Source organism: Sphingomonas sp. DG1-23 (genome assembly GCF_030730875.1).
GTDB lineage: Bacteria > Pseudomonadota > Alphaproteobacteria > Sphingomonadales > Sphingomonadaceae > Sphingomonas.
The window spans coordinates 56,089-171,431 of record NZ_JAVAMA010000009.1; the positions used below are offsets into that span (position 1 = coordinate 56,089).

The following is a 115,343-nucleotide window of genomic DNA, read 5'->3' on the forward strand; positions in this document are numbered from 1 at the left end:
ATAGGCTGCGCGGTAATTGACGGTCGAACGGATGCTGAAGCGCGAATCCTCATAATAGAGCGTCCCGCTCGCGGTTTCGGGTGACAGCCCCACCAGCGGCGCGGTGCGGGTTCCGCCGCCCGCGACGATGTAGTCGATGTTCGAGCGGACCCGGGTGAAGTTGGCGAGCGCGCCGAAGTTCTTGAGAATGCCCGGCAGGAAGCGGAAGGGCAGCTGCAGATTGACTTCGAAGCCCCGCAGCGGGCCGCCTGGCGTATTGTTGACGCGGGTGATGCTGAACTGCTCGTCCACCGTGACGCCGCTGCCGGCACCGATCAGCAGCGAGCTGGGCAGTCCGAGGTCGCGGAAGGGCACCAGCACCGGCGGAGTCGTCTGGATATAGGTCTCGATGTCCTTGTAGAAATAGGCGAACGATAGCAGCGAGCCCGGGGCGAAATACCATTCGAGCGCGGCGTCGAACGTGTTGGCGCGGATCGGGTCGAGCTGGGGATTGCTGAACGAGCCGGTGCGGATCGCGACGTTGACGTTGCCGCTTGGGGTCAGCTGGCCATATTGCGCGCGCGACATCACCCGCGCGAGCGACACGCGCCCGATCAGGCTCGGGGTCAGGTCGACCGCGACGTTCAGCGCCGGCAGCCAGTCGTCATAGGTCCGCTCGACGGTCGAGATCACGCCGACCGTGGGGAATTGCGATCCGGCCGGTGCGGCGGTGGGGATCGTACCCTCGGTGTGGAAATCGGTGTGGACGTAGCGGACGCCGGCGTCGCCGCGGATCGAGAACGGCATCATGTCCTTGGTGTCGAACTTCACCATCAGATAGCCCGACGTGTATTTCTCGCGCACCGTGGCATAATAGCTGGCGCATTCCACGCCGCAGAACTTGTACGTGCTGTCATAGTTCACTGCCTGGCGGAACTTGTCCGGGTCGATCGCGGCGAAATCCTGCATGTTGCCGCCCAGATTCTTGGCGACCCCGCTGGTCACGAAGGTGATGCTGCCGAGCGAGACGCCGCTGGGCAGCGTCATCGGCAGGCGCTGGGTCGGAATCAGGTCGAACTGGCGCTGCGTATAATTGCCGGTGCGATATTGCCCGCCCATCTGCACCGTGAAGCCCGGCGCCGCCTTCCATTCGGTGTTCAGCTCGAAGGTCTTGTTGAGGATCGTGTTGGTGCGGTCGAAGTTCGAGATCTGGCCGCGCTGGTCGCCGGTGGGCAGCGGCGGGCCGTATTGGAAGATCGACGGATCGGCGATGTCGACGCCGTAGCCGAGCTTGGGAATATTGCCGCCGTCGCGGAAGTCGATCGAGAAATTGTCGGTGTCGTTCGAATCCATCGCGACCTGCAGGCGATTGACGTGCAGCTTCGACTCCGAGACGCCGGCGAGCCCGTAGACGCGGAAGCTGTCGCTGAAGCGGTGGTCGAGATTGAAGTTCGCCTGGCGGAAGGTCGAGGTGAAATGCTCGTCCTGCATCTCCGAGCGCAGGTCGACGCCGTCCCACAGCCCATAGATCAGCGAGCCGTTGTCATCGACCTCGATGTCCTTGATCGACATCATCGGCTGGCCGTTGTTCGACGCGGCGCGGCCCATCGAGCGCGCATCCAGCATCGTGTCGAGGCGATCGACCTTGAAGCGTGCGTACAGTCCGTCGATCGAGATGTCGGTCCGGTCGCTCGGTTTCCATTGCAGAGTCAGCGATCCGGCCAGGCGCTCCTGGTCCTGGCTCGATTTCACCGGGCGCGGCAGGCGCGGCAGGAACACGCCACCGCCGGGCCGCCCGGACACGCCGGTGCGGCTCATGATATAGTCATAGGCTTCCTTGGTGCTGGTCCGGGGATTGCCGGCCGAGCAATTGTTCGCATCTGCGCCGACCGAATTGCCGCTGTTGGCGAAGCCCGTCCGCGGGCTGTCCACGGCGACGCCGTTCCAAGTGTAGCCGACCGGCGTGCAATAGGGGAACAATATGTTGGTGGTCGTCGCCGCGCCGGGCGCCGTCGGCACGGCCTGCGACAGGCCGGCGACATAGGAGGGCAGTATGTCGACCGCGGAATAGGCATATTCGACGATGTGGCGCCGCGAATAAGCGACGCTGCCGAGCACCCCGAAGGTGTCGCCGAACTTCTTCGAGACCAGAGCGGACAGCCGCGGATCGGCCTTTTTGGAGATGTCGTTGTAGATCCCCCGCGCGGTGGCGGAGAGGGTGAAGTCCTTGCTCGAATCGAACGGCTTGGGTGCACGCAGGTCCACGGTCGCGCCCAGCGAACCTTCCTCGACATCGGCCGACGTCGTCTTGCGTACCGACAGCGACGAGAAGATCTCGGTCGGGAAAGTCACGAAATCGAACGAGCGGCCGCCGGCGACGCCGCCCCGGATATCGGTGCCGCTGACCTGCGACACGCCTTCCATACCGTTGATGCGTACCCGGGTGAATTGCGCGCCGAGCCCACGGACCGAGATGTTGCGCCCCTCGCCGCCGTCGCCGCGCGAGAGCGCGACGCCGGGGATGCGCTGCATCGACTCGGCGAGGTTGGAATCAGGGAATTTGCCGATGTCCTCGGCGACGATCGAGTCGACTGCGGCAGTCTCCTCGCGCTTCAGGTTGAGCGCGCTATTGAGCGAAGCGCGGAAGCCCTGGACGACGATCTCCGATTCCGGCGTGCCGATATCGTCCTGCGGCGGGGCCGGGTCGACACGTGCCGCGTCTTCGGCCTGAGCCGGCGCCTGCCCGGCCACCTGGCTCGCCGCGGGCGACGCCAGAATGAGGCTCATCAAACTCGTCGAAATCAGCAGTCCACGCTTGTTGCGCCGGTCGCAGTTCACATCGCCTCTCCTGATAGGTCCAGACGCACCGGCGATCACCGCCAGACGTTTGGCGCCGGCAATCGACTTTGTCGTTCTGCCGGCGATCCGATCGGTATCATCGCCCTCGATTTATGACAATAGTGGCCTGACACAATCACATTATGTGGCATGACCATACAGCGGCGTGTGCCGACATGCCAAAACAGCGGACGTTACCGTCTCAAAATATGAACTATTATCTCATGTCTTGCCAAGCGCTGACCCGTCACCGCTAAAAATGTCTGACAACCTATTGCACGTGGTCTGACCACAAATTATTGATCGCGCAGAACGGGCCGCTTGCGGTGATAAATGGGCGGTTGCGCCACGAGGGAGGTCGGAGACACGCGCCGGCCGGGCTCTCGCAGAAAAGGATGAGGGAAGCGCCATGGCTAAGGGGATTGCATTTCTGGCCCGGGCTACGGTGCCGCTGTTGATCGCGGCTTCGGTTCCCGCGGCCGCGCAAAGCCAGGCGCAATGGCGCGACATCACCCCGCGCGCCGGCCTGGCCGGCTGGCACACGGCGGGTGGAAAGGCCGGCTTCGAGGTGGCCAATGGCGAACTCGTCGGGCGCGCCGCGCCGGGTTCCACCAACAGCTGGCTGGTGTCCGACGTGCAATATGGCGATTTCATTCTTGAGTTCGACGCCAGGACCGACAAGATGCTCAACTCGGGCGTGATGATCCGCGGGCAGAGTCGGCCCGATTATCGGGGCGGCGCGGTGCACGGCTATCAGGCCGAGATCGATCCGTCGGCGCGCGGCTGGAGCGGCGGCATCTATGATGAGCAGCGCCGCCAATGGCTCTACACGCTCGGTCGCAACGACGCGGCGCGCCGCGCCTTTCGCTCCGGCGACTGGAACCATTACCGGGTCGAGGCGGTCGGCAATCGCCTGCGCACCTTCCTCAACGGCGTTCCGGCGGCCGACATCGCCGACGACACCGACGCGCGCGGCTTCATCGCCTTTCAGGTCCACGCCATCTCCGACGTGGAAGCGCGGCGGCAGCCTGAAGTGCGTTTCCGCAACGTGCGGGTCATCACCGAGGCGCCGGCGCGCTTCGCGTCGCCGGCGACGGCGCTGGAGCAGCAGGGATGGCTGGCCAACCGGCTGACCGACGCCGAGCGGCGCGAAGGCTGGAAATTGCTCTGGGACGGCAGGACGACCCGCGGCTGGCGCAGCGCCAAAGCGGCCGACTTTCCGAAAAAGGGCTGGTCGATTCGCGACGGGATCTTGTCGGTTGATGGCGCGAACGGTGCCGAATCGACCAATGGCGGCGACATCATCACCACCGCCGATTACGAGAATTTCGAGCTGTCGGTCGATTTCCGGCTGACGCCCGGCGCCAATAGCGGGATCAAATATTTCGTCGATCCCGATCTGCTCAAGGGCGACGGCTCGGCGATCGGGCTCGAATTCCAGTTGCTCGACGATGCGCGCCATCCCGATGCCAGGATGGGCCGCGACGGCAATCGGACGCTCGGCTCGCTCTACGACCTCATCACCGCGCGAAACCTGTCCGATCCGGATAGCGCGAACAAGCGGTTCAACCCGCCCGGCGAGTGGAACCGCGCGGTGATCGTCGTGCGCGGCCGGCACGTCGAGCACTGGCTGAACGGGTTCAAGGTGGTCGAATACGAACGCGGATCGCCCGAATTCCGCGCGCTGGTCGCGCAGAGCAAATACGCCAAATGGGCGAAGTTCGGCGAATGGGAGCGAGGCCCGATCCTGCTGCAGGATCATGGCAACCGCGTCGACTTCCGGTCGATCAAGCTGCGCGAACTCGGAGGGCGATAGGATGGACCGTCGGACGATGATCAAAGGCGCGGGCGCGACGCTGGGCATGGCCGTCAGCGCGCGCAGCTATGCGCAGATCAAGGGCGCCAACGATCGGCTGCGGGTGGCGGTGATCGGCGTGAACGGGCGCGGGCAGGCGCATATGAGTGCCTTCACCAAGCTGCCGAACGTCGCAGTCACGCATCTGGTCGACGTCGATTCGCAGGTGCTGGCAAAGCGCGCCGGCGAGTTCGCCGCCAAGGGCAATCCTGCGCCGCAGACGGTGCACGATTATCGCCGGATGCTCGACAGCAAGGCGGTCGACATCGTCACCGTCGCCACGCCGGATCACTGGCATGCCAAGCTGGCGGTCGACGCGATGAATGCCGGCAAGCATGTCTATCTCGAAAAGCCGATCGGCATGGCGCCGGCGGAGGGCGAGGCGCTCATCGCGGTGCAGGCGCGCACGCGGCGCGCTCTGCAGGTGGGCAACCAGCAAAGGTCCAGCGCGGAGACGCGCCAGCTCGCCGACCGCATCCGCGCCGGCGAGCTGGGCGAGGTCTATGAGGCGCAGACCTGGTATGCGAACAACCGGGTTTCGATCGGCCGCGGGCATGAGATGGCGCCGCCGGCGCATCTCGACTGGGATCTGTGGCAAGGCCCGCGCCCGCGCGGCCCCTATCGCTCGAATCTCGTCCCGTACAATTGGCACTGGTTCTGGAAGTACGGCACCGGCGAGACCTGCAACAATGCCATGCACGAGCTCGACGTGGCGCGCTGGCTGATGGGCCTCGCGTTTCCCAGCACGGTTTCGGCGCGCGGATCGCGGCGCTTCTTCCGCGGCGACGATTGGGAGATGTACGACACGCTCGCGCTCGATCTGACCTATGGCGACGGCCGCATCATTCGCTGGGACGGCAACAGCTGCAACGGAATGCTGCGCTACGGTCGCGGCCGCGGCGTACTATTCCTCGGGACCAAGGGGTCGGCGATCGTCGATCGCAACGGGTTCGAGATGTTCGATCTGGCGGGCAAGCAGACCCGCAAGGTAACCGCAGCCGCCAGTTCGGAAACCACCGGCACGGTGGGGGAAGGCGCGCTCGACGTCTATCATGCCGGCAATCTGGTCGATGTGATCCGCGGCCGGGAAAATGCGCTCGCCTCGCCGATTCGCGAGGGGCATATCAGCACGTCGCTTTGCCACCTCGGCAACATCGCGTATCGCACCGGTGCGGTGCTGTCGCTCGACGAGTCGACCGGCAGGCCGTCGAGCCCCGAGGGCATGAAATTATGGTCGGTCGACTATGAGCCCGGCTGGGAGGTCAAGGCCTGAGGCAGATGGCGATCACGACCCATGTCGAGCGGTTCCTCGCAATGGGCACCCGGATTGAGTTGCACCTGTTCGGAGCGGTGGAGGAAGCCGCGACGTTCGAAGCACGTCGCGCGATCGAGGCGGTCGACGACGCCCTGACCATTCACCGTCCCTCGCCCGCGACGTCGCTCAACGAGTGCCTGATGGCGGGTCGCGAGGCGGCCGTGGACGACCCCGTGCTGTTCGATGCGCTGGTCGAGATCGAGGCAGCCCGGGAATCCACGCTGGGGCTGTTCGATCCGGCGGCCGATGCGCGTATCGCTGCGGGCTGGAATTCGGTTTCCTTCGATCGGGACAATGCCCGGATCAGGGCCTCCAGGCCGGTCGGATTCGACTTTGGCGGCTTCGGCAAGGGTTTCGCACTCGACCGGGCATGCGAAAAGCTGCGGAGCGCGGGCGTCGCGTCGGCCCTGCTGTCGGCAGGCGAGAGCTCGATCGCGGTCGTCGGCGCACATCCGCTGGGCGGCGGGTGGCCCTTTGCGATCCCGCATCCGCTGCAGCCCGGGCATGTCCTGGTCGAGCTCGAACTATGCGATGAGGCGCTGTCGATTTCGTCAACGGTCGGCCCGGGAACGGATGCGCCCGGGCGTGCCGCGATGATCCGTCCCGCCGACGGTACGGTCGTCACCGGCCGGCGCTCGGTGGTTGCGGTGGAGCAAAGCGGCGCCCGCGCCGAGATGATGAGCACGGCATTGCTCGTCGCTGACGACACGCAGGCACGCCGCCTGCTCGAAGGACGGCAGAGGCGGTGCTTCCTGTTTGATTTCAGTCGCGAGGCTGCGATGGCGGTTTCGCCAGTGGAGATGAGTGCAACATGATCGACAAGGATTTTGACCTGACACGACGGTCGTTCATCGATCATGTGCTCAAGGCGTCGGCGGGGGCGGGGATGGCCGCTGCCGCGCCCTGGGCCGCCTTTGCCGCCGGAACCGAGCCCTTGGCGACCGATCGCGTGCGGCTCGGCGTGATCGGCACTGGCGATCGCGGACGGACGCTGATCCGCAACATCGCGAAGACCCGCAACTGCGTCGTCGCCGCGCTCTGCGACGATTACGCGCCGCATCTGGCGCGGGCCCGCGCCCTGGTGGATCCCGCCACGCCCGTTTTCGCCGATCATCGCGCGATGCTCGATGCGGGCGGGCTCGATGCGGTCGTCGTCGCGACGCCGCTCCATGTCCATGCGCGCCACACGCTCGACGCGTTCGATGCCGGCCTGCACGTCTGGTGCGAAAAGGCGATGGCCCGGACGATCGCCGATTGCAGCCTCATGGTGAAGCGCGCGCAGGACAGCCGCAAGGTCCTGCAGATCGGCCATCAGCGCATGTTCAATCCCACCTATCTGAATGCGCTGCGCCGGGTGAAGGCCGGCGAGATCGGCCCGCTCATCCAGATCCGGGCGAGCTGGCACCGCAACAATAGCTGGCGCCGACCGGTCCCCGCCGACAGCAACGACCGCCGGATCAACTGGCGCCTGTATCGCGAGAGCTCCGCGGGGCTGATGACCGAGCTGGCCACGCATCAGCTCCAGATCGCGAGCTGGTTCCTCGACGCGGCGCCGACCCGGGTGATCGGATCGGGTAGCCTCTGTTTCTGGAAGGACGGCCGCGAGGTCTACGACCATGTCGCTCTGGTCTATGAATATAGCGGCGGCCGGAAGCTGGTCTGGACCTCGCTGCTCAACAACGCCCGCTATGGTTGCGAGGAGCAGATCCAGGGCAGCAAGGGCACGATCGAGCCCGAGCTCGGCCGGATCTTCAAGGAGAATCCGCCCGGCGTGCGGGCGCTTCGTCAGATGACGCAGGACATCAAGGACGGCCAGAAGCGCCCCGTGCCGATCGGCGGCGCGACCTGGTTCCCCGAGCTGCCGGTGACGACGCCCGGGGAATCGCTCGGATGGGGCGAGTTCGACGAGACGATGCTGCAGTTCGAAGCGTTCGGCGAGGCAGTGCGCAGCGGGAAGCCGCTGCCGGGGCTGCTGCACCAGGCCTATCTCGCCAGCGTGGCGTCGCTGATGGGCGAGCAGGCAATGGACAGCGGCAGGCCCGTCGACTGGCCATCCGCGCTCGTCAATGTCTAGCGCCAGTGCAACTACCCCCTAGCGTTGCAAGCTGAAGACCAGCGATCCGCTATAGATGCCTGCCGCTCTTGCGGGCTGGCTGGCGGGTCCGGTATCGGCCGGAACGACGAATTTCGAGCCGATCGCGGGGATCGCGTGCAGGAACGAAAGGTCGCCCGCCGGGAATTCTGCGGAGGTGTTGATATGCCCGAGCTGCGGCGTGCCGACCCGCAAATAGAGATCGGGTGCGGACGTTGAGACCGCCCAAGGTCCGGCCGTGCTGTTGAAGCGCGCCCAGCGCAGGCCCGAAAAATAGCCCTGGAACTCTGGATAGGTATCGGCGCCCGGACGATCGACGGCGTTGCCCGCTTCTCGAACTCCCAGCTCTGCCCCGCGCAACCGGTTCTGCCACACCCGATACGGCCCTTTGCCGAGGCTGCGCACCGAAAGGATGCGGTCCTCGGGGTGGTCGAAAGTGATTCCGTGATAAAGGTAATCCCCGGACAAGGCGTAGCTGTAGTCGAGCTTCAGCGAACCGTCTGCGCGCAGGGTCCAGCGCAGGGCGTCGAGACCGCCACCACCACGGCTTTCGAGCCACGCCTCCCTGGTGCCAGTTGCGGGATCGCGGCTCTCGCCGGTGGTGATCACGGGCTTCTCCGCGCGGGGCGCGGCGAACCGATCGGCTTCGAAACCGATCCGCAAGCTCTTGAGCGGGACTATCCGGCCGGTCTGGCTGGTCGGCGCCGAATAGCGCAGCGCTGCCACCATCTGCGGCGCGAAGATATAGCGGTTGCCGTCGCCGGCGCGGCGAGTGCTGTCGTAGATCGTCTTCCAGCTCCGGCCGTCGGGCGTGATCTCCAGCTTGAACCCGGCATAGCTGTCGGTCTTCTCGATCGCGAGGTCGATCTCGATGACATCGGCCATTTGCGGCGTCTTCAGACGGCGGAACGCGCTTCCGGCATCGCCTTCGAGCAGCTGCCACTGCGGCTCGCCGGTTCGGGGGCGTGCGAAGACGAGGCGCGGGCCGTCGGCGAGGTCCAGCGTCTTGCCGTTACGCCCGATGCGCCGAAGCAGGCCCGTCGCGGAATCGAATTCCGCCTTCACGCCGTTCACCGACAAAGCGATCTCGCTTTGCCCGGTCGCCACCACCGGGCTTCCCGACGAAGCCACCAGGGGGAGCATTGCCGGCGCAAGCGGCCAGCTCCATGTCCAGATGTCGCGATTGTCGGTACCGGTCGCCGTCAGCATCAGCGCGTCTGCACGGCGCCGATCCTTCGGCAGATCCAGCTTCAAAGCGCCTTGCCCGTGCGGGGCAATCGCGGGGCCAGCCGTTTCGCCTTTCGCCAGCACGATCGGTGCGGTCCCCTTGTCGTTCATGCCCGAGAAGCGAACGAGCTTCCACGCGAAGCGGACCTCGGTCAGCGAAGTGAAGTCGTATCCGTTGCGGATGTTCAAGGTCCCGTCGAAATCGGGGCCGGTCGCGGGGGCTTCGATCTGCACGGGCGACCATAGGTCGCGGACCGCGAAGTAACTGCCTTCCTTTTCGTGGTTGGGGCCGACGATACCGTCGGGGGCATAGGTGCTGAAACTATCGATGCTGCCGTTGCGATCGGTACGGGCGATGCCTTCATCGGCAAAGGCCCAGATGAACATGCCGGCGCCGACGGGGGAGGCGGACAGGGCTTTCCAATAATCGTCGAGCCCCGCGCCCGCGCCGCCATCGTACAAGGCATGCAATATCTCGGTCGGCATCAGCAGGTTTTTGCCCGCCAGCCGGCGGGTCAAATCGGCATAGTTCGAATAATGCTTGGTATCCAGATCGTCGTGCAGCTCCCACGGGTGTAAGACGCGGCGGTTCTGCGGATCGTGGAGCGCGAAATCGCCGTCGAGATCGCGATTGAAGCCGCCTTCATTGCCGTTGTCCCAGAACAATATGCTCGGGTGATTGACGTCGCGCTCGACCATCTCGCGGACCAATTGGCGGCCGATCGCGGTTCCATGCGCCTTTTGCCAGCCGCTCAATTCGTCGAGGACATAGAGGCCGAGCTCGTCGGCCGCCTCGAGCAACGCCGGGTCGGGCGGGTAATGCGACATGCGCACGGCGTTCATGTTCATCGACTTGATCAGCCGCACATCGGCCCAATTGTCCTCGTCGTTCAGCGCACGTGCGGTTTCCGGCCGAAAGCTGTGCCGATTGACGCCTTTCAGAAGGATGCGCTGGCCGTTCAGATAGAGGCCGTCGCCCGGACGAAGCTCGAACGTGCGGAAGCCGGAGCGCTCGGTCGAGGCGTGAACCGCTTCATCGCCTTTGAAGAGAGTCAGCCGCAGCGAATAGAGATTGGGTGTCTCCGCGGTCCACAGCCTCGGCGCTTCCACCCGGCTCGCGATCCGCAGCTTGCCCGCGCCGCCGGCGGGTACCGCCCTTGAAAAAGAGGAGCCGACCGGCTTTCCGCTCGAATCGACTATCTGCGCTTCGACCCGCGTAGCTACCTTGTCGCCCGCGATCCGCACATCGGCGGTGAAGCTGCCATCCGCACGGGCGTCGATGGCGACATGGTCGATCGCCTCGACCGGCGAGACTTCGAGCCAGACCGGGCGGAAGATGCCGCCGAACACCCAATAATCCGCAGCGCGCTCGGCGCGATCGGTCAGCAAGTCGGCGGAAGCCTTGGAGACCTCGACCTCGACCAGATTCTCTTCGCCGGGCTTGAGCATCGCCGTCACGTCATATTTGAAGCGATAGAAGCCGCCCTGATGGACGGGCCCCGCCGCGATGCCGTTCACCTTTACCGCCGCGTCGGTCATCACCCCTTCAAATACCAGGCGGACGCGCTTGCCTTTCAATCCGGCGGGCGGCGTGAAGCGAAGCGTATAGAAGCCACGTTCGTCGCTGCGGCCCGATCCCTGGTCGCCATAGCTATAGGTCCCGAAGCCGTGCTGCTCCCAATTGGACGGCACCGGGATGGTGGTCTTCTCTCCCGCGCGGCGGCCCCCGGTGACGGTGAAGCCCCACGGCCTGGCATCTTTGGGTCCCTTGCCGGAGAGGTAAATCCGCTCGGTTTCCGGAGCATCGCCGGTCTGGGCGGAAGCAGGACACGCCATCAGGAAAAGGGCCGTCACGGCCGCAGCGTTGCGGCCCGAAAGTCTGATGAACATGCCCGCTCCCTATCCGATACCGCATGGCGAGGACCAACGCGTCTCCGCACTATCCTTTCGAAGCAGGAAAGGGGCAATGCCGAAGACGCGAAGGGTCGCGCCTCTGCGCACGAGGGCTTGTCAGCAACGGCCGGGTGCCGCATCGATGCAATACAGCTCAAACCGGGGTAGCATCTTGCGCTTTCAACTCTTCGCCGCCGTATCGGCAGCAGCTCTCTCCGCCGCCACCGCCACTGCGGGCGGCCTCGACTCTCCGTCGGTGCAGCAGGCCGCGGCGCCCGCCGCGACGCAGGCGAAGGCGTCCGCGGCGCTCCATGCGCTGTTCGAGGAGAGCGACGAGGCCAGCCTTCGCCGCAATCCGGTCAATGCGCTGTTCCGCGGCGACATGCGCTACGCCGACCAGCTCGGCGACGGCATCAGCGACGCCTATTTCGATGCCGAGCGGGTGGCGGGCGAGAAGGACCTCGCCGCTCTCGGTCGGATCGATCGCGCCGCGCTCTCGACTACCGATCAGCTCGCCTACGACATCTTCAAATGGCAGACCCAGCTCACCCTTCGCGGGCTGAGCCCCGATATCCTGCCGCTGACTGCGGTGCGGCCGATCGATCATTTCACCGGCATCCACACCTTCTACCCCGACCTCGCCTCCGGCCAGAGCGCCGCGCCGTTCAAGACGGTGAAGGACTATGAGAACAGCATCAGCCGACATCATCGCTATGCGTGGATGATCGACGCGGCGATCGGGCGGTTTCGCGAGGGAATGGCATCGGGTGTCGTCCAGCCGAAGCTGGTCGTCCGCAACGTGATCGACCAGCTCGATCTCCAGCTCGCGCAAGGCGTCGAGGGATCCACCATGTATGCGCCGCTCAAGGCGTTTCCCGCCGATATATCGGCCGCCGATCAGGCGCGGCTGCGCGCCGCGACCGTAGCGGCCATCCGCGACGAGATCCGGCCGGCCTATCAGCGCCTGCGCGATTTCCTGTCGAAGGAATATCTGCCGGCCGCGCGCGAGGGCGTCGGCCTCGTCCACATGAAGGGCGGGCCCAAGCTCTATTCCTATTTGATCGAGGAGAATACGACCCTGCCGTTGTCCGCCGATGCGGTGCATCGTCTCGGCCTCAGCGAAGTCGCGCGGATCCATCGCGAGATGGAAGCGGTCAAGACCAAGGTCGGCTTCAAGGGCAGCTTGCCGGAATTCTTCGAGCATCTTCGCACCGGCGCCGAATTCCGGCCGGTGAGCAAGGAGGCGCTGCGCGACGAATATTATGCGATCGGCAAGCGCGTCGATGCCCGGGTCGGCGAGATCTTCTCGATCTTGCCCAAATCGCCGCTCGAGATCCGTCCGGTTCCCGAATATCGCGAGAAGAACGATGCCGGCGGCTCGTACATGCAAGGCGCGCCCGACGGATCGCGGCCGGGCGTCTTCTATTACAACACCTATGATCTCCCCTCGCGATCGACCTGGGGGCAAGAGACGCTCTATCTTCACGAGGGCGCGCCGGGGCATCATTTCCAGATCAGCCTCGCCCAGGAGAATGAAGCGCTTCCCAAATTCATGCGCTTCGACGGCAACACCGCCTATGTCGAGGGCTGGGCACTCTATGCCGAGACTTTGTGGGACGAGCTCGGCATGGAGACCGACCCGTATCAGCGCTTCGGCGGGCTCAACGACGAGATGCTGCGCGCGATGCGTCTGGTCGTCGACACCGGCATCCACGCCAAGGGCTGGACCCGCGACCAGTCGATCAAATACATGCTCGACAACAGCTCGATGGGGAAGACCGACGCGACCAGCGAGGTCGAGCGCTACATCGCGATGCCTGGGCAGGCGCTGGCCTACAAGATCGGCCAGCTCAAGATCCTCGAGCTGCGCGCCAGGGCCGAGAAGGCGCTGGGCGCCAGGTTCGATCTCAAGCAGTTCCACGCACAGGTGCTGATGACCGGCTCGCTGCCGATGAACATCCTCGAGCAGAAGATCGATCGCTGGATCGCGTCCCGGAAACCCTGAGGGTCAACACATCGACATTCAGCCTAGAACTACCTCTCCCGTTGCTAGGGGAGAGGATACCGCAGCTTGGCAGCTTGCTGCCTTAGCGGAGGTTGGGGAGGGGTAGAGCGGAGCGAAGCTCCGCGCGGCTTCTTCGAAGCCGCACCCCCTCACCCAGCTTCGACCAAGGCCTTGCTTCGCAAAACCTAAGTCTGCGCAACCCTCTCCCCCTTGCAGGGGGCGAGGGAAGATCAGGCTGAATGTCGATCTTGCCAAGATCGCACTGCCCGCGTGACCTTTCGGGTCCGGGTCCCTATCTTGGTGTCAATGGCAAGAACCAAGACCAAAGCAGGGCTGCCCACGCGGCAGCAGATCATCGACTTCATCTCGGATTCGGACGTTCCGGCAGGCAAGCGCGAGATCGCGCGCGCCTTCGGACTTTCGGCACAGGAGAAGATCGCGCTCAAGGCGCTGCTCAAGGACATGGCCGATGAGGGGCTGATCGACAGCGCCCCCGGCCGCGCCTTCCACAAGATGGGCGGACTGCCCAAGGTCACGGTGCTGCGGGTGACCGAAGCCGATGGCGACACCGTCTGGGCAGTGCCCGAACGCTGGGAGGCGGACGGCATTCCGGTACCGCGACTGCGCGTTCGCGAGCAGCGCGGCAAGCGCCCGGCGCTCGGCATCGGCGACCGCATCCTCGCGCGCACCGAGGAAGCCGGCAATGGCTGGATCGCGCATCCGATGAAGAAGCTTGCGGGCGGCGAGGAGCAGATGCTCGGCGTGGTCCATGAGGAAGGCGGGCGGCTCTATCTGCAGGGCGTCGAGAAGAAGGAGCGGCACAGCTATCCGATCTCCGAGCGCAACGGCGCCGAGCCGGGCGACCTCGTCCTCGCCAACAAGGCGGGCAAGCCGCCGCGGATCTTCGCGCATGTCGTCCAGCGGCTCGGCGATCCCTTCGCGCCGCGCAGCTTCTCGCTGATCGCGATCCATCGCCACGGCATTCCCAATCTCTTCTCCGACGAACTGCTCGCCGAGGCCGAGCGCGTCTCGAAGCAGGATCTCGGTGCGCGCGAGGATCTGCGGCACCTGCCGATCGTCGCGATCGACCCGGCCGATGCGCGCGACCATGACGATGCGGTGTGGGCGGCGCCCGACGACGATCCGAAGAACGAAGGCGGCTGGAAGGCCGTGGTTGCGATCGCCGACGTGTCTTTCTACGTCCGTCCCGGCTCGCAGCTCGACCGCGAAGCGCGCAAGCGCGGCAATTCGGTCTATTTCCCCGATCGCGTCGTGCCGATGCTGCCCGAAATCCTCTCGGCCGAAGTCTGCTCGCTCAAGGAAGGCGAGGACCGCGCCGCGCTCGCCTGCCATCTGCAGGTCGGCAAGAATGGCGAGCTCAAGAGCTGGCGCTTCACCCGCGCCGTCGTCAGCCTCGCCGCCAATATCGCCTATGACGACGCGCAGACGATCATCGACGGACCCGGCAGCGAACGGGCGCTGCTCGACGACCGCTTCGCGCCGGGCGGCGAGAAGCGCGGCGCGATCGAGCCGGCGCTCCGCCACCTCTGGGAGTGCTGGCGGGCGCTCAACAAGGCGCGCGAGAAGCGCGAGCCGCTCGACCTCGATCTGCCCGAGCGGCGGATCGTGCTCGACGAGATGGGGCGGATCCTGTCGGTCGCGCCGCGCGAGCGACTCGATGCGCACAAATTGATCGAGGATTACATGATCGCGGCCAACGTCGCCGCGGCCAAGGCGCTCGAAGGCAAGAAAGCGCCGGTGATGTACCGCGTCCACGAACCCCCGGCGCGCGAGAAACTGGTCGCGCTCAAGGAGTATCTCAAGACGTACGACATGGAGTTCGCGCTGGGGCAGGTGATCAAACCGGCCACCTTCAACCGCATCCTCGAGCAGGTGGGCGAGGCCGATTTCCGCGACGAAGTGATGCAGCAGGTGCTGCGCAGCCAGACCCAGGCCTATTACGGGCCGCAGAACGCCGGGCATTTCGGGCTGTCGCTGGGCAGCTATGGGCACTTCACCTCGCCGATCCGCCGCTATGCCGATCTGATCGTCCACCGCTCGCTGGTCGAGGCGTACAAGCTCGGGCCGGGCGGGCTCACCTCCGAGGAAGCCGGTTCGATGGAGCGGATCGGCGAAAGCATCTCGACGCTCGAGCGCCGGGCGATGGAGGCCGAGCGCGAGACGATCGACCGTTATGTCGCCGCCTATCTGTCGGCGCATGTCGGCGAGGTGATGGACGCGCGGATCACCGGCGTCCAGAATTTCGGCTTCTTCGCGACGATCGACGGCATCGGCGGCGACGGACTCGTGCCGGTGCGCGATCTCGGCACCGAATATTTCCGCTACGACGAAGCGAGCCAGCGGCTGATCGGCGAGGACACAGGCGAATTCTTCGCGATGGGCCAGCGGATCAGGCTGCGGCTGGCGGAAGCCAACCCGGTTTCGGGCGCCCTGCGTTTCGAGCTTCCCGACGGCAAAGGATCGGCGTCGAGCAGCGGCGAGCGCGAGGAGCGGCGGGCCCCGCGCGGACCGAAGCGCGAGATCAAGCGGCGCGGACGTCCGGCGAACATCCGTCATCAGGGGCGCAAGCGATAGGCCATTGAGCCCCGGCCGCTCCCGTGCCAGCCTGCGCGCCGGCAGGGGGGACATGCCTTGGTCACAGCATCACCGGTTCCGTCGATCATCGCCGCAATGATGTCGCGGGCGCGGCGGCGCATCGCCGATCATTTCCATGTCCACCACGCGATCAGCGCCGAAGACGCCGTCGCCTTCGTGCCGCAGAGCCGGGCCGAGCACAGCCAGTTCGCGCGGATGCGGGCGCGGGGCGTGGTCCGCGAAGCCGAGCCCGGCCGCTACTGGCTCGATACCGCTGCCTGGCGGGCCGAGGCGGAGGCACGTCGCCGCATGCTGGTGCCGATCGTGATCGCGCTCTGCGTGATCGTCGCAGGTCTGATCACGCTCGGCTATCGCGGCTGACCTGGCCTGACAGGGCCTAAATTGACAAAGTTCACGGAAACGCGATTCATCGCGCAACATTCTTTCGTGCGCTGGATCCCATCATCCACGATTTGAAAAGAGCGGCCGGCACGAGCCGGCTGCCCGATCCCAGCATTCGAAATCCTACATTGCAAGCGCGCTATTCGATCGTGAAGGTCAATCCGGCATGCGCCTCGAGCCGCTGCCTGAGCGGCTCGGCCATCAGCGCGCCCGGAGTCCAGATGCCGCCTTCGCCCTGCACGTCGCGGATCAGGCAGAGTGCGCTCTCGGCGATCATCTTGCTGGTCGAGCCATAGCCCGGGTCGCGGTCGCCCTTCACCGATGCGGTGAGGCGCTCGCCCGATTCCATCTCCGCGACGAAGGCCAGGTCGTAGAAGCCGGTCTCGCGCTCTTCCTTGCCGGGTCCTTCGCCGGGGGCCGGGCCCTTGTCCGAATTCATCGGGTTCATCTTGGCGATCGCCTCTGCCGCAGCCTTGCCGATATCGCCGATGCCCGGCGCGACCATCATCTCGTCATAACGGAAGTCCGTGCCATAAGGGTGACCGGCGAGGAAGTTGGTGCGGTGAACGTTCTTGGTGTTGATCACCGCCATCATGAACGGCGCGACCCAGCCGCCCACTGCCTCGTCATATTCGGGCAGCACGCCCTTGGGCTGGCTCGGCCCCTCGAAGCCGGGGGTGAGCGCGAACGGATCGATCAGGGCCTTGAACACCGCGGGATCCCTCGCGGCGGCCATCGCAGTCGCCTTGCCGCTGGCAAAGGTGCCGCCCGAGAAGGTGCCCTTCATCGCGCGGACACGGCCCTTCACGCGCGGCGCGGGCTTGCCGAATTTGGCGATGGCGGCCTGTTGCACGGTCCATACGCCGAGATCGAAGGGGATCGAATCGAAGCCGCACGAGAAGACGATCCGCGCGCCGCTGGCCTTGGCGGCGTCCTGATATTTGCCGATCATGTCGTGCATGAAATTGGGCTCGCCGCACAGATCGACATAGGCGGTGCCGGTCTCGACGCACGCCGCGAGCAGGGGTTCGCCGTAGAGGGTGTAAGGGCCGACGGTGGTGATGACGACCTGCGCGCGGGCGGTCATCGCCTCGAGCGCGGCGGGATCGTCGGCATTGGCGGTGAGCAGCGGGGTATCGGCGGGGGCGCCGATCTCGTCGCGCACTTCCTGCAGCTTGCTCAGCGAACGCCCGGCCATCGCCCATTTCACGTCGGCATAATGAGCCGCGAGATATTCGGCGACGAGGCGGCCGGTGAAGCCGGTGGCGCCATAGACGATGATCTCGAATTCGCGATTCGCCATTTCTCTCTCCCGCACGCCGGCTCCATACCGGCTTTTCTAAAGTCTAGAGCGGGAGAATGCGCAGCGCCAGTCCGGCGTTCAGCCCTGGTTGAATTGCAGCGCGGCGAGCCGGGCATAGAGGCCGTTGGCGCCGACCAGTTCGGCATGGCTGCCGGTCTCGACGATGCGGCCCTCGTCCATGACGATGATCCGGTCGGCGGCGCGGACGGTGGCGAGACGGTGCGCGATGACGAGCGTGGTGCGATTGGCCATCAGCCGCTCGAGCGCGTCCTGGACGAGGCGCTCGCTTTCGGCATCGAGCGCCGAGGTGGCTTCGTCAAGCAGCAGGATCGGCGCGTCGCGGAGCAAGGCGCGGGCGATCGCGATGCGCTGGCGCTGGCCGCCCGAGAGACGCGCGCCGGCTTCGCCGAGGAAGGTGTCGAGCCCTTGCGGCAGCTCGCGGAGGAAGTCGGCTGCATTGGCGGCTTCGGCCGCGGCCCAGATCGCGTCTTCGTGCGCGTCCCACGCGCCGTAGCGCAGATTGTCGCGCGCCGAGGCGCCGAAGATCACCGTGTCCTGCGGGACGATCGCCATGCGGGCGCGGATCTCGGCGGGATCGGCCGCGCGGACATCGACGCCGTCGACGCGGACGCTGCCGGCTTCGGGATCGTAGAAGCGCTGGAGCAGCTGGAACAAGGTCGACTTGCCCGCGCCGGACGGGCCGACCACCGCGACGGTCTCGCCGGGGCGGATCTCGAGCGAGAAATCGGCGAGCGCCGAAATCTCGGGCCGCGTCGGATAGCGGAAGGTGACCTGATCGAAGACGACCGCCCCCTGCGGCGGCTGGGGGAGCGGCACCGGATTGGCCGGCGCGGCGATGTCGGGCTGCTCGCGCAGCAATTCGGCGAGGCGGCTGGCGGCGCCCGAGCCGCGAAGCAATTCGCCATAGACTTCGGTCAGCGCGCCGAACGAGCCGGTGACGAGGCCGGCGGTGATCACGAACGCGGTGATCGATCCGCCCGAGATGCGGCCTTCGGCGACGCCGTACACCGCGTCCCACATGATCAGCGTGATCGCGGTGAACAGCAGCCCGATCACCGCCGCGGTCATCACCGCGCGGAGTGCGAAGCGGCGCTTGGCGGCGGTGAAGCTGCGGGTGACCGCGCCTTCGAAGCGCTCGGCCTCGCGCGTCTCCTGCCCAAAGGCCTGGACGATGCGCATCGCCCCCAGGGTTTCCGAAGCGATCGATCCGATATCGGCGACGCGATCCTGGCTCGACCGCGACAGGCTGCGGACGCGGCCGCCGAGCCAGACGATCGGCAGCACGATCACCGGAATGCCGACGAGCAGATAGGCGGCGATCGCCGGCGCGAGGGTGAACAAATAGATGATCCCGCCCACGCCGGTGAGCAGGTTCCGGAGCGCGGTCGAGACCGTGTTGCCGACGACCATTTCGACGATCGCGGTATCCGAGGTGAGCCGCGAGGCGATCTCCGACGGGCGGTTCTCCTCGAACCATTTGGGCGGCAGCCGGAGCAGGTTGCGATGGACCGCCATGCGGATGTCGGCGACGGTGCGCTCGCCGACCCAGGAGACGAAGAAGAAGCGCACCGCCGTCGCGACCGCGAGCGCGAGGACGACGAGCAGCAGCCCCTGGAAATAGATTCCGATCTTGCTGGTGTCGGCGCCGGCGGCGAAGCCGTTGTCGACGATCTGCTTGAAGGTGCGCGGCACCCAGAGGGTAGCGACCGAGGAGGCGATCAGCGCCAGCGTCGCCACCGCCAGCTGGAGCGGATAGCGGCGCGTGAAGCTCCAGACGACGAGCAAATTGCTGAGCTTGCGCCGAGGCTGGGGAGCGGGCGCAGGTGCGGGATCGGCCATGGCGCGCGGACTAGCGTGAATGCGGGGGGAGGGGAATTCCCATTCTCCTTCTCCCCTTGCGGGCGGGTCAGGCCGGTCATGCCCCGGCATGACCTGAACAGCGCGGGGCGCTGTTTACCTGATGCGGGAGGGAGCCGATGAAATCGGCGGAAGGGTGAGGGGACGTGCGTCTTGACCAACGTCCCCCTCATCCTTCCCACGCCTACGACGTGGCCCCTTTCCTTCTCCCGCAAGGGGAGGAGGAGTTGAAATCGGAACCGCTTCCATATTTGGAACATTTGGTATGACAACGTTGCACCGCAGCACGGGGCACTCTATTAGTAAGATAAGTCGCCGCCGTTCCAACGGGTGACGGTGGAAGGAATTGCATGCTCTACGACGCGTACGAGATTCAGCGCTCGCTTCTTGCGGGGGCCAGCGCCTGGGCCAATTTCTCCGCGGGGCTGCTCAACAATCCGGCCAATCCCTTCGCCTATTTCGGCGGGGGCCCGGTGCTCGCCTCGGCGCTCGAGGTGTTCGCCCATGCCTCGGCGCCACGCGGCAAGCCCGATTTCGGGCTCGACTTCACCACGATCGCGGGCAAGCGGGTCGAGGTGCGCGAGGAGATCGTGCTGCGGAAGCCGTTCGGGCAATTGAAGCGCTTCGTGCGCAGCGGCGTCGAAGGCGGCCCCAAATTGCTGATCGTTGCGCCGATGTCGGGCCATTATGCCACTTTGCTGCGCGGCACGGTCGAGCGGATGCTCCCGGTCGCCGACGTCTACATCACCGACTGGCGCGACGCGAAGCTGGTGCCGGTGAGCGAGGGCCGCTTCGATCTCGACGATTATATCGATTATCTGGTCGCGTTCCTCGCGCATATCGGCGCCGAGGGCGACCCGCGCGCGCACATGCTGGCGGTGTGCCAGCCCTCGGTTCCGGCCTATGCCGCCGCCGCGCTGATGAGCGCGGACAAGCACCCCAATCGGCCGAGGACGCTCACCATGATGGGCGGGCCGATCGACACCCGCGAGGCGCCGACCGCGGTCAACACGCTGGCGACCGAGCGGCCGCACAGCTGGTTCGCGCAGAACGTGATCGCGACGATCCCGGCGACCTACCCGGGCGCGGGGCGGCGGGTCTATCCCGGCTTCCTGCAGCTGGCGGGCTTCATGACGATGAATCTCGGCAGCCACATGGTCAGCCATTGGGAGATGTTCAAACATCTCGTCCAGGGCGACGGCGAAAGCGCCGATTCGACGATGCGATTCTACGAGGAATATCGCAGCGTCTGCGACATGACCGCCGAATTCTATCTCCAGACGATCGACGTGGTGTTCCAGAGCCATGCGCTGCCCAAAGGCGAGATGCTGCACCGCGGGCGCCGGGTCGATCCGTCGGCGATCACCGACATCGCGATCCTCGCGATCGAAGGCGAGCGCGACGACATCTCCGGGCTGGGCCAGACCAAGGCAGCGCTGACCATCGCCGACAAATTGCCGGCGAAGCTCAAGCAATATCACATGGCGCCCGAAGTCGGCCATTACGGCATCTTCAACGGATCGAAGTGGCGCAACCGGATCGCGCCGGTGCTCGAGCAGTGGATTGCCGCGCATAGCGGCTGAATCGGCTAATCTGTCACCCCGGCCTTGTGCCGGGGTCCATGAGGCGGCTTGGCGAAAGCGTGGAGCCTCCAGCCTTTCCGTCGCGGCACGGTGGATCCCGGCACAAGGCCGGGATGACCGGAATGTTGCTTTACCTAATCATACGCCGTCACCAGCATGCTCCACGCGAGCAGCGCCAGCAGCCCCCAGATCGTCGCCACGATCAGCACGCCGCCCCAGCTGACCGGGCGGCGCGTGGCGATCTCGGCTTTGGCGCGATGTTCGGCGAATTGCTCGGGGGCGATCATCTTCTCGAACAGCCAGATGCCGATCGGAATCAGGATCGCGTCGTCGAGCAGCCCGAGCACCGGAATGAAATCGGGGATCAGGTCGATCGGCGACAGCGCATAGGCCGCGACCAGCAGGCCGAACAGCTTCGCGTAGAGCGGTGTGCGCGGGTCGCGCACCGCGAGGTACACGGCGTGCGCTTCGGTGCGGATGCGGTGCGCGAGCGAGGGCCCCATGGCTCAGGACTTCGCGCGCCGCGCCCCTTCGGTCAATTCCGGATTAGCCCTCAGCCGTAGTGCCCACAACCGCGTGGCTGCCTTCCTCGCCGCCCTTGATCGTGCCGCCGAACAGCATCTTGAGCTTGCCCGACACCGACATGTCGGTCTCCCACAATTCGGCGCTGTCGATGTCGAAGCGCAGCAAGGCGAGGTTGGGATCGTCCTTGCCGCCGGGAAACCATGCCTCGACATGGCTGTTCCACAATTTGTCGATCATCGCGAAATCATTGTCGATCTTCGCAGTCCCGTCGAAGCAGGCGAAATAATCGTGCCCCTTCGAGACGAAATGCGCCATCGCGCGCCCGCCCGGGGCAAGACGATTGTCCTTGCCGATGAAGAAGAACAGGGTGTCGACCTGATCCTCGTCGAGCTGGGCGGTGAGCGGGATGTGGTGTTCGGGACTGTCGATCAGCCCGATCATCACGAACGGGCTGTCCGCCAGCTTCTTCCACAGGTCTTTCTTGAGTTCGGCGGTATCGGCCATGGCAGGTCTCCCGGATTGCGTTCGGGAGAGTAACGGCGCGGCGGTTCAGGCGTTCCCCAGCGCCGCGGCGGCGCCGAGCAGTTCGAGGTCGGTCCGGTTGACCAATGCGACCGGCACTTCGGAGAGCTGGCGGCGGAACGCGGCCTTGCCTTCCATCCGGCGGCGGAAGCCGGGATCGATCAGTTGCGGGTGGAGCGCGCGGGCGATCGCGCCGGTGAGAAACACCCCGTCCCACGCGCCATAGGCCAGCGCGAGATCGCCGGCGAACGCGCCGAGATGCTCGACGAACATGCGGACGACCGCGGTGCTCACCGGATCGCGGCCGACATTGCGGGTGACGTCCTCGGGCTTTTCGAGCTTCTTGCCGCCCGACAGCGCCTCATAGGCGAGCAGCAGCCCTGGCGCGCTGAGCAGGGTTTCGACGTCGAATTGATGGCCTTTGGACGTGCAATATTCTGCGAACTTGCGCTCGTCGGGCGTGCTGGCGGCGAGCGACATATGCCCCGCTTCGGTCTGCAGCGCGCCGAGCTTGCCGTTCGTGGTGACCAAAGCGGCGACGCCGAGCCCGGTGCCGGTACCGACCACGACGTAATTGCCGCCCGCCTCGACCAGCCGCGGCGGCGGCCCCTGCAACGGCGTGTAGGCGGAGATCGGCAGCATGGTGAGCGCGAGCGCGTTGGCGGCGCATTCGTTGAGCGCGCGGGGACGGACGCGCAGCACCGCCTCGACCCCCGAGAGCGAGATGTACCAGCGGCTGCCGGTCAGGTTGATCAGGTCGCCGCGCACCGCGCCGGCGACGGCGAGCACGCTCGGCAGCCGTGCCTCCTGCATGCCCACACCGCCCAGATAGGAGACGAGCGCGCTGGTGAAGGTGGGATGCTCGGCGGTCATGAACTTGCGCACGTCGCGCGGCATCAGCCCGGCGTCCCCGCCGGTCAGCCCAAATCGAACCGACTGGCGGCCGATATCGGCCACCAATGCCACGTCACCTGCCATTGCGGCCCCTCCTTCACGGCCTCCTTTCCCGGAGGCTCGGCGCTGGTATCGCTAACAGTTGTTACAGAAACAACAACGACTTCGATGGCAGCGTTGTCAAAGGCTAATCAGGGCAGCTTTGTTATGCAAGCGGCTCGGCCCGGGAAGGATTGTTGCGCGCAAAGCGCGCATACAGGCCTGTGTGAATTTTCGATTATGCTGGTCGATCGACGCCTGTCGGTCGCTAGCGATGCAGCGCGCCGTCGTCGCGGAGATAGCGGTCGAGAAATTCGTCGAAGCTTTCGGCGACATAATGATCGTTGCCTGTGATCAACGCGATCCTGCCCCGGTTTGCCGTATCCGAGCAGTCGATGGCCCAGGCATAACACCAGATCAGGAAGTCGGCGAAGACGAGGAGCTTGTCGCTGTCGAGCGCCGAAACCGTGTCCCAATCGGCGCACTCCTCCCGCAGCGATTTGATGTCCGCCAACGGAAACCAGCGAGTGCCTTCGGCGTCCCATTCATTGCCGTGCGGCATTGCCGCAAGCAGATAGCGGCGAAAGTCCTCGGGAAGCCGGACCGAATAGCGTTGTTCGAGCGCACGGATCTCGCGTTCCGGAGGGTCGGGTGTAGGGTCCCGATCCCACCAGAACAGCAAGCGTTCGAGCGGAGACAACCCCGCGGCCGCGAGCGCATCTGCCCGGCGCTCTTCCTGCGCCCGCACCCGGGCCCGAATCGCGCGGCGCTGCCGCCAGCCGGCCGCCCATCTCGACAGCCAGCCGGCGACAGAAGGGATCACAGGACCTCGAAAAGCCCCGCCGCGCCCATGCCGCCGCCGATGCACATCGTCACCACGACATATTTCGCGCCGCGGCGCTTGCCTTCGATCAGCGCATGGCCGGTCATCCGCGCACCCGACATGCCGTAGGGATGGCCGATCGAGATCGCGCCGCCATTGACGTTGAGCAATTCGCCCGGGATGCCGAGCTTGTCCTGGCAATAGAGCACCTGGACCGCAAAGGCCTCGTTGAGCTCCCACAGCCCGATATCGTCCATCTTGAGATTGTAGCGCTCGAGCAATTTGGGGATCGCATAGACCGGGCCGATGCCCATCTCGTCGGGCTTGGTGCCCGCCACCGCCATGCCGACATAGCGGCCGAGCGGCGTCAGGCCGCGCTTCGAGGCGAGCGATTCTTCCATCAACACCGAAGCCGAGCTGCCGTCCGAAAGCTGGCTGGCATTGCCGGCAGTGACGGTGCCGTTGGGGAGAACGGGATTGAGGCCTTTCAGCCCCTCGATCGTGGTGTCGGCGCGGTTGCCTTCGTCCTTCGCGAGCGTGACCTCCTTCTGGGTGACTTCTTTGGTCTCCTTGTTGACCACGTTCATCGTCGCGGTGACCGGGACGATCTCGTCGTCGAACTTGCCCGCGGCCTGCGCGGCCGCAGTGCGCTGCTGCGACTGGAGGGCATATTCGTCGCAACGATCGCGGCCGATGCCGTAGCGCGCGGCGACGACCTCGGCGGTCTGCAGCATCGGCATGTAGATGTCGTTGTGCATCGCGAGCAATTCGCGGTCGGGCTCGACCCGCATCGCCGGAGTCTGGACGAGGCTGATCGATTCGACGCCGCCACCGATCGCGATGTCCATATTGTCGGTGATGATCTCCTTGGCGGCGGTGGCGATCGCCATCAGCCCCGAGGCGCATTGCCGGTCGACCGACATGCCGGCGACCGAGACGGGCAGGCCCGCGCGGAGCAGCGCGGTGCGGGCGATGTTGCCGGCCTGGCTGCCCTGCTGGAGCGCGGCGCCGAACACCACGTCCTGGACCTCGGCGGGATCGATCCCGGCGCGCTCGACCGCGGCCTTGATCGAATGGCTGCCGAGGGTGGGGGCGGGGAGCGCGTTGAACGCGCCGCGATAGGCGCGGCCGATCGGGGTGCGGGCGGTGGAGACGATGACTGCGGAGCGAGACATGGGTTCTTCTCTCTTCTGCTCCCCTCCCTGCAAGGGAGGGGCTGGGGGTGGGTGCCGACGCGCAAGCGTCGGCCTGGTTACGGCGGAGTGGGCTCGCCTTCGGCTCGCACCCACCCCCGGCCCCTCCTTTGCAGGGAGGGGAGATTCTCAGGTCACACGTAAACCAGCGCGATCCATTCGGCGATCAGCGCGGGTTTGTCCTCGCCTTCGATCTCGAGGACATATTCCTGGACCTGCTCCCAGACGCCGGGCTTGCGCTCGGCGAATTTGAGCAGCTTGAAGCGGCCGCGGACGCGCTTGCCCGAGCGGACAGGCGTCAGGAAGCGGACTTTGTTGCCGCCATAATTGACGCCCATCTTCACGCCGTGAATCTTCGGCATATCGGTCTTCGCGGCGAGCATCGGCATCAAGGAGAGCGACAGGAAGCCGTGCGCGATGGTGCCGCCGAACGGCGTCTGCGCCGCGCGTTCGGGATCGACATGGATGAACTGATGGTCGCCGGTCGCCTCGGCGAAGCGGTCGATCATCGTCTGGGTCACCTCGACCCAATCGGACACGCGCTCGGTGCCGATGCTCCCGGCCATCTGCTCGACGGTGATCTCGTCCACCGCTGTCTCCCCGCGCCGGTTTCCATGGCGTTCGGCCGCCATCTAGAGAAACAACGGGGTGTGCCGCAAGCCTCACCCGACCGCGAATTTGAAAAAGCCGGGTGCCGTAACGTCGAGCGCTATACGGTTTCCGTCAGGAAGCGTCGTGGCTCCAAACCCGATCTTCGAAAATCGCGCCGCCAGCGCGAATCGCGGTCCCCGGGATCAGCCGCCGCCGTTGACGTGGAGGATGTTGTCGTCGGGATCGCGGAACCAGATTGCGCGGAAGTCGCCCTTCCGGTGGACGCCGTCGCGGACCTCGTCGAAGCCGTCGGGATATTCGTCGAGCGTGACGCCCTTGCCGCGCAGATCGGCGGCGATCGCTTCCACCTCGCCGCCGGCATCCCAGACCACGGCATTGGCCTTGTTGGTGCCGGCAAAAGCGCTCTTGTAGACGTTGAGCCGGGTGCTGCCGGTCCGGACCGCGAAGACGTCGCCATGATCCTCGGCGAGCGGCAAGCCGAGCGTTTCGGTGTAGAAGCGTTTCGCCGCCGCCATGTCGCGGCAGGGAAGGATCGCGGCGCTGTCGCTGTCCTTCAACACGGTTATTCCTCCTTTTCGATCGGCGGCACCGGGCGTTCGGGCGCCAGCAGGTTGAGTTGGGTCGGATAGGCGAAGGTGATCTTGTGCTCGCGGAAGCGCGCGAGGATCGCCGCGGCGACCTTGTCGCGCGCCTCGGGCGGGAAATCGCGGTCGTTCGACTCGAACTCGACATCGTAATCGAGCCCGCTGGCGCTGAACCCGGTCAGCCCGCCATGATTGAGCTTATAGCCCTCGCCTTCGACCGCTTCGCGCAGCAACCGGGGAAGCGTGTCGACCACTTCGGGCGGGGTATCATAGCCGAGGTTGAAGATGAACTTGAAGCGATTGCGGGTGCGATCGGTGGTGTTGAGGATCTCGTTGTCGAGCAATTTACGGTTGGAGACGATGCGCAATTCGCCCGCCGCGCCGCGCAGCCGGGTCGATTTGAGCCCGATCTGCTCGACCACGCCTTCGCTCGACCCGAATTTGATGTTGTCGCCGAGCCGGAAAGGCCGGTCGAAGATGATCGACAGCGCCGCGATCAGGTCGCCGAAAATGCCCTGCGCGGCGAGGCCGATGGCGATGCCGCCGATGCCGAGACCGGCGACGAGGCCGGTGACGTTGACGCCCAGATTGCTGAGCACCATCACCAGGGCGATCGCGAACAAAACGATCGAGACGAGCAGCCGGATGATGCCGAGCGCGCTCGCGAGGCCGGTCCCGGCATCGGCGCCGTGCGTGCGATGCTCGACCAGCCCGAAAATGACTTCGCGGACCCAGATCGCCGCCTGGAACACCGCCGCGATGGTGAACAGGAAGCGGACCGTGCTCTCGACCATCGGCGGCGCGCCAGCATAGCCCGACACCAGCCGCAGCGCGATCATCAGGATGAAGAAGTTGCTCGTCTTCGCGACGGCCCGGCCGAGGATCGAATACCAGTTCGCCACGCCTTCGCCGCGCTTGCACAGCCGCAAGCCCCATGCGCGCGCCGAATGCAATCCCAGCACGATGACCACGGCGATGCCGGTGGCGATCAGGATGTTGAGCCAGTGCGAATGCGCCCAGGCCCAGGAATCGTTGATCAGGGTCTCGGTCTGCGTGCGCAGATCGACATCGGGAAGAAGGGGGGCGGATTTGTTGGTCATGCGGAGATCAGGCTGCCTTGGCTTGCGGCGCGGCTTCGTCTTCGAGAAAGGCGATCAGACCGCGTTCGTAACGATTGAGGTAGCGGGTGGCGCGCGGCAGCCGCAAGTGCTCGCGGAACGCGGCCTGCGCCTCCTTGTCCCTGGCGAGTTCGATCAGCCGCGGATGGACATAGGATTTGCGCGCGATCGAGGGGGTATTGCCCAGCGCCTCGGTCACCGGCTCGAGCATTGATTTGATACCAAGATAAGATTTCGCGGCGGCGAGCGCCTCGAAGGCGATGACGCTGGCGCCCCAGGTGCGGAAATTCTTGGCGGTGAAATCGTCCTTCATCGCCTCGCGGATATAGCAATTGACGTCCGTCGAGGTGACCGGATGGCTCTCGCCCGCCTCGTCGACCCAGCGGAACAGGTGCTGGCCGGGCAGATCCTGGCAGCGCCTGACGAAGCTCGACAGCGTCCGGTCGGTGATCGTCATGACGCGCAGCTTGCCCGATTTGGCGCGGAACTGGAGCTTGAGCGTCTGGCCCTTCACCTTGACGTGGCGCTTGCGCAAGGTCGTCGCGCCGAAGCTCTTATTCTCCTGCGCATAGGCCTCGTTGCCGACCCGAATCGTGCCGAGATCGAGCAGGCGGACCACCGCGGCGACGGCCTTCTGCTTGCAGAGGCCGCGCAGCTTGAGGTCGGCCTCGACGCGTTCGCGAAGCTTGGGCAGGCGATGGCCGAAGCCGGCGCAACGATCGTACTTCGCCGCCTCCTGCGCCTCGCGGAAGCCGGTGTGATAGCGATATTGCTTGCGGCCCTTGTCGTCCCAGCCGACCGCCTGGATGTGGCCGGCGGGATCGGGGCAGAACCAGGCGTCGACATAGGCCGGGGGCAGGCCGACCTTGTTGAGCCGGTCGATTTCGTCGCGATCGGTGATCCGCTCGCCGTCCGGGCCCCAATAGCCCCAGCCGTGGCGAACCTTGCGCCGCGTGATGCCCGGTTCCTGATCATCGACATAGACGATGGCGTCGAGCGTCATCGGGCCTCCTCGCTTGTCGCACTGAATGCGCGGCCCATCGCTTCGTTCCGGAACCTGCACGGGGTTGCACAGGTTTGGCGTCCAACTCCCCAGGAAATAAGAGGAACCTCCCATATGGCCGATCTGTCCCGGGCGCGCGTGCTGATGCTCGCCACCGACGGTTTCGAACAATCCGAGCTGTTCGAGCCGCGCAAGGCGCTGCTCGACATGGGCGCCGCAGTGACGCTCGCGTCACTCGCGTCCGACCCGATCACCGGGGAGAAAGGCGGCGAGAAAGGCGAGAGCATCACCCCCGACGCCGTGATCGTGCAGGTCGAGCCCGCCGATTATGACGCGCTGGTGCTGCCCGGCGGAGTCGCCAATCCGGACAAGCTGCGCATGGACAGGCGCGCGGTGGAGATCGTCCGCGAATTCTTCGAGGCCGACAAGATCGTCGCGGCGATCTGCCACGCGCCGTGGCTGCTGATCGAGGCCGATGTGGTCGACGGACGCCGCGCGACGAGCTGGCCGTCGGTGCGGACCGACCTCGCCAATGCCGGCGCCAGCGTGCTCGACGAGCCGGTGGTGGTCGATCGCAAGCTGATCACCAGCCGCAAGCCCGCCGATATTCCTGCCTTCAATCGCGCGATCATCGACTGCCTGCAGTCGGAGCTCGCCGAGGCCGCCTGAACGGCAGCCGATTGAGCCAGCGCTGCGCGGGGCGCTCTATCGCGTGGTAGAGCGCCGCCGAGCTGGCCAGCACCAAGACGAGATAGGCGGCGATCAGCGGCCAGCGCACGGCGTCCGGATCGTCGACGAAGGCGAGCTTGAACGCGAACCAGAGCAGGAAGTGGCTGAGATAGGTCGCGTAGCTGATCTCGCCGAGATAGTGCAGCGGCGCGACCTCGAGCGGGTTGCGCGGCCGCCCGGCGCTGAGCGCGAGGGCGAGCAGCAAGCCGGCGAAGGCGGCGGGGACCGCCAGCGTCTCGGGGAGCGGGCCCGCGATCCAGCCGCCGAGCAGCAGCGCCGCCAATGCGAAAGCGAGCAGCGCCGGGGTGCGCCACCGGTCGCGCCAGTGCAGCCACAGCGCGCCGACCGCGGTTCCGCAGGCGAATTCGAGGATGCAGCGGAGCAGCCCGAGCCGCGGGATCCGCTCGCCGAGGCCGATCGTGCCATAGGCTGCGAAGACGACCTGCAGCAGCATCAGCAATGCGGCGAGCGCGGCGAGGATCGCGGGGGTGGGCACCCGGCGCCAGTCGATCGTCAGGACTAGCAGCGGGAACAACAGATAGGCGGCGAGCTCGCACGAGATCGACCAGGCCGGGTCGTTCCACGCGAGTTCCGATGTGAAACCCCAATTCTGGAGCAGAGCCAAATGCAGCGGCAGTTCGGCGAGCGGGAATTGCGGGGTCTCGCGGCCGGTCGCCGCGAGTGCGAGCGCGAGGCACAGGCCGAAGCCGAGCATGACGAGGTGCAGCGGCCAGATCCGGGCGATGCGGCGCCGGAGGAATTCGGGGATCGCCGCCGGGCCGCCGCCGCGCAACCGCTCCGACCAGCTGATCCAGATGACGAAGCCCGAGAGCAGGAAGAAGAAGTCGACCGCGAGATAGCCCTTGTCGAGCACCGCGCCGATCGGGCCGGGCAGGGCAGGCAGCGACTGGCGGATGTGGAACAGCACCACCAGCCACGCCGCGATTCCGCGCGCCGCGGTGAGCGCCCGCAGCTCGGTCTTCACGCGAGCGCGGCCCTGGGCTTGCGCAGCGGCCGCCACGCACTCTCGGCGCGCTTGCGGGCGCAATAGGTGTCGAGCCCGATCTGCGCGCCGATCAGCATATAGACGAAGGGCTGGAAGGCGATCGCGATGAACACCGCGCCGAGCAGGTAGATGACGTGCGCGCTCTGCAGCGCCGAGGCCAGCGGCGCGATCCATTCCTGCCCGGGCTCGGGCTTGCGATAGCGGCGGCGCAGCACTTCCATGCGGAACAGTCCGGCCAAATTGATCAGCAGCCAGATCGCGAGGCCGGGATAGCCCTGCTCGCCGAGCATTTCGAAATAGGCGCTGTGATAGGCGCGCGCCTTGTCGACCTCGAGGCTGCGATCGACCTTGGCCTGGCCGCCATCCTCGGTCACCGCGACCTTCTCGTAGCGGATCTGGTTCTGGCGATAGGCCTCGAACCCGCCGCCCATCGGGTGGGTCTTCACATAGTCCATCGTCCATTGCCACACGGCGAGCCGCGTCGAGGCCGAGGCATCGGCCTGATAGGTCTTGATCGTCCCCATCCGCTCGGTGAACGAGGAGGGGAGGAAGGGCACCGCGGCGAGCCCGAGACAGCCCAGAGCGGCGAGATAGACGAACTTGCGCTTCGTATCGCGGATCATCAGCAAGGCGAGCAGCCCGATGCAGAGCAATCCGGTGCGGGTCGAGGTGCCGACCGGGATCAGCAGGCAGGCGAAGACCAGGGCGTAGCAGAAGGTCTTCACCCGCCAGTCGGGGGCGAAGATCGTGCCGTGGCGGGTGAACCAGACGATCAGCGGGATGATCGCGATCGCCACGGTGGAGATGGTAGAGCCTTCGTACAGGCCCGAATTGTTGGTCACCATCAAATTGAGCTCGCCATAGCCGCCGCCCGACCCGACGGTCTTGATCCCGCCGACGATGATGATCGACGCGGCCGACAGCACCATGAACAGCAGCAAGGATTCGAGCCGCAGCCGGGTGCGCAGGGTCAGCGGCAGGAAGGCGGCGAAGGCGAGCGCCTTCCACACCCATTCCCATTTGTCCTTCGCCTCGAGCGGGAAATCGGCGTGGAGCGTGGTGTAGAAGCAATAGCCGAGCAGCAGCACGATCAGGAACTGGCGCGGGGCGACGCGGACGTCCTTCTTGTCGTCGAAGACGAACCAGCCCGCGACCGCCAGCGCGACGGCGATCATCGAGATCGGCACCGAATTGAGCAGCAAATAGGTCAGCCGCTGGGGCGAGACGATGTCGATATAGGCGTAAGCGAGCACGAACAGGAACGGCCGGCGAAACCCGGTCGCCAGCAAGGCCGCCAGAAATGCGATGAAGGCGAGATCACGCACCGGGCTTGCCCCAGCGGCTTTTCTTCGGAGTGGCGGGCTGGTCGTTCGGCCCGGGCTCGCGATCGAGATCGGGGCGGCGCAGCAGCAGGAACGCCGCGAGCAGCATCAGCCCATGCGAGAGCCCGAGCGATAGATTGTCGATCATGTCAGCCCGCGGCGCTCCTTCCGGCACGCGGTGTAGCGGGGTTCGGTTGATGGGGCGTAAACTAGGGCGACGGCCGGCGCGGATCGCGCGATCGATCGGGAGTCTTCGCCGGAAGTTGTCAAAATGTCTGCCCGGCGCGGATCCTCTGCGTAGCAAGTTCGGGCAAGTTGCTGATCTCCCGAACGAATGTTCGAGCTGCATTGGGCGGCATCCGGTCGACGCGACGCCCCGGCGTCGACGACGCGACCATGAGGCGCCGGCTTGGCGACGCCGGGGCCACGCCTGCGCGCATTGCCTGACGGCGGATGCGGGGAATCGGTCCGACGATGTCAAAGGGCTCGGCCGGGCCGCGCCGAGGGCTACGGAAGCAGGCGAAATCCTATATTGCAAGGGCAGGGTATCCTCGCCGGCGAAGCGATCCGCGCCCGCGCTTCGAACGGTGGGAAGTGAGTGGTTTGCTGGCAGGCACCTATCAAGACACACGCCAGTCTAAGCGGACGCTTGTTCGACCGGTCGAGCCGAAACAATGCGCTGAGATCCGGTCGACCGCGCCGATTTGCTCTTTCGTGAGTCTGACGGTCTTAGGGAGATAGCTATTAAAATTTGCCACCCCCAGCGCAGCTGCCGTTGCACCCGCCGCCTCTGGGCTGAGGCCTAGGTACCGGCCGAGCGGCAGGCGGAGGTGCTGGCTGACTTGCCGCCCGGTCGCGTTGAACGTAGGAGCTGAGAGCTGGGCGCATGCCGCTAATCCGAGGGCGATCGAACATCTTTTCGTCCATATCTCCATCTCGGTAAGCCGCATGTGCCTCCAAAGCCGCGTCCGTAACGCGGCTATGAGCCTGCATAATAGCGTCGCGGTCTGCCGCAGCACGTTGAACGGTGGCCTGATCAAACTCGTCCGGGTTCGCTGCCACGTACGCCGCATCTCGGATCGCGTTGTCGAGATAGGCAAAGGTGATCTCTACCTCATCCACGAATTGATGCCGCTTCAACAGCTCCCTGTTATTTACGAAATTAAGTGGGCTCCCTCTGAGTGAGAGTCGATCAATCGGAGTATAGCCTATCGCAGTCGCATAAGACGCCCTCGAGTCGTCTCCGAGAAAGTCTGCTATGATCCGCTGCGCTTCTTCAGCCGTGTAGGCGCGAGGCACGCCCGAAGCGTCGAGCCCAGAGATGCTGATCTCCACCTGCTTGTGCGACTGCGCGGATTGCACGATTTCAGCGTAGGACGCTTTACCACTCACTAGCTTGCCGTAGGACGCGGAAAGGGAACCTTTTAGGTCACTCTTGTCTTGGCGCGATCGTGTGGAAAATTTCATATCAATTAACAATTCAGACGCCGGTATGAGATGCGAAATATAGGTATCTCCAAACTGATGAAGAAGGCGATCATGATCGCGATGATTTCGACGCAGAATTTTCTCTGCTTCCGGCGAAAGCGCCGCCGTCTCTGGTTTAATATAAATTGCCTTACGATACTTTTTAACTATAGCGCATATGTTAATAGAGTAACTATCCGTTGTCACATCGTTACTGCTAGCAAACTTGCCGCCGCTCTTGAAGAGGCCGTATCGCCCTTTTGCCTTGGCGGATCTGCTTATGACTGAGTTGAACTCCTCCTGGGTCTCAGTCATGTGATATCTAAGCGTATTCGGCCGGTAGTCCTCGTGAGCCACAACTGTGGTTTCGACCGCTTCGCCAGATACCATGTGGCGCATCTCCTCCCCGAACGCGCTGTCAAAACCTAGGCCAAGTTGGCGAACTGGCTCAGGCGCCACTCGTGAAGACTTCATCGGCGAGTGACTCGCAGGCACGACCAAGGCCTGATGATCGGCGTCGAAAGTTGGACTCCCAATTGCCCCATCCGTTGAACGGTTGGAAACGTCGGTGTCCATGTTTTCCTCAGTTCCGGATGAACATGCAGATAGCAACCCTCCGATCGTGGCTCCACCAACCACAGATATGAACACCGACCGCCGTGTGACCATTTGTCCCTTCCTATGCGATCTGGAGATAGTTACACGGATTCTCAGAAGTTGTAAGATGATTTGACGTGATAATTTATATGGAGCATTCGCCGGTGGAAGGATGTAGCTAGCAGCCATGCTTCGTGCTATTGCTGTTTAGGATATGATTAACTTCAGGCCCAGTTCGCATGACGGATCCTGAAGCCGAGACTGCTGTCCGTGAACGCGGATCGGCTCGTATGACAAACATTGGGGCGTCCACCCACTTGGCGCATGCTATTGTCCCGGCGAATGTCGGAGATCGGGTGGTTGGCCGAGCGGTGGCTTTGGCGGCGAAGGCACCGACGGCTGCTGCCCGGTCAGGCAGCCGCGCGGGCGCGGCCGATGATCTTGAACGATCCAGCTGTCCCCGAGCGCCCGCCGGTGAAGCGTCCGGCTACAATGGCCCTTGACGCTTAACTCTACATATGTTGCATTCGGGCATGGCTCGAAAGCGACAACCGTCGAAGCAGATGCGCTTCCTCCTCGATGCGCTGTCCGCGCAACGTCAGCAATGGCGGCATGGATATGATCTGATGAAGGAGACGGGCCTCTCGTCCGGCACGCTGTACCCGCTGCTGATGCGGATGACCGAGCAGGGGCTCGTCGAGGCCGAATGGCGAGAGCCTTCGCAGCCCGGCCGGCCTGCGCGCCACGCGTACCGGCTGACCGCTGCCGGTTTCGCGTTGGCGCTGGAGGTGTCCGGCGATCGTGGGACCTTCCCTTTCGGCGGAGCGCTCGCATGAAGATGGCGGTGGCGCGCGCGGTGATGGCGCTGGCCGTTTGTTGCCTCGGCGAAAGCCGCCGGCAATGGTCGCTTGCCATGCAGGTCGAGTTCGAGGCGGCGGCGGCGGACGGAAAACCGCTGCTGTTCGCGATCGGCTGCCTTGCGGCAGCCGGACGGGAGATGCTGACGCGGGAGGAAGGCCGCTTCGTCCTGACGAGCTACGCGCTGGCGCTCGGCCTGATGCTGCCGATGGCCACCCTTCAAATCGGATGCGCGGTGCTCGGCCTTCCCTATCTCTATGCAGGGCAGAGCGGGCTTCGCGGCGCGCTGCTGCAAGGGGGCGCGCAGGAAGCCCTGCTGCGCGGCGTCTATCAGGCGGCCGTGCCTTCGCTCTCGCTTCTCCTGCTCTTGCTCGCGCTCGGGCATCTTCGCATTGCCTGGGCGATGCTGGAGCGGGACTGGCCGCGCGTCAGGCGCGCGGGCATGCTCACGCTGGCGGCCGCTGCGACGCTCATCCTCTTCATGGGCACGCTCTTCCTCGACAGCACGCAGGCGGTGCTGCAGGCGGCAATTCTGGCGATCGAGCTGGCGACTTTGTCGGTCGTGATGCGGTGGCACGCGCAGCTCTTTCGCCCGGTCCCGGCGGAAGATCCGGGTTCCTGAATCGAATGCCGCTGCCGGCAATCGCTCTCGCCGGCACCGCCTTTGCAAGCGCACGATCGCAAACCTTGCCCTGAGAGAAACAGGAGAGACGCCGCATGCCCAGTCCTCGTCCCCGCTCGATCGCGCTTTGCCTCGGTGCGGCCGCCGCGCTGATCGCCTGCGGCAATGCCGTTGCGCAGCCCGGCGAACCGCGCTGCCCGGTTCCGGCCGCGGCAGCCGGCGGACCGAGCAATGCGCATAGCCGGTTCGTCGAGGCGAACCTCAATCCGCCGGTGGTCCAGCCGGGCGCCAGGCCCCATAGCCTGGCCGAGCGGATGCGCGCCTATAACGTGCCGGGGATCAGCGTGGCGGTCATTCACCGCGGCAAGCTGGCATGGGCGCGGGGCTGGGGCTTGCGCGATACCGCCAGTTGCGCGCCGGTCACGCCGGATACCGCGTTTCAGGCGGCATCGATCAGCAAGCTCGCCACCGCGGTCATCGCGCTGCGGCTGGTCGAGCAGGGGAAGCTCGGGCTCGACCGGGACATCAACCGGTTCCTGCGTTCGTGGCAGCTGCCCCGCGATCCGGAGCGCGCACCCGACGGCGTGACGCTTCGCCAGTTGCTGAGCCACACTGCCGGGCTCGGGATCCATGGCTTCGCCGGATACACGCCCGACGCGGACTTGCCGACGCCCGCACAGATTCTCGACGGCACGCCGCCGGCCAATAGCGGAGCCGTACGCAGCACCCAGCCTGCGGGCGGGCAATGGACCTATTCGGGCGGCGGTTACGTGCTGACCCAGCTCGCGCTGTCGGACGTGAGCGGGACCCCTTTCGAGATGCTCGCGCAGCGCGAACTGTTCGACCCGCTCGGGATGACGCGCAGCGCCTATGCGCAGCCGCCGTCCGCGACGATCCTCGCCGACATCGCCTCCGCGCATGCCGGGGGCGTTCCGATACCCGGCAGATTTCATGTCTATCCCGAGCTCGCCGCCGCGGGGCTGTGGACGAACGCGGCCGATCTCGCGCGACTGCTGATCGACGTGCAGGCGGCCGCGGCAGGCGGGGAAGGCCACCGTCTGTCGCCGGCGATGGCGCGTGCGATGCTGACGCCGGTCATGGGCAATTGGGGCATGGGCGCGGCGCTCTATTCGAACGGCGCCCGACGCTTCGGACATGACGGACTGAACGAAGGCTTCCAGTCTTCCATGATCGCCTATGTCGACGGAGGCGACGGCATCGTGGTTCTCGCCAATAGCGGCCAAAGCAGAAGGCTGATCGACGAAATCGTCCGCGCGATCGCGACCGATTATGGCTGGACCGACATCGCCGCGCCCGCCGTCGCGGCGAAAATGTTGACGCACGCCCAGCTCGAGCGGGTTGCGGGCACCTTCGCCGGGGGCGGGCTTTCGGTCGTCCTCGAGGCGCGAGCCGAGGGGCTCTTCGCCGACACGGGCGGACCGCATGCCGAACGACTGGTCGCGCTCTCGGCGACGCGCTTTTTCTCGGACGCAACCGGAATCGTCGCGGAGTTCGCGCCCGATTATTCGAGCTTCGACATCGTCGAGGGCGGCCCGCCGATCAAACTCGTCCGTTCGAAGCCATAGGCCTCGCGGCCTGGAAGGCGGCGCTGACGGCGTATCGCGAACGGCGACGCGTTCCGCGGTATTCGCTCGCCCTGTCTCGAGAGCCGGTCCGAGCAATCCCGAGAGAGAAACAGGGTGTCACTTTCGCTTGCGTCGCGGCGGACGCACCCGCTTGCGATTGCGTATCGCGTGCCGCACGCGGAGGACGAACACGACACCCCAGCCGATCGCGAGGAGCAGGCTGCTTATCGGGCCGTATTGACTGTTCATTTCGACGAAGCACGCGCTTGCGCCGCATCACCTTCGTCGGCCACCCGCCGCGCCTTGCCCTCACCAACATCCATGCCGGTGCAGTGCACGTTCGCGGCGACGATCACAACTCAGGTGTCGGCCGTCGGCATCCGGCGTCCGCGTACGATCCGGTTGACGCGGCGTTAAGTGGTCGCGTGGCAGGGGAGGGAGCATGCGGATCCTCCATGTCCTCGATCACGGCCTGCCGCTCCACAGCGGCTATACCTTCCGCACCCGGGCGATCCTCAAGGCGCAGATGGCGCGGGGGTGGGACGTCGCGGCGGTGACCGGGTGCCGGCACGGCAAGTTCGACGCCGACGAGGAGACGATCGACGGGATCCGCTTCCACCGCACGCCGCGGGTGAATTCGGGACCGCCGGTGCTCGGCGAGCTGCGCGAAGTCGCGGCATTCGCGCGGCGGATCGAAGATGTGGCGCGCAAGTGGCGGCCGGACGTCCTCCACGCCCATTCGCCGGTGCTCGATGCGATGGCGGCACAGCGCGTGGCGGACCGGCTCGGCCTGCCTTTGGTCTATGAGATCCGCGCTTTCTGGGAGGATGCCGCGGTCGGCAACGGCACCGGGCGCGAGGGCAGCCTGAAATATCGCGCGATCCGCGCGCTGGAGACGCGCGCGGTGCGCAAGGCCGATTCGGTGGCGGTGATCTGCGATGGCCTCAAGCGCGACCTCGTCGCGCGCGGGATCGACGCAGGCAAGATCTTCGTCTCGCCCAACGGCGTCGATCTCGCGCTGTTCGGCGAGCCGCCGGCCCGGGATCGGGCGCTCGCGCGCGAGCTCGGCATCGCGGGCGCCGAGACGATCGGATTCATCGGCAGCTTCTACGATTATGAAGGGCTCGACGGGCTGATCGATGCGATGCCCGCGCTGATCGCGGCGCGCCCCTCGATCCGGCTGATCCTCGTCGGCGGCGGGCCGATGGACGCGGCGCTGCGGGCGCGGGCCGCGGCGTCCCCGGTGGCGGATCGCGTGCATTTCGTCGGCCGCGTGCCGCATCAGGAAGTCGAGCGCTATTACAGCGTGATCGACGTGCTGGTCTATCCGCGCAAGCGGATGCGCCTCACCGATCTGGTCACTCCGCTCAAGCCGCTCGAGGCGATGGCGCAGCGGCGGCTGGTGGCGGCGTCGGATGTCGGCGGGCACCGCGAACTGATCCGCGACGGCGACACCGGCACCCTGTTCGCGCCCGACGATCCGTCGGCGCTCGCCGGCGCGGTGGCGCGGCTGTTCGCCGATCGCGACCAATGGGATGCCCGGCGGGCGCGGGCGCGCGGCTTTGTCGAGGAAGAGCGCAACTGGGCGGTCAACGTCGCGCGCTATCAATCTGTTTACCAGAATCTGACAGGGTCTCGCCTCATGAACGACTCGCGGTCGCACGCTTCTCTGGTGAACGCATGAATCTGCCCGGCACGCCCGTCATCGCCGGCGCGCTGGGCGGCGGCGTCGCGCTTGCCGCGCTGGCGGTGCCGATGCCGGTGCTCGAAGCGCTCGTGATGGGCAGCGGCCTTCCCGCGATCCTCGCCGCGGCCGAGCCGCCGCTCGGCTTCACTGCGCGCGCCGCGATCGCGTTGGGATCGGGGGGCTTTGTCGGGCTGTTCGGCTGGTTCGGCCTCGCGCTGACGCTCGGGCCGCGCTCCTCCATTCTTCAGGCGGACGACGACGCGTCCGACGCCATCGTGACGCCGGTGATCCGCCGTGCCGACGCGCATCCCGACGCGCCGCCGCGCCCGCCCTTGCTCGCCACCCGCGATCTGGGCGCGCCCTTCGATCCGCGGCCTGTCGTGGAACCTGCGCCGGTCGTGGTCGCGGTGCCTGCCGGCCCGGTCGAGCGCGCTTTGCCCAAGGACCTCGATCAGCCGCTGTCGGCCTTCGATCCCGAAGCGGTGCCCGACGTGCCGATGCCCGCGCCGGTGACGCCGCCGCCGCTGCGCCACGCATCGCGACCGCCGGTGTTCGACGCGAGCGAGCGCTTCGAGACTTTCGAACTCACTCCGGTCGGGCCCCGGCCTTCGCTCGTCGTCGACGATCCCGAGCCGGCGCCGCGCGAAGAGGCGATCACCCGGCCCGAGACCGAGGCGACCGTCCATGCGCTGCTCGAGCGTCTCGAGCGCGGCGTGGTGCGCAAGACGACCGCGGCGCCCTTGCCGCTGACCCCGCCGCGCGTCGAGCGCCGCGCGAAGCCGCGCGGCTTCGAGGACACGCTGGTGACGCTCCGTAATCTCGCCCAGCGGGCCTAGCGCTCCTCGACGGTGAGCGCCTCGAGCGCGACCGTTACCGTGTCGCCCTCGCGCGTCATCCGGACGACATCGATGTCGGCGACAAGATAGCCGCGTAGCGCGAATTCGGCCTCGTTCAGGCCGACCAGCCAGCAATCGAGCATCGGGCTCGGCGGCGCGACGAGCGTCAGCGCATGCCGCGCGCCGGTGAAGGTGGCGCTGGTCCAGCGAGTCCAGTCGGCGGTGGCGATCGCGACCGGGCAGCCCGCCGCCGCCGCCGCGGCGAGCAATGCGCGTTCGAGCTGGGTCGCCGCGTCGGGGCCCCGGCTCATCGCCCGGCCTCCTGTGCGGCGAGGAAGGCCTCCAGCCGTGCGACCGTGGGCGGGCGCAACTCGCGGCCGTTGCGCAGGTCGAAGACCAGCCGGGGGTCGCCCAGCGCCAGCTTGCCGAATTTGGTGGCGGGCATCTCCGTCCGCCGCAGGAACTTCTCGATCTTGCGATGCACCGACATGGGGCACTTCTCCTGTGCGAGTCGCTGATTATGATCCTGTTTTGTTCTTCATTTCCTACTTGTCTAGGAAAAATCCTATGGGTATAGCGGGACGATGGAACCGGCTGCGCAACGCGCCGCGCTGGAAGCGCTGATGGCGGAGCAGGGCGCCAGCTTCGCCGAACTGTCGCGCGTGATCGGGCGCAATCCCGCTTATCTTCAGCAATATGTCCGCCGCGGGAGTCCACGCGAGTTGGCCGAGCGCGACCGCGAATTGCTCGCGCGCTTCTTCGGCGTGCCCGAGGCGCAATTGGGCGGGCGAGAGGCCGAGGGGCTGACCGAGATCGCCCGGCTCGACGTGCGCGCCTCGGCCGGGCCGGGCCGGCTGGCCGAGGACGAAGCGCCACGGCGGCCTGGCGCGTTGTCGCAGGCGCTGTTGCGTGAACTTGGCGTGCGTCCTGCCGCGGCGTCGATGATCCGGGTCGAGGGCGAGTCGATGGAGCCGACGCTTTCGGACGGCGACGAGATCCTCGTCGACCGCGACCGCCGCGAGGTGCGCGGCAAAGGCGGCATCTTCGTGATCCGGCTCGACGGCGCGCTGATGGTCAAGAGGTTGCGGGTCGCGGTCGGCGGGGTGGAAGTGGTCAGCGACAATCCCGCCTGGCCGACGCGGCTGTGCCGGGGCGGGGAAGTGGAAGTGATCGGCCGGGTGGCGTGGCTGGGGCGGGCTTTGGTGTAAGGCTGCGCCCTTGCCGCACACCCGCGTTGTCGCCCCGGACCTGATCCGGGGTCCACCGTGCCGCAGGTGCCGGCGAAGAGCCTCCATCCTATCGCCGGGATGCACGGTGGGCCCCGGAACAGGTCCGGGGCGACAGAAGAGGAAGGTGCCCGTCTTCGCCGCCTGCTGCCATGCCCCCTAATCGAACCGCTTATGGCGGGTCGCTGCGGCATCTGGGAAAATTGCGCGCTACAGTCACAGGAGTAGGATATGCTCGCGATCGATGGCGGCGGCTCGGCCAGTGCCGCATTTGCGCGGCCCGTCACGCCGGTCGGCGGCCCCGACCCGAAACAGGTCGAGCGCGATTATCAGGTGCCCGACGACAAGGTGATCGAGTGGAGCCCGAGCCTGTTCGGGGCGATTCCGCTGGGCGGACTCGGCGGGACGCGGACGATCACCCAGACCGAGGGAAAATTGCTCGACAATCTGACCCGGGATCGCGGTTTCGTCGGGCTCAACACCTTCAAGAACATCGCCGACGAAGCGTTCTCGACCTCGGAGAAGCGGGTGCCGCCGCCGGGGACGATTCCCCCCGAGGCACAGCGCCAGATCGATGCGCTGCCGCCCGAGGAACGCGCTGCGGCCGAGCGCGCCTACCCCAAGAATGACGGCCATACCGACGCCTTCCGCCATGCCTATTGGAACGCCCGCCTCACCTCCGAGTTTGGCGAGAACTGGACGAAGCAGTTCACCACGGCGCATGAAGGGTTGCCCGGCAACGGCGCGGTGCGGGAGGCGATGGATTTGTACAATAACGAAGTCGGCCGTCGCATCGCGGTCGAGAATCCGGACGCCTCTCCCGAAGAGCTCGCCGATCTCGTCCAGAAGGCGCTCGACGATGGCGAATTGATGGTGGTCGACCGCAGCGGCCATCTCGCGCCCAGCGACGAAGTTGCGCGCGGCCAGCACGGCATGGCCGACCCGACGCCGGCGAACGGCGTGATCGGCACGCCCAAGGGCGATGCGAGCGCCAACGGTTCGTGACAAAGCGCGCCGTGCCGTTGATACTGACATTGGCACTGGCGCTGGCCGGCTGCGGAGGGGGGCAGATGGGTTTCGACAAAGCGGGCTGGGCGGCCGAGCGCGGCAATTACGACGGCGAGAGCCGGCGCGGCGGCATGGTGGCCCAGCTCGACGATGCCGGAATCGTCCCCGGCGCGCCGCGCGAGACGGTGCGCGCCTTGCTCGGCGAGCCCGATTCGACCGGGCCGGCGGCGGACATCTATTTCCTCGGCCGCAGCGCGACCGGGCCGACTTTCGAGAGCTATCGGATCGAATATGATTCCGCCGGCAAGGTCCGCGCAGCGCGCGTTCAGCGGGGTTAGGGCATGGGGCGGCGGGGCGCGAACCGCCGCTGATGGTGGAAAGCTGCCACTAGCGCAGGGGCGTCACCCCGGACTTGTTCCGGGGTCCACCGTGCCACAGAGGCGGTGCTCTCCACGTTGCTCCTCGTCCAGCCGCCTGGTGGACCCAGGCACAAGACCGAGGTGACGGAAGGCCTGCGCCCGTCAAGGGAGAATTCCCGGCAGGCGGCCTGGCATCCGCTTCGCAGATCGCGAACGGCCGGCGTGTTGTTGAGCCGACATCATTCCTCCTCCCTTGTGGGAGAAGGAAGAGGCCCGCTCGCTGAAATTGCCGCGGCCTAGCCCCGCCGGGTCCGCGCGCGATCGATCAGCCAGATTGCGAGCAGCAGGACCAGCCCCACGCCCAGCCCCGCGACGAAGCCGATCGAGGCCTGGCCGCGGCCGGCGCCGAGGATGGTGCCGGCGAGCAGGCTGATCGCGAGCAGGAAGCCGCCGGCCATCGGCGTGCGGGAAGGGGATTGTGCCATGCGCGGTCCTTATCCTGTCGCGCAGCCATGCGCCATGGTTACCGGCGCTTCACCTTGCTGAGCCGCGAAACCTTTAGATTCCTGTGAGAAAAGCGGCGCGTCGGTCCGCGGGGCCGCGCGTAGCCGGAGTCTCCATGGAACATCTGCCCTATCTTGCCGATACCCGCCAGGTCGCCGACGCCGCCGAACTGATCCGCGCGTTCGGCGAGGATGCGGGCTCCGAGGCGGCGGCGCGCGCCGATCGCAGCCGCGATCTGGGCAACCACGTGCATTTCTGCCGCTGGCGCCAGATCGAGCGGCTGGTGGTGCTGCTGTCGATCCCGCGCGCGGTGGGCACCATCCACTAGGCCGGCCGACCGGGATGGGGTCGTTGCGCCGGCAGCTTGTCCGTTCCGGCCTTGTATTTGATTGCAGGCGAGACCATCTTAAATGCGCTACAGTCGCATTTGAACGGTCTTTGGGCGCTTTGCGGCTCCTTTTTTCCTTCTCCTCGCCTCCGCAGCACGAGGTCCGCCCGAACGGGGCGCGCCGACCATAGAAGGAAATACCCATGAGCCAGCAGGGCACCGTCAAATTCTTCAACGCCGACAAGGGCTATGGCTTCATCGCCAGCGACAATGGCGGCCCGGACGCGTTCGTCCACATCACCGCCGTCGAGCGCGCAGGTCTGCGCACGCTCGATCAGAACCAGCGCGTGACCTATGATCTCGAGCCCGACAAGAAGGGCAAGATGGCCGCGGTGAACCTCCAGGCGCAGTAAGTTTGGGGCGGCGCCCGTGATTTGCGGGCGCCGCATCTCCTGACCTTGCTTTTGCGGAGAGACCCATGACCGATCTTGCTGTTACCTATCGCGGCTATGCCGACCGGGCGCAGGCCGATGCCGATGCCGCGACGCTCGAGAATGTGCGCGAGCGCAACCAGCGCGCCGCCCAGGCCTGGATGCAGATGGCCGAGCGCCAGGAGCGCACCGATCGCGGCCGTGCCGTGCGCGAAAGCGCCGCCGCCGCTGCCCGCGCCGAGCTCCATCCCGAGCAGCAGCCCAATTGAGGCCGGCCGGCCGCGCGCCGGCCCGGTTTTTGCCCAAGGAGCCTAAGCCGGATTCGTTGGTTGAGGCTGTCCCTCCAGGACGACCGGCGTAGCGATGACGTTTCCCCAGATTTTGTCGGTCGCAGTGCTCACCGGCATGATGCTGCTCTTCATCTGGGGCCGCTTCCGCTACGATCTCGTCGCCGTGATGGCACTGCTGGCGGCGCTGGCGGCGGGTATCGTCGACCCGAAACATGCCTTTAGCGGCTTTTCCGACGACATCGTCATCATCGTGGGCTCGGCGCTGGTGCTCTCGGGCGCAGTGCAGCGTTCGGGAGTGATCGAAGGCGTGATGCTGGTGCTGCAGCGCCGCGTGCGCCGGGTCCGCTCGCAATTGCTGCTGCTCAGCGCTTCGGTGGGTTTCGCCTCGGCGCTGGTCAAGAATATCGGCGCATTGGCGATGATGATGCCGGTCGCTTTCCAGATGGCGAAGCGTTCCAGCGTCACGCCCGCCGTGTTCCTGATGCCGATGTCGTTCGCATCGCTGCTCGGCGGGCTGATCACGCTGATCGGCACCTCGCCCAACATCATCGTCAGCCGGGTGCGCGAGGAGATGACCGGCGAACCGTTCGGGATGTTCGACTATGCCCCGGTCGGGCTGGGCCTGACCCTTGTCGGGCTGATCTTCCTGCGCTTCGCCTATCGGCTGCTGCCGCGCGGCCGCCGCGCCGTGCCGACGCTCGGCGAGGCGATGGACATCCAGGACTATGTCACGGAAGCGGAGATCCCTGCCGGATCGCCGGCGATCGACGAGACCGTGGCGGAGTTCCGCGAACGGCACGATCACGAAGTGACGGTCACCGCGATCCTGCGCGCCGGCATTCGCAGCACGCCCTTTCCCGACACCACGCTCAAGCCCGAGGATCTGCTGATCCTCGCCGGCGCGCCCGACGCGCTCGAGCGGGTGATCGCCGCCGACGGGCTCGAGCTCGAGGGGCAGCACCGCGACAAGCCCGAGGGGTCGGGGAGGGAAGTCGGCGTGCTCGAAGCTGTGATCGGCACCGACAGTCCGCTGATCGGGCGGACCGCCGGCCGGCTCGGGCTGCACGAGCGCTTCGGCGTCAATCTGATCGCCGTGTCGCGGCAGGGCGAGCGGCTGGCGACCCGGCTCGGCGACATCGAGCTCAGCGCCGGCGACGTCATCGTGCTGCAGGGACCGCTCCAGTTGCTGTTCGAGCGGCTCGGCGAGCTCGGCTGCCTGCCGCTCGCCGAGCGGGCCCTCCGGCTGGGCAGCGCGCGCAAGGGATTGCTGCCGCTGGCGATCCTCGCCGTGGCGATGCTGGCGACCGCGACCGGATATGTGCCGGTGGCGATCGCCTTTTTCGCGGCGGCGGCGCTGACGATACTCAGCGGCGCGCTGCCGGTGCGCGAGGCGTACGACCATATCGAATGGCCGATCCTGATCATGCTCGGCGCGCTGATCCCGGTGAGCGACACGCTGCGCACCACCGGCACGACCGAATTGATCGGCGATTGGCTCTCGCATTTCGCCGCGACCTTGCCGCCCTGGGGCGCGGTGGCATTGATCCTCGCCGCGGCGATGGCAGTCACGCCGTTCCTCAACAATGCCGCGACCGTGCTGGTGATGGCGCCGATCGCCGCGACCTTCGCGACCGGGCTCGGCTACCGGCCCGAGGCTTTCCTGATGGCCACCGCGGTCGGCGCGGGATGCGATTTCCTCACGCCGATCGGGCACCAGTGCAACACGCTGGTGATGGGCCCGGGCGGATACCGGTTCGGCGATTATGCCCGGCTGGGCGCGCCGCTTTCGCTGCTGGTGCTGGCGGTGGGCACCCCGCTCATCCTTTGGACCTGGCCGGTATAGGGAGCGGAGGCGATATGGCGCGCGTGGCGAGGATCGAGCGGACCGGCGGTCCGGAAGTGATCGGCTGGGCCGATGTGGAATTGCCGCCCCCCGGCCCGGGCGAAGTGCGCATGCGCAACCATGCGGTCGGGCTCAACTTCATCGACACCTATCACCGCTCGGGGCTCTATCCGGTGCCGCTGCCGGGCGGACTGGGGCAGGAGGCGTCGGGGGTGATCGAGACCATCGGCGAGGGCGTGGTCGATTTCGCACCGGGCGACCGCGTCGCGACCTTCGGGCCGCCGATCGGCGCCTATGCGACCGAGCGCAACTTGCCTGCCGCGAGCCTGTTCAAGCTTCCCGGCAGCGTCGATCACGAGACCGCGGCGGCGGTGCTGCTCAAGGGACTGACCGTCGAGTTCATGGTCGAGCGCGCGGCGAAGGTGCAGCCGGGGTGGACGGTGCTGGTCCACGCCGCCGCGGGCGGCGTCGGACAGATTCTCGTCCAGTGGCTCAAGGCGATCGGCGCCGAGGTGATCGGCACCGTCGGCAGCGAGGCCAAGATCGCTGCGGCGCGCGCGGCGGGCGCGGACCATGTGCTGCTGTCGCGTTCCGACAATGTGGCGGCGCGGGTTCGCGAGCTCACCGGCGGCGAAGGGGTCCCGGTGGTGTTCGACGGGGTAGGGGCGGCGAGCTGGGCTGCATCGCTCGCCGCGACGAAGCGGCGCGGGCTGATCCTCAGCTATGGCAATGCCAGCGGACCGGTCGAGGGCGTCGCATTGGGCGCGCTCAACGTGCACGGCTCGCTGTTCGTCACCCGGCCCAAGCTGTTCGATTATTATGTCACGCCCGAAGAGCGCGCGGCGGGCGCGGCCCGGCTGTTCGCGATGCTGGACAGCGGGGCGGTACGCCCCGAGATCGGCCGGCGCTTCCCGCTCGAAGCCGCGGCCGAGGCGCACAGGGTGCTCGAAGCGGGAGAGACGACCGGATCGACGCTGTTGCTTCCTTAACATGGAGCAAGGGCGGAGGTTTATTAGGGCGGCCGGCTGATCGCACAATAAAGGATGAAATCCCTACATAACTCGTCTTAAGGCGGACGTTGGCGAGCGCACCGGCTTCTTAAACTTCGCGGTATATCTACGTGGCTTCGCTTGTTGCGGATATTCCCCTGTGCTAGTCCACGGCCGAGGTGTCGCCCTTGGGTTCGACAATGTCCCGCGCAGACGGGCTTGAGAACGCGCACGCTTGATGGGGCGTCGGCTGTTTATCGCGGCCGGCGGACGGGGGATGAAATTAATGCGCAAGTCCAGCAAGGCACGGCTTTTTTCGACGTGCCTGACCGGAGCTATCCTCGCCGCGGCGTCGCCCGCCTGGGGACAGACTAGCGATGCCCCCACCTGGAAGCCGCGCGCCGAGGTCGACGCGCAGGTCGGCAAGGACATCGGTCTGTCGACCTCGCTGTTCGCGCCGATCGCGCAGAACGATTCGTCGCTGGTCTATGTCGACGGGCGCATCGGCTATGACCAGCGCTTCGACCGCAACGGCTCGGCGACCGTCGGCGCACGCTTCCGCACCGGCGAGGACACCGCGATCGGCGTCAATGTCGGTGCCGATTTCTACCGCTCGGACATCGGCTCGCGCGATCAGGCGGCGATGTCGATGGGGCTCGAGGGCTTCTCCTCGGTGTTCGACGTGCGGGTCAATTACCGCCTGCCGCTCAGCAAGACGCAGACGATCGGCTTCATCGATCCCAACGCGGCCGGGACCTCGGCGCTGGTGCTCGAGAACAACCGGCTGATCGAGCGTCGCAGCGGCTTCCGGCTCGAGGCGATTCCGCTCCAGGGATTCAATGGCGAGGCCGGCGTGCGCCTGCCGGTCGGCGACAATGCCAGCATCCGCGGTTCGGTCGGCGGGTTCGACTATTGGGACAAGGATGCCGACCAGAGCTATCGCGGTTACCGCGTCGGGCTCGAAATGGACGTGGAGGACAAGAATAGCGGCGCGCGCTTCACCTTCGGCGGCACCCTCGAGGACGACAATCGCTACGGCACCGACGCGCGCGCCACCGTGCGCCTGTCGATCCCGTTCGGCGGCCGCGCCGGCGATCGCGGCGCGGTGCCGACCGGGCTCGACCGCCAGATGGGCGACCGCGTCCGCCGCGACTATCTTGCGCGCTCGGGCAGCCGCTACACCGATCTGACGACCAACCGCTTCGCCGTCGATGCGCGGACCGGCAACCAGTTCGGCGGATTCTATTATACCAGCGGCACCGGCGTGACCGGCGCCGCGGGCACGCTGGCGGCGCCGACGACGATCGCCGACGCGGTGTCGCGCGCCGGCACCAACGGCGTCGTGGTGGCGCTGGGCAATGGTGGCGACATCGCCACGCCGGGCGTCACGCTGGCGACCGACCAATATCTGGTCGGCGGCGCGAGCGCGGTCGACGTGCGGCTGGCCAATGGCAGCATCGCTTCCTACGCGCTGGGCGGCACCAACGGCGTAGTCGTCGGCACCAATGCGGCGGGCGCGGCAGTGACGCTCGGCCAGGGGTCAGTGGTCCGCGACATCATCGTGCGCGGCATCGGCACCGGCATCGCCGCCAATGGCGTCGGCGGCTTCGCGCTCAATCGCGTGACGATCGAGAATACCGGCGGCGCCGGGCTCTCGCTCACCAACACTTTGGGCAATGTCGCGCTCACCGGGCTCACCATCCGCGGCGGCGCGGGTGCGGGCGTGCTGATCAATGGCGGCAGCAGCATCGGCCTCGCCAATTCGACGATCTCGGGCGGCGCGGGCGCAGTCGACATCAACGATGGCGGCGGCAACCTCGCGGTCGCGCTGTCGAACCTCACGCTCTCCGCGACCGGCGGCAATGTCCTCGACATTGACGGATCGGGCGCGGGCACGGTCACCGTCACCGGCATGTCGGGGATCACGCTCCGCGGCGGCACCGGCGAGACCGGAGGGCTCAGCGTCCGCTCGGCGACCTTCGACGCGAATACCGTCACCGCGGGCGTGCAACTGGTCAATGCCGGGCGGATGGAAGTCGGCACGACCGCCGCGCGCGTGAACGGGCAGGGCGTGTTCCTCACCGACGTCACCGGCAGCCTGAGCTTCACCGATCTCGACATCGCCAATAGCGGGGCGACCGGCCTCCAGGTCGTCAATTCGAAGGTCAACAGCTTCACGCTGGCGACGCTCGACGGCACGGTCGACACGGTGGGCGGCACGGCGATCGATCTCGATCCGCTGGTGATCAACCTCAATTTCACGAGCGCGAGCTCGATCGGCGCGGGCGGTCCCGGGGTGATCCTCGATACCGTGCAGGGCGGCGGCACCGGCGGCAACGCGCTCACCATCGGCACCCTGACGATCTCGAACAGCGGCGGCGACGGGCTGGTCGTGCTCAATTCGACCGGACTGGTGCGAGTCAATGGCGGCACCATCGCCAATAGCGGCGGCAGTTCGATCCGGATCGGCGCGCAGGGCGTCGCGGGGAGCGGCGGCAGCGCCAATCTGATCTTTGGCGGATCGATCACCGACACCAGCGGCGCATCGCCGATCGTCGCGATCTTCAACGCCGGCGGGACGATCAGCTTCACCGGGCCGATCAGCGGCAGCGGCGGGATCCTCGTGCAGGACACGCTGGCAGGCTCGGCGATCAGCTTCGGCGCGATCACGCTCACCGGCACCGTCGGCGATGCGATCACGCTGGACGGGCTGGCCGGCTCGATCCGGTTCGAAGGGCTGGTGACGATCGCCAATCCGGGCGCGAACGGCATCGTCATCGGCGACGTGCCGGGCGGCGTCACCTTCGCCGATGTCGACATTACCGGGCTCGGCGCCTTCACCGGGCTCGACGTGCGCGATGCGCAGGGCAATGTGCTGTTCAACACGCTCGACATCACCGGCACGGGCGTCGGCACCGGCATCGACCTGACCGGATCGACCAACGCCGGCAATGTGATCATTCTCGGCGGCAGCGTGATCCAGGGCGTCGACATCGGCGTCGATCTGACCCAGGCGAGCATGACCGGCCAGTTCCGCTTCGGCGACGGCGACGCGAGCGTGATGAACAGCCGCATCACCGCGAACGTGCCGATCGTCATCGAGCTGATGAATGCCGGCCATGGCAGCTATAATTTCGCCGACGTCGTATTGCAGGGCGACACCAGCAACCTGACCGGCGCGGGCTTCACCGCCTATTACGCCCAGGTCGGCGCGACCGGCGTCGGCACGCGCAACGATCCGGGCAGCCTCGCCGGCGCCGATGCCTCGAACGCGCAATTCATCGTGTTGCTCAACGATGCCGCCGGCGGGCAGGACGTGTTCGACGCGGCGAGCGCGGGCGGATCGTTCGATCTGGCGGCCGGCCAGTCTTTGGTCAGCTTCCTCAACGGCGACTTCATCGCGGTGAGCGGCGCCGGCATGCCGGCCAATCTGATCGTCAGCGGGCTCGGGCCGAGCGGGATCACCAACGTCTATGCCGGGTCGGGCGGCGCGGTGCTCACCACCACCACCGCCGGATCGGCGACGGTCAACCTCGCCAACAACAGCGCGATCGACGGGCTGGTGATCCGCAACGCCGGCGGCGATGTCGGCGTCGAGGGCAGCGGTGTCGGCAATGTCCGGATCGTCAATTCGAACATCAGCGGCGCGAACGGGGCGATCGCGATCAGCGACGGCGGCGCCACCAGCTCGGTCCAGCTGACCAATCTCGATCTCGCCTCGACCGCCGGCACCACGCTGGCGCTGAGCGGCGCCGGCGCGGGGACGCTGACCGTCTCCGCCGCGAATGTCGACATCGCAGCGACCGGCACGAGCGCGGCGCTGTCGCTGGCGGATGTTACCTCGGGCGGGATCAGCTTCGGCAGCGTCTCCACCGGCACCTCGGCGACGCGCGCGGTTTCGGTCGAGAACGTCACCGGCGGGGCCGTCGCCTTCGGCAGCATCGCAGTGGCCGGCACCGTGGCGGGCGAGGGCGTGGCGATCGGCGCGACCAGCAGTGCGGTCACTATCGGGTCGATCAGTGTCGGCGGCAGCGACGGCAATGCGGTCCAGCTCGCCGGCAACAGCGGCGCGATCAGCATCGGCAGCGTCAACGCGACGGTCAGCGGCACCAACGGCAACGGCCTGTTCATCGCGGGCGCCGGCGACGTCGCGATCGGGAGCTTGACGACCAGCGGCGGCGATGTCGGCTTCGCGATCGATCACAGCCTTGGCGCGATTTCGATCGGCAACGCATCGATCAGCGGTGCGGATTATGGCCTCGCCGTTGATGGCGTCGAAGCGGGTAGCAGCGTCTCGATCGGCGCGCTGACCGTGAGCGGCTCGGTGTTCGACGGCATCGGGCTGGAAGGCGTGGACGGCAGCGTCAGCTTCACCGGGACGACCAGCATCGCGGGCGTCGGCCGGATCGGCATCCTGCTGGGCGGGGGCAGCAGCGGCACGATCGCGTTCGGCGATGTCGACATCACCGGCCTCGGCGCCAATACCACCGGCGTCGATGCGACCTCGGCGTCGGGCACGGTCAGCTTCAACACGCTCGACATCACCGGCAGCTCGACCACCGGCACGCGCGGCATCGACCTGACCGGCGCGACCTTCGCTGGCAATCTGACGACCGCGGAGAGCGGCACGATCACCGGCGTCGGGGTGGGCATCGACCTGACCAACGCCGCGATCACCGGCAACTTCCGCTATGGCGACGGCTCGAACACCGATGCCGACGGCGCGGCCTCGACGATCAACGCAGTGACGCCGATCGTCATCACCGGAATCAACGCCGCGACCGGCAGCTACAACTTCCTCGACGTCGCGCTCACCGGCGACACCAGCGCGCTGACCTCGTCGGCGACGCTCTATTTCGTCAAGGCCGGGGCGACCGGGGCCGGCACGATGGCCGATCCGGGCAGCCTCGCCGGGGCCGAGGCCTCGGCGGCGAGCACGATCATCCTGCTCAACGATCCCACCGGCGGGCAGGATCTGCTCGACGCCGCGGGCGCGGGCGGATCGCTCGATCTCGCGGCGGGGCGGACGTTGCTCAGCTTCCTCGGCGGCGACACGCTGATGCTTCCCGGCGGGGCGCCGGCGAACATCCTGCTGTTCGGCGTGCCGCAGGGCCAGATCGGCAATCCTTATGCCGGATCGGGCGCGCCGATCCTCACGACGAGCGTCGCCGCGGCGAACACCGTCACCCTCGGCGGCGGCAACACCATCGATGGCGTGATCATCCAGACCGGCGCGGCCGGCGGCCTGGGCGTGGGCGTGGGCGTGTTCGGCAGTGGCGTGGCCAATGTCGCGATTCGCAACAGCCGCATTTCCGGTGATGGCGGTGCGATCCGCCTGATTGGTGGTGGCGCTGCCGCCAGCGTCGCCCTGAACAATCTGCAACTCGCCTCAAGGGGCGGCACCGTGCTCGATCTCGACGCCAGTGGCGCAGGCACGCTGGCGGTGACCGCGCTGGACGACATCACCATTGCCGGTGGCAATGGCGAAGCCGGCGGCTTCGACGCGACGGACGTGCTATTCGACGCCGATCTGGCGACCGCCGGGGCGCAGACCGTCACCGGCGCACTGACCATCGGCGCGCCCGGTGCGCGGCTGGTTGGTGGCGGCCTCAATATCACTTCGGGAGAAGGCCGACTCGATCTCACCAGCTTGCGGGTCGTCAATGTCGCCGATGACGCCGTCAATATCAGCGGAAACGGCAGCTTCGTCGCAACCGTGGGTTCGGGATCAATCGACGCGCTCAACGCCAAGGCGCTGGTTGCGTATAGAGCGGCGCTCGCGCTCAATTTTGACAGCATAATCGCCACTGGCGGTAGCGGCGCAAGTATCGTCACCGATTTTGTCGCCGCCAGTGGCGCGGAGCCGGTGCTGAGCGTCGGCACGCTGAACCTGAACAGCGCTGCCAGCGGGATGTCGCTGAAAGGCAGCGGCGACTTCGTGTTTACCAACGCCTCGATCACGCATGGCAGCGATACTGCGATTCTGCTGAGTGGCGCCATCAATCTCGATTATGCAGGCGACATTACCAGCAGCGGCGGCGCGTTCGGGACGATTCATGTCGCCGACCATAGCGGCAACGTCGCCTTCCACGACGGCACCATCGATGTCACCGCAGGCACTGGCCTCCAGTTTTCCAATGCTGACGGCACCTACTCGTTCACCGGCATAACGACCCTTCACGGCGGCGAAGCCCGGATCGACATCGTGAGCGGTTCTTCTGGAAGCTTTTCCTTTGGCGCAAACACCAGCGTAACCAATAGCGCGGCAACGAATTTCTCGCTCATCAACTCGGATGCCAATGTAACATATCTCGGGAGTCTCGCTCAGAACCTGAACGAATTCACCTTATATATCGGCGGCCAGACCGGGGGCGCGCTCGATTTTTCGCAGGCGACAATCAGCGCAACGGCCGGACCGGGCCTGGTGTTTACCAATGCCGATGGCAGCAGCACCTTTGGTGACATCCAGCTCTCCGGCGGTGCGCGCCTGAATGTGGTCGCGGATTCGGCCGGGGCGATCAGCTTCGGCAATGTCGACATCACCGGCCTCGGCGCCAACCAGACCGCGGTCGACCTGACCGGCGCGCTCGGCAACGTCACCTTCCAGACGCTCGACATCACCGGCGCCTCGACCACCGGCAGCAAGGGCATCGACCTCACCGGCTCGACCACCGCCGCCAACATCATCATCAACGAGAGCAGCAGCATCACCGGGCTGGGGATCGGCGTCGATCTGACCAACGCCGCGATCACCGGCAGCTTCCGCTTCGGCGACGGATCGAGCACGGACGCCGACGGCGCCGCATCGCTGATCAACGCAGCCGTGCCGATCGAGATCGCCGGGCTCAACACCGGTGTCGGTACCTATAATTTCGCCGATGTGAACCTGGTCGGCGACACCAGCCGGCTGGTGACTTCGGCGACGACCTATTTCGTCAGGGCCGGTGCGACCGGCGCGGGGACGATGGCCGATCCGGGCAGCCTCTCGGGTGCCGAAGCCTCGGGCGCGCAGATCATCATATTGCTCAACGATCCGACCGGCGGGCAGGACGTGCTCGACGCCGTCGATGCGGGCGGCAGCTTCGATCTGTTCGACGGGCAGTCGCTGCTCGGCTTCCTCAACGGCGACACGCTGACCCTGCCGGCGGGCGGGCCGACCAACCTGATCCTGTTCGGGCTCACGCCCGGACAGATCGTCAATCCGTTCACCGGCTCGGGCGCACCGCTGCTCACCAATTCGGGGGCGGGCAACACGCTCGAGCTCCGTTCGAACACGCTGGTCGACGGCGTCCTCATCGGCGCGTCGAACGGGATCGGAATCCTCGGCCTCGATGCCGCGAACGTCACGATCCGCAACAGCATCGTCAGTGGCAGCCTGGGGGCGATCCGGCTCACCGACGGCGCCGCCAATGCCAGCGCAGCGCTCCGCAACCTCCAATTGAGCGCGGGCAGCGGCGCGGTGCTCGATCTCGACGGCAACGGCGCTGGCACGCTGACGATCACCGCGCTCGACGACATCACGATCAGCGGCGGCAATGGCGAGACCTTCGGCATCCGCGGCAGCCGCGTGACCTTCGACGCCGACCTGGTCGCCGCCGGCATCCAGACGGTCGCGGGCAGCCTGCAGGTGGGCACCGTCGCGGCGCGGATCGGCGGAAGCGGCATTTCGCTGGAGAATAGCGACGGCGCGGTCGACTTCGCGGTCGACGTAGCTAGCGACGGCGGCTCGGGTCTCTATGTGATCGGCGGCGCGGGCGGACTGCGGTTCGGCACGTCGGGCGGCACGATCGATGCGATCAACGCCGCCGGGGGCTATGGCCTGTACCTGCGCGACGTCGCGTCCTTCGTCACGCTCGACGCGGTCAGCGTCACCGGCGGCACCGGCGTGGGCATCGAGAATGTGACCGGGGTCGGCGCGGGCGGAAACGCGCTCACGGTGGAGAATCTGACGGTCGCCGACGGCGCCGCCGGCGGCATCGTCATGACCGGCAGCGCGACCGGGAGCTTCACCTTCGGGCAGAGCTCGAGCATCGGCAATGTCACGGGTTCCCCGATCGTCCTGTCGAACACCGGCGCGAGCGCCTTCACCTATAATGGCGACGTCAATTTCTCGGGCGCCGGTGCGTTGCTCAGCGTCAGCGGCGGACACAGCGGCACGGTCACCTTCGCGCTCGGCACGCTCACCGCGACCAGCGGCACCGGGCTGGTCTTCGACGATGCCGACGGCACCTATACTTTCAGCAGCACCGCCAATCTCGCGGCCGGCATCGCCATCGCCAACGGTTCGGCGGGCGGCTTCACCTTCAGCAACATGGCGATCACGAGCGCCGCGGGTTCGGCGCTCGACATCCGCAATTCGACTGCCTCGCTCTCTTATTCGGGAACGATCAATCATTCGGCGGCGGTGACGCCGGCGATCTATATCGCCGACCATTCGGGCGGGACGATCGCCTTCGGCACCGGCTCGCTCACCAGCACCGGCGGCAACGGCCTGACCTTCGTCAATGCCGACGGCACCTACACCTTCGCCAACACGATCGATATCGATTCCAATCTGCTCGGCATCGGCATCAACGGCGATTCGTCGGGAAGTTTCGACTTCGGCCCGGCCACCTCGATCATCGCCACGGGCGGCTCCGCGCTCGACGTGTGGAACTCGAGCGCGAGCGTGAATTATCGCGGCCATATCGGGGCGACGGGCGGATTCGGAGTCAACATCACCGATCATGTCGGCGGGACGATCGACTTGTCCGGCGCGACGATGGACCTCGCCGGCGGTGCGCAGCTGCGCTTCGACAATGCCGATGCCACCTATGATTTCGGCTCCTTCGCCGGGGCCGGCGGCGCCCGGATCGCGTTCCTGAACGGCGCGGCGGGCACCTTCACCTTCGGCGATGTCGATCTCGCCGGGATCGGCACCAATCAGACCGCGGTCGACCTCACCGGGGCGACCGGCAACGTCACGTTCGCGACGCTCGACATCACCGGCACCTCGACCACCGGCAGCAAGGGTATCGACCTCACCGGTTCGACCACCGCCGCCAACATCATCGTCGACGAGAGCAGCAGCATCACCGGGGTGGGGATCGGCGTCGATCTCACCAACGCCGCGATCACCGGCACCTTCCGCTATGGCGACGGCTCGAGCACCGACGCCGACGGGGCGGCTTCGGCGATCAGCGCGGTCACGCCGATCGCGATCGGCGGGCTCAATCCGGGCGTCGGCACCTATGACTTCGCCGACGTCGTGCTGACCGGCGACACCAGCAGCCTGCAGACCAACAAGACGGTCTTCTGGGTGCAGGCGGGCGCGACCGGCATTGGCACGCGCAGCGATCCGGGCGCCCTCAATGTCGCCGAAGCGTCTGGCGCGGACGTCATCATCCTGCTCGATACCCAGATCGGTGCCGGGCAGGACGTGATCGATGCGATCATCGCCGGCGGCGGGCTGGACCTCGCTGCGAACCAGAGCCTGTTGAGCTTCCTCAACGGCGACACGCTGAGCGTCGGCGGCGGCGCGCCGGCGAACCTTTTGCTGTTCGGCCTCGCCGGCGGCACCGTCACCAATCCCTATGCCGGATCGGGTGCGCCGCTGCTCACCACGACGCAGGCGGGGGCGACCACGGTCAATCTGGCCTCGGGGTCGCTGATCGACGGTGTCCAGATCGGCAATCTCAACTGGAAGGGCGTCTATGGCGGCTATCTGACCGACGTCACCGTCCGCAACAGCGTGATCTTCGGCGGTCTCAACGCGATCGAGATCCTCGGCAATGGCGGCAGCGTCGCGCTGAGCAATCTCGATCTGTCGAGCGCGACCGGCGACGTGCTGCGGCTGCGCGGCGACGGCGGGGACCTCATCGTGACCGAGCTCGCCGATCTGACGATCCGCGGCGGTACCGCCGGTCGCGGCCTGTTCGGCCAGCAACTGGTCTTCGACGCCGATCTCGCCACCGCGGGAATCCAGTCGGTCGCCGGCGGCACCATCGCCATCGGCAGCGCGGCGAGCCGCGTCGGCGGCGCGGGCCTCGTGCTCGACGGCGTCACCGGCGCCCTCAGCCTCGCCACAGCGGTGTACAACATCGATGGCGACGGCATCTTTGCCGATGGCGGGGCCGCGGGCCTCGCGCTGACGATCAGCGGCGGCACCATCGACACCGGCCCGGTCGCTGCCTCGGGCTCGGCGCTGAACCTCGCCAACCTCGCCGCCGACATCCAGTTGACCAGCGTCGCTTATGCCGGAATTGGTTCGGGCGTGACCGCGCTCGACGTGACCGGCGTCGGCGCCGGCGGACGCGCGCTCGATATCGGTACGCTCACGGTTTCCGGCGGTGCCGCCAGCGGCATCTTCCTCGGCGGGACGACCAGCGGGACGTTCAACTTCGGCAGCGGTTCGTCGATCGTCGGCACGACCGTCGCGGGCATCGAACTCAGCAACACCGGCACCGGGGCGTTCACCTATGCCGGCGGGATCACCGGCATCACCAGCGGCGCGCTGGTGTTCGTCCACAATGGCGACGTGGGCAACGCGGTGTTCAGCGGCACGCTCGGCGCGACCGGCGGCACCGGCCTGCGGTTCGACAATGCCGACGGTTCCTACACCTTCTCGGGCACCACCACGCTCAACGGCGGCGATGCGGGGATCGACATCGTCAACGGCTCGGGCGGCAGCTTCCTGTTCGAACCGGGCACCTCGATCACCAGCCCGAGCGGCGCCGGCATCGATATCCAGGCATCGACGGCTTCGCTCCATTACCGCGGCGATCTCGTCTTCGCGACCGCCGGCCAGGCGGCACTGAATATCGCGGATCACGGCGGCGGCACGATCCTGATGGCCGGCACGATCAACGTCACCAACGGCACCGGGCTGCAGTTCAGCAATGCCGACGGCACGTATGACTTCAACAGCGGCACCACGCTGAATGGCGGCGATGCGGGAATCGACATCCTCAACGGCTCGAGCGGGGGCTTCACCTTCGGCGGCGCGACGGCGATCACCAGTCCCGCCGGCATCGGGATCAACATCGCCGATTCGACTGCAGCGTTCACCTATTTCGGCTCCCTGACCTACGCCACTGCCGGTCAGGCGGCGTTGAACCTGCTCAATCACAGCGGCGGCGCGATCAGCTTCGGCGGGCTGCTCAACGTCACCAACGGCACCGGTCTGCAGTTCGACAATGCCGACGGCACCTATAATTTCACCGGAACGACCACGCTGAACGGCGGCGACGCCGGCATCGATGTCCTCAACGGCTCCGGCGGCGCTTTCGACTTCGGCGCCGGCACGTCGATCACCAGCCCGAGCGGGATCGGGATCAACGTCGCCGGCTCGACCGCGGGCCTGATCTATCGCGGCAACCTCACCCAGACGACGGCCGCGCAGGCCGCGGTGAACGTCGCCGGGCATTCGGGCGGCACGATCGCGTTCCAGACCGGCACGATCAGCGCGACCAACGGCACCGGGCTGCAGTTCGACGATGCCGACGGCACCTACACCTTCACCGGCACGACGACGCTCAACGGCGGCGACGCCGGCATCGACATCCTCAACGGCTCCGGTGGCGTCTTCGTGTTCGGGACGGGCGCGTCGATCACCAGCCCGAGCGGGATCGCAATCAACGTCGCCGATTCCACCGCCGCCCTCACTTATGACGGTAGCCTGACCTATGCGACCGCCGGCCAGGCCGCGGTGCGCTTCGTCAACCATGGGCCGAGCATCGTCATTTTCCAGAACGGCACGTTGAACATCACCAATGGTACCGGGCTGCAATTCGACAATGCAGACGGCAGCTATGGCTTTGTCGGCCCGGTCACGCTCAACGGCGGCGATGCCGGCATCGATATCGTCAACGATTCGAACGGCAGCTTCGCGTTCGGCGCCGGCACGTCGATCACCAGCCCCAGCGGCATCGGGATCAACGTCGATTCTTCGAATGCGGCGCTCACCTATTCGGGCAATCTGACCTACGCGACCGCGGGCCAGGCGGCAGTGAACATCGCCGATCATGCGAGCGGCACGGTCAATTTCCAGACCGGCACGCTGAACATCACCAACGGCACCGGCCTGCAATTCAGCAATGCCGACAGCAGCTACAATTTCACCGGCACCGCAATCCTCAACGGCGGCGATGCGGGCATCGATTTGGTCAACGGCTCGGACGGCACCTTCCTCTTCGGCGCGGGCACGTCGATCACCAGCCCCAGCGGCACCGGGATCAACGTGGATTCCTCGAATGCGGCGCTCACTTATTCGGGCAATCTGACCTATGCGACGGCCGGACAGGCCGCGGTGAACATCGCCGATCACGCGTCCGGCGCGATCACCTTCCAGCTCGGCACGCTGAACGTCGCCAACGGCACCGGCCTGCAATTCAGCAATGCCGACGGCACCTATAATTTCATGGGCACCGCCACGCTCAACGGCGGCGATGCGGGCATCGACGTGGTCAACGGTTCGGCCGGCACCTTCACCTTCGTCAACGCCACCGCGATCACCAGCCCGAGCGGCACCGGCATCAGCGTCCAGAATTCGACGGCGAGCCTGACCTATTCGGGCAGCCTGACCTTCGCGACCGCGGGGCAGGCGGCGGTGGACATCGCCGGTCACTCGGGTGGCACGATCACTTTCCAGGTCGGCACGATCAGCGCGACCAACGGAACCGGCCTCCGGTTCGACAATGCCGACGGCACCTACAATTTCAACGGCACCACGACGCTGAACGGCGGCAACGCCCATCTCGATATCCAGAACGGTTCGGACGGGACGTTCAGCTTCGGCACCGGGGCGAGCATCACCAGCCCGAGCGCCGCCGCCGCGGTCCTGATCGACGGCTCGGATGGGGACCTGACCTATCTGGGCAGCCTGACCCAGGCCGGGCCGGGCGCGCTGATCGCGCTGACCAATCACAACGGTACGCTCACTTTCGGCACCGGAACGCTGACCGCCACCAACGGAGCCGGGCTGCAATTCGCCTCCGCCGGCGGCACCTATGCCTTCGGCACCGTGACGCTGAGCGGCGGCGCGCGCATCGCGCTGGGCGGATCGGGCGATTTCACCTTCGGCAATGTCGACATCACCGGACTCCTCGCCAACCAGACCGCCGTCGATCTCACCGGCGCGCTGGGCAACGTCACCTTCAACACGCTCGACATCACCGGCACCTCGGCCACCGGGACGCGCGGTATCGACCTGACGGGCAATACCGGCACCGGCGATATCGTCGTCACCAACAGCAGCAGCATCACCGGCGTCGGCGTGGGTGTCGACCTGACCAACGCGTCGCGTCCCGGCCTCTTCCAATATGGCGACGGCGAGAGCGCGATCGACGTGGCCTCGACGATCAGCGCGACCACGCCGATCGTCATCACCGGGCTCAACGCCGGCACCGGCACCTACAATTTCGCCGACGTGAATCTGGTCGGCGACACCAGCGCGCTGGCGACCTCGGCGAGCGTCTATTACGTCCTCGCCGGCGCCACCGGCGCGGGCACGCTCAGCGATCCGGGCAGCCTCGCCGGCGCCGAGGCGGCCGCCGCGGACTTCATCATCCTGCTCAACAACCCGACCGGCGGTCAGGATGTGCTCGACGCGCTCGGCAGCAACGGCGACGACACGCTGGTGCTCGACGCCAGCCAGGCGCTGCGCAGCTTCCGCGACGGCAACGTCATCCTGCTGCCGGGCGGCGCCCCCGCCAACGTCCTCCTGACCGGGGTGATGACCGGGCAAGTGACCAATCCTTATGGTGCGCCCGGCGACACCGCGACCGACCGTGCGCCGATCTTGACCACCACCGGCGCGGCCAATACCGTCACGCTCGCCAATAACAGCCTCGTCGATGGCCTGTTCGTGCAGAGTGCGAGCGGCTTCGCGTCGATCTTCGGTTCCGGAGTTTCCGGCGTCACGCTGTCCAATTCCACGCTGTTCGGCGCCGGCGCGGGCCTCAACCTCGTCGACGGCGGCGCGGCGGCTTCGGCGACGCTGACCAACCTCACCATTTCCGTCACCAGCGCCAGCGCCGCGCTCGACCTCTCGGGTGCCGGAGCGGGTTCGCTGACGGTGACCGGTTCGGGCGTCAATGTCTCGCAGGGCGGTTCGGGCGGCCTGCTCTCGATCGACGATGTCGCGATCGGCGCCGGCGGGCTGAGCTTCGGCGCGGCATCGGCGACCGCATCGGGCGGCGGCGTGGATCTCGTCGCGATCGGCGGCGCGGGCACGCTGAGCTTCACCAATATCACGATCGCCGGCGCGACCGGCGCAGGCGTGCTGGTCTCGAACGCGAGCGCCGCGGTAAATCTCGGCAACGTCACCGTTTCCGGCGCGACCGGCGCGGGGATCGAGCTGGTGAACAGCAGCGCGATCACCCTCGGCACGGTCAATATCGGCACCAGCGCCACGGGCGTCTCGGCCACCGGCCTCACCGGCACGCTGACCGTGGGCGACACCGTGATCGACGGCGCCACCGTCGCGGGCATCCTGTTCGGTGCCGGCAACACCGCGACGATCGGCTTCGGCAATGTCGACATCACCGGAGTGCCGAACGGCGCCCGCGGCGTGGACGCGCGCCTGATCGGCGCGGGCAATGTGACCTTCAACACGCTCGACATCACCGGCGCCTCGGCGACGGGGACGCGCGGCATCGACCTGACCGGCAATACCGGCACCGGCGACTTCGTCGTCACCAACAGCAGCACGATCACCGGCGTCGGCGTCGGCGTCGACCTGACCAACGCCTCGCGCCCCGGCCTCTTCCAATATGGCGACGGCGAGAGCGCAGTGGACGTGGCCTCGACGATCAGCGCGACCACGCCGATCGTCATCACCGGGCTCAACGCCGGCACCGGCACCTACAATTTCGCCGACGTGAATCTGGTCGGCGACACCAGCGCGCTCGCCACCTCGGCGAGCGTCTATTACGTCCTCGCCGGCGCGACCGGCGCGGGCACGCTCAGCGATCCGGGCAGCCTCGCCGGCGCCGAGGCTGCCGCCGCGGACTTCATCATCCTGCTCAACAACCCGACCGGCGGTCAGGATGTGCTCGACGCGCTCGGCAGCAACGGCGACGACACGCTGGTGCTCGACGTCAATCAGGCGCTGCGCAGCTTCCGCGACGGCAATGTCATCCTGCTTCCGGGCGGTGCCCCCGCCAACGTCATCCTGACCGGCGTGACGACCGGGCAGGTAGCAAACCCCTTCGGTGCGCCGGGCGATACTGCAATTGACCGCGCGCCGATCCTGACCACTACCGGCGCGGCGCACACCGTGACGCTCTCGGATGGCAGCAGCGTGGGCGGAGTGTTCGTGCAAAGCGTCGCCAACCAGGCGGCGATTTACGGCATCGGCCGCTCGGGCGTGACGGTCAGCAACGCCACTCTGTCGGGCGCCGGCCGCGGCCTGCTGCTCGAGGGCGGCGGCACCGCCTCGGCGACATTGACCAATCTCAATGTCACGGCGCTCGGCGGCGGCGTCTGGCTCAACCCGTTCTCCACCGGCTCGCTGACGGTCACCGGCTCGGGGATCGACGTCTCCTCGTCGGGTACCGGATCGTTGCTCGTGGTCCGTTCGACCACGATCGACGCCGCGGGGCTGGGCTTCGGCTCGCTCATCGGGACCGGCACCGACACCAATGTCGTGCTCAACGGCGCGCTCGGCGGCGGGCTGGTCAGCATCGGCGCGATCAATGTCGGTGGCACCGGGGCGGGGCCGGGCGTGCTGCTCCAGAGCAACGGCGCCGAGATCGACATCGGCACCGCGACGATTTCGGGCCAGACCGGCCCCGGCGTCACCTTCGCGAGCGGCGGCCTGGTGCATTTCGACAGCCTCGACGTCACCGGCGGCACGCGCGGCATCAGCGTCGTCAACGCGCTGAACGGCATCTATTCGATCGACGCTCTCACCGTCACCGGCGCCGATTACGGCATCTTCCAGGCTCTCAGCTTCACCGGTTCGCTCACCGTCGGCACCGCGACGATCACCGATGCGGACACCGGCATGTCGTTCAGCACCATGAACGGCACCACGACCTTCACCGGCGGCGTTTCGATCGTCAATCCGGTGGTGGCCGGCATCACTCTCCAGAGCGGCACCGGGGCGATCGTCTTCGACGATGTCGACATCACCGGCCTGCAGACCAATGGCCGTGGCGTCGACGCGCGCCTGATGGGCGCCGGCAACGTCTATTTCGAGACGCTCGACATCGGCGGGGCATCGGCGACCGGCACGCGCGGCGTGGACCTGACCGGAAACAATGGCGGAGGCGCGTTCATCGTCAACGAGAGCAGCGCGATCACCGGCGTCGGCATCGGCGTCGACCTGACCAATGCCTCGCGGACCACCACCTTCCGCTATGGCGACGGCTCGAACATCGATGCCGATCTGGCCGCCTCGACGATCAACGCCACCACGCCGATCGTCATCGCGGGGCTCAACGGCGCGACCGGAAGCTATGATTTCCGCGACGTCACGCTCGTCGGCGACACCAGCCCGCTCGAGGTCAGCGCCTTCTTCGTCCGCGCCGGTGCGACCGGCGTGGGCAGCAGGTCGGATCCGGGAAGCCTCGCCGCGGCCGATGCCTCCACCGCAAGCTATATCGTCCTGCTCGACAGCCAGGCCGGCGCGGGCAGCTTCGACACGCTCACCGGCGCGCTCACCCTCGCCGACGGCCAGTCGCTGCTCAGCTTCCGCGACACCGACACCTTCAATGTCGGCGGCGGCGCGCCGCCGAACGTGTTCGTGTTCAATGTCACCACCGGCACGATCACCAACCCCAATAGCGGCTCGGGCGCCCCGCTGCTGACCTCCACGGACGGTACCGGCACCGTGCAATTGGGCGGCACCAGCGTGATCGACGGCGTCGTCGTGTCCAACACGGGCACGGGCGCAGGCATCTATGCCAATGGCGCGGCCGGCACCGCGACGATCCGCAACAGCACGATCTCAGGCGGGGGCGCGGGGATCAACCTGCTGTCGGGCGCGGCGACGCTCAACGTCAATCTGCAGAATCTGACGCTCGCCAATGCCGGTAATCAGGCCGGCGCATTGCTCAACCTCAACGGCACCGGGGGGACGCTCACCGTCACCGGCATGGCGAATCTGAGCATCGGCACCGCCGGCGGCGAGACTGCGGGCCTCGTGTTCGACACCGTGACCTTCGACAGCGATCTCGGCACCGCCGGCATCCAGGCGGTCAATGCCGGCGCGTTCACCATCGGCACCAGCGGCGCGCGCGTGCAGGGCGACGGCCTCAGCCTGACCAACGTGTCGGGCGCGCTGACCTTCACCGATATCGACATCGCCAATAACGGCGGCACCGGGCTGCTCGTCGCCAATTCCAAGGTGAACAACTTCCTGCTCACCACGCTCGACGGCTCGGTCGACACCACCAACGGCACCGCGATCAATCTCGACCCGCTGGCTGTCGACATTGCGCTGGCCAGCGTCACCGCCGCCGGCGGGGCTTACGGCATTCTGCTCGATCAGGTCGAGGGCAGCTTCACCGTCAACGGCGCGGTCAGCGTCACCGGCGCGACCACCGCGGGCATCGCGATCCAGGACAACACCGCACAGGCCACGCCGCTGGCCGCAGCCTTCAACGGCGCGGTCAGCATCAACAACACCAGCGGCGCGGGGCTCTCTCTCACCAACAATGCAGGCGCGACGATCAATTTCGCGGGCGGCGGCACCGGCGTCGACCTGATCACTACCAGCGGTGCGGGGCTGATCGCCTCGGGCGGCGGCACGATCAGCTTCGCCGGTGCGGGCAATTCGATCCAGACCACGACCGGCCAGATCGCCAATCTCGACGGCGTCACGGCGGGCGCGGGCGGAATGGCCTTCGCGTCGCTCGCCAATTCGGGTGTGGTCGCGAATACCGCGATCCTGATCAACAATCTCGACGGCGGCGCGTTCAGCGGCGGCAACGTCACGGTCGCCGGCACCAGCGGCGCGACCAGCGACGGCATCTGGGTCGGCGGCGGCTCGAGCTCGGCGATCAGCTTCGGCACCGCGACGATCGGCGGCATCGGCGACGAGGGGCTCGAGATCAGCGGCGCCGGCAACGGTGCGATCAGCTTCCTCGCCACCAATATCGACAATACGGGCGGCGACGGCATCCGCATCGTCAATTCGACCGGAACGGTGACGATCAGCGGCGGCGACATCGGCAACCTCAACGATCCGACCGGCACCGGGGTGGTGATCGACGGCGGCAGCGGCGCGATCACGATCAATGCGGGTATCCTCAAGACCACCGCGGCGCGCGCGGTCGAGGTCAGCAACCGCACCGGCGGCAGCGTCGATTTCGGCGGCGCCATCTCCTCGGGCGGCGCGGCCAGCGGCTGGTTCCTCAACAGCAACAGCGGCGGCACGATCACCTTCTCGGGGACGACCAAGACCATCAACGCCGCGGGCGCGATCGGGCTCGAACTGTTCAACAATGCCGGCGCGACGATCAACTTCACCAATGGCGGGCTGGCGATCACCAGCGGCGTCAGCGGACTCGTCGCCACCGGCGGCGGCGTGCTCAACATCAGCGGCGCGGGCAACACGATCAGCGGGACCGGAACCTCGGTGATCGAACTGAACGGCGTCACCGTCGGCGCCGGCGGCATCAACCTCGCGAGCGTGAGCTCGGCCAACATCAGCAGCGGCATCACGCTGACCAATATCGCCGGTGGCGGCGGCGCGATTGCGCTCGGCACCGTCAATCTGCAGGGCGTGCTGGCGCGCGGTGTGGACGTCAACGGCACGCTCGGCGCGGCGCTGACGATCACCGATTTCGACATTGGCCTCGCCAATGCGGGGGCGGTCGCGGTGGATCTGAACGGCGCCACGCTGTCGGCGGCAATCACCGCCGGCGATTTCGACGTGACCTCGTCCTCGGCGACCAGCACGATCGCCGTCGATCTGCGCGGTACCACCGGCGGGCAGGTGGTCCGGCTCGGCGACGCTATCGTCGGCGGTGCCAGCGCCTCGATTGCCGGCGTCGGCACCGGCGTCTGGCTCAACGCGGCGACCGACGCGACCTTCACTTATGGCGACGGCGAATCGGCCACCGACGGCACTTCGACCATCTCCGCGGGCACCGGGATCAACGCATCGGCGGCGCCGGTCGCCGGCAATTACGACTTCAGGGACGTGACCTTCGGCGCGAGCCCCGGCCTCGGCTTCGGAGTCGGCCGCACCTGGTTCGTCGATTCGAACGGCGCCGCCGGCGGCGGCAACGGATCGGGCGCCGACGGCGGCAATCCGATGACGCTCGCGGCTGCCGAACTCGCGCTCGCCGCCACCGATGTGATCGTGCTCGTCAACAATGGCAGCGCGATCAGCACCGCGGGCTCGAACGGCAACGACACGCTAGCCTTGCTCGCCGACACCCAGGTCCGTGGCTTCGGCCAAGGCCCGCTCGCGCTTACCTTGAGCGTGCCCGCGACGATCCAGCTGTCGAGCAACACGATCAACATCGCCGATCCCACCGGCAATGGCGCGGCGACGCTCACCTCGGCGGCAGGCGCCAACGTGATTACCCTCGGCGCCAGCGGCAATCGGATCTCGGGCTTCGTCCTCGATGGCGCACCCGGCGGCGCGCTGCGTGGAATCATCGACAATGGCGGCGCCACCGGAACGGTCGTCAATTTCATGACGATCCGGAATTTCGGCGCGGTGGGCGGCTATGGCTTGGAGGTCACTCCCTCGACCAACACGCTGATCGACAATGTCGCCTTCACCGGCAACACCAACGATATCCTCCTCAACGCCGCCGGCAGCACGATCAGCAACGTCACCGCAACCGGGGCGACCGGAACTGCGATCACGCTCGACAATGCCACCGGCACCACCACGCTGACCAACGTCAACATCAGCGGCGCGGCGACCGGCCTGTCGTTCACCAATGGCGCGGGCACGATCAACGCCACCAATGTCGACATCGGCGGCGCGGCGACCTCGGCGCTCGTCGTGAGCGGCGGCACTGCCAGCTTCAACTTCGACGCGGCAAGCTCGATCGTCCAGGCGGCGGGCGGGCTGACCCTGAACTTCACCGGCAATCACACCACCGGAACCTTCGCCTTTGCCGGGCTGATCAACGCGACCAGCGGCAACGGCATGCAGTTCAGCAATGCCGACGGGACCTATAATTTCACCGGCACCACGACGCTCAACGGCGGCAATGCCGGGATCGACATCTATAACGGCGCGACCGGCACGTTCGCCTTCGGCTCGGGAACGACGCTGACGCACAACGGGGCGGGCAACGCCTTCGTGCTGCTCAGCAGCGCCAACCTGACCTTCGACGGCACGGTCACCGACAATGACGGCGTCGCGGTCGAGATCGATGGGCACGATGCCGGCACCGCGACCTTCAACGGCGCGATCAGCAGCAGCATCGCCAATGCCAGCAACGTGATCTCGGTGGTCAACAGCAATGGCGGCGCGATCAACTTCAACGGCCAGATGGCGATCGCCAGCACCGGCACGGCAATCAGCCTTTCGGGCAATCAGGGCGCGACGATCACCTTCAACGCAGGCGGCACCGGGCTCGACATCACCGGCACCACCAGCACCGCGATGATCGTCACCGGCGGCGGCACGGTGAACGTCCAGGGCGCCAACAACTCGATCACCACGACCAGCGGCACGCTGCTCAGCATCACCGATACCGGCGGCACCGCGACGGCGGTCGACCTGTCCTTCGCCTCGGCGAGCAACACCAGCGGCGCCAACGGCATCTTCGTCCAGCGCACCGGTGCCGGCACGATCACCGGCACGGTCAATATCGGCGGCGGCGCGATCACCGCCACCACCCGCGGCGTCTCCCTCAACGGCGATGCGCTGAACTTCAACTATGGCGGCACGCTGACCACCAGCGGCGCGGCGTCGCGTTCGTTCGAGGCGACCAGCCGCACCGGCGGCACCGCGACGCTCTCGGGCAATATCACCGATACCAGCCTCGGCATCAGCATCGCCAACAACACCGGCGGCACGGTCAATTTCACTGGCCAGACGATCAGCCTCACCACCGGCGCGAACACTGCGGTGACGCTGAGCAACAATGGCGGGGCCACGGTCAACTTCGCTTCGGCGGGCGGCGGCAACGGGCTCGACATCGTGACGGCGGCCGGCGCGGGAATCAGCGCGACCGGCGGCGGCACGCTCAGCATCGCCGGCACCGGCAACACCATCCAGACCGCCACCGGCCAGATCCTCAACTTCACCGGGATCAGCGCCGGCGCCAGCGGCGTCACCTTCGCGTCGCTGCAGAGCACCGGCACGGTCGCGGGCATCGCGATCAACCTCAACAATTTCGACAGCGTCGGCGGCGGCGCCTTCAGCGGCGGCACCACCAGCGTCGCGGCGACCAGCGGCGGCAATGACGGCATCTTCATCGGCAATGGCTCGGCCGCCAATGTCAGCTTCGGCGCGACCACGATCGGCACCGGAACGATCAGTGGCGACGGTATCGAGGTCAACGGTTCGGGCAACGGCGCGGTGACCTTCACCAGCGTCGACATCGACAATACTACCGCGCACGGCGTCTCGGTCGTCGGTGCTGCAGGGGCCACCGGCGCAGTCTCGATCAACGGCGGCACGATCGGCGCCGGCGGCGCGGGCAGCATCACCGGCGACGGCGTCAACGTCACCGGCGGCGGCGGCAGCGTCACCGTCGCGGCATCGATCGCCAAGACCAATGCCGGCAATGTCGTCGAAGTGAGCAATCACGCCGCCGGCACGGTCATTTTCTCGAATAATATCTCGGCGACCGGCGGCGCTGCCAACGGCATCCTGCTCAACAACAATAGCGGCGGGACGATCACTTTCTCGGGCGCGACCAAGACGCTCAACACCGGCACCAACAATGCGATCCAGTTCGACAACACTGCCGGGACCGGTGCCGCGGTGTCGTTTACCGGCGGCAATCTCGACATCGACACGACCAGCGGACGCGGCGTCACCGCCACCTCGACCACGGCGGGTGCGGGCTCGCTGACGATCACCGGCACCAACAACACGATCGCCTCGGTCGGCGGCATCGCGCTCAACCTCGTCAACACCAATATCGCCGGGGGCGGGCTCAACTTCCTGTCGATCTCGGCGAATGGCGGAACCCGCGGCATCGTGCTCAACACCACCGGCGGCGCGGGCGGCCTGGCGATCACCGGCACCGGCACCACCGACGGCTCGGGCGGCACGATCCAGAACATCACCCAGCGCGGGATCGAGCTGCTCGACACCGCTTTGGTCAACATCGCCAATCTCAATCTCAACAGCGCCAGCACCACCGGCCAGGCCGCGGGGCAAGACCTCGACCTCACCGCCGCCAACGGCGCTATCTACATGAGCGGCGTCGCCACCGCGGTGTTCAACAACATCAACATTACCGGCACGATCGCCGACAACGGCATCACCGGGATCAACGTCAGCAACTTCCAGCTCAACAACAGCCTGATCACCGGTGCGGGCGACGGCGCGAACGAGAGCGGCATCGAGTTCATCAACCTCTCGGGCACCTCGTCGCTGACCAACACCGAGATCGCGCTGTCGGAGACCAACAGCCTCGACATCGTCAACACCGACGTGAACCTCAATCTGACGCTCAACAACGTCATCTTCCGCGACACCCAGAGCAGCGGCATCGGCGAGGGCGGGCTCCAGTTCCGCAGCTTCAGCAATGCCGCGGGCACGCCGACGACCAATATCGACGTCGTGGACAGCGACTTCCTGCGGATCCGCACCCAGGGCATCCAGATCATCGGCGAAGACGATTCGGTGGTCAGCGTCGACGTCACCAACAGCGTCATCGACAGCCAGACCGGGATCGGTGCAGGCATCGACATCAACGGAAACGACACCTCGACCGTGCGGTTCAACATCATCGGCAACCCGACGATCCGCTCGAGCGGCGGTGCCGCGATCAACATCACCTCGTTCATCAGCGCGAACGTGATGGGCCGGATCGCCAACAACGCCGATGTGGAGGTCTATAGCCAGAACCCGGCGGGTACCGGGGCGTCGGGCAGCGGCGTGCGCCTGCTCGCGCAGGAGAATTCGCACCTCACCGTCGCGGTCACCGGCAACGCGCTGACGCAGGGCGCCGGCAACAACAGCGCCGCAGTCGAGGTGATCGCGCGCGAGGGCAGCGCCCGGCTCGACCTGACGTTGACCGGCAACGTCATCGACTCGACCGACGTGAACACGCTCGCCGACATCAACATCCAGAGCGGCTCGTCGTCGGGCAGCAATATCGAGACCAACCAGATCTACGCCAACATCGCCAACAACAACCTCACCGCGACCGCCGCCCCCAATCTGCTGCGGCTGCGCGTTTCCGAGCTCGACAACACCCATGATCCGCGCATCTTCCTGCAAGGCTTTGTCGAGGGCGGAGCGGGGATCGAGGACGATGCGGTGGCGACGTGGAACGCCAATGGCAACACGCCGGGCGCCACGACTGCCAACATCGCGGTCAGCCTGACCGGCACCGCGACCGGGCCGAGCGCGGGAACCGCGCAGACCCCGACCAACCCGCTGCCGTAAGGGCGCGCGGCGGTCGGGGGTGCGGATGTGCCCCGGCGAAGGCCGGGGCCCAGTTTCGACGAATCCGGTGAGGCGGGACTAGTTCTCGAGCCGCATTGCAGCTGGGCGCGGGCCTTCGCCGGGGAGCAGCCGGCCCCGGCTCATTTCGGTTTTGCCGGCGCCGGCGCGGCCGGTTTGGGCGCGACGGGCAGGGGGCTCTTGTCGAGTGCGACGAGGCCCGCGGGGAAGTCCCTGAGCGTCACCGGCACGATGATCCGCTGGCCGTTGCCGGCGGTGAAGCCGATCTTGAGCGTCTTGCCGCCGCGCAGCGCGGTCAGCAGCGCCGCATCGACCGCGGTGCCGGTATAGGCGCCGTTCTGGTCGCTGGTCTGCACCGCGAGCGGCTTCTCCGGCGCCTCGTCGACCTGGAGGCTGACGCCGGCGGGGAACAGCACGCCGTGCGGCAGCGCGACGGTCATGTTGTGCCCGGCCTGCGGGGTGCGCTGGACGATCACCGTCAGCAACCGCTGCTTCTGCTCGCCCGCCAGCAGGTTCTGCACGAGGCTGCACGGCTGGTTCGCGGCGGGCGCAGGCGCGGGCGAAGGCGTCGGGCTGGCGGCAGGGGCGGGCGCGCAGACCAATTGCCATGCCGGGCCGGCCGGCTGCGCAGGCGCCGGGGCGGCGGACACAGGCGCGGTCTGGGCCGGCGCGGCCTGTCCGGCCGGCATCCCTGTCCAGCTGGCGCTCGCTGCGAGCATGACGACGATCTGGTGCATTGCATTCTCCCCTTTGCGGGCAGCCTAGTCACCGCACATCGACGGTCAACGCCCAACTGCGATCAACATCGTTGACACGGCATCGCTTTCCCACAATCATCAGACAATTAATCAGGGAGAGAATGCTTGGCGGGTGTGCAGCTGGCCGAGGTCGGCAAGGCATATGGTGCCGTCACCGTGATCGAGCGGCTGTCGCTGGACATTCCGGCGGGCGAGTTCGTGGTGTTTCTCGGGCCGTCGGGCTGCGGCAAATCCACCTTGCTGCGGATGATCGCGGGGCTGGAGAGCGTCGACAGCGGCAGGATCCATATCGGCGATCGGCGCGTCGATACGCTGCCGCCGGGCGCGCGCGGCGTGGCGATGGTATTCCAGCATTACGCGCTTTATCCGCATCTCAGCGTGCGCGAGAACATGGCGTTCGGTCTGCGCAATCTGCGGGTGCCTGCCGACGAGATCGCCGCGCGGATCGCGGCCGCCGCGGCGAGCCTCGAGATCGAGGCTTTGCTCGAGCGAAAACCCGGCCAGCTTTCCGGCGGGCAGCGCCAGCGCGTCGCGATCGCCCGCGCCATCGTCAAGCAGCCCGAGTTGTTTCTGCTCGACGAGCCGCTCTCCAATCTCGACGCGGCGCTCCGCGTCCGCACCCGGCTCGAGCTGGCCCAGCTCCACCGGCGGCTCGGCACGACGATGATCTTCGTCACCCATGACCAGGTCGAGGCGATGACCTTGGCCGACCGGATCGTCGTGCTCAATGCCGGCGGGATCGAGCAGGTCGGAACGCCGATGGAGATCTATCTCCGCCCGCGCACCCAATTCGTCGCGACCTTTGTCGGGGCGCCGCGGATCAATCTGCTGCCGGTGAGCGTCGAAGCCGGCCCCTCGGGTACCGCGAGGGCGCGGCTGGGCGACGGTACCGTCATCGACACCGCGATCTCCATGGCCGGGCTTCCACAAGGGTCGATGACATTGGGCCTGCGCGCCGAGACGGTGTGCGTGACGTCGGGCGACGCCGCCACGACCCACGGCACCGCCGAGATCGTCGAGCGGCTCGGCGAGCGCACGCTGGTGCATGTGCTGCTCGGCGACGGCGAACGGCTGGTGGCGGAGGATGCCGGGGTTTCCTCGGTGCGTGCCGGGGACCGTATCGGGCTGACGATCGACGCCGCCGCCGCGCACCTCTTCGACGCCGCCGGGCTAGGCCATCATCGGGAGGCGCGTTGATGGCAGCCGCCATGCGCGCGCAGGGGGAGTGGCGCAACGCACTGTTCGTCGCGCCCTATCTGCTGGTCTTCGTCGTGATGCTGGTGATTCCGCTGGCGATGGGGATGTGGCTGTCGACCACCAAGAGCGACCTGTTCGGCACCGAGCGCTGGGTCGGCCTCGCCAATTTCGCCCGCTTGCTCGGCGATGCGATCTTCCTCCAGACGGTCGGCAACACTTTCACCTTCGCATTGCTGACGGTGCCGATCCTGACCTTCGCCGGGCTCGGGCTGGCGCTGGTGCTCAACCGGCAGGAGCGCTGGGCGGCGGTGCTGCGGACGGTCTTCTTCGCCTCGACCGTGTTTTCGGTCACCGTCGTCACGCTGGTGTGGCGGCTGGTGTTCCTGCCCGATGGCGGGCTGCTCGGCGTGACCGCCGAGGCGCTGGGCGGAACCCCGATCGCTTTCCTCAACGACGAGAAGCTCGCGATGCCGGCGCTCGCGATCACCACGATCTGGTGGTGCATCGGGCTGCCGATGGTGCTGTTCCTCGCCGCGCTCCAGCAAGTGCCGCGCGACCTCTACGAAGCCGCGGCGCTCGACAATGCCTCGCGCTGGACGACGCTCGTCCGCATCACCCTGCCGGCGATCCGGCGGACCTTCTTCCTCGTGATCATCATCGAAGTGATCCTGCAGTTTCAATTGTTCGGCCAGCCCCAGCTGATGACGCTCGGCGGCCCCAACAATGCCACCCGGCCGATCGTATTGTTCATCTACGAGACCGGCTGGCGGCAATGGGAATTAGGCTATGCCGCGGCCGCCGCGCAGGTGCTGTTCGCAATGATCCTGATCGCGGCGATGCTCCAGTACCGCATCTCGTCGCGGCGGGAGGCGGCATGACCCGCAGCCGCCTCGCCGTCGCGTTCGTCGTCCTCGCCGCAATGCTGATGCTCGTGCCCTTGCTGTGGGTGCTGGCGCTGTCGCTCAAGGCCAATGCCGAGCTGATGACCGATACCGCTTCGGTGTTCAACGGCCGCTACACGCTCGAGAATTATCGGAACCTGTTCGGCAATGGCGCGGTGTTCCGCTGGATCCTCAACAGCCTGATCGTCTCGCTGGGGATGACCGCGGGCGTGCTGGTGCTGGCTTCGCTGGCTGGTTACGGCTTCGCCCGGCTCGAATTTCCGGGGCGCAACCTTCTGTTCGTCGTTGTGCTGCTCGGGCTGGCGGTGCCGGAGCAGGCGGTGATCATCGCCCGGCACCAGATGTTCAGCTGGCTCGGCATGCACAATAGCTATCCGGCTTTGATCCTTCCCGGCCTCTCGGCGCCCTTCGGGGTGTTCCTGATGACGCAATATTTCCGCGCGATCCCCAGGGACATCGATGAGGCCGCCTTGCTCGACGGCGCGTCGCGCTTCACGATCTTCTGGAAGCTGCTGCTGCCGCTCACCGTGCCGGCGCAGGCAACCTTGGGCATCTTCACCTTCCTCCATGCGTGGAACGATTATTGGTGGCCGCTGATCTCGGCGACCAACAAGGAGATGTTCACGCTGACCGTCGGCATCGCCTCGACCCAGATGAACTTCGCCCAGACCGAAGGGCTCGGCTTCCTGATGGCGCAGGCGGTGTTCGCCGGGGCGCCGATGCTGATCGTCTATCTGTTCTTCCAGAAATACATCGTTCAGGCAGTGGCCGGGGCGGCGGGAAGGTGAGGGCGCTCTGGCTATTGCCGCTGGCGTTGCTCGCCGGCTGCTCGGATGCGAAGCCGGACAAGACCCGGCTGGTGATCCAGCGCTTCTTCGGCGCGTGCGAGGCGCAATATGGTCGCAGCATCGATATCGCCGCGGCCGAGGGCGAGTGCGGCATCATGACCGCAATGATCAATCGCTTCGAGGCCGAGAACCCCGATGTCGAGGTGGTCGAGAACGTCGTGTTCTGGCCCGGCTACGACCAGCTCACTGCCCAGCTCGCCGCCAATGACGCGCCCGATCTGGTGACGATGCATGGATCGGTGATCCCGGACTATCAGGCGCGCAATCTGCTCGAACCGCTCGACGCGGATCTTGCTGCGATCGGCGCCCCGCCGGCACGCTTCACCAGCGCCGCGCGCGCGGCGGTGACCGTCCAGGACCGGACATGGGGCCTGCCGATCGATACCTGGGCGCCGCTGTGGCACATCAACATGAACCTGTTCCGCAAGGCAGGGCTGGTGCGCGGCGGCAAGCCGATCCTGCCGCATTCGCCCGAGGAGCTGTTCGCGCAGGCCGCGCAGTTCCGCGCGCGCACCGGCAAGCCCTATCTCGTTCAGGGCGCCGCCAACGAATATGCCGGCTTCACCCGCAACTTCTACACCTTCGTGATGCAGCAGAACGGCGCGCTGTTCCGGGACGGCCGGGCCAATTTCCGGACGCCCGCGGCACGCAATGCCCTACAGCTGTTCAAGACGATCTACGACCGCGACTTCACCACCAAGAACCAGGATTACAGCGCCGCAGTCGCCGGCTTCCTCAATGGCGACGGCGGCGTGTTCCTCGTCGGCACCTGGATGGTCGGGACGTTCGACATGGAATCGCGCAAGTCCAGCGGCGCGCTCGCCAATGGCGGCTATACGGTGATGCCGTATCCGAAGCTGTTCCAGCGCGAGGCGACCTTCGCCGACGGGCACAATTGGGTGATGCCGCGCAACAGTCGCCGCAGCCCGGGGACGCGCGCGGCCGCGGTGCGTTTCCTCGAATTTTTCGCCGGCCATGCGAAGCATTGGGCGCGCACCGGCCATCTGCCGGCGTTTCAGGCGATCATCCAGAGCGCGGAATGGCGCGCGCTGCCGCATCGCGACAATCTCGCGATTCTCGCCAACACCGCGCAGCCGCTCCCCAAGGAGGTCCGCCGCCAGTTCCCGATCGAGACGATCGTCGGCACCGAGGCGGCCGCCGCGATCGCGGGCGCCAAGCCGATCGACCGGACTCTTTCCGATATGGAGCGCCGCGTGAACGCCGTGCTCGAAAACCTCTGAACCGGAGCCGATATGCTCACGTCCCGCATAATCGCCGATCCCGCCTTCGTCATCGCCCCGCTCGATCGGCGGGTGTTCGGCACTTTCGTCGAACATCTCGGGCGCTGCGTATATGGCGGGATCTACGAACCCGGCCATGCGACCGCCGACGAAAACGGCTTCCGCCGCGACGTGCTCGATCTCACCCGCGAGCTGGGCGTGACGATCGTGCGCTATCCCGGCGGCAATTTCGTCTCGGGCTATGATTGGGAGGACGGGGTCGGGCCCAGGGACAAGCGCCCGGTCCGTCTCGACCTCGCCTGGGGATCGACCGAGACCAACCAGTTCGGCACCAACGAGTTCATCGACTGGTGCCGCCTGGCCGAGCTCGAGCCGATGTTTGCGGTCAATCTCGGCACCCGCGGCCCGGCCGAGGCGCAGAACTTCCTCGAATATTGCAATCATCCCGGCGGCACGCAGTATTCTGACCTGCGCCGCAGCCACGGCTATGAAGCGCCGCACGACATCAAATTCTGGTGCCTCGGCAACGAGATGGACGGCCCGTGGCAGACCTGTGCCAAGACCGCGCACGAATATGGCCGCGTCGCCAAGGAGACCGCCAAAGTGATGCGCTGGACCTCGGACGGGCTCCAGCTCGCGGTGTGCGGCTCGTCCGCGCGCGACATGCCGACCTATGGGGCGTGGGAATATGAGGTGCTCGATCATTGCTTCGAGGAGGTCGACTTCATCTCGCTCCACCAATATTTCACCAATCACGAGAATGATGTCGCGCGCTTCCTCACGGCGATCGACGGGCTCGAGCGCTTCATCGTCGAAGTCGCCGCGATCGCCGATGCGGTCGCCGCGAAGCGCCGCAGCCCGAAGCGGATCATGCTCTCGGTCGACGAGTGGAACGTCTGGTACCGGGCCCGCGCCGGCGAGCAGCTTCGCGGCGTCGGCTGGCCGCAGGCGCCCGCTTTGCTCGAGGAAATCTACAATTTCGAGGATGCGCTGGTGGTGGGCGGCGTGCTGCTGACGATGATCAACCATGCCGATCGCGTGAAATCGGCCTGCATTGCGCAACTGGTCAACGTGATCGGCCCGATCATGACTCAGACCGGCGGGCCGGCGTGGCGCCAGACGATCTTCCATCCGTTCGCGCAAGCCGCGCGCCACGGCCGCGGCAATGTGTTGCGCGCTTCGGTCGAGACCGGCAGTTTCGCGGCGGGGGACGAGACCGCGGCGCCGTTGCTCGTCCAGTCGGTGCTCCACGATCCCGAGACCGGTGCGATCACCGTGTTCGCGCTCAACCGCAGCCTCGATCAGGAGATGACGCTGGACGTCGAACTTCGCGGCTTCGCCGCGCGACGGCTGAGCGAGGCGTTCGAGCTGCATCACGATGATTTGAAGGCAGTCAACAGCGCCGATGCGCCCGACGAAGTGGCCCCCGCACCGCATCCGCGCGCCGATTTCGCCGACGGAGTTCTCACGACTGTCCTGAAACCGCTCTCGTGGAACGTTTTCGTCACCCAGGCCGGGTGATCGACCAGTTGTACCCGGCCCCTTCGCAGCGCTAGGATCGAGCGATGGTTGCTAAGGTCAAGACTGCCAAGCCGCTGAACGTCCGGGCCCGGCGCAAGTCGCTGCGCCTGCACGGCACGATCGCCCGCGATCTCGGCATCCTGATCGTCTCGGGGCGCTACAAGCCCGGCGAGGTGCTCAACAATGAAGTCGCGGCGAGCGATCGGCTGCACGTCTCGCGCACCGCCTATCGCGAGGCGCTGCGCATCCTCGCCGCCAAGGGACTGGTCGAGAGCCGCCCGCGCACCGGCACCCGGGTCAGCGACCGCGAGAAATGGCATCTGCTCGATCCCGACGTGCTGTCATGGATCTTCGAATTCGAGCCCGACGACGATCTGCTGCACAGCCTGTTCGAGCTGCGAAAGATCTTCGAGCCCGAGGCTGCCGCGCTCGCGGCGGAGCGCCGTAGCGACGTGCAACTGAAGCGCATGGCCGAAGCGCTGCAGGGCATGGAGAAGCACACGCTGGCGGTGGAAGAGGGGCGGGTGGCCGATCAGGACTTCCATGCCGCCTTGCTCGAAGCCTCGGCCAATCCGTTCATCACCTCGCTGACCACCAGCGTCAGCGCGGCGGTGGCGTGGACGACGATCTTCAAGCAGCGCAACAGCCCGCTCCGGCGCGATCCCGTCCCCGATCACCAGCGCGTGTTCGATGCGATCGCGGCGGGCGATCCCGAGGCCGCGCACGCGGCGATGGCGCACCTCGTCGACATGGCGTTCCTCGACACGACGCGCAGCCGGGGGCCCAAGCTCCGCCAGCCCAAGGGCACGCGGCGGGAAGCGGCGGCGGGATAAATCCCCTCCCTTCAAGGGAGGGGTCACGGGTAGGTAAGAAAAGGCCGGGTTCGATGCCCGGCCTTTTCTTTTGTCCAGGCGGCTCGTTGCTCGCCTCCGGCTCGCACCGACCCCCGGCCCCTCCCTTTCAGGGAGAGGAGTCAGTCTATTCCACCGCGGTCGCCACCTCATCCTCCAGCGCGTTGGTGGCCTTCGAGCCCCACAGCGCATAGAACAGCACATAGAGCTCGCAGATCGCGCAGATGATGAACGATGCCTGCAGGCCATAGGCGTCGGCGAACTTGCCCTGGAAATAGACCAGCGCGCCGCCGGCGATCGCCATGATCAGCAGCCCCGAACCCTCTTCGGTCAGCGGGCCGAGGCCCTTGATGCCGAGCGTGAAGATCGTCGGGAACATGATCGAGTGGAACAGGCCGACCGAGATCAGCGCCCACATCGCTACGGGTCCGTGCGCGAAAGTGGTGATCGTCATCACGACGAATGCGAGCGCGCTGGCGACGGCGAGAACCGTCTCCGGCTTGACCGAGCGCATCAGGAACGCGCCGAGGAAGCGGCCGACCATCATCCCGCCCCAGAGCAGGAAGAGGTAGTGACCGGCCTGCTCGTGCGTCAGGTTGCCGATGTCGGGCTGCGAGACGAAGTTGACGAACAGATTGCCGACGCCGATCTCGGCGATCAGATAGATCGCGATCGCAGGAACGCCGAACACGAGGTTGCGGTGCTGCCACAGCGAGTGGTTCTTGCGGGCCTCGCGCGAGTGGCGCGAGACCGCGGCGCCCATCGCCGGAAGCTTGAAGCGGGCGATCACGATCGCGAGGACGAGCAGGACGCCCGCGACGATCAGATAGGGAAGCTGCACCGTCTGCGCGTCGGCAAGGCGTTGCTCGAGCGTCAGCGCCGCGGCGCCGCCTTCGGTGGTGCCCGAGACGCTGCGGCCAAGGATCAGATAGGCGCCGAACAGGGGGGCGAGGGTGGTGCCCATCGAGTTGAACGCCTGAACGAGGTTCAGCCGCGACGACGCGCTCTCGGACGGGCCGATCACCGCGACATAGGGGTTGGCGGCGACCTGAAGCAGAGCGATGCCCGACGCGATCACGAACATCGCGGTGAGCACGACGCCGTAGGAGAGCAGCATCGATGCCGGGATCATGATCAATGCGCCCACCGCCATCACGATCAGGCCGGTGACCATCGATTTCTTGTAGCCGATCCGCTCGATGATCTTCGCCGAGGGGACCGAAGCGACGAAATAGGCGATGAACCAGACGCTCTCGATCAGCGTGGTCTGGCTGTAGCTGAGCACCATGACGCTGCGCAGATGCGGCAGCAGCGTGCCGTTGATGACGGTGATGAACCCCCACATGAAGAAGAGCGTGGCCAGCATCGACAATGCGGCCCCATAGGGTGCGCCCGTGCCCGACGAGGCACCGGCACGGGGTTGAACGGGTACGGCTGGCATGGGTTTGTTCTTCTCCTGGGGGGACGTTTTCTAGAGTGCGACCGGCCAGCCGTCGTCCGTCCAGCCAAGCGGCTGGATGCGGAGCGTCGGCACGCCGCGCGCTTGCGTATCATAAGCATGGTATACGATGTAATCCCGCTTGGGCTCGCGCAGGATTGCGACGTGTCCCGGCCCTACGAAGCGCCTGGCGGCATCGAGATCGGCGTGGAGGACGCGCAGGCCGCCGCCCTGCAGCATGCGCTTGCCCTCGCGATCGAGATAGGGACCCTTCGGATCCTTCGCGCGGCCCACTACGGTGTAATAGGTGCTTTCCGACCGGCGGCAGCAAAAGTCGAACGACGCGAACAGATAATAATAACCGCCGCGGCGGATCACGAACGGCGCCTCGATCGCGCCCGGGCTGGGCCGGCGGGCGATCGCACGGACCTTGGCGTCCGCGGCCGAGCGCAGTCCGGTCTTCGGATCGAGCCGGACCATCTTGAGCCCCGACCAGAAGCTGCCGAACGCCAGCCATTGGCGCCCCTCGGCATCCGCGAAGGCATTCGGGTCGATCGCATTGAAATCGTCGCTCGCGTCCGATCGGAGCACGAGGCCCTTGTCGGTCCACACCGGCTTCTCGAGCGAAGGCGTGGTCACCAGCCCGATCGCCGAGCGGTTCTTGCCGAAGGTCGAGACCGAATAATAAACGCGATATTCTCCGCCGAGGAACTGGACGTCCGGCGCCCAGATCCCCGCAGCGCCGGGCACTGCGTCCTTCACCCAGGCCGGCATCTCGGCGAAGACCGGCGCGGCACGCGTCCAGCTGGCGAGATCCTTCGAGGTGCGGATATGGATCAGGCCCTTGCCGTCGCGCGCCTGACTGGTGGTGAACAGATACCAGGTGTTGCCCTGCCGGAGGATCGCGGGATCGTGGACCGGCGCGATATCACCGGAGAGAGGCGCGAGCGAAGGCGGCGTAGACCGACTGGTCTGCGCCGGCGCGCTCGATGCCCCGGCAAGAAGCGCCGGGAGCAGGAGGCCTATAATCCGCGATATCGGGCGTTTCCCTGCGACGATCGTTTGGTTCCTTCCTGCCTCTCGCGCTTCAGAAACGGAAGCGCACGCCCACACCAAAGGTGCGGTCATATTGGCGGGTGTCGCGTGGGGGTGGCCGCAAAGCCGCCGAACGAATCCTGGCAGGGCGGCAACCGGTGTCCCGAACGCAATGCAACGAACGACGCCGAACAGAGCATCCTGCGCTTCAGAGCCATTGCTTTTCCCCTCTCCTGTCATGCTTCCCGACGGGTCGGCCCGTTCTGAAGAAACACAGCTCGAATAGTCAGACAAAAATACGAACGTCGCAAATTCGTGCAAGCGCTTTGTGCGCGGATGCTTCGGCTTTCCGGCAAGTTGCGCACAAATCGTGGCTTTTCCGCCGCACTTGACGCTGCCTGCCGAGGGGCTAGCCCGGGCGAGGAACGGATTGATCCCGCCGCAGGGCGCATATAAGTCTGACTATTATTCGAATCGGAAGAGGATCCACAGATTATGGCGTTCAGGCTCGTGCAGTTTCGCGATTCGGCCGGCGAGCGGGGCGTTGCGGCGTTCCTCGAAGAAAGCCTGGTGCGGCTGAACGGCATCGCCAGCACCTATGAACTCGCGCTCGCTGCGATCCGCGAGAACGTCTCGCTCGAAGCGGCGGCGCGGGCGCGGGTCGGCGAGGGCGTCGATCTCGCCGCGGCGGAGGTCGAGGGCCGGCTTCTCGCCCCGATCGACCATCCCGATGCCGCGCATTGCTACGTCACCGGCACCGGGCTCACCCATCTCGGCTCGGCCGAGGGGCGCGACCAGATGCACAAGGCCGCGGCGGGCGGCACGCTCACCGATTCGATGCGGATGTTCAACATGGGGCTTGAGGGCGGCAAGCCGGCCGATGGCATTCCCGGCGTCCAGCCCGAATGGTTCTACAAGGGCGACGGCTCGTCGCTGGTCGGCCCCGGCGAACCCCTGCCTTCGCCCGATTTCGCGCTCGATGGCAGCGAGGAGCCCGAGATCGCCGGCATCTATATCATCGACGACGCAGGCCGTCCGCGCCGGCTCGGTTTCGCGCTCGGCAATGAATTCTCGGACCATATCACCGAGCGCGGCAATTATCTGTGGCTCGCGCACTCGAAGCTGCGCCATGCCTCGCTCGGTGCCGAATTGCTCGTCGGCGAATTGCCGGCCGATGTCCGCGGCACCAGCAAGATCGTCCGCAACGGCGAGACGATCTGGGAAAAGCCGTTCCTCTCGGGCGAGGCGAACATGTCGCACGCCATCAGCAATCTCGAGCATCATCATTTCAAATATGGACTTTTCCGTCGCCCCGGCGACCTCCACGTCCATTTCTTCGGCACCGCGACCCTGTCGTTCGCCGATGGCGTGCGGACCGAGGAGGGCGATGTCTTCGAAGTTTCGGCGGCGCCGTTCACGCTGCCGCTGCGCAATCCGCTGGCCACCGTCCCCGGCGGCGATGCGCGCGTGATTCCGCTTTGAGTCGGGTTCCGACTCACAGTTGATAAGACAAATGGATGCCCGGAAGTGGGCGCCGACCAAAAGGGAGAGTTGCATGAAGCATTGGAAACTGGGGCTGTTGCCCGTCGCGGCGACTTTGATGGCGGCGCCCGCCTTCGCGCAGGCGCCGGTCAACGTCACCGTGACGGTCGACACCGGCAAGGCCGGGCCGAAGATCGAGCCCGGCATCTACGGCCAGTTCGCCGAGCATCTCGGCCGCGGCATCTATGAGGGCGTCTGGGTCGGCCCGGATTCGAAGATCCCCAATACCAATGGCTATCGCAACGACGTGCTCGCCGCGCTCAAGCACATCAAGGTGCCGGTGGTGCGCTGGCCCGGCGGCTGCTTCGCCGACGAATATGACTGGCGCGACGGCATCGGCCCCAAGGCCAAACGCCCGGTGCGGATCAACCGTCACTGGGGCGGCGTGACCGAGGACAACCAGTTCGGCACGCACGAGTTCATGAACTATTCCGAGATGCTCGGCACCGACGCCTATGTCGCGGGAAATATGGGCTCGATGGGTCCGCGCGACATGAGCCAGTGGGTCGAGTACATGACCGCCGAAAAGGGTACGCTCGCCGAGCAGCGCAAGGCGAACGGCCGCGAGAGGCCGTGGACGGTCAAATATTTCGGCGTGGGCAACGAGACCTGGGGCTGCGGCGGCAGCATGCGCCCCGAATATTCGGCGGACCTCCACCGCCGCTATGCCGAGTTCGTCAACGCACCCGCCGGCACGCCGAAGATCGTCAAGGTCGCGAGCGGCGCCAATGCCAGTGACTATAATTTTACCGACGTGATGATGCGTCAGGCGCGCGACCGGATGAACGCGCTCAGCGTCCATTACTACACGCTGCCGACCGGCAAATGGGACAAGAAGGGCGCCGCGACTGGCTTCGGCGAGGACGAATGGGCCTCGACGCTCGGCCGCGCGATCTTCATGGACGAACTGATCACCAAGCATGTCGAGATGATGGACAAGCACGATCCCGAGAAAAGGGTCGCGCTCTATGTCGACGAATGGGGCACGTGGTACGATCAGGAATCGGGCTCGGTACCGGGCTTCCTCTACCAGCAGAACAGCCTGCGCGACGCCGAAGTCGCGGCGCTGACGCTCAACATCTTCCACCGGCATACCGACCGGGTGAAGATGGCCAATATCGCGCAGATGGTGAACGTGCTGCAGGCGATGATCCTGACCGACAAGGGCCGGATGGTGCTGACCCCGACCTATCACGTCTTCGACATGTACGTGCCGTTCCAGGGCGCCACGCCCTATGCGGCGGACGTCAAGGGGCCGAGCTACGAGCGGGCCGGGTTCAAGGTGCCGATGGTCGATGTCTCCGCGGCGCGCGGGACCGACGGCAAGCTCTATCTGTCGCTGACCAATACCGATCCGAACAAGCCGGCGCGGGTGACGACCAATCTCGGCGGCACGGCGCGCGGGCGCATCCTGACCGGTCCGGCGATCGACACGCACAACACGTTCGACAAGCCGAACACGATCATGCCCGCCGCTTATTCGGCGCGCAGCGTGGGCGGTAAGCTCAGCTTCGATCTGCCGGCCAAGTCGGTCGTCGTGGTCGCGGTCGACTGAAGTGCTGCGGCGTCCCAATTCCTCCCTCGCGAAGCGGGGGAGGGGGACCACGCAGTGGGGGAGGAGGCCTCACCGCGAGCTATGGCTTTGCGGAGACGCCCCCTCCGCCGCCTTCGGCGCCACCTCCCCCGCTCCGCGAGGGAGGAATGAAGATCGGCGATATGAGCTCTGACCATCACTTCCTGACGACGACGCGGCGCGCCTTCCTGCTCTCCGCGAGCATATTGGCGCTCGCCGGCCCGGCCTTCGCGCGGGTTCGGATCGAGGAAAGGCCGATCAAGGCCCGGCCGCTGCCGCTCGATGCGGTGCGGCTGACGCCCTCGCTCTTTCTCGATGCGGTCGCGACCAACCGCCGCTACCTCCTGTCGCTCTCGGCCGAGCGGCTGCTCCACAATTTCTACGCGAGCGCCGGCCTGCCGACCAAAAGCGAGACCTATGGCGGTTGGGAAGCGCGCGGGATCGCCGGGCACTCGCTCGGCCATTACCTCTCTGCCCTGTCGCTGCTCCTGGCCCAGACCGGCGATGCGGCGGTCCGCGAGCGTCTGCGCGGCACCGTTGCCGAGCTGGCGCGCATCCAGGCCGCGCACGGTGACGGCTATGTCGGCGGCACCAGGGTCGAGCGCGACGACAGACAAGTCGACGGCAAGATCGTCTTCGAGGAGATCCGCAGGGGCGAGATCCGCACCGGCGGCTTCGACATCAATGGCGGCTGGGTGCCGCTTTATACGTGGCACAAGGTCCATGCCGGGCTGATCGACGCGGTGCGGTTCGGCAATGTCGACGCGGCGATGCCGGTGATGCTCGGCATGGCCGGCTATCTCGCGACGATCCTCGAAGGGCTCGACGATGCGCAGATGCAGAAGCTGCTCGCCGCCGAGCATGGCGGACTGAACGACAGCTATGCCGAGACCTATGCGCTGACCGGCAACCCGCGCTGGCGCCGGCTCGCCGAGCGCATCTATCACCAGAAGGTGCTCAGCCCGCTCGCGGCGGGCAAGGACGACCTTCCCGGGCTCCACGCCAATACCCAGATCCCCAAATTGATCGGCCTCGCCCGGCTCTACGAACTGACCGGCGAGCAACGCCACGCCGACGCGGCGCGCTTCTTCCACCAGACCGTCACTGCGCATCACAGCTATGTCATCGGCGGCAATAGCGAGCGCGAGCATTTCGGCCCGCCCGATCTGATCTCGACGCGGATCACCGAGCGCACCTGCGAGGCCTGCAACAGCTACAACATGCTCAAGCTGGCCCGGCATCTCTATGGCTGGCAGCCCGACGCGGCGCTGTTCGACACCTACGAGCGCATCCATCTCAACCATCTGCTCGCGCACCAGCATCCCGAAACAGGCATGTTCGTCTATTTCATGCCGCTCAGCGCCGGCGCGCGGCGGACCTATTCGACCCCCGAAGACAGTTTCTGGTGCTGCGTCGGATCTGGGATGGAGACCCATGCCAAGCATGGCGAGAGCATCTATTGGCACGACGACGCCGCGTTGTTCGTCAATCTGTTCATTCCCTCCACGGCCGAATGGAAGGCGCGGGGGCTGCAGGTCGCGCTCGAAACCGGCTATCCGTTCAGCGAGCAGGTGACGCTCCGGGTGACGAAGGCGCCGCGCACCGCGACGGCCATCGCTTTGCGCCTGCCCGGCTGGTGCGAGGCACCGGCGCTGACGCTCAACGGCAAGCCCGAGCCGATCGATCGCGCTGCCGGCTATGCCCGGCTCGAGCGACGCTGGCGGGCAGGGGACAGGATCGAGCTGACGCTGCCGATGCGCGTCCGCACCGAGCCGACGCCCGACGATCCGCGCATGGTCGCGTATCTGAGCGGCCCGCTCGTCCTCGCCGCCGATCTCGGACCCGCCGCCGCGCCGTTCGAAGGACCGGCGCCGGTTTTGGTCGGCGCGGATCCCGCCGCGGCCGTTGTGCCGATAGCCGCGGCCGAACACCGCTTCCGCCTCGCCGACGCACGGCCCGAGGCGCTGACTCTGGTGCCCTTCTTCCGCCAATATGACCGCCGCACCGCGGTCTATTTCCCGCGCTTCACCGAGGCGCAATGGAAGACCGAGGAGGCTGCCTACGGCGTCGCGCAGCGCGACAAGGCGGCGCTCGACGCGCGCACCGTCGATATCCTCCACCTCGGCGAGATGCAGCCCGAACGCGATCACGACTATCGTTCGAACCACGGCGATCTATTCTCCTGGGGCGGGCGGAGCGCGCGCCAGCTACCATGGGGCATGGGCAATTATATGGAATTCACGCTTGCCGTGCGCCCCGGCCCGATGCTGCTCGCCGCGCTGTATTGGGGCGAGGAAGTGAACAAGAATTTCGACATTTCGGTCGAAGGGACGCGCATCGCCAACGAGCGCCGCGCGGTGCCGCCCGAGAAGCGCTTCGTCAGCGTGGATTATCCGATCCCCGAAGCGCTCACCCGCGGCAAGGACAAGGTGGTCGTGCGCTTCGAGACGAAGGGCACCGACGCGTTCGTCTACGAAGCCCGTATCCTGGAGGCGCAATGATGCGTTTGAGCCGTCGTCACGCGCTGGGGATGCTCGCCGCGACGCCGATCGCCGCGCAGGCACGCGGCCGGCGCAATTTCCGCGACCTCACGCCGCGCCCGCCGATGGGCTGGAACAGCTGGGACAGCTTCGCCGCGACGATCGACGAGGCACAGGCGCGCGCCAATGCCGCGGTGATGGCGGCGAAGCTGCTGCCGCACGGCTATGACGTCTTCACCGTCGACATCCAATGGTACGAGCCGGGTGCGACCGGCTTCGAATATCGCGTCGGGGTCGAGCTGGCGCTGGACGCCAACGGGCGGCTGCTCCCCGCACCCAACCGCTTTCCCTCGGCCGCGGGGGGCAGGGGCTTCAGACCGCTTGCAGACCATGTCCATAGCCTCGGCCTCAAATTCGGCATTCATCTGATGCGCGGGGTTCCGCGGCTGGCGGCCGATCGCAATCTGCCGATCCTCGGCACCCGATTTGGCTGCGGCGACATCGCCGACCGGGTCAATGTCTGCCCGTGGAACTCGGACATGTACGGCGTCGACATGACCAGGCCCGGCGCGCAGGCTTATTATGACAGCGTCTTCGCGCTGATCGCGTCTTGGGGCGTCGATTTCGTCAAGGTCGACGACATCGCGCGACCTTATCATCGCAACCAGCCCGAGATCGAGGCGGTGCGCCGCGCGATCGACCGGTCAGGGCGGCCCATGGTGCTGAGCATCTCGCCCGGGGAGACCCCGCTCAGCGCCGCGGACCACGTCGCCAGCCACGCCAATCTCTGGCGGATCAGCGACGATTTCTGGGACGAATGGCCGCTGCTGCTGTCGCAGTTCAAGCGGCTCGCCGACTGGGCGCCGCATCTCAACAAGCGTCCGGGCGCGTGGCCCGATGCCGACATGCTGCCGCTCGGGCTGCTCGCTCTGGGCAAGCGCCGGACCCGCTTCACGCCCGACGAGCAGCGCACGATGATGTCGCTCTGGTCGATCGCGCGTTCGCCGCTGATCATGGGCGGCGATCTGCGTGCGCTCGACGCCCAGACGCTGGCGCTGCTGACCAACGACGAAGTCCTCGCCGTCAATCAGCACGGCACCGCGGCGTCGCAGCTCTTCCGCACCGGCGACCATGTCGGCTGGAGCTCGCGCGACACCCGCTCGCGGGCGCGCTACCTCGCCTTGTTCAATATCGGCGAGACTGCGGAGGAGGTCGCCGCCGATCTGTCGGCGCTGGGCATTTCGGGCAGCGCCAAGGTGCGTGACTTGTGGGCGGGCAGGGACCTTGATGAAGCGGCGACCCGCTTCGCCGTGACCCTGCCGCCGCACGGCTCGGGGCTCTATCGGATCGGCTGATACGCCGTCATCCCGGCGAAAGCCGGGACCTCAGGCAATCGCGGGGTGGAGCCGATCGAGATCCCGGCCTTCGCCGGGATGACGATCAGGGGTTCAGCTGGTTTCCTTGCCCGTGCATTCGCCGGTGCGGCGGGCGTCCATCTTGAGCGTCATGGTGTGCGCGGTCATCGGCTGGCCGGCCGCGCCTGCGCTCCTGGTGGTCATCGTCATCTGATAATTGTCGCTGGCGAATTTGCCGGTCATCGTCGCGTCGACGGTCATGCCGCCGCTCTTGCACTGCATCTTCGCGTCGAGCCGGCCATTGGCCATGCTGAAATGATCGTAGCGGCAATCCTTGTTGTCGCCCGAGAAGAAGTCCGCCGCGGGCTTCTTGGCCTGTTCGGGAGTCAGGCAATTGGAGAAGCTGTGGCCGGTGCCCATCGCGCCCTTCATCCTGGCCGCCGCCTCGGCGGGCATGCCGGGGATCTCCATATTGGTGATCGTCGCGGTGCCTTCCCAGCGTCCGGGCGACAGCGACGGCGCGGCGCCGCTTGCCGCCACTTTCTCCGCGACTTCCTTGGCGCTGGCGTTGGTCGCCTCGACCGAGGGGCCCGAATTGCACGCGGACAGCGCCAAAGGCGCGAGCAGCAGCAGCTTGTTCATCGATCTTCTCCCTGTTCCTCGCCGGCCAGCATATGGAGGGGGCAGGAGTGCGACAAGCGTCAGTGATTGTGCCGCGGCACCCCGAAGGTCTGGGCCAGCTTCTGATACTTTACTGCAGGCTCGAGCACCGCGCCGGTCTCGGCCTGGCCGTTGATTGCGCGCTGGATCTCCTGCCACGGCGTCTGGCTGGCGGGGAATTTGAAGCCGCCGCTCGCCTCCAGCGCCGCGCGGCGCTCGGCCAGGGCTTCATCCGAAACCAGCATGTTCGCGGTGCCCTTGCGCAGGTCGATCCGCACCCGGTCGCCGGTCTGGAGCAGAGCGAGCCCGCCGCCCGCCGCCGCCTCGGGCGAGGCGTTGAGGATCGACGGGCTGCCGCTGGTGCCCGACTGGCGGCCGTCGCCGATACAGGGAAGCGCGTGGACGCCCTTCTGGATCAGCTGGACCGGCGGGCGCATGTTGACCACTTCGGCGGCGCCCGGATAGCCGATCGGCCCCGCGCCGCGCATGATCAGCAAGGTGCGCTCGTCGACGCCCAATGCCGGATCGTCGATCCGCGCGTGATAATCCTCGGGCCCGTCGAACACCACTACCGGGCCCTCGAACGCGTCGGGATCGGCGGGGTCGGAGAGATAACGCTCGCGGAATTCGGGCGAGATCACGCTCAATTTCATGATCGCGCTGTCGAACAGATTGCCGCGCAGCACCGAGAAGCCCGCCGCTTCCTTGAGCGGCGCGTCGAAGCGGCGGATCACTTTCTCGTCCTCGATTACGGCGTCGCGGCAATTATCGCCGATGCTGCGGCCGTTGGCGGTGAGCGCGTTCTCGAAGATCAGTCCCTGGCGCATCAGCTCGGCGACCACCGCGGGGACGCCGCCGGCGCGGTAATAATCCTCGCCGAGATATTCGCCCGCCGGCTGGAGATTGACCAGCAACGGCACCTCGCGGCCATGCGTCTGCCAGTCGTCGAGATTGAGTTCGACCCCGACGTGCCGCGCGATCGCGTTCAGATGGATCGGCGCGTTGGTCGAGCCGCCGATCGCCGAATTGACCCGGACCGCGTTGAGGAACGCCTCGCGGGTCAGCACGTCGCTGGGCTTGCGATCGGCATGCACCATTTCGACGATCTGGAGGCCGGTGCGATACGCCGATTCCTGCCGGTCGCGATAGGGCGCGGGGATCGCCGCCGAGCCGGGCAGCGACATGCCGAGCGCTTCGGCAAGGCTGTTCATCGTCGATGCGGTGCCCATCGTGTTGCAGAAGCCGGTCGACGGCGCCGAGGTCGCGACCAGCTTGATGAAGCCCTGATAGTCGATCTCGCCGGCGGCGAGCAGCTCGCGCGCCTTCCACACGATCGTCCCGGACCCGGTGCGCTCGCCTTTGTGCCAGCCGTTGAGCATCGGCCCGACCGACAGCGAGATGGCGGGGATGTTCACCGTCGCAGCGGCCATCAGGCAGGCAGGCGTGGTCTTGTCGCAGCCGGTGGTCAGCACCACGCCGTCGATCGGATAGCCATAGAGCGTCTCGACCAGCCCGAGATAGGCGAGATTGCGATCGAGCCCCGCGGTCGGGCGCTTGCCGGTCTCCTGGATCGGATGGACGGGGAATTCGATCGCGATGCCGCCGGCTTCGCGAATGCCGTCACGGATGCGCTCGGCGAGGACGATGTGGTGGCGATTGCACGGGCTGAGATCGCTGCCGGTCTGCGCGATGCCGATGATCGGCCGGCCCGACTGGAGCTCGTCGAGACTGATCCCGAAGTTCATGTAGCGCTCGAGATACAGCGCGGTCATGTCGGCGTTCGAAGGATCGTCGAACCACGCACGCGAACGAAGCTTGCGCGGAGAAGTGCTGGAATCGTGAGTCATTTCGGTTTTTTGAGCCCTTGGGCGCCGTGCCCATATTAGTCAGACTATTGCCAAGGAATTGTCGAGGGGACAAGGGTGAAGGCGCGATTTTCGGCTAAACTACGACCATAAGCCGTCGCTGTAACCGTTTACGAGCCGCCCCGGCATCGCCTAACAGGCGGCGACCGCGGAAAGCGCGGCGGGGAGAGGCGATGACCGATACCATGCGTGCGAACGCGCCGCTCGAGACCATCACCATCATCGGCGGCGGCACTGCCGGCTGGATGACCGCGGCTTTGCTGTCGCATCTGTTTCGCGGCTACCGGATCCGGCTGGTCGAATCCGACGAGATCGGCATCATCGGCGTCGGCGAGGCGACGATCCCCGCGCTCCGCGACTATCTGGCGATGGCGGGGATCGATCAGGTCGAGATGATCCGCGCGAGCCAGGCGACGTTCAAGCTCGGCATCGATTTCGTGAACTGGCGGAACGGCAGTGATCGCTATTTCCACGGCTTCGGGCGGATCGGCCAGGATTTCATGTGGCTTCACCCGCACCAGCTCTGGCTCAAGCTCAGGAGCATGGGTGCGCCCGTGGGTCATTTCGACGATTACGCGCTCAATTGCCGCGCCGGCATGGCCAACAAATTCTGCTTTCCCGATCCGCGCAATCCGGGCTCGCCGATCTCGGGCCTGGACTATGCCTATCATTTCGACGCGTCGCTGCTCGCGAAGTTCCTCCGCGTCCGGGCCGAAGCCAAGGGCGTCACCCGGATCGAGGGGCGCATCGTCGACGTGAAGCTCGACGGGGAGAGCGGCCATGTCGACCATGTCGTGCTCGCCGACGGGCGGACGGTCGACGGCGACCTGTTCGTCGATTGCTCGGGGATGCGCGGGCTGCTGATCGGGCAGGCGCTCGGCGTGGGCTATGAGGACTGGAACCAGTGGCTGCTCAACGATCGCGCGCTCGCAGTGCCGTGCGAGAGCGTGTCGCCGCTGACGCCTTACACCCGGGTCACGGCGCGCGATCATGGCTGGCAATGGCGGATCCCGCTCCAGCACCGCATCGGCAACGGCCATGTCTATGCCAGCGGGCAGATTTCCGACGATGCAGCGGCGGCGACCTTGCTCGCCAATCTCGACGGCAGGCCGCTCGCCGATCCGCGGCCGGTGGCCTTCCGTCCGGGCAAGCGCCACAGGGCGTGGGAGAAGAACGTCGTCGCGATCGGGCTGTCCTCGGGGTTTCTCGAGCCGCTCGAATCGACCAGTATCCATTTGATCCAGACCGGGATCACCAAGCTGATCGGGCTGTTCCCGCATCGCGGCTTCGCCGCCGCCGATATGGCCGAGTATAACCGCCAGCACGATTTCGAATTCACCGACGTGCGCGATTTCATCATCGCGCATTATAAGGTCACCGAGCGCGAGGACACCGACTATTGGCGCTACCTCAGGCACATGGCGGTGCCCGACAGCCTCACCGAGCGGCTCGAGCTGTTCGCCTCCTCGGGCCGTTTCTTCCGCCGGGCGGCAGCGGAGCTGTTCCGCGAGGAAAGCTGGGTGCAGGTGCTGCTGGGGCAGGGGCTGCCCGTCGCCTACGATCCGATGGTCGAGATGATCCCGCAGGACACCGTCGCGCAATTCATCCGCGACACCGGCGAAGTGATCGCCGACGTCGCGGACGCGATGCCAGATCACGCTGCCTTCATCGATCGTCACTGCAAGGCGCCGCCGCTGGGTGTTGCGGGATAAGCACAGCCCGCCGGGCTTGAACGACGCCGGTGCAAGCCCGTTGTTGACAGATGGCGCGAAAGCGTTTTGACATCGTTGTCGGAAGTCAGAAGCTGCGCAATCAGCCATGTAACCGGTTACAAAGAGGGTTAGGGGAGAATGTCGTGAGGAAATCCAACAACATGCGGACGAATCTCGCGCGCGGCATTTCGGCTGCGGCGCTTGCTGCTGCGTTGACGATCGGGTCGCCCGCGTCCGCACAGAGCACGTCGACGCTGCAGGGGCATGTCGAAGGTGCCGCGCCCGGCGCGACCGTCACGGTCACCGATACGACGACCGGCCGCAGCGTCACCGCCACGGTCAATGCCGAAGGCAATTACGTCATCGTCGGCCTGCGTCCGAGCACCTATCAGGTCACGTTGTCGGGTGGCGAGGCGGAGACGGTGGTTCTCCCCGTCGGCCAGACCGTTACCTATGACCTCGGCACGCCCGCGGACTCGGCGGGCGCCGGCGGCGAGATCGTCGTCACCGGTACCCGTGACCGCACCGAGACGCGCACCGCCACGGTGTCGACCAATGTCAGCCAGGCGCAGATTGAGAATCTGCCGCAGAACGAGCGCAACTTCCTCAACTTCGCCGCGCTCGCCCCGGGCGTCGCGGTGTCGCCGACCGCGGGCAATCGCCGCGTTCAGGCGGGCGCGGTCAGCTCGGACAACACCAACGTCTTCATCGACGGGCTCAGCCTGAAGAACCCGGTCAATCATGGCGGCGTCGCCGGCCAGAATTTCTCGAAGGGCAATCCCTTCCCGCAATCGGCGGTGCAGGAGTTCAAGGTCGACACGCAGAACTTCAAGGCCGAATACGAGCAGGCCGGTTCGGCGATCATCACCGCGGTCACCAAGACCGGCGGCACCGAATTCCACGGCGGCGCGTTCGGCGAGTGGCAGCCCAAGGCGTTCATCGGACAGCCCTATTTCGAGCGGAATCGCGAAAAGCCCGCCTATAACCGCTGGCAATATGGCGCCGATCTCGGCGGCCCGATCATCAAGGACGTGCTGCACTTCTTCGGCGCGTTCGAAGGCACCAGCCAGAAGCTGCCTTCGACCGCGGTCAATCTGGACCCGAACAATGAGGGCAGGGTCCCGCAAGCGCTCAAGGACGAGTATAACGGCACCTATGCGCAGAGCTTCGAGCAGCGCCTCTATTTCGGCAAACTGAGCCTGTTCGCCACCGACCGCGACACGATCAACGCCAGTGTGTTCGTCCGCAAGGAAGACAATCTTGCCGATTTCGGCGGCAATGCGGTTCCCGAGCATGGCCGCCGGCTGGTGAGCGACATCAACGTCTATCAGGCGGACTGGACCCACCGGGGCGATAGCTGGCTGAACGAACTCACGGTGGCCTACAATACCGTCTCGAACGGCACGCCGCGCAACACCGACGATCCGGAAGTCATCCTCACCAACAATGTCGGCGTCAACGGCGGCGAGGCGGCGCTGCTCGGCGGCAACAGCTTCATCCAGAACGACAATCAGAAGACCTGGACGTTCAAGAACAACGTCACTTTCTTCGGCGGCGATCATACGATCAAGGCCGGCGCGAAGCTGACGCTCAACACCTATGAGCGGCTCGAGGACAGCCGCAACAATGGCAGCTATTATTATTTCGGCGGCACGTTCACCGACGCGGCGACCCAGATTCCCGATGCCGCACGAATCTCGACCGTTCCCGTTGCGCCTGCGGTAGCGAAGAACACCCAGATCGGCTTGTTCGTCCAGGACGACTGGACGCCCGACGAGCATTGGACGATCAACGCCGGCCTGCGCTGGGATTTCGAGACCAACGCCAAGAACGAGAATTTCGTCACCCCCGATCGCATCGCCAATGCGCTGCGCAACTATCAGGGCTGGCAGGCTGCCGGAATCGATCCCGAGGATTACATCTCGACCGGCGACAATCGCAAACCGTTCTGGGGAGCGATCCAGCCGCGCCTCGGCATCAGCTACGACGTCAACGGCGACCGCGACCTGATTTTTTTCGCCGGTGCGGGCCGCTATTATGATCGTCCGCTGTTCATCACCGCGGGCATCGAGACGATCACGAGCTATTATCGGTCGGTCACCACCCTCGCTTTCTGCCAGGGCAGCGGCGGCGCGCCCGTGCCGGGCTGCATCAACTGGAACGACAGCTATCGCGACCCCGACGCGCTTCGCGCGATCGCGACCGCGCAGGGCACCGGCGGCGACGTCTGGCTGCTCAACAACGACACCAAGCTGCCTTTCTCGGACCAGTTCAGCCTCGGCGTCCGCAAGCGGTTCGGCGAAGTGCAGACCTCGCTGACCTTCGCGCATATCCGCAGCCACAACATCTTCCAGTTCGTGCGCGGCAACCGCTTCGAGAATGGCTGGTACACCCGGATCGTCAACCGCGACGGGGCCGGCAACGTCACCGGCTGCTCGGACGGCGGCATCCTCTGGGTTCAGGACAATATTCCGGGCTCGCTGACCAATGCCAATGGCTCGCCGGTACCGACCAGCATCTGCGCGGCGCAGAACGGCCAGCTGCCGGGCTTCAGCGGCAAGCTCAACATCGGCCAGAACGACGGCAAGGCGGTCTACAACGCGATCTATCTGACCGTCGACAAGCCCTATAGCCAGGCATCGGGCTGGGGCTTCACCTTGTCCGGCACCTTCCAGCGCGCCCGCACCAATGTCGGCACCGAGCTCGGCGCCGACGAGTTCTTCGCCGGACCGGACGTCACCCAGTTCGGCTGGCAGAGCGTTCAGGGCGTCGACCAGTACCGCATCGTCGCGACCGGCATGGTCAATCTGCCGCTCGACGTGCTGTTCTCGGCGACCGGCACCTTCGCTTCGGGTCCGGCGTTCGGCTATGCCGGATGCCCGCCGGCAGCGATCACGCCGCCGTCGCCGACTCCCGACGGCGTCGGCTGCATCGCCAATCTCGGCGGCGTGCGCTTCCCGTCGAACGAGTTCGCTTATGCCAATGTCGATCTGCGGCTGACCAAGAAGTTCGTCCTGCCCTGGGGCCACGAGCTTTCGGTCAAGGCGGAAGTGTTCAACGTCTTCGACTCGATCAACCGCAGCTATTCGGGCTGGGGCTCGGGCAACAATCCCGGCGAGTGGGAAGAGAATTCCACCGTCGGCAATGCCCGCAGCTTCCAGGTCGGCGCGAGTTACCGCTTCTAAGCCCCCTTTGAAGCGAACCACTCGGGGGAGGGAGGCCCGGCGTTCCTCCCCCGGTTTTTTTGGTAGTCAGGGTCGCATGAAGCCCGAACTGCGCCGCGTCGGAACCAGCCAGAGCCCGGTCGTGGTGATCGACGGGTTCAGCGGCGACGTGCAGGCGGTGGTCGACATTGCCGCGGCGCTGGCGCCGTTCCCGCCGGACGCGAAGACTTATTATCCCGGCGTCCGCCGCATCCTGTCCGAACGCGACGGTCATGGCTGGGCCTATGTCCGCAGCACGCTCGAGGCGGCCGCGCCCTTTCTCGGCGGGGCCTTCGGCTTCGTCCGCTTCGATCTGCTCGGGGCGAGCTTCTCGATGGTCACCGCCCGCCCCGAGACCCTGGGCCTCGCGCAGCGCGCGCCGCACTTCGATTCGACCGACCCGGACTATATCGCGATCCTGCATTATCTCAGCGACACGCCCGGCACGGCTTTTTACCGCCAGCGTTCGACCGGGATCGAGACGATCACCGAAGCCAATCGCGACGCCTTCGTCGCGGCGGCGCGGCGCGAGAGCGCGTCGCTCAGCGGCTACACCAACGGCTCGAACGGCCATTTCGAGGCGGTCGGCGCGATCGAGGGCCATGCCGACCGGCTGGCCCTCTATCAGGGCCGGCTGCTCCATTCGGGGCTGATCCCCGCCGACATGGACTTCAGCGCCGATCCGCGCCGCGGCCGGCTCACTGCCAATCTCTTCGTCAAAGGATATCGCGCATGATCCGCGCCAGCCTCAGCCTCGCCGCGCTCAGCCTCGCCGGCAGCGCCGCCGCCCAGCCGATCAAGCGGACCTGGATCAACCCGATCGACATCGACTACCGCTACAATTTCGAGCAGATCAACGACAACGCCTCGTACCGCACCGGCGCCGATCCCGCGATCGTGACGCACAAGGGCGCCTATTATATGTTCCAGACGCTCGCCGACGGCTATTGGCGCTCGACCGACCTGATCGACTGGACCTTCATCAAGCCGAGCCGCTGGCCGTTCGACAGCATCGTTGCCCCCGCCGCCTGGTCCGACGGCGAGCGGATCGTCCTTCAGCCGTCGATGATGGAGCCCGAGGCGATCCTCGTCACCGACGCGCCCGAGACCGGCAGGCTCGACTTCCTCGTCCGCCGCATGCCGCCGCTCCCCGGCGCGACCAACAAGGCGCCCGAGGAAATGCAGCCCGGCGAGATCCCGCCCGGCCCGTGGGACCCGGCCTTGTTCAAGGACGATGACGGTCAATGGTATCTGTATTGGGGCTCGTCGAACGTGTTCCCGATGTACGGTGCGAAGATCGCGTTCGCCGACGGCAAGCTCATGTACCAGAGCACTCCCAAGCCGATGCTGGGGATGCAGCCCGCCCTCCATGGCTGGGAGCGTTTCGGCCAGGACCATTGCGCCTGCTGGGCCCCGGGCAAGCCGAGCCCTTCCTATATGGAGGGCGCGTGGATGACGAAGCAAAGCGGGCGTTACTATCTCCAGTACGGTGCCCCCGGCTCCGAATTCAATGCCTATGCCAACGGCACCTATGTGTCGGACAGCCCGCTCGGCCCGTTCACCTATGCGCCGTGGAATCCGGTCGCCTATCGCCCCGGCGGCTTCGCCCAAGGGGTGGGCCATGGCTCGACCTTTCAGGACCGCCACGGCAATTGGTGGAACAGCGGCACCAGCTGGATCGGCTACAACTGGGGCATGGAGCGGCGCATCGCGCTCTATCCGGTCCATTTCTACCCCGACGGCCAGATGGCGGCATCGTCGCGCTTCGGCGATTTCCCGCATTATGCCCCGACCGCAAAGGTCGCCGACCCCGAGAGCCTGTTCACCGGCTGGATGCTGCTCTCGTACCGCAAGCCGGCGACTGCCTCGACCACCATGGGCGAATTCGCCGCGGCCAATGTCACCGACGAGAATCCACGCAGCTTCTGGGTCGCCGGCGCCAACCGGCCCGACGAGACGCTGACTCTCGATCTCGGCGCGGAGAAGACGCTCCGCGCGATCCAGGTCAATTATGCCGACTACAAGTCGAACCGTTATGCCGACGCGCCCGACATCTACACCGAGTTCGAGCTGCAATCGTCGCACGACGGCAAGACCTGGTCGCCGCTCGCCAGAACCGAAGCCCCGCGCCGCGACCGCCCCAACGCCTATCTCGAACTGCCCGCGCCGGTGCAGGCGCGCTTTGTCCGCTACGTCCACGGCCATGTCGGCGCGGCGAACTTGGCGATCAGCGACATCCGCGTGTTCGGCTCCGCCGGCGGCAGGCCTCCCGCCATGCCCGGCGGCGTGACCGCGAAGCGCGCGACCGACCAGCGCGACGCCCGGATCGCGTGGCGCCCGGTCAAGGGCGCGGTCGGCTACAATGTCCTCTGGGGAATCCGCCCCGACCGCCTCACCCTGACCTATCAGCGCTGGGCCGGGCAGGGCACCAGCCTCGATCTGCGCGCGCTCAATGTCGGGCAAGGCTATTGGGTCGCGGTCGAGGCGTTCGACGAGAATGGCGTGTCGCGGCGCTCGAAGCCGGTGCGGATCGACTAGCCTCTTCAATCGCGCCGCGGACTTCCCTAGGAACGGCGGCGTGCCGAGACTTCTCGAAATCTGCGTCGACGATCCCGCGGGCCTCCACGCCGCCATTGCCGGCGGTGCGGATCGCATCGAGCTCTGCTCGGCGCTCGAGCTCGGCGGCCTGACCCCTTCGGCGGCGCTGCTCGACGAAGCGCTGGGCAGCGGCTGCCCGACCCATATGATGATCCGTCCGCGCGCCGGCGGCTTCGTACTGGACGAAGACGAGGCGGCGCTGATGGTCGCGGAGATCGGCCTCGCGGTCGCGCGCGGCGTCGCCGGGATCGTGATCGGCGCGCTGCGGCCCGATGGCGGGCTCGACACCGACGCGCTCGCCCGCTTCCGCGACGCCGCGCGCGACGCGACGCTCGTCCTCCACCGCGCGATCGATCTGGTACCCGATCCGGTCGCGGCGACGCGGCAGGCGGTCGCGCTCGGCTATGACAAGATCCTCAGCTCGGGCGGGGCGCGGACCGCCATCGAAGGCGCGGCGACGCTCGCGGCGATGGTCGCGGCGGCGGGCGATCGGCTGTCGGTCATTGCCGGCTCGGGGGTGATGCCGGCCAATGTCGCGCGGCTGGTCGCGGAGACCGGCGTGCGCGAGGTCCATGGATCGGCGAGCGCGCCCGGCCCCGAGCCCGACGCCGCCACGCTGCGGCTCGGTTTCGCCACCGGTCCGCGCCGCCGCACGGACAGCAGGATCGTCGCCCAGTTGCGCGCGGCACTCATCGAAGGAGATGCAGGTTGAACGAAGCGATCACGAGGCGCGGCGCGCTGGGCCTCGGCGCCGTCGCCACGCTCGCCGCGGGTGGGGTCCGGGCAGCGCCTGCCGATCCCGTTGCGCTGGTTTCCACCTGGGATTTCGGCAAGGCCGCGAACGCAGCGGGAGTCGCCCGCTTCAAGGCCGGCGGCTCGGCGCTCGACGCGGTCGAGGCGGGCGCGCGGGTGCCCGAGGCCGATCCGACCAACCATTCGGTGGGCTATGGCGGCTATCCCGATCGCGACGGCCATGTGACGCTCGACGCGATCATCATGGACGAGGACGGCCGGGTGGGCGCGGTCGCCGCGCTGGAGGACGTCGTCCATGCGATCTCGGTCGCGCGGCTGGTGATGGAGAAGACTCCGCACACCTTGCTCGTCGGCGAAGGCGCGACCCGCTTCGCGCTCGACCAGGGCATGGAGCGCACGAAATTGCTCACCCCCGAGGCCGAGCAGGCGTGGCGCGAATGGCTCCAGACCGCGAAATACCAGCCCGTCGCCAATATCGAGAACCAGCTGCCCGGGCCGCCCGGATCGAGTCTCAATCACGATACGATCGGCATCCTCGCACGGGGGCTCGACGGCCATCTCGCCGCGGCCTGCACCACGTCGGGCATGGCGTTCAAGATGCGCGGCCGCGTCGGCGATTCGCCGCAGGCGGGAGCCGGCCTGTTCCTCGAGAAAGGCGTCGGCGCAGCCGCCTCGACCGGAGTCGGCGAGGAGGTGACGCGCATCGCCGGCACTGCCCGGGTCGTCGCCTCGATGCGCGCCGGCCGGTCGCCGCAGGCGGCGTGCGAAGAGGCGGTCAGACATATCGCCAGACTGCGCGGCGCCGCGGTCCAGGGGTTGCAGGTCGGCTTTCTCGCGCTCGGCGCGGACGGTAGTGTCGGCGCCTATGCGCTGCTGCCCGGGTTCACCTACGCCGTGACCCGCCATTCGGGCGCGGCGGAAGTGCTGCCTTCGGCGAGCCTGTTCGCCGGCTAGGTCTTCCTGTCATCCCGGAAGCGGACATGGAAGCTGCTGACCATCAAGGCACCCCGCCGCAGCAACCGCGTCGGCGCGCTCTTCGACTTCACTGTGAAGCAGCGGGCCGTTCGGGCCATCCTGAGCTGAGGCCGGTCAGCTGCCCAGCCATCCCCCGGTGAACCCCGCCAAGGTCAGCCCGCGCCGGATCGCCGGTTCCTCGCGCATCCGGCGCCAGACGAAGTCGTTCCGATAATTGGCCGCCTGCAACAGGATCGGCCCCTGATCGATGCCGAGATAGTCGTCGTCGACCCAGCCCTGTGTAGGATCGACCGATCCTTTTTCCGGTTTCACTTCATTGTATCGAAAGCTCGGATTGAACGAGTCGAGGAAGCCGTATTTCCCGTAGAGCCGCTCGCCGTAGATGCGACGCATCGCCTCGGCGCAGGGAATGACGATCTCGGGGGCGAAGGGCAGCGAGCCGAGCGCCGCGGTCGGCGCCAGCGTGCCGTCGTCGCGTTCGTCGGGCTGGCCGAGCGGCCCGCGTGCGGCATAGCCGAAGAACTCGCGCGTCTCGCCCTTGAACGGCAGTCGGAAACCGCCGGGCCCGTCGCAGGCAGTGAGGCCCCATATATCCTTCGACCAGCCGTCCCAGCGCCGCGGGTTCGCCACGCAATAGGCGCGGTTGGCATAGGTCGCACGGCGGCTGTTCTCGAAATAATCGAGCCCCGCCGCGCGCATCGGCGCATCCTGGATGCCGCGGAAATCGACCCAGACATGGCTGTATTGATGGCCGAACAGCGGCGCGAAAGCGAGATGACGGGTCGGGCCTTCGCCGCGCCAGCAGCTGGCATATTTCGCGGTCCATGCCTCCCAGCTGCTGGCCGGAAGCGGATGCTCGGGCGCGCCGAGGCCGAGCACATAGACGAACATGCCTTCGTTGTAGCCGGTCCAGCTGGCCGGGATCAGGCCGCGCTCGGGATGCCAGCCCATCGACACCGGCTTGCGTCCGTCGGAACGGAAGAAGCTCCAGTCGGCCCGGGCGTAGATCGCCTGGGCGAGGCGGCGGATCTCGGCCTCGTCCGGGTGGTCGCCGTCATAATAGCGCCCGGCGAACAGCACGCCCATCAGCAGAAGCGTGGTGTCGACGCTGGAAAGCTCGACATCGCGGAAACGGTGGCCGGTCTCCATGTCGATGAAATGGTAGAAGAAGCCCTTGTGCCCGGTCATGCCGCTCGGCGCGGGCCCCTGCGGCGCGTTCCAGAAGAATTTCAATGTGGTCAGCGTCAGGTCGCGCGCCTCGGCGCGGCTGCACCAGCCGCGCTCGACTCCGATCGGATAGGCAGTCAGCCCGAAGCCGACCGAGGCGATCGAGCAGAAGCCCGGCGTCGGCCAGCGATCGGGCACCAGCCCGTTCTTGCGGTTCACCGTTTCCCAGAACCAGCGAAAGGTGCGTTCCTCGATATCCGCATAAAAAGCGGGGAGGGTGTTTCCCTCGGGCGCACCTGCGTCGGGCCGCGCCACCGGCGCGCAAGCGGGAAGGGCGGCCGCGGCGGAAAGCAGCGAGGCGCGGGAGAGCAATGCGCGACGGTCGATCATGTTCGTCCTCATACCCCAAAAAGGCGGGAGGCGGCGCAGAAGATGCCGCCTCCCAGGAGGGGTGTCCTGAAACCGGTTACAATGCGGGCCCGCAAAAACCGCTCAGCCATAAGCTGCGCCGTTCGCGCGGGGCGCGGTGGTGGCGCGCGCGATCAGATGCGGCGCGTGCAGCTCGGTCGGCGCACCGGGGCCCTTGCCCTCGAGCATGTCGACCAGTCGCGAGACCGCGCGTGCGCCGATCTCGGCGATGCGCACCTGAATCGTGGTGAGCGCGAGGTAGCGCGCCAGCGGGACGTCGTCGAAGCCGGCCACCGCCAGATCCTCGGGCACGCTTTTGCCGGCCTGACGCAGGGCATGGAGGCAGCCGATCGCCATCATGTCGTTGGCGGCGAACACCGCGTCGCACGGCGCGCCGCTGGCGAGAATCGCGCGCGCCGCGGCTTCGCCGGCTTCCTCGTTGAAGTCGCCGGCGATGATCCGCACCGGCATGTCCGGCGCAAGCTCGGCCAGTGCCTCGCGAAAGCCCTGCGCGCGCTCCTGCGCGTCGACATTGCCGTCGGGGCCGGCGATATGGACGATGTGGCGATAGCCGCCCGCCAGTAGATGCTCGACCATCGCCCGCGTGCCCGCGCGATTGTCGAGCCGCAGCGCGGGCCGGGACGCGACTTCGCCCGGTGCGTTGATCAGCACCGCGGGCAAAGCCGCGGGCAATGCGCGCTCGAGCGCTTCGGGCGGAATGTGCGGCGCCATCACCAGCAGTCCGTCGACTCGCCCGCGCATCGCCCGGAGCGCCACCGCGGCCTGCTCGCTGTCGTCGTGCATGTTGGAGAGCAGCAGCAGATAGCCGCGCCGGCTCGCCTCGCGGTCCATGCCGCGCACGCATTCGGAGAAGAATTCGCCGTGCAGGTCGGGCAGCACCACCCCGATCGCGTGTGCCCGCGCCAGGCTCAGGCTGCGCGCGCCGGCATGGGGGACATAGCCGAGCTCCTTGGCGGCGGCCATGATCCGCTCGCGCGTCTCGCCGCGAACGTTGTTGAGGCCGTTGAGCGCGCGCGACACGGACGCGGCCGAAACCTCGGCGCGGCGTGCGACATCGCGGATAGTGGCCTCGCCCATTTTGCTCCTGCTCCCGGCCTCACGCATGTTTCCTACGTTTCAGACCGTAAGGGCGATTGCAATCCTCGCCCCGCAAAGGTTATGTAACCGGTTACGGACGGCGGCAACAAGCACTAAAATTGCGTGCGTGCCGCGTGAACGGATTGTGCCGCGTCGGGTTGGGACGCGCGCTTCAGGAGAGGATCAAGATGCTCGATACCAGGATTTCGCGGCGCGCGGCTATGCTCGGGGCAGGCGCGGTCGCGGCCTGGGCCTCCAGCCCCGCCCGCGCGCTGTTTCAGGCCGCGGCGCAGCTGCCGGTGCCGGCCTTCGTCGACGGGCTGGTCGCGAAGATGACGCTCGCCGAGAAAGCGGGCCAGCTGACGATCATGCCCGCGGCATGGAGCGGCGGCGTCGCCACCGCGCTCAATCCCGCCGGCAACGCCCCCGGCTTCGCGCAGCAGCTCGACGAAGTCCGCCAGATGCAGCTGACCGGCGTGTTCAACGGCAACGGCGCCGAGATGGCGCGGCAGATGCAGACCGTCGCGATGAAGGAGTCGCGGCTCGAGATTCCGTTGCTGTTCGCCGCCGATGTGATCCATGGCCACCGCACGATCTTCCCGGTGCCGGTCGGCGAGGCGGCGAGCTTCGAGCCCGATCTCGCCGAGCGCACCGCGCGCATGGCCTCGTACGAAGGCGCCGCCTCGGGGATCGACTGGACCTTCGCGCCGATGGTCGACATCGCCCGCGACCAGCGCTGGGGCCGCACGATGGAGGGCGCCGGCGAGGACGTCCATCTCGGCCGGCTGATGGCCGCTGCGCGCGTCCGCGGCTTCCAGCGCAAGGATCTGAAGGCGGTGGATTCGATGATGGCCTGCGCCAAGCATTTCGCCGCTTATGGCGCCGCCGAGGCCGGGCTCGACTATAACAGCGTCGACATTTCCGAACGCACCCTGCGCGAAGTCTATCTGCCCCCGTTCAAGTCCGCGCTCGATGCGGGCGTGCTCAGTTTCATGGCCTCGTTCAACGAATTGTCGGGCATCCCGGCCACCGGCAACGAATGGCTGATGCGCGGGCTGCTGCGCGGCGAATGGGGTTTCGAGGGCTTCGTCGTCTCCGATTATACCGGCGACATGGAGATGATCGACCACGGCTTCGCGAGGGATTCGCGCGAGGCCGCCAGGCTGGCGTTCCTGGCGGGCGTCGACATGAGCATGACCAGCGGCTTCTATCGCAAGCACCTCCCCGAACTGGTCGAGGCCGGCGAGGTGCCGCAGGCGCGCGTCGACGAATCGGTGCGGAAAGTCCTCGCGATCAAGGCGGCGCTCGGGCTGTTCGACGATCCGTTCCGGCGCATCGACGTCAAGCGCGAAAAGGCCCGCTCGCGCACCAGATCGGCGCTGGAATTGTCGCGCGAGGCCGGCCGCAAATCGATCGTGCTCCTCAGGAACGAAGGCGATCTGCTGCCCTTGCCCAGATCGGGCAAGAAGATCGCGATCATCGGCCCGTTCGCCTCGGGCAAGCACGACCTCAACGGCCCGTGGGTGGTCTATGGCGGCCAGGAATATGCCGTCGATCTCGCCGAGGGCGTGCGCGCCGCGGTCAGCGACAAGAACAGCGTCACCGTCACTGCCGGCTCCGGAGTCGAGGAAGCGCTCCCCGGCGGGATCGCCGCCGCGGTCGCCGCGGCGCAGGCGGCGGATGTGGTCCTGCTCGCGATCGGCGAGAGCGAGAACATGTCGGGCGAGGCCCAGTCGCGTCCCGAGATCGTCGTTCCCGCCCCGCAGCAGGCGCTCGCCGAGGCAGTCGCCGCTACCGGCAAGCCGGTGGTGGTGGTGCTCAAGAACGGCCGCGCGCTCGCGCTGCAGGGCGCCGTCGCCGCCGCCCCCGCGATCCTCGTCACCTGGTTCCTCGGTACCGAGAGCGGCAACGCCACCGCGGACGTGCTGTTCGGCGAATACAGCCCCTCGGGCCGGCTGCCGTGCAGCTTCCCGCGCTCGCCCGGCCAGCAGCCTTATTATTATGCGCACAAGCCCACCGGGCGCCCCAATCCGTCGGACGACAAGCTCGAGCCGTACAAGGCGCATTATCGCGGCATCCCGAACAAGGCGCTCTATCCGTTCGGCCATGGCCTGACCTACGGCAAGATCGACTATGCGGGGCTGCAGACCGCGCCGGCCCTGGCATGGGACGGTCAGCTCACGGTCAGCGCAACGGTCACCAATCGCGGCACCCGCGCCGCCGAGGAAGTCGTCCAGCTCTATATCCGCGATCGCACCGCGAGCATCACCCGCCCGGTCCGCGAGCTCAAGGCGTTCCGCAAGCTGCGGCTCGCGCCCGGGGCCTCCGAAACCGTGACCTTCAAGCTCGACCGTTCGCTGCTGCTGTTCATCGGCCGCGACGACAAGCCGACGGTCGAGCCGGGCCTGTTCGACGTGTGGATCGCCCCCTCGGCCGAGGCGGAGGGCGTCCATGGCCAGTTCGAGCTGATAAAGGGCTGACCGGAAATCCTCCCTCGCGAAGCGGGGGAGGGGGACCAGCGAAGCTGGTGGAGGGGGGCTCTCCACAGGCATATCGCTTGCGGCTACGCCCCCTCCGTCGCCTTCGGCGCCACCTCCCCCGCTGCGCGAGGGAGGATTGGGCTAACGCTCCAGCCCCTTCAGGATCCGCGCGTGCGCGCCTTTCCCCAGCGGGTTGAGCAGCATCAGCCCGCACGAAACCGCCAGCGCGCCCAGCGGCACGAGCGCGATCGTCCAGCGCATCGCCGCCAGCGTCGCCGCGCTCTGCTGGACGTTCGCGACATAGCCCGCATGATCGAATCCCAGCCCGAGGATCGCCGTCGCCAGCCCGATCGCCACCCGCTGGAGCAAGGCAGCCGCCCCGAACACCGCGCCCTCCACCCGCAGCCCGGTCGCCTGCTCGCCATATTCGATCGTGTTGGGCAGCATCGCCCAGAAGGCGAAGTGGAGCCCGACGATCGCCGCCTGCATGCCGACGAGGAAGAGCTGCATCGCCACCGGACGATCCATGTGGACCGCCGCGAACAGGGTCAGCCCCGCCATGCACAGACAGGCCGCGACGAACCACAAGGCGCGGGTCCCCAGCAACCGCTGGAGCAGCATCCATGCCGGCACCGCGACGGCGCTCACCACGCCCATCCACGCCAGCGCGCTCTGCCCGGCATCGTCGCTGCCGAGGAAATATTTGAAATAATAGAGCACCGATTTGTTGAGCACGGTCACCGCGACGATCATCGCCATCATCGCGAGGTTGAGCGTGACGAACGCCCGGTTGGCGATCAGGCTGGCCACGCTGGCGCGTACCGAAGGCGGGGCGGGGGCGGCGGGCACCGCATCCTCGCGATAGGTCGCGCCGACCAGCATCAGGATCGCGGTACCCAGCACCGCGAACAGGATCGCCGCCCATAAATAGCCCTGTGCCGCCACCGCGCCGCCGCTGATCCACGCCCCGATCGGCACCGTCCCGCGCGCCACCACCACCCAGGCGAGCGTCCCGAACAGCATCCGCGCGCCGGCGACGAACGCCCGATCGCGGCTGTCGACGCTGATCCGCGCACCCATCGCCAGATAGGGCACGTTGATCGCGGCATAGGCCGTGCGGAACAGCAGATGCCCGATCACCACCAGAGCGAGCCCCGCCGCGCCGGTGCCGAGCGGCGCATAGGTCAGGATGCAGGCAAGCCCGAGCGGCACGCTCCCCATGATCAGCACTCGGCCATAGCCGTGTCGCGGCCGGCGCCGGTCGGTCACTGCGCCCGCGACGAAATTGGCGATCCCGTCCCAGATCGACGCGGCGGTGTAGATCGCCGCCGCGGTCGTCATCGGCAGCCCCAGCGCGTCGGTATAATAGAATAGCAGGAAGAGCATGATGCTCTGCCAGTAGAGATTGAACGCGAAGTCCCCGAAGGCGAACAGGATCAGCCGGGCCTTCATGGGCAGGGCATCTTTCACAAAGCCATCTCCGTCATGCCGGACTTGTTTCGGCATCCACCGGGCCGCACGCGACAGCCCGGCGACTCCGGCTGCATCGACTGCCTCGCGGTGGACCCCGGAACAAGTCCGCGGTGACGAGAAGAGGGTGCTTCTTGCCTGTTCGGGCACGGATTTGCGGACTTGCCTGTTCGCGTTGTGGCGCCGCCCCTATACCTGAGCCATGAAAGCCCTCGCCGATCCCGCCAACAGCCTCGCCCGCGGCCTTGCCGCGATCCGCACCCGCTTCCAGGTGCCGGAGGGCTTCCCGCCCGCGGTGCTCGCCGCCGCCGAGGCCGCGGCCGCCCGCGCCCCGACCGAACATGTCGACCGCACCGGCCGGCATTTCGTCACGCTCGATCCCGCCGGCGCGAGCGATCTCGATCAGGCTTTCGCGATCGAGCAAGCCGGCGCGGACATGCTCCTCCATTACGCGATCGCCGACGTCGCGTGGTTCGTCGAGGATGGCGACGCGATCGACCGCGAAGCATGGCACCGCGGCACGACGCTCTATCTTCCCGACGGCAAGGCCGGGCTCTATCCGCGAACGCTCAGCGAAGGCGCCGCCAGCCTGCTTCCCGATGGGCCTCGGCCCGCAGTGATCTTCACCGTGCGGGTCGCGCCCGACGGGGCGGTGCATCTCGACGGGGCCGAGCGCGCGGTGATCCGCAGCGCCGCCAAGCTCGCTTATGACAGCGTCCGCGATGCGGATCTGCCGTCCGGCTTCGCCGAGCTCACTGCCCGGCTCCAGCAGGCCGAGGGCCGTCGCGGCGCCGCCCGGGTCGATCCGCCCGAGCAGGAAGTCGCGATGCGCGACGATGGCAGCTTCGAACTGGTCTTCCGTCCGAGGCTGGTTTCCGAGGAACGCAACGCCGCGCTTTCGCTTGCCGCCAACATGGCGATCGCCGAAGTGCTGCGGGCGCATGCGACCGGCCTGTTCCGGGTGATGGCCGAACCCGACGACCATGCCGTCGCGCGGCTGCGCCAGACCGCCGCGGCTTTCGGCCTGCACTGGCCGGCCATGGCGCCGCTGGCGCAGTTCGAGGCCAGGCTCGACTCGCGTGATCCAAAGCAGGCAGCATTCATGCTGGCGGTCCGCCGGGCAGGGCAGGGGGCGTCGTACCAGCCCTTCCAGCCCGGAATCGTCCCGTGGCATGCGGCGGTGGCGGCGAGCTACGCACATGCCACGGCGCCGCTCCGCCGCCTCGCCGATCGCTACGTGATCCGCGCCACGCTGGCGGTGGCCAATGGCCGGCCGGTCCCGGGCGTGGTGACCGAAGCATTCGACGAATTGCCGGCAGTAATGGCGCGCGCCGACGCGATCGGCGGCCAGATCGATCGCGCAGTGGTCGACCTTGCCGAAGCGGTGATGCTGCAGGGCAGGGAAAGCGAGACCTTCGCGGCAATCGTCACCGACGCCGACGATCGCGGCGCGCGCATCCAGCTGCGCGACCTGCCGATCGTCACCCGCGTGGCGATGACGGGCGCGGCGCCGGGCGACGCGGTGACCGTCCGGCTGACCGCCGCCGATCCCGATCGTCAGCGAGTGCGCTTCGAACCCGTGACCTAGTACACGCTATTTCGCGACAAAAGCCGGTGAACGCTGGCCAGGTGATTCCGACTCTCTTCCGTCACCCCGGACCTGTTCCGGTGTCCACCAGGCATCCAGGTGGCGCGATAGAGGCCCTTGACCGGCATCTGCGGCGCGGTGGACCCCGGAACAGGTCCGGGGTGCCGAATTGGCGGGGCGAGGCTCTCCGATCCATCATCCCCGCCGACGGAGGGATGCCGCCCAAGGCCTATCCCAACCTCGCCAGACTCGCCGCAAGCTCGTCCTGCCGAAACGGCTTGGCGAGCCGCGGCAGATCGGGCGAGATGCTCTCCAGATCGGCATAGCCCGAGACGATCAGCGCCTTCACCTGCGGGTGGAGCTCGCGGACCTCGCGCACCAGATCGGTGCCCTGCATGCCGGGCATCAGATGGTCGGTGACGAGGAAGTCGACTCGATTCCCATCCAGATACTCGAGCGCCGCGCGTCCGCTCTCTTTCTCGACCACTTGATAGCCGAGATCGCGCAGCAGCTCGCCGGTCGCGGCGCGCACCGGCGCTTCGTCGTCGACCAGCAGCACCGTGCCCGCCGCCCCGCCCAGGCTGTCGGTCGGGCGCAGCCGCTGTGCCGCCGCAGGGCTGCCGGCGACGGGCAGGAACAATTCGACCAGGGTGCCGAGCCCTGGCTTGCTCGACAGCAGCATCGCGCCGCCCAGCTGCGAGATCAGCCCGTGGACCATCGAGAGGCCGAGCCCGGTGCCCTTGCCGATCCCCTTGGTCGAGAAGAACGGCTCGACCGCGCGCGCCATCGTCTCCTCGTCCATTCCGGCGCCGCTGTCGGCGACGGTGAGCCGCACATATTGGCCCGGCGGAAGTTCGGAGCGATGCCCGGGCTCCAGCGTGGCCGAAGAGGCGGCGAGGGTCAGCCGCCCGCCCTCGGGCATCGCGTCGCGCGCGTTCACGCTGAGGTTGAGGATCGCCATTTCGAGCTGATTGGCGTCGGCGAGCGCGGGCGGCAGGTCTGCCTCCACGTCGACGCTCAGCTTGATCTGCGGCCCCGAAGTACTCGCGATCAGATCGGACATGCCGCGCACCAGCACACCGAGATCGACCGGGCCGGCCTGGAGCGGTTGGCGTCGCGCGAAGGCGAGCAGCCGCTGGACCAGCGTCCGTGCGCGCTCGGCCGATTCGAGCGCCGCGCCGATCAGCCGCCGCTCGCGCTCGCTCGCATTCTGGCTGCGGCACAGCAGGTCGAGGCTGCCGATGATCGGCGTCAGCAGATTGTTGAAGTCGTGCGCGACCCCGCCGGTCAGCTGCCCTAGCGACTCCATCTTCTGCGCCTGACGCAATGCTTCCTGCGCGCGCTCGAGTTCCTCGCGCCGCTCGATCTCCTCGGTCACGTCGCGGCCGATGACATAGGCCTCGCCCTCGCCGGGGGCGGCGGTCCAGGCGAAGCGGCGCCACGATCCATCGCGGGTGCGCAGCCGGGCGACGAAGTCGCGCAGCGGCCCGGTCGCTGCGGCGCGCACCGCCTCGGTCATCCCCTGCGACTCGTCGGGATGCAGGAACCGATCGAAGCGCTGGCCGAGCACGTCCTCGGGGGCATAGCCGAGCAGCGTCTCCAGCGCGGGGTTGACCGCGCGAATCTCCCAGCGTCGGCCGACCACCAGCATCAGGTCGCTGCTCAGCCGCCACATCCGGTCGCGCTCGGCCGTGCGCTCGGCGACTTGCTGCTCGAGCGTTTCGTTGAGCGCCTTGAGCGCCTCCTGCGCCTCGCGGCGCTTGGTCACGTCGCGAACGATGCCGGTGGTGCGGATCGCCTTGCCGCGCGCGCCGCGCTGCACCACCCCGCGCGAGGCGATCCAGCGGACGCCGCCATCGGGGCGGACGATACGATATTCGGTCGAGAATTCCTCGCCGGATTTGATCAGCTGGGTGACGATCGCGGTCACGCGCTCGCGATCGTCGGGGTGGATCGATTCGAGGCGCTGCTCGGGGGTCAGCTCCTCGCCGTTCGCGACTCCCATGATCTCGCAGGTCCGCGCCGACCAGCTGCCGCGCATCGTCCGGAGGTCCCAGTCCCAGGTCCCGATCCGCGCGCCTTCCACTGCCAGTCGCAGCCGGCTCTCGCTCTCGCGCAAGGCCGCCTCGGCGCGCACCCGCTCGACATGCGCCCAGCTCCGCTCGGTCACTTCGCGCAGTAGCCCCAGTTCGTCCGCGGTCCAGCGCCGCGGCTGCGAATCGTGGATGGCCATCAACGCAGTGAGCCGGCCTTCCTTGAGGAAGGGCATGCAGATCGTCGCCTGGATGCCGATGTCGAGGAATGCCCGGGCGCCGTCGTCGCCCAGCAGGTTGGCGTCGTCGATCACCAGCGGATGCCCCGCTTTGAGGCAGGCGACCGCAAGGCTGCCGAACGTCGCGAGGCTGTAGCGCCCGACGATGCTCGGCACATGCGCGGCGTGCCAGTCGCCGCGGATGTTGAACATGTCCTCGTCGGCTTCCATGTCGGCATAGGCGCAGTCCGATCCGCGGAGATGCTCGCCCAGCATCCGCGTGGTCACTGCCATCACCGCATCGGCATCCTTCGCCCGCGCGGTCTCGGTGCCGAGGGTATCGAGGAAGCGCAGCCGCGCCTCGTTCTTGCGCAGCGCCTGCTCGGCCTCGCGCCGTGCCACCGCGTTGCGGGTGCGATCGGCGACCTCGCGGATCAGCACGAGTTCGTCCTCGCTCCATTCGCGCGGGTCCGCGTGATTGAGGAACAGCAGGGCGACGAATCCGCCTTGCTCGGTCACCGGCATGTTGACGAACGATCGCGCGCTGATCGCCGCGAGGCTCGCCGCGCTCGCGGCGGTGCGTGGGTCGCGCTCGGCATTGGCGACGACGACCGTGCGCCCCGCCTTCAGATCGTCGATATAGCTGCCATAATCGCGGAAATGGAGCAGCCCGGCGAGGCTGCTGACCCCGGGCGCGTTCCAGTCGCGCTCGATCCGGATCGTCTCGGCCTGTTTGTCGATCGTGCCATAGCCGGCGCGGCTGACGCCCAGCCGCTGGCCCAGCATCGCGGCCGCTTCATAGGCGATCGCATCGGGATCCTCGAGGTCGCGGATGCGCTCGGCGAGCTCGGCGAGCGCCTCGTGCCGCTGACTCTCGATCCCCGCGCCGTTCACCGCAAGCCCCGCCATTCGTTCGAGAAATCCCGCCGCTGATGCGAGAATACAACGCCTCCAACGTAAAACCAGCCTTTTGGCATGCCGTTCCCGTGGTGTGATGAGAACGTTCTTGAGAACGCTCTCAATCTATGCTCTAAACGCGTCATCCGGGGCGCAAGACTTCGGAGCGAGGGGTGTTGGAAGGTGATCGCGACGCTGCGCAGCGCGTGTCGCGATTCGCTTCGGCCGAGGCTTGGACAGCGTTGTCAGCCTGCGAGCCGCCCCCAAGAGCATAGTTTCGCCGCCCGAAAGGCGGTGCAGGGGAGCGAGGGGCAGGATGCAATCGAGTTTGGCGAGCGCAGCGCGGCTATGGGCGACGATTGCCATGTTCGCCGCCGTGCCGGCCCATGCCCAGCAATCCCCGGTTTCGCCCGCCGCGCACCCCTGGGCCGACGCGACGCTTTCGCCCGCGGCCCGCGCCGAAATGCTGCTCGCCGCGATGACGCTCGAGGAGAAGCTCGCGCTCGTCTACACTTGGTTTCCGCCGATGGCGAAGGATCCGGCCGCGCCGACCGATCTGATCCCCTCCGCCGGCCACCAGCCCGCGATTCCGCGTCTCGGCATCCCGGCATTGCGCGAGACCGACGCCAGCCTCGGCGTCGCCAATCAGGTCGAGCAGCGCAAGGGCGATGTCGCGACCGCATTGCCTTCGGGCCTCGCACTCGCCGCCAGCTTCGATCCGCAGCTCGCTTTCCAGTCGGGCGCGATGATCGGCAGCGAGGCGCGCGCCAAGCGCTTCAACGTCATGCTCGCCGGCGGAGTCAATCTCACCCGCGATCCGTGGGGCGGCCGCAATTTCGAGTATCTCGGCGAGGATCCGTTGCTCGCCGGCACGATCGCGGGCGAATCGATCCGCGGCATCCAGTCGAACCGCATCGTCTCGACGATCAAGCATTTCGCGCTCAACGCCCAGGAAACCGGCCGCTTCGTCATGGACGCCCGGATCGACGAGGCGGCATTCCGCGAGAGCGATCTGCTCGCGTTCCGCATCGCGATCGAGCGCGGCCAGCCTGGCTCGGTCATGTGCGCCTATAACCGGGTCAATGGCGATTATGCCTGCGAGAATGACTGGCTGCTCAATCGGGTGCTCAAGGGCGATTGGGGCTATCGCGGCTGGGTGATGTCCGATTGGGGGGCGGTCCATTCGACCGTCAAGGCCGCGCGCACCGGGCTCGACCAGCAATCGGGTGGCGAGCTCGATACGCATCCCTTCTTCCGCGCCGATCTGCGCAAGGCGATCGAGCGCGGGGAACTCCCCAAAGCGCGGCTCGACGACATGGTCCGCCGCATCCTGTTCGGCAGCTTCTCGACCGGCGTGATGGATGCTCCCGTCGTCGATGCGCCGCAGTCGATCGATTATGCGGGGAATGCCGAAGTCGCCCAACGCGCCGCCGAGGCGGGTATCGTCCTGCTCAAGAACGAGCGCGGCATCCTGCCGCTGGCGAAGACCGCGAAGCGCATCGTGCTGATCGGCGGCCATGCCGATGTCGGCGTGCTTTCGGGCGGCGGTTCGAGCCAGGTCCGCTCGGTCGGCGGCGCGCCGGTCGAGATCCCGCTCACCGGCGGACCTGCAGCCTCGTTCGTGCGCCGCACGTGGCACGCTTCGTCGCCGCTGAATGCGATCCGCGCGCTGGCCCCGCGCGCGCAAGTCCAGTTCATCGACGGCAGCGATCCCGCCGCCGCGGCTGCCGCTGCGCGCGGTGCCGATCTCGCGATCGTCGTCGCCACCCAATGGACGACCGAGGCCGAGGATCCCGAGAGTATCGCGCTCGAGGGCAATCAGGACGCGCTGATCGCCGCAGTCGCCACCGCCAATTCGAAGACCGCCGTGGTGCTCACCACCGCCGGACCGGTGCTGATGCCGTGGATCGATCGGGTGCCGGCGGTGCTCGCCGCCTGGTATCCAGGCCAGCGTGGCGGCGAGGCGATCGCCCGCGTGCTGTTCGGCGAGGTCAATCCCTCGGGCCGGCTGCCGATCACTTTCCCCGCCGCGACCGCGCAGGCGCCGCGCCCGCAGGTGCCGGGGATGGAGCAAGTGCTCGCCGATCCGAAGCGCGGCGAGGACGCGCGTGCGATCAAGCCGTTCGAAGTCCAGTACCGCGAAGGCTCCGACGTCGGCTATCGATGGTATGCGCGGCAGGGGCACACGCCGCTCTTCGCCTTCGGCCACGGGCTTTCCTACACGCGTTTCGACTATACGAAGCTCCGCATCGAAGGCGGCGACAGCCTGAAGGTCAGCTTCGAGATCACCAATCGCGGCAAAAGGGCAGGGGCCGATGTGCCCCAGCTTTATGTCGCTCCGCGCGACGGCGCACGGCCGCTGCGTCTCGCCGGGTTCGAGCGCGTGACGCTGGCCCCCGGCGAGACGCGCCGCGTCACGCTGACTGCCGAGCCGCGCGTGATCGCCGATTATGACGTCGCCGGTGCCAGCTATCGGATCGCGCCGGGCATTTGGCGCGTGTCGGTCTCGCGCGATGCCGCGCAGCCGGTGCTCACGGGAACCACGGAATTGCGGGAGCGCCGGCTGGCGCCCTGACGACACATACCTGGATCGACGGGGCGCAGGAGAATGCCCCACCGGGCAATTTGGGAGGAAGACGGAATGAAAAAGGGGTTATCAGGGGTAATCGTCGGGCTGCTGACCACCACGGCGTGGGTGGCACCGGCATGGGCGCAGGGAGCGGATGCGCCCGCGGCGCAGCAGGAGCCGAATGCCGTCGAGGCACAAGGCGAGGAAATCGTCGTCACCGGCATCCGCGCCTCGCAGCAGGCGGCGATCGACATCAAGCGCGACGAGACCGCGATCGTCGACGCGATCTCGGCCGAGGATATCGGCAAGCTGCCCGACGTCACCATCGTCGACGCGCTGCAGCGCATCTCGGGCGTGCAGATCCAGCGCAGCGCGGGCGAGGGCACCAACGTCAACATTCGCGGCCTGCCGCAGGTCATCACCCTGCTCAACGGCGAGCAATATCTGAGCCCGGGCAATCTCGGCGAGGCGCGCCCCAACCTCAACGATCTGCCCGCGCAGCTGATGAACCAGGTGGTCGTCTACAAGTCGAGCGACATCCGGAACGCACTGTCGGGTATTTCGGGCACGGTCGATTTGCGCACGCGGCGTCCGTTCGATCTCGAGCATGGGCTCACGCTTTCGGGCCAGGCCGAATATTCGCGCGGCGACTATACCAAGAAGAACGATTATCTGGTCAGCGGCCTCGTCTCGTGGCGCACCGACAATTTCGGCGTGATGCTATCCGCCGTGAAGAGCAACTCCAACCTCGGCAACAATTATGCCGGGATCGCCGGCGGCCCCTTCGGCAACAACGATTGGGGTGGCGGCGGACCGAACTGGATCGCGCCGCACGGCTACGAGTTCTTCAATCGCGTCGTCGAGCGCGATCGTCTCGGCATCAACGGCGCCGTCCAGCTCAAATTCGGTGAAGGCTTCACGCTGACCGGCGAAGTCTTCCACACCGATTTCACCGAGCATAACCGCGCGGCGGGCATCAACATCTCGAACCGCTGGAGCGGCCTCGGCTGGACCAATCCGACCGCGTCTTCGGATTCGGGTCAGGTCGGCGGCAACGGCCAGCCGTGGCTCGATGTCGACGAGTACGACCTCGACGTGTGGTGGTTGAACAGCTTCTCGGTCAATCGCACCACCAAGTCGAAGGCGACCAACTACAATCTGGCGCTCGATTACGACAACGATACCAACTTCAAGTTCTCGGCGCGGGCAATGCGCGCGGATGCCAATTTCCGCAGCATCAACGGCCAGGTCCAGGGCGATATGAGCAACTGGCGCCAGACCAACACCTTCACCTTGTTCCGCGATCCGAACGACGCGACGCGCGGCGTGTTCCTGCCCGCCAACATCGCCTCGCAATTCCCCGCATCGCGCTACACCAACAATGTGATCGGCTCGAACGGCGGCCGCTATGTCGACCCGAACCCGCTCGGCTATGGCCAGAATCCGCAGATCCACATGGACATCAGCGGCGAGCATCCGGCGTTCAGCGGCTTCGATCGCCCGATCTCGGGCGGCCTCGGAACGCGGCCGCTCAGCGAATATATGGCCAATCTCGACAGCTATGCGGTCGGTGCCTTCTCGTCGGAGGGCAATCAGGAGAATAGCTCGGATCTCGGCGTCTTCCGCGCCGACGGCTCGTACGAGTTCGACGATGACGGGCTGTTCGGCGCCTTGAAGCGCATCGACGTCGGCGTCCGCCGCAGCGATCGCAGCGTCAACATCCGCGCCTTCCACCTCTTCTCGAACTTCTACGGCGGCAACGGCGCGACGAGCGCCGAGGGTTGCTCCGCCCAGTGGAAGGCGATCGACGTGGTGATGAACCAGGCCGGCTGTCAGGCGGGCGAATATGTGTCGAACGCCGGCTACAACCCGGCCAATCCGATCGCGACGACGCCGGGCACCTGCGCCACCGCGACCACGCCCAACGCGCCGACCTGCTTCCAGGGCTATACCGTCAACAAGCCGACCAAGCTCAACGAGTATAATAATGTCTATTTTCTCACGGACCTCGGTGGGGTGAGCTCGGGAATTCCCGGCTTCTGGGTCGCCGATCCGCGCGACTTCGACGATGCCAAGGCGTTCCACGAGCGCGTGTTCGGCGGCGCCGACGAAGTGATCATCCCCGGCCGCACCTATGACGTCGATCTGGTCGAGGAGAGCGCGTACCTCAACACCTCGTTCAAGACCGGGATCTTCAGCGCGGCGATTGGTGCCAAGATCATCAACACCAAGCTGACCGTGAAGCAGAACATCACCGGCCCGACCCGCAGCTATGGCGACACCAACACCGACGAAGGCGATACCGTCACCAAGCGCGACTATGTCGACTTCCTGCCGGCGGTCATCCTCTCGGCGGACATCACGCCCAGCCTGCGTCTGCGTGCCTCGTTCGCCAAGACGATGATCCCGCTCGACCTCGGCAATTACGGCGGCGGCCTGACAATCTCGACCGCGGACTCGCAGGGGCCCAGCCCGGCCAATCCGGATGCGGCGCCGCTCGGCGTCCGTCAGGTGACCGGCGCCAGCTCGAGCGGCAACCCGTATCTCAATCCGTGGCGCTCGAATAACTACGACCTCGCGCTCGAATATTATCTGGGTCGTGGCACGCTGTTCAACGTCAGCCTGTTCAAGCTCGACATCAACAGCTTCGTCCGCACCGCCACCACCAATACCGGTCGTTTCCCTGATCAGGACGGCGTCATTCGCCGCACCGTTCCGGTGACCCAGCCGGCGCAGGGCGAGGGTGGTTCGCTGCAGGGCGTCGAAGTCGGTGCGAAGGTCTCGTTCAGCGACTTCGTCCGCGGCGGCATCCTCAGCAATTTCGGTATCGACGCCAACTACACCTTCTCGGACAGCAAGCAGACCGACAAGGGCCTCGACGGCGAGGAATTGCCCTTCCCGGACAATTCGAAGCATCAGGTCAATCTGATCGGCTGGTATCAGGATGACGCGCTGCAGGTTCGCGTTGCGTACAGCTACCGTACGCCGCGCCTCGCCACGACCTTCGGCGCGATCCCGATCTTCCAGGATACGGCCCAATATGTCGATGCGAACCTGACGTACAACATCAATGACAACTTCGCATTGTACGCCAACGCTTCGAACGTCTTTGGCGAGATAGAGCGTTATTACTTCCAGTTCGACAGCGATTCGAAGCAGTTCCATTCGCAGAACGAGTTCGAGCCGCGCTATTCGGCGGGCGTCCGCGTCCGCTTCTGACGAGCCAACCCTCCTGAGCCGGCAGTTCCTTATCGGGCTGCCGGCTCATTTTTTGGCCTGGCTGCGCACGAGCGATGGTTTCGCTTGCGGTGCAGCAATCAAGAAGATCAGATACCAACATGGTGAACGGGGGAAGTGTAGCGAACGCGATCCGGCGCGTCGTCATCGTCGGCGGCGGTAC

Annotated in this window: 73 protein-coding genes (2 of these 73 only partly in view); 44 read left to right on the forward strand and 29 right to left on the reverse strand. The window is 66.8% G+C overall.

The genetic code is table 11. The features are described 5' to 3' along the window. Nucleotides 1-2,766 carry the 5' portion of a TonB-dependent receptor gene (locus tag Q9Q95_RS14950; protein ID WP_306097936.1) on the reverse strand. The gene continues 231 nt to the left of window position 1, outside the view, so 2,766 of the gene's 2,997 nt are visible here — the first part of the coding sequence; the start codon lies at nt 2,764-2,766; its stop codon lies off the left edge, out of view. 460 nt (nt 2,767-3,226) lie between these two features. Here Q9Q95_RS14950 and Q9Q95_RS14955 point away from each other — a divergent pair, with 460 nt between their 5' ends. From Q9Q95_RS14955 to Q9Q95_RS14970, 4 genes are read left to right on the forward strand one after another with little or no spacing between them, the layout of a single operon-like run. After that, on the forward strand, nt 3,227-4,633 hold the full coding sequence (locus tag Q9Q95_RS14955; protein WP_306097937.1) for a DUF1080 domain-containing protein: 1,407 nt from the start codon (nt 3,227-3,229) through the stop codon (nt 4,631-4,633). 1 nt (nt 4,634) lies between these two features. Then, the gene (locus tag Q9Q95_RS14960; protein ID WP_306097938.1) at nt 4,635-5,945 is read left to right on the forward strand and encodes a Gfo/Idh/MocA family protein; all 1,311 of its coding nucleotides are present in this window, start codon (nt 4,635-4,637) and stop codon (nt 5,943-5,945) included. Between the two features lie 5 nt (nt 5,946-5,950). Next, the gene (locus Q9Q95_RS14965) at nt 5,951-6,802 is read left to right on the forward strand and encodes an FAD:protein FMN transferase (RefSeq protein WP_306097939.1); all 852 of its coding nucleotides are present in this window, start codon (nt 5,951-5,953) and stop codon (nt 6,800-6,802) included. After that, nucleotides 6,799-8,061: a Gfo/Idh/MocA family protein gene (locus Q9Q95_RS14970; RefSeq protein ID WP_306097940.1), complete on the forward strand. Its 1,263-nt coding sequence runs from the start codon at nt 6,799-6,801 to the stop codon at nt 8,059-8,061. Before Q9Q95_RS14965 ends, Q9Q95_RS14970 begins: the two co-directional genes overlap by 4 nt. An 18-nt stretch (nt 8,062-8,079) precedes the next feature. Here Q9Q95_RS14970 and Q9Q95_RS14975 read toward each other — a convergent pair whose 3' ends face one another. Then, nucleotides 8,080-11,196 carry a glycoside hydrolase family 2 TIM barrel-domain containing protein gene (locus Q9Q95_RS14975; protein WP_306097941.1) on the reverse strand — a complete coding sequence of 1,039 codons (3,117 nt, stop codon included), beginning with the start codon at nt 11,194-11,196 and terminating at the stop codon, nt 8,080-8,082. A 175-nt stretch (nt 11,197-11,371) separates the two neighbouring features. On the opposite strand from Q9Q95_RS14975, the gene Q9Q95_RS14980 reads away from it, so the two are divergent. The 3 genes from Q9Q95_RS14980 to Q9Q95_RS14990 all read left to right on the forward strand — a co-directional run bounded on the left by Q9Q95_RS14980 (nt 11,372) and on the right by Q9Q95_RS14990 (nt 16,180). Next, entirely contained in the window at nt 11,372-13,204 is a 1,833-nt protein-coding gene (locus Q9Q95_RS14980) for a DUF885 family protein (RefSeq protein WP_371876781.1), read from the forward strand. Between the two features lie 306 nt (nt 13,205-13,510). After that, nucleotides 13,511-15,799: a ribonuclease R gene (gene rnr, locus Q9Q95_RS14985; protein ID WP_306097943.1), complete on the forward strand. Its 2,289-nt coding sequence runs from the start codon at nt 13,511-13,513 to the stop codon at nt 15,797-15,799. Nucleotides 15,800-15,856: 57 nt separating this feature from the next. Further along, the gene (locus Q9Q95_RS14990; protein ID WP_306097944.1) at nt 15,857-16,180 is read left to right on the forward strand and encodes a hypothetical protein; all 324 of its coding nucleotides are present in this window, start codon (nt 15,857-15,859) and stop codon (nt 16,178-16,180) included. 160 nt (nt 16,181-16,340) lie between these two features. Here Q9Q95_RS14990 and Q9Q95_RS14995 read toward each other — a convergent pair whose 3' ends face one another. Together Q9Q95_RS14995 and Q9Q95_RS15000 are read right to left on the reverse strand one after the other, a co-directional pair. Continuing rightward, a complete protein-coding gene (locus Q9Q95_RS14995) occupies nt 16,341-17,504 on the reverse strand; it encodes a trans-acting enoyl reductase family protein (RefSeq protein ID WP_306097945.1) in 1,164 nt (387 codons plus the stop codon). 78 nt (nt 17,505-17,582) lie between these two features. Then, nucleotides 17,583-19,364, reverse strand: coding sequence for an ABC transporter transmembrane domain-containing protein (locus Q9Q95_RS15000; RefSeq protein ID WP_306097946.1), 1,782 nt, complete (start codon nt 19,362-19,364; stop codon nt 17,583-17,585). Nucleotides 19,365-19,732: 368 nt separating this feature from the next. On the opposite strand from Q9Q95_RS15000, the gene Q9Q95_RS15005 reads away from it, so the two are divergent. Beyond that, nucleotides 19,733-20,965: a polyhydroxyalkanoate depolymerase gene (locus Q9Q95_RS15005; protein WP_306097947.1), complete on the forward strand. Its 1,233-nt coding sequence runs from the start codon at nt 19,733-19,735 to the stop codon at nt 20,963-20,965. Nucleotides 20,966-21,099: 134 nt separating this feature from the next. On the opposite strand, the gene Q9Q95_RS15010 is transcribed toward Q9Q95_RS15005, so the two are convergent. The 9 genes from Q9Q95_RS15010 to Q9Q95_RS15050 all read right to left on the reverse strand — a co-directional run bounded on the left by Q9Q95_RS15010 (nt 21,100) and on the right by Q9Q95_RS15050 (nt 28,278). Next, nucleotides 21,100-21,468 (reverse strand): YkvA family protein, encoded by a 369-nt coding sequence (locus tag Q9Q95_RS15010; protein WP_306097948.1) that lies wholly within the window; start codon nt 21,466-21,468, stop codon nt 21,100-21,102. Nucleotides 21,469-21,511: 43 nt separating this feature from the next. Then, the gene (locus Q9Q95_RS15015; protein WP_306097949.1) at nt 21,512-21,994 is read right to left on the reverse strand and encodes a pyridoxamine 5'-phosphate oxidase family protein; all 483 of its coding nucleotides are present in this window, start codon (nt 21,992-21,994) and stop codon (nt 21,512-21,514) included. Between the two features lie 45 nt (nt 21,995-22,039). After that, the gene (locus Q9Q95_RS15020; protein WP_306097950.1) at nt 22,040-22,990 is read right to left on the reverse strand and encodes an ROK family protein; all 951 of its coding nucleotides are present in this window, start codon (nt 22,988-22,990) and stop codon (nt 22,040-22,042) included. Between the two features lie 223 nt (nt 22,991-23,213). Beyond that, complete coding sequence (locus tag Q9Q95_RS15025) at nt 23,214-23,768, reverse strand: SMI1/KNR4 family protein (RefSeq protein WP_306097951.1); 555 nt, start codon at nt 23,766-23,768, stop codon at nt 23,214-23,216. Continuing rightward, a complete protein-coding gene (locus Q9Q95_RS15030; RefSeq protein ID WP_306097952.1) occupies nt 23,765-24,943 on the reverse strand; it encodes an acetyl-CoA C-acyltransferase in 1,179 nt (392 codons plus the stop codon). Before Q9Q95_RS15030 ends, Q9Q95_RS15025 begins: the two co-directional genes overlap by 4 nt. Before the next feature lie 152 nt (nt 24,944-25,095). Next, nucleotides 25,096-25,527, reverse strand: coding sequence for a MaoC family dehydratase (locus tag Q9Q95_RS15035; RefSeq protein ID WP_306098065.1), 432 nt, complete (start codon nt 25,525-25,527; stop codon nt 25,096-25,098). A 228-nt stretch (nt 25,528-25,755) separates the two neighbouring features. Beyond that, complete coding sequence (locus Q9Q95_RS15040) at nt 25,756-26,133, reverse strand: VOC family protein (protein WP_306097953.1); 378 nt, start codon at nt 26,131-26,133, stop codon at nt 25,756-25,758. A gap of 2 nt (nt 26,134-26,135) precedes the next feature. Next, the gene (locus Q9Q95_RS15045; protein WP_306097954.1) at nt 26,136-27,257 is read right to left on the reverse strand and encodes a mechanosensitive ion channel family protein; all 1,122 of its coding nucleotides are present in this window, start codon (nt 27,255-27,257) and stop codon (nt 26,136-26,138) included. 7 nt (nt 27,258-27,264) lie between these two features. Then, a complete protein-coding gene (locus Q9Q95_RS15050) occupies nt 27,265-28,278 on the reverse strand; it encodes a DNA topoisomerase IB (RefSeq protein ID WP_306097955.1) in 1,014 nt (337 codons plus the stop codon). 114 nt (nt 28,279-28,392) lie between these two features. Between Q9Q95_RS15050 and Q9Q95_RS15055 the strand changes: the two genes are divergently transcribed. Further along, nucleotides 28,393-28,947 carry a type 1 glutamine amidotransferase domain-containing protein gene (locus tag Q9Q95_RS15055; RefSeq protein WP_306097956.1) on the forward strand — a complete coding sequence of 185 codons (555 nt, stop codon included), beginning with the start codon at nt 28,393-28,395 and terminating at the stop codon, nt 28,945-28,947. On the opposite strand, the gene Q9Q95_RS15060 is transcribed toward Q9Q95_RS15055, so the two are convergent. The 4 genes from Q9Q95_RS15060 to Q9Q95_RS15075 form a co-directional block, all read right to left on the reverse strand. Then, a complete protein-coding gene (locus Q9Q95_RS15060; RefSeq protein ID WP_306097957.1) occupies nt 28,907-29,992 on the reverse strand; it encodes an acyltransferase in 1,086 nt (361 codons plus the stop codon). The genes Q9Q95_RS15055 and Q9Q95_RS15060 overlap by 41 nt on opposite strands. Continuing rightward, the gene (locus Q9Q95_RS15065; protein WP_306097958.1) at nt 29,989-31,338 is read right to left on the reverse strand and encodes a putative O-glycosylation ligase, exosortase A system-associated; all 1,350 of its coding nucleotides are present in this window, start codon (nt 31,336-31,338) and stop codon (nt 29,989-29,991) included. Before Q9Q95_RS15065 ends, Q9Q95_RS15060 begins: the two co-directional genes overlap by 4 nt. Next, complete coding sequence (locus tag Q9Q95_RS15070; protein ID WP_306097959.1) at nt 31,331-31,483, reverse strand: hypothetical protein; 153 nt, start codon at nt 31,481-31,483, stop codon at nt 31,331-31,333. Before Q9Q95_RS15070 ends, Q9Q95_RS15065 begins: the two co-directional genes overlap by 8 nt. Nucleotides 31,484-32,079: 596 nt before the next feature. Further along, nucleotides 32,080-33,378, reverse strand: a complete 1,299-nt coding sequence (locus Q9Q95_RS15075) for a hypothetical protein (RefSeq protein ID WP_306097960.1) — start codon at nt 33,376-33,378, stop codon at nt 32,080-32,082. A 584-nt stretch (nt 33,379-33,962) separates the two neighbouring features. Between Q9Q95_RS15075 and Q9Q95_RS15080 the strand changes: the two genes are divergently transcribed. From Q9Q95_RS15080 to Q9Q95_RS15100, 5 genes are all read left to right on the forward strand, one after another. Then, on the forward strand, nt 33,963-34,235 hold the full coding sequence (locus Q9Q95_RS15080; protein ID WP_306097961.1) for a PadR family transcriptional regulator: 273 nt from the start codon (nt 33,963-33,965) through the stop codon (nt 34,233-34,235). Continuing rightward, a complete protein-coding gene (locus tag Q9Q95_RS15085; protein WP_306097962.1) occupies nt 34,232-34,879 on the forward strand; it encodes a hypothetical protein in 648 nt (215 codons plus the stop codon). The genes Q9Q95_RS15080 and Q9Q95_RS15085 overlap by 4 nt, the downstream gene beginning before the upstream one ends. 95 nt (nt 34,880-34,974) lie before the next feature. Continuing rightward, complete coding sequence (locus tag Q9Q95_RS15090) at nt 34,975-36,465, forward strand: serine hydrolase (RefSeq protein WP_306097963.1); 1,491 nt, start codon at nt 34,975-34,977, stop codon at nt 36,463-36,465. 442 nt (nt 36,466-36,907) lie between these two features. Further along, entirely contained in the window at nt 36,908-38,149 is a 1,242-nt protein-coding gene (locus Q9Q95_RS15095; RefSeq protein ID WP_306097964.1) for a TIGR04063 family PEP-CTERM/XrtA system glycosyltransferase, read from the forward strand. Then, entirely contained in the window at nt 38,146-38,988 is an 843-nt protein-coding gene (locus Q9Q95_RS15100) for a hypothetical protein (protein WP_306097965.1), read from the forward strand. The genes Q9Q95_RS15095 and Q9Q95_RS15100 overlap by 4 nt, the downstream gene beginning before the upstream one ends. On the opposite strand, the gene Q9Q95_RS15105 is transcribed toward Q9Q95_RS15100, so the two are convergent. Further along, entirely contained in the window at nt 38,985-39,299 is a 315-nt protein-coding gene (locus Q9Q95_RS15105) for a hypothetical protein (protein WP_306097966.1), read from the reverse strand. The two genes, Q9Q95_RS15100 and Q9Q95_RS15105, sit on opposite strands and share 4 nt — an antisense overlap. Beyond that, on the reverse strand, nt 39,296-39,478 hold the full coding sequence (locus Q9Q95_RS15110) for a hypothetical protein (protein ID WP_306097967.1): 183 nt from the start codon (nt 39,476-39,478) through the stop codon (nt 39,296-39,298). Before Q9Q95_RS15110 ends, Q9Q95_RS15105 begins: the two co-directional genes overlap by 4 nt. Before the next feature lie 94 nt (nt 39,479-39,572). Between Q9Q95_RS15110 and Q9Q95_RS15115 the strand changes: the two genes are divergently transcribed. The 3 genes from Q9Q95_RS15115 (at nt 39,573) to Q9Q95_RS15125 (ending at nt 41,560) form a co-directional block, all read left to right on the forward strand. Further along, nucleotides 39,573-40,196 (forward strand): S24 family peptidase, encoded by a 624-nt coding sequence (locus Q9Q95_RS15115; protein WP_306097968.1) that lies wholly within the window; start codon nt 39,573-39,575, stop codon nt 40,194-40,196. 249 nt (nt 40,197-40,445) lie between these two features. Beyond that, complete coding sequence (locus tag Q9Q95_RS15120; RefSeq protein ID WP_306097969.1) at nt 40,446-41,219, forward strand: hypothetical protein; 774 nt, start codon at nt 40,446-40,448, stop codon at nt 41,217-41,219. A gap of 65 nt (nt 41,220-41,284) precedes the next feature. Next, nucleotides 41,285-41,560: a hypothetical protein gene (locus Q9Q95_RS15125; protein ID WP_306097970.1), complete on the forward strand. Its 276-nt coding sequence runs from the start codon at nt 41,285-41,287 to the stop codon at nt 41,558-41,560. Between the two features lie 317 nt (nt 41,561-41,877). Here Q9Q95_RS15125 and Q9Q95_RS15130 read toward each other — a convergent pair whose 3' ends face one another. Continuing rightward, the gene (locus Q9Q95_RS15130; RefSeq protein ID WP_306097971.1) at nt 41,878-42,066 is read right to left on the reverse strand and encodes a hypothetical protein; all 189 of its coding nucleotides are present in this window, start codon (nt 42,064-42,066) and stop codon (nt 41,878-41,880) included. A 134-nt stretch (nt 42,067-42,200) separates the two neighbouring features. Here Q9Q95_RS15130 and Q9Q95_RS15135 point away from each other — a divergent pair, with 134 nt between their 5' ends. The 6 genes from Q9Q95_RS15135 (at nt 42,201) to Q9Q95_RS15160 (ending at nt 69,490) form a co-directional block, all read left to right on the forward strand. Continuing rightward, entirely contained in the window at nt 42,201-42,413 is a 213-nt protein-coding gene (locus Q9Q95_RS15135) for a hypothetical protein (protein WP_306097972.1), read from the forward strand. Between the two features lie 203 nt (nt 42,414-42,616). Continuing rightward, nucleotides 42,617-42,826 carry a cold-shock protein gene (locus Q9Q95_RS15140; RefSeq protein ID WP_306097973.1) on the forward strand — a complete coding sequence of 70 codons (210 nt, stop codon included), beginning with the start codon at nt 42,617-42,619 and terminating at the stop codon, nt 42,824-42,826. A 65-nt stretch (nt 42,827-42,891) separates the two neighbouring features. Continuing rightward, on the forward strand, nt 42,892-43,113 hold the full coding sequence (locus tag Q9Q95_RS15145) for a hypothetical protein (protein WP_306097974.1): 222 nt from the start codon (nt 42,892-42,894) through the stop codon (nt 43,111-43,113). A 94-nt stretch (nt 43,114-43,207) separates the two neighbouring features. Continuing rightward, complete coding sequence (locus tag Q9Q95_RS15150) at nt 43,208-44,977, forward strand: SLC13 family permease (RefSeq protein ID WP_306097975.1); 1,770 nt, start codon at nt 43,208-43,210, stop codon at nt 44,975-44,977. A 14-nt stretch (nt 44,978-44,991) separates the two neighbouring features. Continuing rightward, nucleotides 44,992-45,966 carry a quinone oxidoreductase gene (locus Q9Q95_RS15155; RefSeq protein WP_306097976.1) on the forward strand — a complete coding sequence of 325 codons (975 nt, stop codon included), beginning with the start codon at nt 44,992-44,994 and terminating at the stop codon, nt 45,964-45,966. 286 nt (nt 45,967-46,252) lie between these two features. Beyond that, nucleotides 46,253-69,490 carry a hypothetical protein gene (locus Q9Q95_RS15160; protein ID WP_306097977.1) on the forward strand — a complete coding sequence of 7,746 codons (23,238 nt, stop codon included), beginning with the start codon at nt 46,253-46,255 and terminating at the stop codon, nt 69,488-69,490. 140 nt (nt 69,491-69,630) lie between these two features. On the opposite strand, the gene Q9Q95_RS15165 is transcribed toward Q9Q95_RS15160, so the two are convergent. Beyond that, the gene (locus tag Q9Q95_RS15165; protein WP_306097978.1) at nt 69,631-70,245 is read right to left on the reverse strand and encodes an invasion associated locus B family protein; all 615 of its coding nucleotides are present in this window, start codon (nt 70,243-70,245) and stop codon (nt 69,631-69,633) included. Between the two features lie 135 nt (nt 70,246-70,380). Between Q9Q95_RS15165 and Q9Q95_RS15170 the strand changes: the two genes are divergently transcribed. The 6 genes from Q9Q95_RS15170 to Q9Q95_RS15195 are packed head-to-tail and all read left to right on the forward strand — an operon-like array spanning nt 70,381 to nt 76,808. After that, a complete protein-coding gene (locus Q9Q95_RS15170; RefSeq protein ID WP_306098066.1) occupies nt 70,381-71,463 on the forward strand; it encodes an ABC transporter ATP-binding protein in 1,083 nt (360 codons plus the stop codon). After that, entirely contained in the window at nt 71,463-72,341 is an 879-nt protein-coding gene (locus Q9Q95_RS15175) for a carbohydrate ABC transporter permease (RefSeq protein ID WP_306097979.1), read from the forward strand. Before Q9Q95_RS15170 ends, Q9Q95_RS15175 begins: the two co-directional genes overlap by 1 nt. After that, a complete protein-coding gene (locus Q9Q95_RS15180) occupies nt 72,338-73,153 on the forward strand; it encodes a carbohydrate ABC transporter permease (RefSeq protein WP_306097980.1) in 816 nt (271 codons plus the stop codon). The genes Q9Q95_RS15175 and Q9Q95_RS15180 overlap by 4 nt, the downstream gene beginning before the upstream one ends. Further along, nucleotides 73,150-74,454, forward strand: a complete 1,305-nt coding sequence (locus tag Q9Q95_RS15185) for an ABC transporter substrate-binding protein (protein WP_306097981.1) — start codon at nt 73,150-73,152, stop codon at nt 74,452-74,454. Before Q9Q95_RS15180 ends, Q9Q95_RS15185 begins: the two co-directional genes overlap by 4 nt. Before the next feature lie 12 nt (nt 74,455-74,466). After that, nucleotides 74,467-75,975 (forward strand): alpha-N-arabinofuranosidase, encoded by a 1,509-nt coding sequence (locus Q9Q95_RS15190; RefSeq protein WP_306097982.1) that lies wholly within the window; start codon nt 74,467-74,469, stop codon nt 75,973-75,975. 44 nt (nt 75,976-76,019) lie between these two features. After that, complete coding sequence (locus Q9Q95_RS15195) at nt 76,020-76,808, forward strand: FadR/GntR family transcriptional regulator (RefSeq protein ID WP_306097983.1); 789 nt, start codon at nt 76,020-76,022, stop codon at nt 76,806-76,808. Nucleotides 76,809-76,953: 145 nt separating this feature from the next. Here the strand turns inward: Q9Q95_RS15195 and Q9Q95_RS15200 are convergent, their stop codons facing one another. Then, entirely contained in the window at nt 76,954-78,267 is a 1,314-nt protein-coding gene (locus tag Q9Q95_RS15200; protein WP_306097984.1) for a sugar MFS transporter, read from the reverse strand. Nucleotides 78,268-78,297: 30 nt separating this feature from the next. Beyond that, on the reverse strand, nt 78,298-79,392 hold the full coding sequence (locus Q9Q95_RS15205) for an arabinan endo-1,5-alpha-L-arabinosidase (RefSeq protein WP_306097985.1): 1,095 nt from the start codon (nt 79,390-79,392) through the stop codon (nt 78,298-78,300). A 402-nt stretch (nt 79,393-79,794) separates the two neighbouring features. Here Q9Q95_RS15205 and araD1 point away from each other — a divergent pair, with 402 nt between their 5' ends. From araD1 to Q9Q95_RS15225, 4 genes are all read left to right on the forward strand, one after another. Beyond that, entirely contained in the window at nt 79,795-80,781 is a 987-nt protein-coding gene (araD1, locus tag Q9Q95_RS15210) for an AraD1 family protein (RefSeq protein WP_306097986.1), read from the forward strand. A 73-nt stretch (nt 80,782-80,854) separates the two neighbouring features. Next, on the forward strand, nt 80,855-82,396 hold the full coding sequence (locus Q9Q95_RS15215; protein ID WP_306097987.1) for an alpha-N-arabinofuranosidase: 1,542 nt from the start codon (nt 80,855-80,857) through the stop codon (nt 82,394-82,396). Between the two features lie 161 nt (nt 82,397-82,557). Further along, nucleotides 82,558-84,915 carry a glycoside hydrolase family 127 protein gene (locus Q9Q95_RS15220; RefSeq protein ID WP_306097988.1) on the forward strand — a complete coding sequence of 786 codons (2,358 nt, stop codon included), beginning with the start codon at nt 82,558-82,560 and terminating at the stop codon, nt 84,913-84,915. After that, a complete protein-coding gene (locus Q9Q95_RS15225) occupies nt 84,912-86,249 on the forward strand; it encodes a glycoside hydrolase family 27 protein (protein ID WP_371876784.1) in 1,338 nt (445 codons plus the stop codon). Before Q9Q95_RS15220 ends, Q9Q95_RS15225 begins: the two co-directional genes overlap by 4 nt. 93 nt (nt 86,250-86,342) lie before the next feature. On the opposite strand, the gene Q9Q95_RS15230 is transcribed toward Q9Q95_RS15225, so the two are convergent. Beyond that, complete coding sequence (locus Q9Q95_RS15230) at nt 86,343-86,891, reverse strand: DUF3617 domain-containing protein (RefSeq protein ID WP_306097989.1); 549 nt, start codon at nt 86,889-86,891, stop codon at nt 86,343-86,345. A gap of 59 nt (nt 86,892-86,950) precedes the next feature. Continuing rightward, entirely contained in the window at nt 86,951-88,756 is a 1,806-nt protein-coding gene (locus Q9Q95_RS15235; protein WP_306097990.1) for an IlvD/Edd family dehydratase, read from the reverse strand. Nucleotides 88,757-88,947: 191 nt separating this feature from the next. Here Q9Q95_RS15235 and Q9Q95_RS15240 point away from each other — a divergent pair, with 191 nt between their 5' ends. The 6 genes from Q9Q95_RS15240 to Q9Q95_RS15265 all read left to right on the forward strand — a co-directional run bounded on the left by Q9Q95_RS15240 (nt 88,948) and on the right by Q9Q95_RS15265 (nt 97,994). Next, a complete protein-coding gene (locus tag Q9Q95_RS15240; protein WP_306097991.1) occupies nt 88,948-90,486 on the forward strand; it encodes a tryptophan halogenase family protein in 1,539 nt (512 codons plus the stop codon). Nucleotides 90,487-90,647: 161 nt separating this feature from the next. After that, on the forward strand, nt 90,648-93,671 hold the full coding sequence (locus Q9Q95_RS15245; protein ID WP_306097992.1) for a TonB-dependent receptor domain-containing protein: 3,024 nt from the start codon (nt 90,648-90,650) through the stop codon (nt 93,669-93,671). 76 nt (nt 93,672-93,747) lie between these two features. Then, nucleotides 93,748-94,425, forward strand: coding sequence for a DUF6445 family protein (locus Q9Q95_RS15250; protein ID WP_306097993.1), 678 nt, complete (start codon nt 93,748-93,750; stop codon nt 94,423-94,425). After that, complete coding sequence (locus Q9Q95_RS15255; protein ID WP_306097994.1) at nt 94,422-96,227, forward strand: family 43 glycosylhydrolase; 1,806 nt, start codon at nt 94,422-94,424, stop codon at nt 96,225-96,227. The genes Q9Q95_RS15250 and Q9Q95_RS15255 overlap by 4 nt, the downstream gene beginning before the upstream one ends. Before the next feature lie 40 nt (nt 96,228-96,267). After that, entirely contained in the window at nt 96,268-96,999 is a 732-nt protein-coding gene (locus tag Q9Q95_RS15260; protein ID WP_306097995.1) for a copper homeostasis protein CutC, read from the forward strand. After that, nucleotides 96,996-97,994, forward strand: coding sequence for a N(4)-(beta-N-acetylglucosaminyl)-L-asparaginase (locus tag Q9Q95_RS15265; RefSeq protein ID WP_306097996.1), 999 nt, complete (start codon nt 96,996-96,998; stop codon nt 97,992-97,994). The genes Q9Q95_RS15260 and Q9Q95_RS15265 overlap by 4 nt, the downstream gene beginning before the upstream one ends. 135 nt (nt 97,995-98,129) lie before the next feature. Here the strand turns inward: Q9Q95_RS15265 and Q9Q95_RS15270 are convergent, their stop codons facing one another. Both Q9Q95_RS15270 and Q9Q95_RS15275 read right to left on the reverse strand, forming a co-directional pair. Beyond that, a complete protein-coding gene (locus tag Q9Q95_RS15270) occupies nt 98,130-99,572 on the reverse strand; it encodes a glucoamylase family protein (RefSeq protein WP_306097997.1) in 1,443 nt (480 codons plus the stop codon). A gap of 102 nt (nt 99,573-99,674) precedes the next feature. Next, nucleotides 99,675-100,688 carry a LacI family DNA-binding transcriptional regulator gene (locus tag Q9Q95_RS15275; RefSeq protein ID WP_306097998.1) on the reverse strand — a complete coding sequence of 338 codons (1,014 nt, stop codon included), beginning with the start codon at nt 100,686-100,688 and terminating at the stop codon, nt 99,675-99,677. 188 nt (nt 100,689-100,876) lie between these two features. Here Q9Q95_RS15275 and Q9Q95_RS15280 point away from each other — a divergent pair, with 188 nt between their 5' ends. Further along, nucleotides 100,877-103,168: a glycoside hydrolase family 3 N-terminal domain-containing protein gene (locus Q9Q95_RS15280; RefSeq protein WP_306097999.1), complete on the forward strand. Its 2,292-nt coding sequence runs from the start codon at nt 100,877-100,879 to the stop codon at nt 103,166-103,168. A 141-nt stretch (nt 103,169-103,309) separates the two neighbouring features. On the opposite strand, the gene Q9Q95_RS15285 is transcribed toward Q9Q95_RS15280, so the two are convergent. Then, nucleotides 103,310-104,638: an MFS transporter gene (locus Q9Q95_RS15285; RefSeq protein ID WP_306098000.1), complete on the reverse strand. Its 1,329-nt coding sequence runs from the start codon at nt 104,636-104,638 to the stop codon at nt 103,310-103,312. Nucleotides 104,639-104,840: 202 nt separating this feature from the next. Between Q9Q95_RS15285 and Q9Q95_RS15290 the strand changes: the two genes are divergently transcribed. After that, nucleotides 104,841-106,226: an RNB domain-containing ribonuclease gene (locus Q9Q95_RS15290; protein ID WP_306098001.1), complete on the forward strand. Its 1,386-nt coding sequence runs from the start codon at nt 104,841-104,843 to the stop codon at nt 106,224-106,226. Between the two features lie 229 nt (nt 106,227-106,455). Here the strand turns inward: Q9Q95_RS15290 and Q9Q95_RS15295 are convergent, their stop codons facing one another. After that, complete coding sequence (locus Q9Q95_RS15295) at nt 106,456-109,386, reverse strand: PAS domain-containing protein (RefSeq protein WP_306098002.1); 2,931 nt, start codon at nt 109,384-109,386, stop codon at nt 106,456-106,458. Between the two features lie 304 nt (nt 109,387-109,690). Between Q9Q95_RS15295 and Q9Q95_RS15300 the strand changes: the two genes are divergently transcribed. From Q9Q95_RS15300 to Q9Q95_RS15310, 3 genes are all read left to right on the forward strand, one after another. After that, nucleotides 109,691-111,949 carry a beta-glucosidase gene (locus tag Q9Q95_RS15300; RefSeq protein WP_306098003.1) on the forward strand — a complete coding sequence of 753 codons (2,259 nt, stop codon included), beginning with the start codon at nt 109,691-109,693 and terminating at the stop codon, nt 111,947-111,949. A gap of 66 nt (nt 111,950-112,015) precedes the next feature. Continuing rightward, a complete protein-coding gene (locus Q9Q95_RS15305) occupies nt 112,016-115,162 on the forward strand; it encodes a TonB-dependent receptor (protein WP_306098004.1) in 3,147 nt (1,048 codons plus the stop codon). Nucleotides 115,163-115,281: 119 nt separating this feature from the next. Next, a protein-coding gene (locus Q9Q95_RS15310) for a tryptophan halogenase family protein (RefSeq protein ID WP_306098005.1) crosses the window boundary here: on the forward strand, nt 115,282-115,343 show its 5' portion. 1,474 nt of this gene lie beyond the right edge of the window; 62 of the gene's 1,536 nt are visible here — the first part of the coding sequence; the start codon lies at nt 115,282-115,284; its stop codon lies beyond the right edge, outside the window.

Bases quoted from the DNA above. Each gene is read 5' to 3' on its own strand.
- Q9Q95_RS14955 (WP_306097937.1), top strand. From the start codon at position 3,227: ATGGCTAAGGGGATTGCATTTCTGGCCCGGGCTACGGTGCCGCTGTTG.
- Q9Q95_RS14960 (WP_306097938.1), top strand. From the start codon at position 4,635: ATGGACCGTCGGACGATGATCAAAGGCGCGGGCGCGACGCTGGGCATG.
- Q9Q95_RS14965 (WP_306097939.1), top strand. From the start codon at position 5,951: ATGGCGATCACGACCCATGTCGAGCGGTTCCTCGCAATGGGCACCCGG.
- Q9Q95_RS14970 (WP_306097940.1), top strand. From the start codon at position 6,799: ATGATCGACAAGGATTTTGACCTGACACGACGGTCGTTCATCGATCAT.
- Q9Q95_RS14975 (WP_306097941.1), bottom strand. From the start codon at position 11,196: ATGTTCATCAGACTTTCGGGCCGCAACGCTGCGGCCGTGACGGCCCTT.
- rnr (WP_306097943.1), top strand. From the start codon at position 13,511: ATGGCAAGAACCAAGACCAAAGCAGGGCTGCCCACGCGGCAGCAGATC.
- Q9Q95_RS14995 (WP_306097945.1), bottom strand. From the start codon at position 17,504: ATGGCGAATCGCGAATTCGAGATCATCGTCTATGGCGCCACCGGCTTC.
- Q9Q95_RS15000 (WP_306097946.1), bottom strand. From the start codon at position 19,364: ATGGCCGATCCCGCACCTGCGCCCGCTCCCCAGCCTCGGCGCAAGCTC.
- Q9Q95_RS15005 (WP_306097947.1), top strand. From the start codon at position 19,733: ATGCTCTACGACGCGTACGAGATTCAGCGCTCGCTTCTTGCGGGGGCC.
- Q9Q95_RS15010 (WP_306097948.1), bottom strand. From the start codon at position 21,468: ATGGGGCCCTCGCTCGCGCACCGCATCCGCACCGAAGCGCACGCCGTG.
- Q9Q95_RS15015 (WP_306097949.1), bottom strand. From the start codon at position 21,994: ATGGCCGATACCGCCGAACTCAAGAAAGACCTGTGGAAGAAGCTGGCG.
- Q9Q95_RS15020 (WP_306097950.1), bottom strand. From the start codon at position 22,990: ATGGCAGGTGACGTGGCATTGGTGGCCGATATCGGCCGCCAGTCGGTT.
- Q9Q95_RS15030 (WP_306097952.1), bottom strand. From the start codon at position 24,943: ATGTCTCGCTCCGCAGTCATCGTCTCCACCGCCCGCACCCCGATCGGC.
- Q9Q95_RS15035 (WP_306098065.1), bottom strand. From the start codon at position 25,527: ATGGCCGGGAGCATCGGCACCGAGCGCGTGTCCGATTGGGTCGAGGTG.
- Q9Q95_RS15045 (WP_306097954.1), bottom strand. From the start codon at position 27,257: ATGACCAACAAATCCGCCCCCCTTCTTCCCGATGTCGATCTGCGCACG.
- Q9Q95_RS15050 (WP_306097955.1), bottom strand. From the start codon at position 28,278: ATGACGCTCGACGCCATCGTCTATGTCGATGATCAGGAACCGGGCATC.
- Q9Q95_RS15055 (WP_306097956.1), top strand. From the start codon at position 28,393: ATGGCCGATCTGTCCCGGGCGCGCGTGCTGATGCTCGCCACCGACGGT.
- Q9Q95_RS15070 (WP_306097959.1), bottom strand. From the start codon at position 31,483: ATGATCGACAATCTATCGCTCGGGCTCTCGCATGGGCTGATGCTGCTC.
- Q9Q95_RS15075 (WP_306097960.1), bottom strand. From the start codon at position 33,378: ATGGACACCGACGTTTCCAACCGTTCAACGGATGGGGCAATTGGGAGT.
- Q9Q95_RS15080 (WP_306097961.1), top strand. From the start codon at position 33,963: ATGCGCTTCCTCCTCGATGCGCTGTCCGCGCAACGTCAGCAATGGCGG.
- Q9Q95_RS15085 (WP_306097962.1), top strand. From the start codon at position 34,232: ATGAAGATGGCGGTGGCGCGCGCGGTGATGGCGCTGGCCGTTTGTTGC.
- Q9Q95_RS15090 (WP_306097963.1), top strand. From the start codon at position 34,975: ATGCCCAGTCCTCGTCCCCGCTCGATCGCGCTTTGCCTCGGTGCGGCC.
- Q9Q95_RS15095 (WP_306097964.1), top strand. From the start codon at position 36,908: ATGCGGATCCTCCATGTCCTCGATCACGGCCTGCCGCTCCACAGCGGC.
- Q9Q95_RS15100 (WP_306097965.1), top strand. From the start codon at position 38,146: ATGAATCTGCCCGGCACGCCCGTCATCGCCGGCGCGCTGGGCGGCGGC.
- Q9Q95_RS15105 (WP_306097966.1), bottom strand. From the start codon at position 39,299: ATGAGCCGGGGCCCCGACGCGGCGACCCAGCTCGAACGCGCATTGCTC.
- Q9Q95_RS15110 (WP_306097967.1), bottom strand. From the start codon at position 39,478: ATGTCGGTGCATCGCAAGATCGAGAAGTTCCTGCGGCGGACGGAGATG.
- Q9Q95_RS15115 (WP_306097968.1), top strand. From the start codon at position 39,573: ATGGAACCGGCTGCGCAACGCGCCGCGCTGGAAGCGCTGATGGCGGAG.
- Q9Q95_RS15120 (WP_306097969.1), top strand. From the start codon at position 40,446: ATGCTCGCGATCGATGGCGGCGGCTCGGCCAGTGCCGCATTTGCGCGG.
- Q9Q95_RS15125 (WP_306097970.1), top strand. From the start codon at position 41,285: ATGGGTTTCGACAAAGCGGGCTGGGCGGCCGAGCGCGGCAATTACGAC.
- Q9Q95_RS15130 (WP_306097971.1), bottom strand. From the start codon at position 42,066: ATGGCACAATCCCCTTCCCGCACGCCGATGGCCGGCGGCTTCCTGCTC.
- Q9Q95_RS15135 (WP_306097972.1), top strand. From the start codon at position 42,201: ATGGAACATCTGCCCTATCTTGCCGATACCCGCCAGGTCGCCGACGCC.
- Q9Q95_RS15140 (WP_306097973.1), top strand. From the start codon at position 42,617: ATGAGCCAGCAGGGCACCGTCAAATTCTTCAACGCCGACAAGGGCTAT.
- Q9Q95_RS15145 (WP_306097974.1), top strand. From the start codon at position 42,892: ATGACCGATCTTGCTGTTACCTATCGCGGCTATGCCGACCGGGCGCAG.
- Q9Q95_RS15150 (WP_306097975.1), top strand. From the start codon at position 43,208: ATGACGTTTCCCCAGATTTTGTCGGTCGCAGTGCTCACCGGCATGATG.
- Q9Q95_RS15155 (WP_306097976.1), top strand. From the start codon at position 44,992: ATGGCGCGCGTGGCGAGGATCGAGCGGACCGGCGGTCCGGAAGTGATC.
- Q9Q95_RS15160 (WP_306097977.1), top strand. From the start codon at position 46,253: ATGCGCAAGTCCAGCAAGGCACGGCTTTTTTCGACGTGCCTGACCGGA.
- Q9Q95_RS15165 (WP_306097978.1), bottom strand. From the start codon at position 70,245: ATGCACCAGATCGTCGTCATGCTCGCAGCGAGCGCCAGCTGGACAGGG.
- Q9Q95_RS15175 (WP_306097979.1), top strand. From the start codon at position 71,463: ATGGCAGCCGCCATGCGCGCGCAGGGGGAGTGGCGCAACGCACTGTTC.
- Q9Q95_RS15180 (WP_306097980.1), top strand. From the start codon at position 72,338: ATGACCCGCAGCCGCCTCGCCGTCGCGTTCGTCGTCCTCGCCGCAATG.
- Q9Q95_RS15190 (WP_306097982.1), top strand. From the start codon at position 74,467: ATGCTCACGTCCCGCATAATCGCCGATCCCGCCTTCGTCATCGCCCCG.
- Q9Q95_RS15195 (WP_306097983.1), top strand. From the start codon at position 76,020: ATGGTTGCTAAGGTCAAGACTGCCAAGCCGCTGAACGTCCGGGCCCGG.
- Q9Q95_RS15200 (WP_306097984.1), bottom strand. From the start codon at position 78,267: ATGCCAGCCGTACCCGTTCAACCCCGTGCCGGTGCCTCGTCGGGCACG.
- Q9Q95_RS15205 (WP_306097985.1), bottom strand. From the start codon at position 79,392: ATGACCGCACCTTTGGTGTGGGCGTGCGCTTCCGTTTCTGAAGCGCGA.
- araD1 (WP_306097986.1), top strand. From the start codon at position 79,795: ATGGCGTTCAGGCTCGTGCAGTTTCGCGATTCGGCCGGCGAGCGGGGC.
- Q9Q95_RS15215 (WP_306097987.1), top strand. From the start codon at position 80,855: ATGAAGCATTGGAAACTGGGGCTGTTGCCCGTCGCGGCGACTTTGATG.
- Q9Q95_RS15220 (WP_306097988.1), top strand. From the start codon at position 82,558: ATGAGCTCTGACCATCACTTCCTGACGACGACGCGGCGCGCCTTCCTG.
- Q9Q95_RS15225 (WP_371876784.1), top strand. From the start codon at position 84,912: ATGATGCGTTTGAGCCGTCGTCACGCGCTGGGGATGCTCGCCGCGACG.
- Q9Q95_RS15230 (WP_306097989.1), bottom strand. From the start codon at position 86,891: ATGAACAAGCTGCTGCTGCTCGCGCCTTTGGCGCTGTCCGCGTGCAAT.
- Q9Q95_RS15235 (WP_306097990.1), bottom strand. From the start codon at position 88,756: ATGACTCACGATTCCAGCACTTCTCCGCGCAAGCTTCGTTCGCGTGCG.
- Q9Q95_RS15240 (WP_306097991.1), top strand. From the start codon at position 88,948: ATGACCGATACCATGCGTGCGAACGCGCCGCTCGAGACCATCACCATC.
- Q9Q95_RS15245 (WP_306097992.1), top strand. From the start codon at position 90,648: ATGCGGACGAATCTCGCGCGCGGCATTTCGGCTGCGGCGCTTGCTGCT.
- Q9Q95_RS15250 (WP_306097993.1), top strand. From the start codon at position 93,748: ATGAAGCCCGAACTGCGCCGCGTCGGAACCAGCCAGAGCCCGGTCGTG.
- Q9Q95_RS15255 (WP_306097994.1), top strand. From the start codon at position 94,422: ATGATCCGCGCCAGCCTCAGCCTCGCCGCGCTCAGCCTCGCCGGCAGC.
- Q9Q95_RS15270 (WP_306097997.1), bottom strand. From the start codon at position 99,572: ATGATCGACCGTCGCGCATTGCTCTCCCGCGCCTCGCTGCTTTCCGCC.
- Q9Q95_RS15275 (WP_306097998.1), bottom strand. From the start codon at position 100,688: ATGGGCGAGGCCACTATCCGCGATGTCGCACGCCGCGCCGAGGTTTCG.
- Q9Q95_RS15280 (WP_306097999.1), top strand. From the start codon at position 100,877: ATGCTCGATACCAGGATTTCGCGGCGCGCGGCTATGCTCGGGGCAGGC.
- Q9Q95_RS15290 (WP_306098001.1), top strand. From the start codon at position 104,841: ATGAAAGCCCTCGCCGATCCCGCCAACAGCCTCGCCCGCGGCCTTGCC.
- Q9Q95_RS15295 (WP_306098002.1), bottom strand. From the start codon at position 109,386: ATGGCGGGGCTTGCGGTGAACGGCGCGGGGATCGAGAGTCAGCGGCAC.
- Q9Q95_RS15300 (WP_306098003.1), top strand. From the start codon at position 109,691: ATGCAATCGAGTTTGGCGAGCGCAGCGCGGCTATGGGCGACGATTGCC.
- Q9Q95_RS15305 (WP_306098004.1), top strand. From the start codon at position 112,016: ATGAAAAAGGGGTTATCAGGGGTAATCGTCGGGCTGCTGACCACCACG.